This is a genomic window from Gordonia sp. NPDC062954 (assembly GCF_044543825.1).
In the GTDB taxonomy this organism is placed as follows: Bacteria; Actinomycetota; Actinomycetes; order Mycobacteriales; family Mycobacteriaceae; genus Gordonia; species Gordonia tangerina.
This window is the reverse complement of record NZ_JBITWL010000010.1, coordinates 1-112,607: the sequence shown is the minus strand read 5'-3', so window position 1 is coordinate 112,607 and position 112,607 is coordinate 1. Positions and strand designations below refer to the sequence as shown.

108 protein-coding genes, 2 tRNA genes, 1 other RNA gene and 1 pseudogene (1 of these 112 running past the window's edge) are annotated in these 112,607 nt (G+C 67.4%); 65 read left to right on the top strand and 47 right to left on the bottom strand.

Translation table 11 applies throughout. The features are described from left to right. Nucleotides 1-1,070: the 3' portion of a GAF domain-containing protein gene (locus ACIGKQ_RS12170; protein ID WP_396573788.1), read on the top strand. The gene continues 202 nt to the left of window position 1, outside the view; the window shows 1,070 of its 1,272 coding nt (coding positions 203-1,272); the start codon falls outside the window, past its left edge; it ends in the stop codon at nt 1,068-1,070. A gap of 74 nt (nt 1,071-1,144) precedes the next feature. Here the strand turns inward: ACIGKQ_RS12170 and ACIGKQ_RS12165 are convergent, their stop codons facing one another. Beyond that, on the bottom strand, nt 1,145-1,753 hold the full coding sequence (locus tag ACIGKQ_RS12165; protein WP_396573787.1) for a class I SAM-dependent methyltransferase: 609 nt from the start codon (nt 1,751-1,753) through the stop codon (nt 1,145-1,147). A 43-nt stretch (nt 1,754-1,796) separates the two neighbouring features. Between ACIGKQ_RS12165 and dinB the strand changes: the two genes are divergently transcribed. The 8 genes from dinB to ACIGKQ_RS12125 all read left to right on the top strand — a co-directional run bounded on the left by dinB (nt 1,797) and on the right by ACIGKQ_RS12125 (nt 13,924). Continuing rightward, nucleotides 1,797-3,005, top strand: coding sequence for a DNA polymerase IV (dinB, locus tag ACIGKQ_RS12160; protein WP_396573785.1), 1,209 nt, complete (start codon nt 1,797-1,799; stop codon nt 3,003-3,005). 348 nt (nt 3,006-3,353) lie between these two features. Beyond that, nucleotides 3,354-4,829, top strand: coding sequence for a CitMHS family transporter (locus tag ACIGKQ_RS12155; RefSeq protein ID WP_266063405.1), 1,476 nt, complete (start codon nt 3,354-3,356; stop codon nt 4,827-4,829). 35 nt (nt 4,830-4,864) lie between these two features. Continuing rightward, the gene (locus ACIGKQ_RS12150; RefSeq protein ID WP_396573782.1) at nt 4,865-6,526 is read left to right on the top strand and encodes an ATP-binding protein; all 1,662 of its coding nucleotides are present in this window, start codon (nt 4,865-4,867) and stop codon (nt 6,524-6,526) included. Beyond that, nucleotides 6,523-7,191, top strand: a complete 669-nt coding sequence (locus ACIGKQ_RS12145; RefSeq protein ID WP_396573781.1) for a response regulator — start codon at nt 6,523-6,525, stop codon at nt 7,189-7,191. The genes ACIGKQ_RS12150 and ACIGKQ_RS12145 overlap by 4 nt, the downstream gene beginning before the upstream one ends. A 93-nt stretch (nt 7,192-7,284) precedes the next feature. Next, on the top strand, nt 7,285-9,675 hold the full coding sequence (locus ACIGKQ_RS12140) for a phosphoketolase (RefSeq protein WP_396573779.1): 2,391 nt from the start codon (nt 7,285-7,287) through the stop codon (nt 9,673-9,675). 96 nt (nt 9,676-9,771) lie between these two features. Further along, nucleotides 9,772-11,601, top strand: coding sequence for a Na+/H+ antiporter NhaA (nhaA, locus tag ACIGKQ_RS12135; RefSeq protein WP_396573856.1), 1,830 nt, complete (start codon nt 9,772-9,774; stop codon nt 11,599-11,601). A 229-nt stretch (nt 11,602-11,830) separates the two neighbouring features. Beyond that, the gene (locus ACIGKQ_RS12130) at nt 11,831-13,132 is read left to right on the top strand and encodes a TrpB-like pyridoxal phosphate-dependent enzyme (protein WP_396573778.1); all 1,302 of its coding nucleotides are present in this window, start codon (nt 11,831-11,833) and stop codon (nt 13,130-13,132) included. A 63-nt stretch (nt 13,133-13,195) separates the two neighbouring features. Beyond that, entirely contained in the window at nt 13,196-13,924 is a 729-nt protein-coding gene (locus ACIGKQ_RS12125; protein WP_396573776.1) for a DUF429 domain-containing protein, read from the top strand. A gap of 173 nt (nt 13,925-14,097) precedes the next feature. Here the strand turns inward: ACIGKQ_RS12125 and ACIGKQ_RS12120 are convergent, their stop codons facing one another. The 4 genes from ACIGKQ_RS12120 to ACIGKQ_RS12105 form a co-directional block, all read right to left on the bottom strand. Further along, nucleotides 14,098-14,670, bottom strand: a complete 573-nt coding sequence (locus ACIGKQ_RS12120) for a GNAT family N-acetyltransferase (RefSeq protein ID WP_396573775.1) — start codon at nt 14,668-14,670, stop codon at nt 14,098-14,100. Between the two features lie 64 nt (nt 14,671-14,734). After that, entirely contained in the window at nt 14,735-15,694 is a 960-nt protein-coding gene (locus ACIGKQ_RS12115) for an NAD(P)-dependent alcohol dehydrogenase (RefSeq protein WP_396573773.1), read from the bottom strand. Between the two features lie 123 nt (nt 15,695-15,817). Then, a complete protein-coding gene (locus ACIGKQ_RS12110) occupies nt 15,818-16,642 on the bottom strand; it encodes an alpha/beta hydrolase (protein ID WP_328715705.1) in 825 nt (274 codons plus the stop codon). A gap of 118 nt (nt 16,643-16,760) precedes the next feature. After that, a complete protein-coding gene (locus ACIGKQ_RS12105) occupies nt 16,761-17,747 on the bottom strand; it encodes a GlxA family transcriptional regulator (protein WP_396573771.1) in 987 nt (328 codons plus the stop codon). Nucleotides 17,748-17,809: 62 nt separating this feature from the next. On the opposite strand from ACIGKQ_RS12105, the gene ACIGKQ_RS12100 reads away from it, so the two are divergent. Beyond that, nucleotides 17,810-18,031, top strand: a complete 222-nt coding sequence (locus ACIGKQ_RS12100; RefSeq protein ID WP_235721684.1) for a hypothetical protein — start codon at nt 17,810-17,812, stop codon at nt 18,029-18,031. Nucleotides 18,032-18,504: 473 nt separating this feature from the next. Here ACIGKQ_RS12100 and ACIGKQ_RS12095 read toward each other — a convergent pair whose 3' ends face one another. The 4 genes from ACIGKQ_RS12095 to ACIGKQ_RS12080 form a co-directional block, all read right to left on the bottom strand. Further along, on the bottom strand, nt 18,505-19,896 hold the full coding sequence (locus tag ACIGKQ_RS12095; protein WP_396573769.1) for an acyl-CoA synthetase: 1,392 nt from the start codon (nt 19,894-19,896) through the stop codon (nt 18,505-18,507). Between the two features lie 198 nt (nt 19,897-20,094). Beyond that, nucleotides 20,095-20,934 carry an NmrA/HSCARG family protein gene (locus tag ACIGKQ_RS12090; protein WP_396573768.1) on the bottom strand — a complete coding sequence of 280 codons (840 nt, stop codon included), beginning with the start codon at nt 20,932-20,934 and terminating at the stop codon, nt 20,095-20,097. Between the two features lie 109 nt (nt 20,935-21,043). Then, a complete protein-coding gene (locus ACIGKQ_RS12085) occupies nt 21,044-21,343 on the bottom strand; it encodes a CopG family ribbon-helix-helix protein (RefSeq protein WP_235721687.1) in 300 nt (99 codons plus the stop codon). A 13-nt stretch (nt 21,344-21,356) separates the two neighbouring features. Next, on the bottom strand, nt 21,357-21,653 hold the full coding sequence (locus ACIGKQ_RS12080) for a hypothetical protein (protein WP_235721688.1): 297 nt from the start codon (nt 21,651-21,653) through the stop codon (nt 21,357-21,359). A 778-nt stretch (nt 21,654-22,431) separates the two neighbouring features. Here ACIGKQ_RS12080 and ACIGKQ_RS12075 point away from each other — a divergent pair. Next, nucleotides 22,432-23,013: a hypothetical protein gene (locus tag ACIGKQ_RS12075; protein WP_235721689.1), complete on the top strand. Its 582-nt coding sequence runs from the start codon at nt 22,432-22,434 to the stop codon at nt 23,011-23,013. 74 nt (nt 23,014-23,087) lie between these two features. On the opposite strand, the gene ACIGKQ_RS12070 is transcribed toward ACIGKQ_RS12075, so the two are convergent. Further along, nucleotides 23,088-23,176 (bottom strand) — tRNA-Ser (locus ACIGKQ_RS12070). Between the two features lie 106 nt (nt 23,177-23,282). Between ACIGKQ_RS12070 and ffs the strand changes: the two genes are divergently transcribed. From ffs to ACIGKQ_RS12045, 5 genes are all read left to right on the top strand, one after another. Then, an RNA gene (gene ffs, locus ACIGKQ_RS12065) (signal recognition particle sRNA small type) lies at nt 23,283-23,377 on the top strand. 64 nt (nt 23,378-23,441) lie between these two features. Beyond that, nucleotides 23,442-24,719, top strand: a complete 1,278-nt coding sequence (locus ACIGKQ_RS12060) for an aminotransferase class I/II-fold pyridoxal phosphate-dependent enzyme (RefSeq protein ID WP_396573765.1) — start codon at nt 23,442-23,444, stop codon at nt 24,717-24,719. 48 nt (nt 24,720-24,767) lie between these two features. Continuing rightward, complete coding sequence (locus ACIGKQ_RS12055; protein ID WP_396573763.1) at nt 24,768-26,078, top strand: glycosyltransferase 87 family protein; 1,311 nt, start codon at nt 24,768-24,770, stop codon at nt 26,076-26,078. Between the two features lie 12 nt (nt 26,079-26,090). Continuing rightward, nucleotides 26,091-26,537, top strand: coding sequence for a hypothetical protein (locus ACIGKQ_RS12050; protein WP_396573761.1), 447 nt, complete (start codon nt 26,091-26,093; stop codon nt 26,535-26,537). Nucleotides 26,538-26,588: 51 nt separating this feature from the next. After that, nucleotides 26,589-28,970: a DNA polymerase III subunit gamma and tau gene (locus ACIGKQ_RS12045; protein ID WP_396573760.1), complete on the top strand. Its 2,382-nt coding sequence runs from the start codon at nt 26,589-26,591 to the stop codon at nt 28,968-28,970. A gap of 58 nt (nt 28,971-29,028) precedes the next feature. On the opposite strand, the gene ACIGKQ_RS12040 is transcribed toward ACIGKQ_RS12045, so the two are convergent. Beyond that, nucleotides 29,029-30,354 (bottom strand): class I SAM-dependent methyltransferase, encoded by a 1,326-nt coding sequence (locus ACIGKQ_RS12040; protein ID WP_396573759.1) that lies wholly within the window; start codon nt 30,352-30,354, stop codon nt 29,029-29,031. Continuing rightward, nucleotides 30,351-31,742, bottom strand: a complete 1,392-nt coding sequence (locus ACIGKQ_RS12035; protein ID WP_396573854.1) for an FAD-binding protein — start codon at nt 31,740-31,742, stop codon at nt 30,351-30,353. Before ACIGKQ_RS12035 ends, ACIGKQ_RS12040 begins: the two co-directional genes overlap by 4 nt. 79 nt (nt 31,743-31,821) lie before the next feature. On the opposite strand from ACIGKQ_RS12035, the gene ACIGKQ_RS12030 reads away from it, so the two are divergent. The 8 genes from ACIGKQ_RS12030 (at nt 31,822) to ACIGKQ_RS11995 (ending at nt 37,742) form a co-directional block, all read left to right on the top strand. Then, nucleotides 31,822-32,259 carry an SRPBCC family protein gene (locus tag ACIGKQ_RS12030; protein ID WP_396573757.1) on the top strand — a complete coding sequence of 146 codons (438 nt, stop codon included), beginning with the start codon at nt 31,822-31,824 and terminating at the stop codon, nt 32,257-32,259. A gap of 59 nt (nt 32,260-32,318) precedes the next feature. Beyond that, on the top strand, nt 32,319-33,182 hold the full coding sequence (locus tag ACIGKQ_RS12025; RefSeq protein WP_396573755.1) for a pseudouridine synthase: 864 nt from the start codon (nt 32,319-32,321) through the stop codon (nt 33,180-33,182). A gap of 268 nt (nt 33,183-33,450) precedes the next feature. After that, nucleotides 33,451-33,780: a hypothetical protein gene (locus ACIGKQ_RS12020; protein WP_266063414.1), complete on the top strand. Its 330-nt coding sequence runs from the start codon at nt 33,451-33,453 to the stop codon at nt 33,778-33,780. 21 nt (nt 33,781-33,801) lie between these two features. Then, a complete protein-coding gene (locus tag ACIGKQ_RS12015; protein ID WP_235721698.1) occupies nt 33,802-34,173 on the top strand; it encodes a YbaB/EbfC family nucleoid-associated protein in 372 nt (123 codons plus the stop codon). A 6-nt stretch (nt 34,174-34,179) separates the two neighbouring features. Continuing rightward, nucleotides 34,180-34,791: a recombination mediator RecR gene (gene recR / locus ACIGKQ_RS12010; RefSeq protein ID WP_235721699.1), complete on the top strand. Its 612-nt coding sequence runs from the start codon at nt 34,180-34,182 to the stop codon at nt 34,789-34,791. A gap of 50 nt (nt 34,792-34,841) precedes the next feature. Continuing rightward, nucleotides 34,842-36,446 carry an alpha/beta fold hydrolase gene (locus ACIGKQ_RS12005; RefSeq protein WP_396573752.1) on the top strand — a complete coding sequence of 535 codons (1,605 nt, stop codon included), beginning with the start codon at nt 34,842-34,844 and terminating at the stop codon, nt 36,444-36,446. Further along, nucleotides 36,446-36,988: a uridine kinase gene (locus tag ACIGKQ_RS12000; RefSeq protein WP_235721701.1), complete on the top strand. Its 543-nt coding sequence runs from the start codon at nt 36,446-36,448 to the stop codon at nt 36,986-36,988. Before ACIGKQ_RS12005 ends, ACIGKQ_RS12000 begins: the two co-directional genes overlap by 1 nt. A 25-nt stretch (nt 36,989-37,013) precedes the next feature. Continuing rightward, nucleotides 37,014-37,742, top strand: a complete 729-nt coding sequence (locus ACIGKQ_RS11995; protein ID WP_396573750.1) for a uracil-DNA glycosylase — start codon at nt 37,014-37,016, stop codon at nt 37,740-37,742. A gap of 323 nt (nt 37,743-38,065) precedes the next feature. Here the strand turns inward: ACIGKQ_RS11995 and ACIGKQ_RS11990 are convergent, their stop codons facing one another. Together ACIGKQ_RS11990 and ACIGKQ_RS11985 are read right to left on the bottom strand one after the other, a co-directional pair. Next, entirely contained in the window at nt 38,066-38,788 is a 723-nt protein-coding gene (locus tag ACIGKQ_RS11990; RefSeq protein ID WP_235721703.1) for a type 1 glutamine amidotransferase, read from the bottom strand. After that, entirely contained in the window at nt 38,785-40,068 is a 1,284-nt protein-coding gene (locus tag ACIGKQ_RS11985) for a MurT ligase domain-containing protein (protein ID WP_396573748.1), read from the bottom strand. Before ACIGKQ_RS11985 ends, ACIGKQ_RS11990 begins: the two co-directional genes overlap by 4 nt. Nucleotides 40,069-40,132: 64 nt before the next feature. Here ACIGKQ_RS11985 and ACIGKQ_RS11980 point away from each other — a divergent pair, with 64 nt between their 5' ends. After that, on the top strand, nt 40,133-41,191 hold the full coding sequence (locus ACIGKQ_RS11980) for an alpha/beta hydrolase (protein WP_235721705.1): 1,059 nt from the start codon (nt 40,133-40,135) through the stop codon (nt 41,189-41,191). Here the strand turns inward: ACIGKQ_RS11980 and ACIGKQ_RS11975 are convergent. Both ACIGKQ_RS11975 and ACIGKQ_RS11970 read right to left on the bottom strand, forming a co-directional pair. Continuing rightward, nucleotides 41,144-42,139, bottom strand: a pseudogene (locus ACIGKQ_RS11975) (EamA family transporter); the annotation flags it as partial. The gene ACIGKQ_RS11980 and the pseudogene ACIGKQ_RS11975 overlap by 48 nt on opposite strands. 87 nt (nt 42,140-42,226) lie before the next feature. After that, a complete protein-coding gene (locus tag ACIGKQ_RS11970) occupies nt 42,227-43,246 on the bottom strand; it encodes an LLM class flavin-dependent oxidoreductase (RefSeq protein WP_396573747.1) in 1,020 nt (339 codons plus the stop codon). Nucleotides 43,247-43,397: 151 nt separating this feature from the next. Between ACIGKQ_RS11970 and ACIGKQ_RS11965 the strand changes: the two genes are divergently transcribed. The 3 genes from ACIGKQ_RS11965 (at nt 43,398) to ACIGKQ_RS11955 (ending at nt 46,319) form a co-directional block, all read left to right on the top strand. Continuing rightward, nucleotides 43,398-44,285, top strand: a complete 888-nt coding sequence (locus ACIGKQ_RS11965) for a LysR family transcriptional regulator (RefSeq protein WP_396573745.1) — start codon at nt 43,398-43,400, stop codon at nt 44,283-44,285. A 214-nt stretch (nt 44,286-44,499) separates the two neighbouring features. Beyond that, nucleotides 44,500-45,555 (top strand): 2,3-butanediol dehydrogenase, encoded by a 1,056-nt coding sequence (locus tag ACIGKQ_RS11960; RefSeq protein WP_235721708.1) that lies wholly within the window; start codon nt 44,500-44,502, stop codon nt 45,553-45,555. Next, nucleotides 45,552-46,319 carry an acetoin reductase gene (locus ACIGKQ_RS11955; RefSeq protein ID WP_235721709.1) on the top strand — a complete coding sequence of 256 codons (768 nt, stop codon included), beginning with the start codon at nt 45,552-45,554 and terminating at the stop codon, nt 46,317-46,319. The genes ACIGKQ_RS11960 and ACIGKQ_RS11955 overlap by 4 nt, the downstream gene beginning before the upstream one ends. Here the strand turns inward: ACIGKQ_RS11955 and ACIGKQ_RS11950 are convergent. Beyond that, nucleotides 46,280-46,906, bottom strand: coding sequence for a TetR/AcrR family transcriptional regulator (locus tag ACIGKQ_RS11950; protein ID WP_396573742.1), 627 nt, complete (start codon nt 46,904-46,906; stop codon nt 46,280-46,282). The two genes, ACIGKQ_RS11955 and ACIGKQ_RS11950, sit on opposite strands and share 40 nt — an antisense overlap. Nucleotides 46,907-46,985: 79 nt before the next feature. Between ACIGKQ_RS11950 and ACIGKQ_RS11945 the strand changes: the two genes are divergently transcribed. Further along, a complete protein-coding gene (locus ACIGKQ_RS11945; protein ID WP_235721711.1) occupies nt 46,986-47,843 on the top strand; it encodes an oxygenase MpaB family protein in 858 nt (285 codons plus the stop codon). A gap of 66 nt (nt 47,844-47,909) precedes the next feature. On the opposite strand, the gene ACIGKQ_RS11940 is transcribed toward ACIGKQ_RS11945, so the two are convergent. Both ACIGKQ_RS11940 and ACIGKQ_RS11935 read right to left on the bottom strand, forming a co-directional pair. After that, nucleotides 47,910-48,065: a DUF1059 domain-containing protein gene (locus ACIGKQ_RS11940; protein ID WP_235721712.1), complete on the bottom strand. Its 156-nt coding sequence runs from the start codon at nt 48,063-48,065 to the stop codon at nt 47,910-47,912. A 131-nt stretch (nt 48,066-48,196) separates the two neighbouring features. After that, nucleotides 48,197-48,358: a hypothetical protein gene (locus tag ACIGKQ_RS11935; RefSeq protein ID WP_235721713.1), complete on the bottom strand. Its 162-nt coding sequence runs from the start codon at nt 48,356-48,358 to the stop codon at nt 48,197-48,199. An 89-nt stretch (nt 48,359-48,447) separates the two neighbouring features. Between ACIGKQ_RS11935 and ACIGKQ_RS11930 the strand changes: the two genes are divergently transcribed. Further along, a complete protein-coding gene (locus ACIGKQ_RS11930) occupies nt 48,448-49,587 on the top strand; it encodes a lipase family protein (protein WP_396573740.1) in 1,140 nt (379 codons plus the stop codon). Nucleotides 49,588-49,625: 38 nt separating this feature from the next. Here the strand turns inward: ACIGKQ_RS11930 and ACIGKQ_RS11925 are convergent, their stop codons facing one another. Continuing rightward, nucleotides 49,626-50,006 carry an SHOCT domain-containing protein gene (locus tag ACIGKQ_RS11925; RefSeq protein WP_396573739.1) on the bottom strand — a complete coding sequence of 127 codons (381 nt, stop codon included), beginning with the start codon at nt 50,004-50,006 and terminating at the stop codon, nt 49,626-49,628. Nucleotides 50,007-50,245: 239 nt separating this feature from the next. Between ACIGKQ_RS11925 and ACIGKQ_RS11920 the strand changes: the two genes are divergently transcribed. Both ACIGKQ_RS11920 and ACIGKQ_RS11915 read left to right on the top strand, forming a co-directional pair. Next, on the top strand, nt 50,246-51,712 hold the full coding sequence (locus tag ACIGKQ_RS11920; RefSeq protein WP_396573738.1) for a hypothetical protein: 1,467 nt from the start codon (nt 50,246-50,248) through the stop codon (nt 51,710-51,712). Nucleotides 51,713-52,108: 396 nt separating this feature from the next. Then, nucleotides 52,109-54,778 carry a LuxR C-terminal-related transcriptional regulator gene (locus ACIGKQ_RS11915; RefSeq protein ID WP_396573737.1) on the top strand — a complete coding sequence of 890 codons (2,670 nt, stop codon included), beginning with the start codon at nt 52,109-52,111 and terminating at the stop codon, nt 54,776-54,778. A gap of 16 nt (nt 54,779-54,794) precedes the next feature. Here the strand turns inward: ACIGKQ_RS11915 and ACIGKQ_RS11910 are convergent, their stop codons facing one another. The 4 genes from ACIGKQ_RS11910 to ACIGKQ_RS11895 form a co-directional block, all read right to left on the bottom strand. Beyond that, on the bottom strand, nt 54,795-55,247 hold the full coding sequence (locus tag ACIGKQ_RS11910; RefSeq protein ID WP_235721719.1) for a DUF6325 family protein: 453 nt from the start codon (nt 55,245-55,247) through the stop codon (nt 54,795-54,797). A 308-nt stretch (nt 55,248-55,555) separates the two neighbouring features. Further along, nucleotides 55,556-57,409, bottom strand: a complete 1,854-nt coding sequence (gene leuA / locus ACIGKQ_RS11905) for a 2-isopropylmalate synthase (protein WP_396573735.1) — start codon at nt 57,407-57,409, stop codon at nt 55,556-55,558. Between the two features lie 154 nt (nt 57,410-57,563). Further along, entirely contained in the window at nt 57,564-58,154 is a 591-nt protein-coding gene (locus ACIGKQ_RS11900; RefSeq protein ID WP_396573733.1) for a nitroreductase family protein, read from the bottom strand. A 9-nt stretch (nt 58,155-58,163) separates the two neighbouring features. Further along, nucleotides 58,164-59,741, bottom strand: a complete 1,578-nt coding sequence (locus ACIGKQ_RS11895) for an MFS transporter (RefSeq protein WP_396573731.1) — start codon at nt 59,739-59,741, stop codon at nt 58,164-58,166. A 152-nt stretch (nt 59,742-59,893) separates the two neighbouring features. Here ACIGKQ_RS11895 and ACIGKQ_RS11890 point away from each other — a divergent pair, with 152 nt between their 5' ends. After that, on the top strand, nt 59,894-60,580 hold the full coding sequence (locus ACIGKQ_RS11890) for a TetR/AcrR family transcriptional regulator (protein WP_266063428.1): 687 nt from the start codon (nt 59,894-59,896) through the stop codon (nt 60,578-60,580). 174 nt (nt 60,581-60,754) lie between these two features. Here the strand turns inward: ACIGKQ_RS11890 and ACIGKQ_RS11885 are convergent, their stop codons facing one another. Beyond that, nucleotides 60,755-62,020 carry a hypothetical protein gene (locus ACIGKQ_RS11885; protein ID WP_372474938.1) on the bottom strand — a complete coding sequence of 422 codons (1,266 nt, stop codon included), beginning with the start codon at nt 62,018-62,020 and terminating at the stop codon, nt 60,755-60,757. 273 nt (nt 62,021-62,293) lie between these two features. On the opposite strand from ACIGKQ_RS11885, the gene ACIGKQ_RS11880 reads away from it, so the two are divergent. The 4 genes from ACIGKQ_RS11880 (at nt 62,294) to ACIGKQ_RS11865 (ending at nt 65,332) form a co-directional block, all read left to right on the top strand. Then, nucleotides 62,294-63,559, top strand: coding sequence for an aspartate kinase (locus ACIGKQ_RS11880; RefSeq protein ID WP_235721724.1), 1,266 nt, complete (start codon nt 62,294-62,296; stop codon nt 63,557-63,559). Nucleotides 63,560-63,561: 2 nt separating this feature from the next. Beyond that, nucleotides 63,562-64,584: an aspartate-semialdehyde dehydrogenase gene (locus ACIGKQ_RS11875; protein WP_328715214.1), complete on the top strand. Its 1,023-nt coding sequence runs from the start codon at nt 63,562-63,564 to the stop codon at nt 64,582-64,584. Nucleotides 64,585-64,745: 161 nt separating this feature from the next. Further along, complete coding sequence (locus ACIGKQ_RS11870; RefSeq protein ID WP_266063430.1) at nt 64,746-64,994, top strand: CopG family transcriptional regulator; 249 nt, start codon at nt 64,746-64,748, stop codon at nt 64,992-64,994. Next, nucleotides 64,988-65,332 (top strand): type II toxin-antitoxin system PemK/MazF family toxin, encoded by a 345-nt coding sequence (locus tag ACIGKQ_RS11865; RefSeq protein WP_235721727.1) that lies wholly within the window; start codon nt 64,988-64,990, stop codon nt 65,330-65,332. Before ACIGKQ_RS11870 ends, ACIGKQ_RS11865 begins: the two co-directional genes overlap by 7 nt. Here ACIGKQ_RS11865 and ACIGKQ_RS11860 read toward each other — a convergent pair. After that, nucleotides 65,323-66,048: a FadR/GntR family transcriptional regulator gene (locus ACIGKQ_RS11860; RefSeq protein WP_235721728.1), complete on the bottom strand. Its 726-nt coding sequence runs from the start codon at nt 66,046-66,048 to the stop codon at nt 65,323-65,325. The two genes, ACIGKQ_RS11865 and ACIGKQ_RS11860, sit on opposite strands and share 10 nt — an antisense overlap. A gap of 123 nt (nt 66,049-66,171) precedes the next feature. Between ACIGKQ_RS11860 and ACIGKQ_RS11855 the strand changes: the two genes are divergently transcribed. From ACIGKQ_RS11855 to ACIGKQ_RS11835, 5 genes are all read left to right on the top strand, one after another. Next, entirely contained in the window at nt 66,172-66,675 is a 504-nt protein-coding gene (locus ACIGKQ_RS11855; RefSeq protein WP_235721729.1) for a gluconokinase, read from the top strand. Further along, nucleotides 66,672-67,922, top strand: a complete 1,251-nt coding sequence (locus tag ACIGKQ_RS11850) for a GntP family permease (RefSeq protein WP_396573727.1) — start codon at nt 66,672-66,674, stop codon at nt 67,920-67,922. Before ACIGKQ_RS11855 ends, ACIGKQ_RS11850 begins: the two co-directional genes overlap by 4 nt. Nucleotides 67,923-68,134: 212 nt before the next feature. Then, entirely contained in the window at nt 68,135-69,406 is a 1,272-nt protein-coding gene (locus ACIGKQ_RS11845; protein ID WP_235721731.1) for a lipase family protein, read from the top strand. A gap of 169 nt (nt 69,407-69,575) precedes the next feature. After that, nucleotides 69,576-70,943, top strand: a complete 1,368-nt coding sequence (locus ACIGKQ_RS11840) for a hypothetical protein (RefSeq protein WP_396573851.1) — start codon at nt 69,576-69,578, stop codon at nt 70,941-70,943. Between the two features lie 28 nt (nt 70,944-70,971). Continuing rightward, nucleotides 70,972-71,622, top strand: coding sequence for a hypothetical protein (locus tag ACIGKQ_RS11835; RefSeq protein ID WP_396573724.1), 651 nt, complete (start codon nt 70,972-70,974; stop codon nt 71,620-71,622). Nucleotides 71,623-71,638: 16 nt separating this feature from the next. On the opposite strand, the gene ACIGKQ_RS11830 is transcribed toward ACIGKQ_RS11835, so the two are convergent. Continuing rightward, a complete protein-coding gene (locus ACIGKQ_RS11830; RefSeq protein WP_266063433.1) occupies nt 71,639-72,967 on the bottom strand; it encodes an amidohydrolase family protein in 1,329 nt (442 codons plus the stop codon). Between the two features lie 8 nt (nt 72,968-72,975). Beyond that, entirely contained in the window at nt 72,976-73,995 is a 1,020-nt protein-coding gene (locus tag ACIGKQ_RS11825) for an isopenicillin N synthase family dioxygenase (protein ID WP_396573721.1), read from the bottom strand. Between the two features lie 239 nt (nt 73,996-74,234). Between ACIGKQ_RS11825 and ACIGKQ_RS11820 the strand changes: the two genes are divergently transcribed. From ACIGKQ_RS11820 to ACIGKQ_RS11805, 4 genes are all read left to right on the top strand, one after another. After that, complete coding sequence (locus ACIGKQ_RS11820) at nt 74,235-74,675, top strand: Fur family transcriptional regulator (protein WP_396573720.1); 441 nt, start codon at nt 74,235-74,237, stop codon at nt 74,673-74,675. Between the two features lie 88 nt (nt 74,676-74,763). Beyond that, nucleotides 74,764-75,198: an organic hydroperoxide resistance protein gene (locus tag ACIGKQ_RS11815; protein WP_235721736.1), complete on the top strand. Its 435-nt coding sequence runs from the start codon at nt 74,764-74,766 to the stop codon at nt 75,196-75,198. 51 nt (nt 75,199-75,249) lie between these two features. Beyond that, on the top strand, nt 75,250-75,729 hold the full coding sequence (locus ACIGKQ_RS11810; protein ID WP_235721737.1) for a Dps family protein: 480 nt from the start codon (nt 75,250-75,252) through the stop codon (nt 75,727-75,729). Nucleotides 75,730-75,871: 142 nt separating this feature from the next. After that, nucleotides 75,872-76,351, top strand: a complete 480-nt coding sequence (locus ACIGKQ_RS11805) for a hypothetical protein (protein ID WP_235721738.1) — start codon at nt 75,872-75,874, stop codon at nt 76,349-76,351. A 10-nt stretch (nt 76,352-76,361) separates the two neighbouring features. Here the strand turns inward: ACIGKQ_RS11805 and ACIGKQ_RS11800 are convergent, their stop codons facing one another. Continuing rightward, nucleotides 76,362-77,312, bottom strand: a complete 951-nt coding sequence (locus tag ACIGKQ_RS11800; protein ID WP_396573717.1) for a GlxA family transcriptional regulator — start codon at nt 77,310-77,312, stop codon at nt 76,362-76,364. Between the two features lie 419 nt (nt 77,313-77,731). Here ACIGKQ_RS11800 and ACIGKQ_RS11795 point away from each other — a divergent pair, with 419 nt between their 5' ends. From ACIGKQ_RS11795 to ACIGKQ_RS11785, 3 genes are all read left to right on the top strand, one after another. After that, nucleotides 77,732-79,156 (top strand): hypothetical protein, encoded by a 1,425-nt coding sequence (locus ACIGKQ_RS11795; RefSeq protein ID WP_235721740.1) that lies wholly within the window; start codon nt 77,732-77,734, stop codon nt 79,154-79,156. A 9-nt stretch (nt 79,157-79,165) separates the two neighbouring features. Further along, the gene (locus tag ACIGKQ_RS11790; RefSeq protein WP_235721741.1) at nt 79,166-80,509 is read left to right on the top strand and encodes a DUF2252 domain-containing protein; all 1,344 of its coding nucleotides are present in this window, start codon (nt 79,166-79,168) and stop codon (nt 80,507-80,509) included. Between the two features lie 144 nt (nt 80,510-80,653). Continuing rightward, nucleotides 80,654-82,024, top strand: a complete 1,371-nt coding sequence (locus tag ACIGKQ_RS11785) for a dipeptidase (protein WP_396573715.1) — start codon at nt 80,654-80,656, stop codon at nt 82,022-82,024. On the opposite strand, the gene ACIGKQ_RS11780 is transcribed toward ACIGKQ_RS11785, so the two are convergent. The 3 genes from ACIGKQ_RS11780 to ACIGKQ_RS11770 form a co-directional block, all read right to left on the bottom strand. Continuing rightward, nucleotides 81,993-83,057: an acyl-CoA dehydrogenase family protein gene (locus ACIGKQ_RS11780; RefSeq protein ID WP_396573713.1), complete on the bottom strand. Its 1,065-nt coding sequence runs from the start codon at nt 83,055-83,057 to the stop codon at nt 81,993-81,995. The genes ACIGKQ_RS11785 and ACIGKQ_RS11780 overlap by 32 nt on opposite strands. Before the next feature lie 48 nt (nt 83,058-83,105). After that, nucleotides 83,106-83,732, bottom strand: a complete 627-nt coding sequence (locus ACIGKQ_RS11775) for a lipocalin family protein (RefSeq protein WP_235721744.1) — start codon at nt 83,730-83,732, stop codon at nt 83,106-83,108. 150 nt (nt 83,733-83,882) lie between these two features. Next, nucleotides 83,883-84,299, bottom strand: coding sequence for a hypothetical protein (locus ACIGKQ_RS11770; RefSeq protein ID WP_235721745.1), 417 nt, complete (start codon nt 84,297-84,299; stop codon nt 83,883-83,885). A gap of 201 nt (nt 84,300-84,500) precedes the next feature. Here ACIGKQ_RS11770 and ACIGKQ_RS11765 point away from each other — a divergent pair. Continuing rightward, a tRNA-Pro gene (locus ACIGKQ_RS11765) sits at nt 84,501-84,574 on the top strand. Between the two features lie 129 nt (nt 84,575-84,703). On the opposite strand, the gene ACIGKQ_RS11760 is transcribed toward ACIGKQ_RS11765, so the two are convergent. The 3 genes from ACIGKQ_RS11760 to ACIGKQ_RS11750 form a co-directional block, all read right to left on the bottom strand. Next, nucleotides 84,704-84,913 (bottom strand): hypothetical protein, encoded by a 210-nt coding sequence (locus ACIGKQ_RS11760; RefSeq protein ID WP_235721746.1) that lies wholly within the window; start codon nt 84,911-84,913, stop codon nt 84,704-84,706. 96 nt (nt 84,914-85,009) lie between these two features. After that, the gene (locus tag ACIGKQ_RS11755; protein ID WP_396573711.1) at nt 85,010-86,044 is read right to left on the bottom strand and encodes a 2Fe-2S iron-sulfur cluster-binding protein; all 1,035 of its coding nucleotides are present in this window, start codon (nt 86,042-86,044) and stop codon (nt 85,010-85,012) included. A gap of 2 nt (nt 86,045-86,046) precedes the next feature. Then, nucleotides 86,047-87,258: a cytochrome P450 gene (locus tag ACIGKQ_RS11750; protein ID WP_396573709.1), complete on the bottom strand. Its 1,212-nt coding sequence runs from the start codon at nt 87,256-87,258 to the stop codon at nt 86,047-86,049. 166 nt (nt 87,259-87,424) lie between these two features. Between ACIGKQ_RS11750 and ACIGKQ_RS11745 the strand changes: the two genes are divergently transcribed. Beyond that, nucleotides 87,425-88,390 (top strand): AraC family transcriptional regulator, encoded by a 966-nt coding sequence (locus tag ACIGKQ_RS11745; RefSeq protein WP_396573707.1) that lies wholly within the window; start codon nt 87,425-87,427, stop codon nt 88,388-88,390. 1 nt (nt 88,391) lies between these two features. Here ACIGKQ_RS11745 and ACIGKQ_RS11740 read toward each other — a convergent pair whose 3' ends face one another. After that, the gene (locus ACIGKQ_RS11740) at nt 88,392-88,793 is read right to left on the bottom strand and encodes a hypothetical protein (protein ID WP_235721750.1); all 402 of its coding nucleotides are present in this window, start codon (nt 88,791-88,793) and stop codon (nt 88,392-88,394) included. Nucleotides 88,794-88,952: 159 nt separating this feature from the next. Here ACIGKQ_RS11740 and ACIGKQ_RS11735 point away from each other — a divergent pair, with 159 nt between their 5' ends. Next, nucleotides 88,953-89,396, top strand: coding sequence for a nitroreductase family deazaflavin-dependent oxidoreductase (locus ACIGKQ_RS11735; RefSeq protein WP_396573705.1), 444 nt, complete (start codon nt 88,953-88,955; stop codon nt 89,394-89,396). Between the two features lies 1 nt (nt 89,397). Here the strand turns inward: ACIGKQ_RS11735 and ACIGKQ_RS11730 are convergent, their stop codons facing one another. The 3 genes from ACIGKQ_RS11730 to ACIGKQ_RS11720 are packed head-to-tail and all read right to left on the bottom strand — an operon-like array spanning nt 89,398 to nt 93,584. Further along, nucleotides 89,398-90,102 (bottom strand): haloacid dehalogenase type II, encoded by a 705-nt coding sequence (locus ACIGKQ_RS11730; RefSeq protein WP_287016588.1) that lies wholly within the window; start codon nt 90,100-90,102, stop codon nt 89,398-89,400. After that, nucleotides 90,099-91,076 carry a metallophosphoesterase gene (locus ACIGKQ_RS11725; RefSeq protein WP_235721753.1) on the bottom strand — a complete coding sequence of 326 codons (978 nt, stop codon included), beginning with the start codon at nt 91,074-91,076 and terminating at the stop codon, nt 90,099-90,101. Before ACIGKQ_RS11725 ends, ACIGKQ_RS11730 begins: the two co-directional genes overlap by 4 nt. A 60-nt stretch (nt 91,077-91,136) precedes the next feature. After that, entirely contained in the window at nt 91,137-93,584 is a 2,448-nt protein-coding gene (locus tag ACIGKQ_RS11720) for a penicillin-binding protein (RefSeq protein WP_235721754.1), read from the bottom strand. A gap of 362 nt (nt 93,585-93,946) precedes the next feature. On the opposite strand from ACIGKQ_RS11720, the gene ACIGKQ_RS11715 reads away from it, so the two are divergent. Beyond that, nucleotides 93,947-94,261 (top strand): WhiB family transcriptional regulator, encoded by a 315-nt coding sequence (locus ACIGKQ_RS11715; protein ID WP_160903936.1) that lies wholly within the window; start codon nt 93,947-93,949, stop codon nt 94,259-94,261. Nucleotides 94,262-94,317: 56 nt separating this feature from the next. On the opposite strand, the gene ACIGKQ_RS11710 is transcribed toward ACIGKQ_RS11715, so the two are convergent. Both ACIGKQ_RS11710 and ACIGKQ_RS11705 read right to left on the bottom strand, forming a co-directional pair. Next, nucleotides 94,318-95,421 (bottom strand): ArsA family ATPase, encoded by a 1,104-nt coding sequence (locus ACIGKQ_RS11710; RefSeq protein WP_235721755.1) that lies wholly within the window; start codon nt 95,419-95,421, stop codon nt 94,318-94,320. A gap of 3 nt (nt 95,422-95,424) precedes the next feature. Further along, a complete protein-coding gene (locus ACIGKQ_RS11705) occupies nt 95,425-96,450 on the bottom strand; it encodes an ArsA-related P-loop ATPase (RefSeq protein WP_235721756.1) in 1,026 nt (341 codons plus the stop codon). Between the two features lie 44 nt (nt 96,451-96,494). On the opposite strand from ACIGKQ_RS11705, the gene ACIGKQ_RS11700 reads away from it, so the two are divergent. From ACIGKQ_RS11700 to ACIGKQ_RS11690, 3 genes are read left to right on the top strand one after another with little or no spacing between them, the layout of a single operon-like run. Then, the gene (locus tag ACIGKQ_RS11700; RefSeq protein WP_235721757.1) at nt 96,495-96,659 is read left to right on the top strand and encodes a DUF4177 domain-containing protein; all 165 of its coding nucleotides are present in this window, start codon (nt 96,495-96,497) and stop codon (nt 96,657-96,659) included. Between the two features lie 3 nt (nt 96,660-96,662). After that, complete coding sequence (locus ACIGKQ_RS11695; RefSeq protein ID WP_235721758.1) at nt 96,663-97,136, top strand: RidA family protein; 474 nt, start codon at nt 96,663-96,665, stop codon at nt 97,134-97,136. Between the two features lie 43 nt (nt 97,137-97,179). Continuing rightward, nucleotides 97,180-97,938, top strand: a complete 759-nt coding sequence (locus ACIGKQ_RS11690) for a TSUP family transporter (protein ID WP_235721759.1) — start codon at nt 97,180-97,182, stop codon at nt 97,936-97,938. A 27-nt stretch (nt 97,939-97,965) separates the two neighbouring features. Here ACIGKQ_RS11690 and ACIGKQ_RS11685 read toward each other — a convergent pair whose 3' ends face one another. Continuing rightward, nucleotides 97,966-98,985, bottom strand: coding sequence for a GlxA family transcriptional regulator (locus ACIGKQ_RS11685; RefSeq protein ID WP_235721760.1), 1,020 nt, complete (start codon nt 98,983-98,985; stop codon nt 97,966-97,968). A 113-nt stretch (nt 98,986-99,098) separates the two neighbouring features. Between ACIGKQ_RS11685 and ACIGKQ_RS11680 the strand changes: the two genes are divergently transcribed. From ACIGKQ_RS11680 to ACIGKQ_RS11665, 4 genes are all read left to right on the top strand, one after another. Continuing rightward, nucleotides 99,099-100,331: an MFS transporter gene (locus ACIGKQ_RS11680; protein WP_372474949.1), complete on the top strand. Its 1,233-nt coding sequence runs from the start codon at nt 99,099-99,101 to the stop codon at nt 100,329-100,331. A gap of 48 nt (nt 100,332-100,379) precedes the next feature. After that, a complete protein-coding gene (locus ACIGKQ_RS11675; RefSeq protein WP_235721762.1) occupies nt 100,380-100,583 on the top strand; it encodes a hypothetical protein in 204 nt (67 codons plus the stop codon). Nucleotides 100,584-100,711: 128 nt separating this feature from the next. Continuing rightward, nucleotides 100,712-101,842, top strand: a complete 1,131-nt coding sequence (locus ACIGKQ_RS11670; protein ID WP_235721763.1) for a flotillin family protein — start codon at nt 100,712-100,714, stop codon at nt 101,840-101,842. Between the two features lie 76 nt (nt 101,843-101,918). Then, entirely contained in the window at nt 101,919-102,743 is an 825-nt protein-coding gene (locus ACIGKQ_RS11665; protein WP_235721764.1) for an MBL fold metallo-hydrolase, read from the top strand. 88 nt (nt 102,744-102,831) lie between these two features. Here the strand turns inward: ACIGKQ_RS11665 and ACIGKQ_RS11660 are convergent, their stop codons facing one another. Both ACIGKQ_RS11660 and ACIGKQ_RS11655 read right to left on the bottom strand, forming a co-directional pair. Continuing rightward, entirely contained in the window at nt 102,832-103,506 is a 675-nt protein-coding gene (locus ACIGKQ_RS11660; RefSeq protein ID WP_006330855.1) for a Crp/Fnr family transcriptional regulator, read from the bottom strand. 175 nt (nt 103,507-103,681) lie between these two features. Then, nucleotides 103,682-103,951 carry a hypothetical protein gene (locus tag ACIGKQ_RS11655; RefSeq protein WP_235721765.1) on the bottom strand — a complete coding sequence of 90 codons (270 nt, stop codon included), beginning with the start codon at nt 103,949-103,951 and terminating at the stop codon, nt 103,682-103,684. Between the two features lie 159 nt (nt 103,952-104,110). Here ACIGKQ_RS11655 and nth point away from each other — a divergent pair, with 159 nt between their 5' ends. The 4 genes from nth to ACIGKQ_RS11635 all read left to right on the top strand — a co-directional run bounded on the left by nth (nt 104,111) and on the right by ACIGKQ_RS11635 (nt 107,692). Next, nucleotides 104,111-104,920 carry an endonuclease III gene (nth, locus tag ACIGKQ_RS11650; protein ID WP_372474943.1) on the top strand — a complete coding sequence of 270 codons (810 nt, stop codon included), beginning with the start codon at nt 104,111-104,113 and terminating at the stop codon, nt 104,918-104,920. Beyond that, nucleotides 104,917-105,669 (top strand): redoxin family protein, encoded by a 753-nt coding sequence (locus ACIGKQ_RS11645; RefSeq protein WP_235721766.1) that lies wholly within the window; start codon nt 104,917-104,919, stop codon nt 105,667-105,669. The genes nth and ACIGKQ_RS11645 overlap by 4 nt, the downstream gene beginning before the upstream one ends. Nucleotides 105,670-105,734: 65 nt before the next feature. After that, a complete protein-coding gene (locus ACIGKQ_RS11640; protein WP_235721998.1) occupies nt 105,735-106,496 on the top strand; it encodes a CoA pyrophosphatase in 762 nt (253 codons plus the stop codon). Then, on the top strand, nt 106,493-107,692 hold the full coding sequence (locus ACIGKQ_RS11635; RefSeq protein ID WP_235721767.1) for a MarP family serine protease: 1,200 nt from the start codon (nt 106,493-106,495) through the stop codon (nt 107,690-107,692). Before ACIGKQ_RS11640 ends, ACIGKQ_RS11635 begins: the two co-directional genes overlap by 4 nt. Nucleotides 107,693-107,746: 54 nt before the next feature. Here the strand turns inward: ACIGKQ_RS11635 and ACIGKQ_RS11630 are convergent, their stop codons facing one another. From ACIGKQ_RS11630 to acs, 3 genes are all read right to left on the bottom strand, one after another. Further along, nucleotides 107,747-108,691 carry an alpha/beta fold hydrolase gene (locus ACIGKQ_RS11630; RefSeq protein ID WP_235721768.1) on the bottom strand — a complete coding sequence of 315 codons (945 nt, stop codon included), beginning with the start codon at nt 108,689-108,691 and terminating at the stop codon, nt 107,747-107,749. Nucleotides 108,692-108,694: 3 nt separating this feature from the next. Beyond that, nucleotides 108,695-109,231, bottom strand: coding sequence for a phage holin family protein (locus tag ACIGKQ_RS11625; RefSeq protein ID WP_235721769.1), 537 nt, complete (start codon nt 109,229-109,231; stop codon nt 108,695-108,697). 264 nt (nt 109,232-109,495) lie between these two features. Further along, a complete protein-coding gene (gene acs / locus ACIGKQ_RS11620) occupies nt 109,496-111,448 on the bottom strand; it encodes an acetate--CoA ligase (RefSeq protein WP_235721770.1) in 1,953 nt (650 codons plus the stop codon). Nucleotides 111,449-111,644: 196 nt separating this feature from the next. Between acs and ACIGKQ_RS11615 the strand changes: the two genes are divergently transcribed. Then, a complete protein-coding gene (locus ACIGKQ_RS11615) occupies nt 111,645-112,400 on the top strand; it encodes an oxidoreductase (protein ID WP_235721999.1) in 756 nt (251 codons plus the stop codon). Nucleotides 112,401-112,607 lie beyond the last annotated feature (207 nt).

The following is a 112,607-nucleotide window of genomic DNA, read 5'->3' as shown; positions in this document are numbered from 1 at the left end:
GCGCCGCGCACCCGATCACCGCGGTGCGTCCGCTGGTGCAGTCGCTGATGCTCGACGACATCGCCGACACCGGGGTGGTGGTGGCGCTGACCGACCAGGCCGGGCGACTGCTGTGGGTGGAGGGTGCCACCGACGCGCGCGACCGGGCTGCCGACATCAATTTCGTCGAGGGCTCGCTGTGGAGCGAGGAAGTGGTCGGCACCAACGCTCCGGGGTTGGCGCTGGCGGTGGACCGCGGGGTGCAGGTGGTGGGTCCAGAACACTTCGCCGGGCCCGTCCAGCAATGGAGTTGTGCCGCCGCGCCGGTGCACGATCCCATCACCGGCCACGTCATCGGTGTCATCGACGTGACCGGCGGACGTGAGGTGGCGGCACCGTTCGCGCTGGCCGCGGTACGTTCGGTGGTGGCCGCTGTGGAGCGCGAAATGCAATCCCGTGCAGTCGACCTCGCTGATCCGACCACGTTCTCGCCGGCGCCGGCCGGGGCTCGGCTGTCGGTGCTCGGCGCGGGCGGCTACATGTGGCGGGCGAGCGGGGGCGAGCGCAGCCTGTCGCGGCGTCACGCCGAGATCCTGCTGCTCCTGCAGGCTTACCCGGAAGGGCTCAACACCGAACAACTCGCGCTGCTGCTCGCCGAGGACGGGGTGGACCCGGTCACCGTGCGGGCCGAGATCTCCCGCCTGCGTAGGGATCTGGGTACCGACGTGGTGGCGTCGCGGCCCTACCGGCTGACCGTCGAACTGACCTCCGACGTCTCCGAGGTCCGTGACCGTATCGCGGCCGGTAGCGACCTCGGCGGGGTCATCGACCTGCTCGGTCGCGGCGGATTGCTCGCCGAATCGTCGGCGCCGGGTGTCGTGGAGCTCTTCGAGGAACTGCGTGAGGATCTGCGTTCCCGGCTCATCGCGCAGGGGGAGGTCACCACGTTGCGCAAGTGGACGTCGTCGACCCATGGTCGGGACGACCTGGTCGCATGGCGTCGACTCGAGCACCGGTTGCCGGCCGGGCACCCGGATCGGGCTGTGGTGGGTGGTCGAATTCGGTTGCTGGACAAGCGGTACGGCGTCTAGATTCCGCGGACGCTGCGCCCAGTCGACGGGAAACGGCGCCCAGTCGACGGGAAACGGCGCCCACTCGACGGGAACTATTCGGCACGTCGGGCGTGTAGCACCACATCGTGGGTGTGCGCTCCACCGCCGGCGGCCACGCCGCGTTCCCGCGTCTCGTCGGTGAGTATCGTCCAGCCGTCTGCGAGCAGGGCGGCGACGTCGGCGGGCTGGAAGTAGTCGTCGGGGTTGCGGCCGTGCGCGCGGATGCCCTCGGCCTCGTGGGAGACCATCAGCAGTCGACCACCGGGCCCGACCGCCTCGATGATCCTGCGGATCGAGGTCTCGTCGGTGCGGGCGAGCGGGAAATAGTGCAGCGACACCAGGCCGAAGTCGCGGCCGGGGATCTCGTCGACGGTGAGATCGGCGCGCAACCAGGTGATCGCCTCCCGGGTGTCGGTTTCACGGGCGCGGTCGATGGCCACCTGGGAGATGTCGACGGCGGTGACCTGCCAGCCGCGGTCGGCCAGCCAGCGTGCGTCGGCGCCCTCACCCGAGCCGACGTCGAGCGCGGCGCCCGGCTCAACGTCGGCGATCTCCGTGATCAGGGCGGGATTGACGTCGGCGGTCCACAGGCGGTCGGCGCTGCTGTACCGCTGGTCCCATTCCGCTGCGCCGTCCATGTCGCCGTGTGTGTGCTCGTTCATACTCCGACCGTACTTGTCAGACCGCCATGCGAACATATGTTCTATGCGCATCGAGCGTAAGGACCGGTCGGAGGCCACGATCCTGCATGCCGATCTGGATTCCTTCTATGCCTCGGTTGAGCAGCGTGACGATCCCCGCCTGCGGGGACGTCCGGTGATCGTCGGCGGTGGGGTGGTGCTGGCGGCAAGCTACGAGGCGAAGGCGTACGGGGTGCGGACGCCGATGTCTGGTCGGGAGGCCCGGGCACTGTGTCCCGACGCGATCGAGGTGCGCCCGCGATTCGACGCATACTCCGAGGCCAGCCGCGCGGTGTTCGAGATCTTCGACGACATCACGCCCGTCGTCGAAGGTATCTCCGTCGACGAGGCATTCATGGACGTCGGCGGCCTGCACAGGATCAGCGGCACTCCGCTGAAGATCGCCGCTGACCTGCGCAAACGTGTCGCCACCGAGGTGGGGCTGCCGATCACCGTCGGTCTGGCGCGTACCAAGTTCCTGGCCAAGGTGGCCAGTGCGGTCGCCAAGCCCGACGGGTTGCTGGAGGTGGCGCCGGGCACCGAACTCGAGTTCCTGCATCCCCTGCCAGTGCGGCGGCTGTGGGGTGTCGGCGCCGTCACCGAGGGCAAACTCGCCGACGCAGGCATCCGTACGGTGGGCGATCTCGCCGCGTTCGGTGAGCACGGCCTGTGCGGTCTGCTCGGCCGGGGCGCAGGCCGGCATCTGTATGCCTTGTCGATGGCGCGCGACCCGCGGCGGGTCGAGACGGGTCGTCGGCGCCGGTCGATCGGTTCCCAGCGTGCGCTCGGGCGTCGACCGAAGAACGAGGCCGACATCGAGGCCACGCTCGTCGCGATCGTCGAACGTCTGGGCAAACGGCTGCGCGGCGCGGATCGGGTCTGCCGAACCGTGGTGCTGCGGCTGCGGTTCGACGATTTCGGTCGTGCCACACGATCGCGGTCGTTCCTGGAATGCACCGATCGCACCGACATCATCATGGCCGTCGCACGCGGTCTGCTCGACGACGCGAAGCCGCTGATCCGGGAGCGCGGGTGCACGCTGATCGGGTTGTCGCTGACCAACCTCGACGACCACGACAGCGTCCAGCTGAGTCTGCCATTCGAGTCCGACCATGCCGCCGACCTCGACATCGCGATGGACGCACTGCGCAACCGTTTCGGCAGGGATGCGGTGACCCGGGCCGTGCTCGTCGGCCGCCACCACGGCGACGACGCACCTATGTTGCCGGACTGAGGGTGTGGTGCGGGGTCTCGATACGCGGCCTCGCCCGGGGGCTCGGTCGCTACTCGACCAGCGGTTGGTTCGGCTGATCGAGGGTGTGGTGCGGGGGTCTCGATACGCGGCCTCGCCCAGGGGCTCGGTCGCTACTCGACCAGCGGTTGGTTCGGCTGATCGAGTAGGTGACGAGCGCAGCGAGGAGCCGTATCGAGATCACCTCGCGTCCATGCACAAAACGCGCAAAAGACGAGTTATGCGCGCAAGCGTGACTGTGACCTGCATTACCCGCAGAGTGCTCTTGTAACGGCCGCGACCACGAGTCCGCACACCTCCGGCCGTCCCCCACGCAGAAAGAGCTTGGCAATGTTGGTAGCACTCGGCCTCGGTATGGTGGCCACCTTCATGTTCCTGATCATCACCAAACGGGCGACCCCGGTGGTCGCGCTGATCCTGGTGCCGGTCGCGTTCGGTCTGTTCGCGGGCGCCGGCCTCGACATCAGTGACATGATCGTCGACGGCATCGAAGACCTCGCGCCCACCGCGGCGATGCTGTTCTTCGCGATCATCTTCTTCGGCATCATGATCGACGTCGGACTCTTCGACCCGATCATCCGATTCATCGTCCGCGCGGTGCGCAACGATCCGGCGCGCCTGGTGGTGGGTACCGCGGTGTTGGCGATGCTCATCTCCCTCGACGGCGACGGCTCCACCACCTTCATCGTCACCACCGCAGCACTGCTGCCGCTGTATCTGAAACTCGGTGTGAGTCCGGTGGTGTTGACGGTGGTCGCGGGCCTGGCCAACGGCACCATGAACATTCTCCCGTGGGGAGGGCCGACGGCACGGGCGGCGAGCGCGCTGGGCATCGACACCAATTCGGTGTTCCTGCCGATGGTTCCGGCACTCGCCGCCGGACTGATCGTGGTGTTGTTGTTCGCCTTCCATCTCGGTGTGCTGGAACGCCGTCGTATCGGGCAGATCGAGATCCGCGAGTCGGTGCTGGCGCCGCGCGACGAGGTGTTGGTAGCCGCCAGTGGCGGGTCGGGGACCGACGTGCCCCGCGGTGGCCGCGCCGGGCGAAGCGGTTCGGTCACCGGCGGTTCCGGCGACTACAGCGACTCCGAAGCCGTGACTCGCGACCTGCCCACCGCACCCGACGGCGCACCCGCCGACCCGGCGGCCTCCGCCTTCACCGGCATCCTCGATCCGAACCGGGACACGCTGCGCCCCAGACTCTTCTGGGTGAACGCCGGGCTCACCGTCGCACTGCTGGCGGTCCTCGGTCTGGACCTGGTGTCGATCCCGGTGTTGTTCATGATCGCCTCCGGTATCGCGCTGGCCGTCAACTTCCCCCATCTGAAGGATCAGCAGGCGGCCATCACCCGGCACTCGTCGAGCATCGTGTCGGTGGTGGCGATGGTGCTGGCCGCCGCGGTACTGACCGGCGTGTTCAGCGGAACCGGCATGGTCGAGGCCATCGCGCACTGGTTGGCCTCGGGTATCCCCGACTGGATGGGACCGCACATGGCCGTCGTCATCGGCGTGTTGTCGATCCCGTTGACCTTCCTGATGAGCAACGACGCCTTCTATTTCGGTGTGCTGCCGGTGCTGTCAGAGACCGCGACCCGCTACGGCATCGATCCCGCCGAGATGGCTCGTGCCTCGATCACCGGTCAGCCCTTCCACATGCAGAGTCCGCTCGTGCCGGCGATCCTGTTGCTGGTGGCCCTCGCCGGCGTCGGGCTGGCCGATCACCACAAGAAGGTGCTGTGGCGAGCCGCGGCGGTGTCGCTGGTGATGCTCGGCGTCGGCTGCCTGATCGGCGCGATCCCGTTCTGATCTGAGCCCACCTCACCGGCGAATAGGCTGGCCGCATGCGATTGCGAACGCAGGTACTGCTCCTGCAACTCGCCGTCATCGCGGTCAGCCTCGCCGTCGGTTTCGGGCTGGTGCTCTCCGGCGCCGACGACCGGGTCCGCGACGAGTACGCGCAACGAGCGCTCGCCATCGCCCAGTCGGTGGCCGCCGACTCGACCGTCATCGACGAGGTCGCCGTACGTCAGGGCGCCGTCCTCGACCCGGCACAGCTGGCGGCCGGTCCGCTGCAATCCGAGGCCAACGCGGTGCGGCAGCGCACCGGCGCGTTGTTCGTCGTCATCGGCAACGCCTCCGGCATCCGGCTGGCTCACCCCGACGACGACCAGCTCGCGCAACATGTCTCCACCGACCCGTCCAACGCCCTGGCCGGCAACGAGGAGGTGACCACGGACCGCGGGACCCTCGGTGAATCGGTGCGGGCCAAGGTGCCCATCGTCGACGACGGCCGAGTGGTCGGTTTTGTCAGCGTGGGCGTGTCCACCGAGCGGCTGGCCGCCGAGACCCGTCGCGACATCGCCGCCACCGCGATCATCGCGCTGGTCGCGCTCGGGGTGGGGGCGCTCGGATCGATCCTGCTCGCCCGGCGCTGGCGCCGGCTGACCCTCGGCTTGGAACCCGACGAGCTGACCGAGCTGGTGCGCGAGCAGGGCGCAGTGCTGCACTCCATCGCCGACGGCGTGCTCGCCGTCGACAGCAGCGGCGTCGTGCGCGTCGCCAACGACACCGCGCGACGACTGCTCGATCTGCCCGACCCGGTCGGAACCGATGTCGACGAGCTCTCGCTGAGTCCCCGGGTGCGGGGCGTGCTGGACCGGCCGACACCCGACCCGGTCGCCGCGACCATCGGGGACCGGGTGGTGCTGGTCAGCTCGCACACCGTCGAAGCCGACGGCCGCGACCTGGGAATGGTGCTGTCGGTGGTTGACCGCACCGACGTGGAGCACCTGACCCGCGAGGTGGATTCGATTCGTGCGATGAGCACGGTGTTGCGGGCGCATCGACACGAGACGGCGAATCGGATGCACGTCCTCGCCGGCTTGCTCCGGCACGGACACACGGCCGAAGCCATCGACTACCTCGAGGAGGTCAACGGCGTCGGCGGCCGAGGCGCGCGCCTGGCGGGCCTCGACAATGTGGGCGAGCCGCACCTCGAAGCATTCCTGGACGCCAAGGCCGCCCACGCGCGCGAACGGGCGACCACGCTCACCCTCGGTGACCAGACCTGGGTGCAGGGCAGCTTGCGCGATCCGGTTGTGGTGACCACCGTGTTGGGTAACCTCGTCGACAACGCGATCGATGCCTCCGCGCGCCCCGAGGCCGCCGGGCCGGGAGGCGATGCTCACGGCGCCGTCGAGGTGGAGGTGATCACCGACGGACACGACCTGATCATCAGTGTCGCCGATTCCGGTCCGGGTATTTCGTTCGACGACCCGGCCGAGATATTCGCCGAGGGCGTGACCACCAAGGCGGACGCGGCGGTACCCGGTGGGCGCGGCATGGGGCTCGCGCTGTCACGGCAGATCGCCCGACGCATCGGCGGCGACATCTGGGTCGCGGACCCCGGCGGCGACGATGGCGGCGCGGTGCTCGTCGCCCGCCTGCCCGCGGTGTTGGAGACCGCGCAGACGGCCGACCAGGACGGAGAGGGAGACCGATGAACGACGAGTTGGGTGTGCTCATCGTCGACGACGATTTCCGGGTCGCCGCGCTGCACGCGAGCATCGTCGAGGCGGTGCGCGGGTTCCGGGTGATCGACCGTGCGGGCAGCGTCGCCGCGGCGCGCTCCGCGTTGGCCAATCACGGCAGCGCCATCGACCTCGTGCTGCTCGACGTCTACCTGCCGGACGGCTCCGGAATCGACCTCGTGGGCGAGTTGCCGTGCGACACCTTCATCGTGGGAGCCGAGACCGACGCGGGCGCGGTGCGTGCGGCGATGCGGGCCGGGGCGCTGGCCTACCTGATCAAGCCGTTCGATGACACCGAACTCGCCCGTCGGCTCGCCGGATACGTCCAGTACCGGCGGGTGCTGTCCGCCGACGACGTCGATCAGCACGCGGTCGACACCGCGTTGTCGGCGTTGCGCTTCGGCACGCGGGCCGCCGAACGCGCCGATGCCGCGTCCCCCACCGAACATCGCATCCTGGAGTTGTTCGCCGATGCCGACGGCCCACTGTTCGCCGATCAGGTGTCCTCGGCGGTCGGGGTGTCACCGGCCACGGCGCGCCGACATCTCGCTCACCTCGTCACTGCCGGGCGGCTGAACATGGCGTTGCAGTACGGCAGCACCGGTCGGCCGCGCCAGGAATACCGGCTACCCGGGTAGCGGTGTGCGATCGGCCGTGCGCGGGGAGTCCGTCTGGCACGATGGAGACGGCAAGGGAACGAGGCCACATCCGGTAGCACCGAAGGGGTCCTGATGACCGCTGCCCGAACCGCCGACCACACCTACGACGACGCCGACCTGTCCGCCGATCTGCGGTGGTGGGACGCGGCCAACTACCTCACCGCTGCGCAGATCTATTTGCAGGACAACGTGTTACTGCGCGAACCGCTGACCGTCGAGCACATCAAACCGCGACTGCTCGGGCACTGGGGTACCAGTCCGGGGTTGTCCGCGATCTACGTCGTGCTCAATCGGGTGATCCGCGAGACCGACACGGACTGGCTCTACATCACCGGACCGGGCCACGGCGGTCCGGCGCTGGTGGCCAACACCTACCTCGAGGGCACCTACACCGACATCTATCCGCACGTCACTCTCGACGAACGCGGCGTGCGCCGCCTGTGCCGCCAGTTCTCCACGCCCGGAGGCATTCCCAGCCATGTGAGCGTGCCGACACCCGGCAGTATCCATGAGGGTGGTGAACTCGGCTACGCCCTGGTGCACGCGGCCGGCGCCGCCTTCGACCATCCGGACCTGGTGGTGGCATGTGTCATCGGCGACGGCGAGGCCGAGACCGGTCCACTCGCGGGGTCATGGAAGCTCCCGGCCTTCCTCAACGCCGAACGCGACGGTGCGGTCCTGCCCATCCTGCATCTCAACGGCGCAAAGATCGCCGCCCCCACCGTGTTCGGCCGAAGCGACGACGCCGACATCGCCGACTTCCTCGGCGGCCAGGGCTGGGCGCCGGTATTCGTCGAGGGCGACGACCCACGCGCGGTGTTCGGCGACTTGAAAGCCGCCATAGATCACTCCCACCGTCTGATTCGCGAGATCCAGGTAGCCGCGCGGGACGGCGGTCGCGCTGACGACATCCGATGGCCGGCCATCGTGTTGCGCACCCCCAAGGGGTGGACAGGACCGTCCGAAGTAGACGGACGTCGCATCGAGGGCACCCATTGGGCGCATCAGGTACCGCTGTCCGGGGTGCGCGACAACCCCGAACACCTGCGCCAACTGGAGAGCTGGCTCCGGTCTTATCGGCCCGAGGATCTCTTTGACGACACCGGTGCGGTGGTCGAGGACATCCGAGTTCTCGCGCCCGCCGGTGATCGTCGGCTCGGCGCGACGCCATACGCCAACGGCGGCCGCCTGCTGACCCCGCTGAAACTGCCGCCCATCGCGCGCTATGCCGTCGACGTCGACAAACCCGGTGCCACCATCCATCCCACCACCACCGTCCTCGGCGAATACATGCGCGACATCTACACGGAGAACACCACCCCGGACGGCGGCGGCACCTTCCGGTTGTTCTGTCCGGACGAGACCGCCAGCAACAAACTCGACGCCGTGTTCGACGTGACCGACCGCTGCTGGCAGCTGCCCACCACCGAGTTCGACGACGACCTCTCGTCGTCGGGGCGGGTGATGGAGGTGCTCAGCGAGCATCTGTGCCAGGGCTGGCTGGAGGGCTATCTGCTCACCGGCCGGCATGGGCTGTTCGCCACCTACGAGGCGTTCGCGATGATCAGTGCGTCGATGGTCATCCAGCACACCAAGTGGCTACAGCACGCGTCGCACCTGAGCTGGCGTGAACCGGTGGCGTCGCTGAACATCCTGTTGACGTCGACATGCTGGCGCAACGACCACAACGGGTTCTCCCATCAGGGGCCCGGCCTGATCGACGCGGTGATGCCACTTGCACCCGACGTGGTGCGGATCTGGTTGCCGCCGGACTCCAACTCGTTGCTGTCGATCGCCGAGCACTGTTTCCGAAGCCGCGACCACGTGAACCTGTTGGTCGTCGACAAACAGCCCCACCTGCAGTACCTGTCGATCGAGGAGGCCGGGGAGCAGGCGGCGGCCGGCGCGTCGATCTGGGACTGGGCCGGAACCGAAGGGGACAGCGGCGATGACCCCGACATCGTGCTCGCCGGCGCCGGTGACGTGCCCACCCAGGAGATCCTCGCGGCGGCGCAACTGCTGCGGGAATGGGTGCCCTACCTGCGGGTAAGGGTCGTCAACGTGATGGATCTGATGGCCCTGCTGTCGCAGGCCGACCATCCGCACGGGATGACCGACGACGACTTCGCCGACCTGTTCACCGAGGACGGACACGTGGTGGTCGCCTTCCACGGTTACGCCCGCGCAGTGCATCAGCTGTTGCACGGCCGGCCCGACGCCGATCGATTCCACGTGCGTGGGTTCGCTGAGCAGGGCACCACCACCACACCGTTCGACATGGTGGTGCTCAACAAGATGAGCCGCTACCACCTCGTGCTCGAGGCGCTGCGCCGGGCGCGGCGCGTGCCCGAACGCAGCGAGGAGCTCGCCGAGCACTGCCGTGGCCAACTGGCGCGCCACCACGAATACGTCCGCGAGCACTTCGAGGACCTCCCGGAGATCCGGGACTGGACCTGGGCCTGAGCTCCCGTCGGGAATGCGCGACGTCCCGACGTTGTCGATGATGATCGGGTGTGACGCCGACTCGGCCGTCATCGGTGTGAAGGGAGTGGCGCGGTGGTGGTGGTGCGAACGCGGCGGTTGAGCGACTGGTTGCGGACCGAGACCGGCAGCGCCGCGCTGCTCGTCGCAGTCACGATCGCGGCGCTGATCTGGGCAAACCTGCCGTCGGACAGTTACGCCGAGCTGTGGCACACCGAGGTGGGCCTGAGCTTCGGGGCCCACGGCGTCGACATGTCATTGCAGCACTGGATCAACGACGGCCTGATGGTGCTGTTCTTCTTCGTCATCGGGCTCGAGGTGCGCCAGGAGTTCTCCGTCGGATCGTTGCGCGACCGCCGCCGGGCGATGGTGCCGTTGGTCGCCGGGGTGTCCGGTGTGGTGGTGCCGGCCGTGATCTACCTGCTGATCGCCGGACGCGATGCCGCCGACGGCTGGGGCGTGGTGGTCGGCACCGACACGGCGTTCCTGTTGGGTGCGCTGGCCATCCTGGGTCCGCGGCTGTCGAATCAGCTGCGAGTGTTTCTGCTGACGTTGACCGTCGTGGACGATTTCCTCGCGGTGTCGATCATCGGCGTGGTGTATTCCGACGACCTCGATGTGGTCGCGTTGTTGATCGCCGTCGCCGGTCTGGTCGGGTTGTGGTTGCTGTCGCGCACCACGGTCTGGCGTAGCGCGCCGTACGTGACGCTGGTGGTGGTGGTGTGGGCGGCAACGCTGGCCTCAGGTGTGCATCCGTCGCTGGCCGGGATGGCGGCCGGTCTGCTGGTGCCGGCGGCTGCGACGGAACGCGACCACGTCGAATCGGCGAAGGCGCTGTTCCGCGACTACTGGCAGTCACCAGAGGCCGGGGTGGCGCGTACCGCGCGCAGTGGGTTGGCCCGGTCGATCTCGGTCAACCAGCGACTGCACGACGTGCTGCGTGCCCCGGTCTCGTTGTTCGTGGTGCCGGTGTTCGCGCTGGCCAACGCGGGCATCGCGCTCGGCGGGGGAGTGCTCACCGACGCGCTGGCCTCGACCATCACCTGGGGCGTCGTCGCGGGATTGGTGCTCGGCAAGTTCCTCGGCATCTCGCTGGGCGCGTGGCTGGCGGTGCGCGCCGGACTCGGCCGGCTGCCCGAAGGCGTCGGGCGGGGCAGTCTGTTGGGCGGCTCGGCGCTGGCCGGGATCGGATTCACCGTGTCCCTGCTGATCGTCGGGCTGGCGTTCACCGACACCACGCAGGCGGCGGAGGCCACCGTGGGTGTGCTGATCGCGATGGTTTGTGCGGCCGCGCTGGGCTGGCTGATCTTCACCCGGGCCCGCGTCAAATGGGGTGAGACGACCGCCGATCTGCCCATCACCCTCGAGCCGCCGGTGGATCCCGAGGTCGACCATGTCCGCGGACCGGTCGACGCCCCGCTCACCGTGGTCGAGTTCATGGATTTCGAATGTCCGTTCTGTGCGAAGACCACCGGCATGTGGAACGACGTACACGCGCACTTCGGCGACGAGGTCCGTTACATCGTGCGGCACCTGCCGATCTACGAGTATCACCCACACGCCTACCTCGCGGCACTCGCCGCAGAGGCCGCCGGCAAGCAGGGCAGGTTCTGGGAGATGCACGATCTGCTGTTCGCGAACCAAGCCGAACTGTCTTCCGAGCATCTGGTTGGCTATGCCGAGCAGCTCGACTTGGATGTGAGCCGGTTTGTGCTCGACCTCGAGAGCTCCGAACTCGCCGGGCGGATTAGCGACGATGAGCGCAGCGCAGAGGCGAGCGGTGCCCGTGGGACCCCGACCTTCTTCCTCAACGGACGGCGCCACCGCGGCCCGCACGACGCCCGCACCGTGATCGCGGCGCTCGAGGAGAATCGCGACGCACAGTCGGCGGCGCGGCGTCGGTCGTAGTCGGTGCCCCTCCTTCCTGCCCACAGGGGTTGTCAGGGTCCGGGCTGGACGCCACGACCCGATCCACCGTGTCCGGCGGGATCACCGCTGAGCCTGCCCGGATGGATTATGCAGCCGAAGTCCCTGAGCGGTGATGCTCGCGGACACGCGGGCGGGTGTGCCGCGTCCGGACCGGGTTCGGGCTCGATGGCATACGACCCAGCTCACGCCGCCCGCTATGGTGACCTGCATGACGATGAACGTGGACGCCACCAACCCGGAACTGGTCACCGTTGGGGTGCCCACGCACTGGTACAACCTCGCGGCAGAACTGGGGACCCCGATCCCGCCGCATCTGCATCCGGGCACCAAGGAGCCGGTGGGCCCCGAGGACCTCGCTGCCCTGTTCCCGGCCGGGTTGATCGCGCAGGAGGTCTCGACCGAGCCCTACATCGAGATCCCCGAACCGGTGCGGGAGATCTATCGGATGTGGCGGCCGTCGCCGCTGATCCGGGCGCGGCGGTTCGAGGAGGCGCTCAACACCAAGGCGCACATCTACGTCAAGTACGAGGGCGTCAGCCCCGTCGGTAGTCACAAGACCAATTCGGCCGTCGCGCAGGCGTACTACAACAGCGTCGACGGCGTGCAGAAGCTCACCACCGAGACCGGCGCCGGGCAGTGGGGCAGTGCGCTCGCCTTCGCCGGCGCCCAGTTCGGCATCGACATCGAGGTGTGGCAGGTCCGCGCGTCCTATGACTCCAAGCCGTATCGCGGTCACCTCATCCGCACCTACGGGGGCACCTTGCACCCCTCGCCGTCGGATTTGACCGAGTCGGGTCGCGCGATGCTGGCGAAGGATCCGAACACCACCGGCAGCCTGGGCATGGCGGTCAGCGAGGCGGTCGAGGTGGCCGCCGCCGATCCGGACACCCGCTACGCGCTGGGCAGCGTGCTCAACCACGTGGTGCTACATCAGAGTGTCATCGGCGTGGAAGCAGTCGAGCAGCTCAACGCGGTCGAGGACGGCGGCGCCGACGTCGTGTTCGGTTGTGCCGGTGGCGGTTCGAACTTGGCTGGACTTTCGTTCCCGTTCCTGCGGGAGAAGATCCACGGTCGGTCCAACCCGCGCATCGTCGCGGCTGAGCCCGCCGCGTGCCCGTCGATCACCCAAGGCGAGTACCGCTACGACCACGGCGACGTCGCCGGCCTGACCCCGCTGCTCAAGATGCACACCCTCGGTATGGATTTCGTACCCGACCCGATCCATGCCGGCGGACTGCGTTACCACGGCATGGCGCCTGCGCTCAGTCACACCGTGGAGCTCGGTCTGGTGGAGGGCGTGGCGATCAGCCAGCACGATGCGTTCAGTGCGGGTGTGCAGTTCGCGCGGTCGCAGGGCATCGTGCCTGCGCCGGAGTCGACGCATGCGATTGCCGCGTGCGCCGCCCACGTCGCCAACAGCGACAAGGAGGAGGTCGTGGTGATCGGGCTGTCGGGCCATGGTCAGCTCGACCTGCCGGCCTACGCGGAATTCCTCGACGGGAAGTTCTGACGACCCTTCGCAACTTGATCCCTGAGGAGCGAGCTTGCGAGCGTCACGAAGGGTCATCGCCTGATGCGCACCGTCGGAATCGATCTCGCCGCATCGCCGGTACGCACGGCGGTCGCGGTCATCGAGTGGGCCGACGGGACCGCGCGACTCGTAGAGCTGACGATGCCGGCCGACGATGCACGGATTCGCGAACTCGTCGCGGGCGCTGAACGCATCGGCATCGACGCGCCGTTCGGTTGGCCCGATGCGTTCGTCGATCTCGTTGTGGCACAACATAACGGCAAGCTCTCCGCCGGACGTGGGCTCGACGACATCGATCGCCGGCGGCCGCTGGCCTATCGTCGGACCGACCGGGTTGTCGCGGAGGCGAAACTCGGCAACCCGCTGAGCGTCTCGGCCGACCAGATCGCTCATGTCGCCTTCCGCTGCGTCGGACTGCTGGCCGACCTGGGCATCGCCGACCGTGTCGACGGCTGGGCGGTGGAGGCGTATCCGGCTGCGGCGCTGAAACACTGGGGGTTGACGCATCGCGGATACAAAGGTGTCGCGCGTCGCGATGTACTCGCGGTGTCGTACGAGTCGCTGGTCGCGCGGGCCCCGTGGTTGGACCTGAGTGGTCACCGTGAGTTGCTCATGTCCGATGACAACGCCTTCGACGCGGTGATCACCGCGCTGATCGCGCGGGCCGCGGCGCTGGGGCGTACTCGGCTCCCGGATGGCGCGGACCTCGAGGTGGCGGCGCGGGAGGGATGGATCCACGTGCCGGAGTGCGCTTTGGGCGAGCTGGCGTGACGAGGTGGGTTCGGGTTGCCTGGTCTCGATACGCTTCCTCGGCTGGCGCCTCGGACGCTACTCGACCAGCAGTGAAGTGCGCTTCGTCGGCTGGTGCCTCGGACGCTGGTCGACCAGCGATGGGTTGCGGTGAGGCAACCCGCGATGGGTTGCGGAGTTCTCGTTGGATGCGACTACCGGAGGTCGAGTCGCATCAGGACTCGCGGGAAGCGGTTGAGGACCGAGTCGGTGTCTGCCGCCCACTCGAAACCGCCGTCCTCGAACAGCTTCCGCGTTCCCACGTACGCCATCGTGAGATCCACCTTCGCACCGCGGTTGTCCACCGGATAGCCCTCGACGGCCGGTGCGCCGTGGTCGCGGGCGAAGCCGACGGCCCCGGCCAACAGTGCGTGGGAGATGCCCTGTTTGCGATGGCCGGGCCGCACCCGGATGCACCACACCGACCACACGTCGAGATCGTCGACGTGGGGGATCTTGCGGTTGCCGGCGAAAGTGGTGTCGGCGCGTGGGGCGACCGCCGCCCACCCGACCACGTCGTCACCGTCATAGGCGAGCACACCCGGGGCGAGTTTTCGTCGACACAACTTCCGCACGTACTCGCCGCGCTCCTCGCGCGCGAGCTCCTGGTTGAGCTTGTTCGGTATGCGGTAGCTCAGACACCAACAAACGTTGGCGTCCGGGCGTTTGGGTCCGATGACCGCGCGGACATCGGCGAAACGGGTTGCCGGGCGGACCTCGATGGGCATGGGTTCCACCATGGTCGGGTCGGGAGCGGAGCGCAAGGTCGGTTGCACAGGGTCGAAGGCGATCTCAGATCGACACCGCCAGTTTTCCGCGCACCTGCCCTTCGGTGAGGTAATCCATCGCCTTCGCGGCCTCGGACAGCGTGAACGTCCGGTCCAGGGTGGGGCGCAGCGTGCCGGCCTCGACCATCGACCTCAGCACGGCCAGGTCGTCGGCGCTCTCCTTGGCGATGATGCCGACCAACCGGTGCTTGACGAACGGCGACAGCAGCATCGCGCCGAGCTGACGTTGGATGCCGCCCAACAGGTCTCCACCGCCTTCGCCGCCGACGATGACGAGGGTGCCGCGCGAGGTCAGCAGGCGTCGCAGGGCCGAGACTTCTCGATTGCCCGCGATGTCGAGGATGACGTCGAATGGGCCGGCGGAAGCGTCGATGTCGTCGCGGGTGTAGTCGATCACCTGCGCAGCGCCCAACGACCGCACCCATTCGGATTTCGGACCGCTGGCCACGGCCACCACGTCGGCGCCGAACGCCGCGGCGATCTGCACGGCATACGAACCGACACCGCCGGATGCGCCGATCACCAGCACGCGATTCCCCGAGATCACCCGACCCGCGTCACGAACGGCCTGCAGCGCGGTCAGTCCCGACACCGGAAGTACCGCAGCCTCCTCGAAGGAGACGCCGGCGGGCTTGCGACCTAGGCGCTTGACCGGCACCACCGCGTACTCGGCCATCGACCCGCCCGCCGTACCGATCACCTCGTCGCCCACCGACCAGGCGTCCACGTCCGGGCCGACCTCGGCGACGACTCCGGCCAGGTCACGGCCGGGCACCGGCCACCGGGGGCGTCGCAGGCCGAGACCGAGGCGTGCGACGTAGGGCGTGCCCGTCATGAGGTGCCAGGTGCCGCGGTCGAGGCCGGCGGCATGCACCCGCACCAGGACCTCGTCCCGTTTCGGTACGGGTCGATCGACCTCACCCAGGCGCAGACAGTCGCTGGTGCCGTATTCGTGCTGGGTCATGGCCCTCATCGTCGCTCCAAGCTTACGCTGTAAGTCGATGGGTCAACGGTACGGCGTGCGCGCTGAAAGGGTCAAGGGCTGGCAACGGGACGACGCGAAGGTGGGCCCGGTCCGAGGTCTGCATCAGCTGCGGAAGAACTCCAAAAAGTCGGCGTTGATGGTGTCCGCCTCCGTCGTCGGCATTCCGTGCGGGAATCCCGGATAGGTCTTCAGTGTGGCGTTCGGCAAGAACTCCGCGGATCGCACCCCGGCGTCCTGGTAGGGCACGACCTGATCGTCCTCCCCGTGCAACACCAGCACCGGGATCTCGATCTTCTCGAGATCCGGGGTGAAATCGGTCTGCGAGAACGCCACCACCCCGTCGTAGTGCGCTTTCGCACCGCCCATCATGCCCTGGCGCCACCAGTTGGCGATGACGCCCTGTGACGGCTGCGCACCCTCGCGGTTGTATCCGTAGAACGGTCCGGCGGCGAACTCCCAGAAGAAGTCGGCACGACGCTGCGCGACCTGCTGCTGGATATCGTCGAACACTTCCTTCGGCAGTCCGTCGGGGTTGCTGTCGGTCTTGACCATGATCGGGGGCACCGCGCTGATCAGCACCGCTTTGGCGGCGCGGTCGACGCCGTGCCGGGCCAGATAACGTGCGATCTCGCCACCGCCGGTGGAATGTCCGACGTGAATCGCGTCGCGCAGGTCCAGGTGCTCGACGACGGCACGCATGTCGTCGGCGTAGTGGTCCATGTCGTGGCCGTCGGCGACCTGGGTGGAGCGACCGTGCCCTCGACGGTCATGGGCGACGACCCGATACCCGTGCTCGACGAAGAACATCATCTGTGCATCCCAGTCGTCCGACGACAACGGCCAGCCGTGACTGAACACGACGGGCTGTCCGGAACCCCAGTCCTTGTAGAAGATCTCGACGCCGTCCGAGGTGGTGACCGTGGGCATGGCAGTGCTCCTTCGCGAGAGGTAGTGGTCTTTTGACCAGCGCATTCAGTGTGCGCCCGCTACGTCCTCCGCGGTCCCACTCGCTGCGCCACAAACACCCCCATTTGCGACCTCCGGATCACCCGGCGACTGCCCGGGTGGATGAGAAGCGTCGCTGGTACTTGCGTGGGGACACCCCGATGCGGGCGACGAAGGCGCGTCGCATGACCTCGGCGCTGCCGTAGCCGGCGGCGTGCGCTGCTGCGCTCACGGTGAACCCGGCGTGCAGTTTGTCGCGGGCGACCGCGAAGCGGGCGTCGGCGATGTAGCCGGCCGGGGTGGTGCCCAACTCCTCGCGAAAGAGTCGGGTCAGTTGTCGCGCGCTGACATTGACGTGTCGGGCGAGACTCGCGACCGTGTGCGGGACATGCAGGTTCGCGTGGATGTGGTCGGTGGCGCGACGTACCAGACCGGTGCGCGGAGCGGTGCCGGCAAGTGACGCGGAGAACTGCGATTGTCCGCCACCTCGTTGCATGTAGACCAGTAGGCCCTGCGCAGTCCGCCGAGCGACCTCGGCACCGTGATCCGCCTCGACGAGGGCCAGACTCAGGTCGATTCCGGCGACCACACCCGCCGAACTGTAGAGGTCACCGTCGCGGACGTAGATCGCGTCGCGGTCCACCCGCACCGCGGGGAAGCGGTGTGCGAGGTCGGCGGTGAACTTCCAGTGCGTCGTCGCCGACCGGCCGTCCAGTAGCCCGGCCTGGGCGAGCACAAACGAACCGGTGCACACCGACGCGAGGCGGCGAGTGCGTCCGGCGAGGTCGGAGACCGCGGCGATCAATTCCGGCGTCACGAACAACGGCGGCGCGATCTCGCTGCCCGCGATCATCACGGTGTCGAACCTTCCCGACCCTGTCACCGCGGCAGTGCTGACGCGCACGCCGATCGACGTCGTCACGTCACCACCCGCCGGAGACATGACGACGACCTCGTAGTCACCACCGAACTGGTTGGCCTCCACGAACACCTCTGCGGGTCCGGAGAAGTCGAGCATCTTCACGCCGTCGAAGACGACGATCCCGATTCGGCGGTGGGTGCGCGTGCGGGGGAGGACACTCTCCATGAGGCGAATCTATGTCCTCGGTGACGTGAATGCCGTGATGAACGGGATCGTTAGGTGAGCCCGTGAGTGTCAGCACAGTCACGGATCGCGACGTGACGGTCGTTGAGGTGGCGCCACGCGACGGCTTGCAGAACGAGTCGTTGTCGTTGTCGACCGACGAGAAGCTCGAGCTGGTGCGTCACGCGGTCGGTTTCGGTGTGCGCAACGTCGAGGTCATGAGCTTCGCGCTCCCGAAGAAGTGCCGGCGATGGCCGACGCGGAGGATGTGGTCGGCGGATCCGTAACGCCGACGGCGTCACCTACGGCGCGCTGATCCTCAACGAACGCGGACTCGACCTAGCCCTCGTCGCCGAGGTCAATGCGTCGTCTACTGCACCGACACCTTCAGCAGTCGCACCCGTGGGCTCGACACCGACCTGTGCGCGCGGCTGGTGACTGGCTCGAAACCAGGTTCGGTAGGCGACTGCCGTCCTAGGTCTTGCGCGCGGGCGGGTTCCCCGTGCCGTCGGCGTCGAGCCGACCAGATCCCCTCTGATCTCGCTGGAGGAGTTGGCGATACCTGGGGGACGAGTGATCCACCGCCGGCGTTCCACGCTGAAAACCGCCCATCCCGAAAAGCGCCCCAGACATGCACCCGCTCCAGGCGACTCATCGACATAATGCCGACGGCCGCCTTGGGCGAGGGTGTTTTTCTGGGGCACTTTTGTGGAACGGGCGGGATCGGCGGCGGAAGCGGTCGGGGGCGATGGCGCTTGTGTCAGTCGAGGAGTTTCTTCTGCACCTTGCCCATGGCGTTGCGCGGCAGCCCGTCGACGAACCGGATCTCGCGGGGCCGCTTGTGATTGGAGAGTTCGGTGGTGACGTGGTCGATCAGTTCGCTGTCGGGAACCCGGGAGCCGACCACATAGGCCACGATCCGCTGGCCCAGGTCGTCGTCCGGAACGCCGATCACCGCGACCTCGTCGACGGCCGGATGTCCGAGCAGGACGGTCTCGATTTCGCCGGCGCCGATCCGGTAGCCGCCCGACTTGATCAGGTCGGTGGCCCGGCGGCCGACGATGCGGTGCATCCCGTCCGGGTCGATGACGGCGACGTCGCCGGTGGCGAAAAACCCGTCATCAAGCCAGGATTCGGCACTCTTCTCCGGCTGATTGAGGTACCCCGACGACATCATCGGCCCGCGCACGTGCAGGTCGCCGACGGTTTCGCCGTCATGCGGAAGGTCGTTGTCGCCCTCTCGGATTCGGGTGTCGACCCCGGCCAGTGGCAACCCGACCCAGCCGGGGCGGCGTTCTCCGTCGGCGCGGGTACTGACGGTGATCATCGTCTCGGTCATGCCGTAGCGTTCGACGATCTCGTGGCCGGTCAACGACCGGATGCTCTCGAACACCGGCACCGGCAGCGGGGCGCTGCCCGACACGAGCAGACGGGCCGACGAAAGGTGTTGTGCCGCCGACTCGTCATTGGCCACACGGGTCCACACGGTGGGCACGCCGAAGAACATTGTGGCGCCATCGTCGATGGCCGCAGCGTACTTCTCCGGGGCGGGCTTCACCGTGTGGATCAGCCGCCCGCCGCGACGCAGCGGCCCCAGCACGCCGAGGATCAGACCGTGCACGTGAAACAGTGGAAGTCCGTGTGCCAGCGCATCATCGGAGGTCCACCGCCAGGCGTCGGCGAGTGCGTCGAGTCCGGCGGCGATGGCCCGCCGCGAGATCGGCACACCCTTGGGCAGGCCGGTGGTGCCAGAGGTGTACAGGATCAGGGCCGTCGAGGACTCGGGCGGCTCGGGGTGGCGATGCCATGAACGCGCATAGCGGCGGACCGGGATCACCGGCAACGTGGCATCGTCGGGGGCTGCACCGAGCCAGGCCTGCGCACAGGAATCGGTGAGGATGTGGTCGAGCTCGCGTGCCCCGGAATCCGGCGGAACCGGGACCGCGGCGACCCCGGCGATGAGACAGCCGACGATCGCGAGAATCGTGTCCGGTGTCGGCCGGGCCAGGACGGCAAGAGTGTGCGCGCCGCCGATGCGTTCGGCCACCGCGGTGGCTGCTCCGACGAGATCTTCGCGGGACAGTCGGTCGTCGCCCACCACGATCGCATCGGACAGATCGGCAGCGGCGGGAGTCAGCGTCGGAAACAGCACGCTGCCAGTTTCCCAGACGACGGTTTCCCAGACGACGATTGGCCGACGGCGACGACGGCCTGATACGGTGATGGCACGTTCACGCGATGCTGTAACTCGCTTGTTGAACCAGAGGCCGGGTGATTACAGAAGCCCCCGGTCTTGTCCAAACTTCCAGTTTCGGGCCCGCGCACTGTGGTGTGTCGGGCCCGAACTGTGTCATGTCCCGAACTGGATCGCCGCCCACTCGGCGAACGACTGCCACCCGACGGCCGGGAAGCGGTGATGGAGCGCCGGGATGTCTACCTGGTAACCCTCCCGGCTCAGGAAACCGAACATCGCGCTCATGTCGGGCGACGAGATCCGTTCCGGATCATACGATTCCGCGTTCACCTCGCGTGTCAACACCGACGACAGTGCGGCGGCCATCTGATCGGGGGTCAGCGAATCGGAGGCGATGTCGATGCGTTCGTCGACGTGGCTCGTCGGGTCGCGAAACAGCTCGACGACGAACCTACCGAGATCCCGGCGGGAGAGCTGCTGCAACGGTGTGTCCGCGGGCATCGCGATGGGCAGGATGCCGGCGGCGGTCAGGGCGTCGACGCTGCCGAGCAGGTTGTCGTAGAAGTACGTCGGACCCACGGTCGTGTGCGGGATACCGCTGTCGCCGAGCGCCTGCTCGACGCGGTATTTGCTCTCGAAGTGCGGCACGCCGGTGCCGCGGTCGGCGCTGGCCACCGAGGAAAAGACGAGGTAAGGCACGCCGGCGAGGCGGGCGGCGTCGATGATCGCGGTGCCCTGGGTGATCTCCGCATCAACCCCTGTCTCGAACGGCGTGGTCAGCGCGAAGACGCCGGTGGCCCCGACGAACGCGTCCAAGAGGCCGTCGCCGCTGACCATGTCGCCGGTCACCAACTCGATGCCGCGGGTGCTGAGCTCCTGCGCGCGTTTGGACTCGAGATCACGCACCACGGCCCGCACCGGTAGGTCCGCTTCGAGGAGTTCGGCGGCCACCGCACCACCCTGACCGCCGGTTGCGCCGAGCACTACGTAGGTCATGAGTTCACGCTACCCGGGCCCGTCGGGGCCGTAACGGTATCAGCGTGGCTGTCCGCTGGCGAACCAGATGAACACCGACGTGTTCGCCAGCTGGGACTGTCGTCGCCTGCTACGACGCGGCGCGGTGACGGTCGACGTACTCTGCGACCGCCCGACGAATGATTTCGGCGGGTTTGACGTGCTCGGCGTCAGCCAGCTGGACCATCGCTTCCCGCAGATCCTCGGGTAGGCGGACGGAGGTTGTTGGGGTTTTACCCTTGGACGCGGTGCCCTTCGGTGGCCGGCCGTGGCGGAGAACGGCCAGGTCTGCGACTTCGACGTCCCCGACTACCTCCTCCGCCGTGGGCGCGTTCATGGCGTAGTCGTCGGCCATCGCGGCGTAGTCATCGTCAGTCAGCTTGCGGCCCATGGATTCTCTCCTCTCACGATCGCTGTGTTCCGTAACTCGGAACGACAAGATGTTCGATGCCGAGGTTGGTGACCAGGCTCTTGCGCAGCATCATCGCGTGGAATGCGACAGCGATCACCGGGTCGACGATATCGACGATGACCTCGATGAACGGGCCGCGCTCGACAGCCGGTCCAATGTGGAGGACCGGGCGAGTTCCCACGCGACGGGCGGTCAAGACGACACGTAGTGCCGGGTATTCAACCACGGCGCGGATCTCATCATCGGCGATCCCGTGCTGCCGGGCGCTGGGCGTGATCTCGATCCGCACATCAGAAGTGTACTGCACTTTCTATGTAGTGCAATACACTTTTTAGATCAACTGTCAGCATCGGGGTCGCCGAGACCTTCGCGGGCCGAAACGTCACCGCCGGCAGATCGCGGGAATTCACACGCGATCTGCCGGCGGTGATACCCGAAAGTGTTCCCTTCCGGTGCGGCAAGTCGTTGACCTGACGTTTTCGGCGGAGGATGGGGGATTCGAACCCCTGAAAGTGGAGATACGTTGTGATGCGTTTGGGTGCAGAAATAGCGTTTGACCATCACGTTTTAGATCGCCGGACGACATCTAGGTACACCTACATGCGGCCAGATGCATCGGCGGCGATGCATCGTTCGATCAACCAAGCCGGGGCCTCGAGTGGCCGCGCGTCGGCGGCCGGGGACCTCGACAGGCAGGGACCGCGACGGCCAGGGACTCGACGGGCCGGGCACCGCGACGCCGAGATCTCGACGGCCAGTCACCACGACGAGGTGTCTAGGAGGTGGCGGGGCCCGCGGCGAGGCGGCGCGGAAGGCGATCTCTGACCTACCTGCGATAAGGCTGCATGACCTGAGACATACTCACGCAAGTCTGCTCCTGTCGCTCGGTGTACCTGTCGAGGTCGTATCGGGGCGACTTGGGCGCGTCCGAAACAATTACGTTGGACGTTTACTCGCATGTACTGCCCGGTCAAGGTCGAGCGGCGTCTGAGTTGCTCGCTTACGCTGTCAGGTCGGCCGGGGCTGCTGGCGCAGTCGTGGTCCGCAATGAGGTGGAATAGTCGCCAATGGAACCGACAGCTATTGCCGCGACCGCTGCTGTGGTATCTGCCGCCGCTGCATGGGGAGCGCTGGCTAGCAGCGCGCATCGCGCGAAGAAGGATTGGCAACGCGACACCACACTGCGTTCGGCTGTCCACGTGTTGCAGCTATGTCAGCGCCGACACAATCGTGAGCACGAGTTGTTTGACGACAAGGAACTCACGGTCGATGAGGTTGACGTTGCCTACTCGGAACTACACGCGATTACGGACGAAGTCGAAAGGGAGTTGATCTCCGTGAGGCTGATCGCCGATCGAAATGTCGTGGACGCCATGGACGCGGTGTACAACCTGATGATTGAGCTCGATTTTCATGTGACCGATTTTCGCCGTGACCTGTGGCGGCTGTCGAAGCCGTCCCCGCTTGCGCCGATCGAAGAGACGCCGCGACGGCCGTACGTGGGTGCGATGTTCTGCCTGAGTTCGCTCCTCAATGGAACCACTGTGGACCGGCGTCTCAGCGATGCCGTGGACGTGTATGTCACTTCCTGGTGGCAACGCATGGATCGGCGGGCGCGTGCGTGGCAAGCGAAACTTCTGTTGGGCTGATGCACAAATCGATGTATGGAGATCGAAAAACCGCCCGCTACTGGCGTTAATGCAGGTAGCAGGCGGTTCTTCCGTGGCGGAGGATAGGGGATTCGAACCCCTGAGGGCTATTAACCCAACCCGCGTTCCAGGCGAGCGCCATAGGCCACTAGGCGAATCCTCCACCGGGGATGATAGCGGCCAAGGGGGGTGCAACCCAAAATCGGCCGGGCAGCGACGTCGTCGGTGACCGGTTTGTCTGGCGAGGGGTCCCTCCCGCTACACTGGTCGGCGGATCCCGCGCGGCGTGCATCCTGTGAACTCCCCCAGGGCCGGAAGGCAGCAAGGGTCAACGGGCTCTCTCGGGTGCGCGGGGTCCCCATAGAAATCTCGAGACGAGCACCTGAGGCGCCGCCCACCGATGCCGGTGTCACGGAGAGGTCCCCGCGTTGAATTACCACTCGATGAGTGCCGACCAACTTCGCGAAACCCAATCCGACCTGCGAAAGCTCTACGACGCGCTGTGCGCGGCAGGTCTTTCGCTCGACCTCACCCGCGGCAAGCCGGCGCCCGAGCAGCTCGATTTGTCCAACGGTTTGCTGGCGCTGCCCGGTGACGAATACCGCGACGCCGCCGGCACCGACACCCGTAACTACGGCGGCATCGTCGGGCTGCCCGAGATCCGGCAGATCTTCGGCGAGCTGTTCGCCGTCGATCCCGACAACCTGATGGCGCTCGGCAACGCGAGCCTCGAGGTGATGCACGACCTCACCGTGTTCTCGCTACTGCGCGGAACGGTGGACTCGGACCGGCCGTGGAAGGACCAGAAGGTCAAATTCCTGTGTCCGGTCCCCGGATACGACCGGCACTTCGCGATCACCGAGACCTACGGCATCGAGATGGTCCCGGTGCCGATGCTGCCCGACGGCCCCGACGTCGACGCGTGCGCGGCGCTGACCGCCGACGACCCGTCCATCAAGGGCATGTGGGCAGTGCCCACCTACTCCAACCCGACGGGCGTCACGTTCAGCGAGGAGGTCACCCGCCGGCTCCTGGAGATGCCCGCCGCCGACGACTTCCGCATCTACTGGGACAACGCCTACGCGGTGCACACCCTGGTCGAGGCGCCTCCGACGCCGCTGCCGATTTTGGAGATGGCGGCGGCCGCCGGACACCCGAACCGCGTGTTCGTGCTCGGCTCGACGTCGAAGGTCACCTTCGCCGGTGCCGGCGTCTCCTTCTTCGGTGCATCCACCGAGAACCTCGACTGGTTCAAGAAACACCTGGCGATCAAGACGATCGGCCCGGACAAGGTCAACCAGCTGCGGCACATCAGGTTCTTCGGCGACGCCGACGGCGTGCGCGCGCACATGGCCAAGCACCGCGAGATCCTGGCACCCAAGTTCCGGATGGTGCTCGACATCCTCGACGATCGGCTCGCCGACTCGATGGTCGCGGCATGGTCGGAGCCCGAGGGCGGCTACTTCGTCAACCTCGACGTCATCGACGGCACCGCGCGGCGGGTGATCGAACTCGCCAAGCAGGCCGGGATCGCGCTGACCGCGGCGGGCTCGGCGTTCCCGTACAAGCAGGACCCGAACGACCGCAACATCCGGCTTGCGCCGACGTTCCCGACCACCGACGACCTGGCCAAGGCCATGGACGGCGTGGCCACCTGCGTGCTGCTCGCCGCCACCGAGTCATTGCTCGCGTCCAGCGATTCCTGACCCCACGAATCCCGACTGGACCGCGATGTTCTCGAAAACCCGCGAGGAGTGAAGCGACACCGGCCGGCATTGATCGCCGTCGGCTCCGTGCTCATCGGCCTTCTCGCCCTGTGGTTGCAGGACGTGATCGTCCCCTACACCACCCCTTTCTGGGGCTTGTTCGACAACCAGCTCGACCTCGACGTGTACTTGTCCGGCGCACGCACGGTGCTCGACGGCAACAGCCTCTACGACGCCAAACTGCTCGGACAGATGGACTACACGTACGCGCCGATCTCGATCCTGCTGTTCACCCCGTTCACCTGGATCTCGTTCGAGGCGGCGCGGATCGTCTGGTCGGTCGGCATCGTCGTCGCGCTGTACCTGGTGATCATGCTCAGCTTCAAGAGCCTCGGGCGGAGCCCGACGTGGCCGTTGCGGGTGATCGCGCTGTCGCTGGTCGCGGTGGCATTGCTGTTGGAGCCGGTACGCACCACCGTCTGGTACGGACAGATCAACGTCTTCCTGATGCTGCTCATCGTCGCCGACCTCACTCGAGGAGAAGAGGCACGGCTGCGCGGGGTGGGCACTGGTATCGCCGCAGGCATCAAGCTGACCCCGCTGATCTTTGTGCTGTACCTGGCGGTGTTGCGCCAGTGGCGGTCGATGGCCGGGGTGCTGATCGGCTTCTTCGGCACGATGATCGTCGGGTTCGCCGTGCTGCCCCGCGAATCGTGGGTGTACTGGACGGGCACGATGTTCGACTCCGACCGGGTCGGGGCGCCGCAGACCGTCGGTAACCAGTCGATCCGCGGGTGGCTGGCCAATCTGTTGCACTCCGACGACCCGAACATCCTGCTCTGGGGGTTTCTGGCGGCGGGGGCGCTCGCGTTGGGCATGTACGCCGCGACGCTCGCGCACCGGCACGGGCAGGAGTTGCTCGCCGTGACGGTGGTGGGGATGACCGCGTGCGCGATCTCCCCGATGTCGTGGGGCCACCACTGGGTGTGGTTCGTCCCGCTCGCGGTGATCGGGCTGCATTTGTTGGCCACTCCCGGCCGCGGCGTCGTGGTGTACGCGCTGACGGCCGCCGGGCTGATCTCGATGCTGTTGATCGCCTTCTCCTGGCGCACCTACCTGGCCCATCCAATCTGGTTCGTCAACCGCACGGTGCCCGACGCCTATCTGATCGGGCTGTTCTTCAAACACGGGATCGACTGGCTGGAGTGGTTCACGGTCTACCCCTACAACGCGATCTTCCTGGGGACGGTGATCGCGACCATCGTTGTCTTACGGTCCGGTGACGACTCGGCGACAACGGTGGCGACGGCACCGTCGGAGACGCCACAATCCGTGCAGGGGCCACCTGTGGGGGAGTGAGGAGCACCGCGCATGGGATGCCGTGCATGGGTGGTCGCGTGCACGACGTCCGCAGTCGCGGCCGGGTTGATCGCGGGGACGGCGCCTGCGCAGGCCGGCGTGCGGACCCAGCCGATCGGGCAACACTGCTGGGGGCCGAGCCCACACATCCTCGACATCCCGTTCTATGGCGGTGCGAGTGTCCGGACCGACGCCCGCCGGCCCGGGGTGTTCGCTGTGTGGGGCCACAGTGCGTCGCTGAGCTCCTACCCGGTTGACACCTGGGTCACCATCACCCACTTACCCACGGGACATACGGAAACCTTCCATCGCCGCTGGTCGGCGCGCCTCGCCGATCGCCCCGGCTATCGCATCGACAACCTGCACGCCAGCGGGCCGCTGACGATCCGGATCCGGTCGGTGACCCACGGGCCGGTCCCGCTACCGGCGCTGACGTGCAGTGGTTCGGCGGTCGCCTGAGCCTGTGGGGGAGCGCGCCCGGGTGTCGGGCTGCGCCGGTACTCTCGTCACGTGGCTCTGTATCGCACCTATCGCCCGGCTTCCTTCGCCGACGTCGTGGGCCAGGAGCACGTCACCGATCCGTTGAGTCGTGCGCTCGACGGGGGACGTATCAACCATGCCTACCTCTTCTCCGGCCCGCGCGGGTGCGGTAAGACGTCGTCGGCGCGCATCCTCGCCCGCTCGCTCAACTGCGTGCACGGACCCACGTCGACACCGTGCGGGGAGTGCGATTCCTGTGTGGCGTTGGCCCCAGGTGGCCCCGGCAATCTGGATGTGATCGAGCTCGACGCCGCCAGTCACGGCGGCGTCGACGACACGCGCGAGCTCCGGGATCGCGCCTTCTACGCGCCCTCGGAGTCGCGGTATCGCGTGTTCATCGTCGACGAGGCGCACATGGTCACCAACGCGGGATTCAACGCGCTGCTCAAGATCGTGGAGGAACCGCCCGAGCACCTCATCTTCGTGTTCGCGACCACCGAGCCCGAGAAGGTGCTGCCCACCATCCGGTCGCGTACACACCATTACCCGTTCCGGCTGCTGGCGCCTCCGGTGATGCGCAACCTGCTGGAAAAGATCTGTGCCAGTGAGAATGTGGTGGTCGCCCAGGATGTGTATCCGCTCGTCATCCGCGCTGGTGGCGGCTCACCGCGTGACTCGCTGAGCATCCTCGACCAGTTGCTCGCCGGCGCGGGTGACGAAGGTGTGACCTACGAGCGGGCGCTGGCTCTGCTGGGTGTCACCGACATCGCGCTGATCGACGAGGCCATCGACGCGCTCGCCGACGCGAATGGTGCGGCGTTGTTCGGCACGGTGGAGAAGGTTGTCGACGCCGGCCACGACCCGCGTCGATTCGCCGTCGACCTGCTCGAACGGTTGCGTGATCTGATTCTGCTGCAAGCTGTTCCGGATGCGGCCGAGCGCGGACTGGTCGAGGCGCCCGGTGACCAACTCGCCCGGATGCAGCGTCAGATCGAGGTACTCGGCCCGGCATCGCTGACCCGGTTCGCCGAGACGGCGCATGCCGCGCTCGGGGAGATGCGAGGTACGACGTCGCCACGTCTGCTGCTCGAGGTCATGTGTGCGCGGATGCTGCTGCCCGCCGCGTCCAGCGCGGACACGGCACTGCTGCAGCGCCTCGAACGTCTGGAATCGGGGGTGGTAGCGACGGGTGGCAGTGCCACGCCGACAACCCCTTCCGGCGGAACGTCGGCGCCGGCCGCGCCGACGGATGCCGAGTCGGCGCCCAAGTATGTGCGGCCCTCGCAGCGTAAGGCCGCCGAGGAGGCAGCGGCAGCGCGCGCCGCGCATGAGGACACCTCGCCAGCAGCTTCGGCCACCGATGATCCGCCTGCGCTGACGCCCGAGACGCCGGTTGCCGACGATTCGCCACCGGCGGCAGACCCCGCGCCGACTGAACCCGTGAGGGCGGAGCCGTCGGCCGCCACGCAGACCCCGGAACCGGTGGATCCGTTGTCCCCGGAAGCGGTTGCGCCGCAGGTGCAGAGCCCGCCGTCGGGCGCGCCGGACGTGTCCGTGCCGACCACGCCCGATACGGCGTGCGCCGAACCGACACCACCAGCGCCGGAATCGACGTCGGCGACCCCGACGCCGCCCGTGCGCCCGGTTCCCACTCCGCCCAACCCGACATCCCCGCGTCCGCCGGCACGGACTGCGGCGCAGTCGGAGGCGCCGCCGCAGGCGACGTCATCGGCCGACGACGACATTCCATTGCCCGACGAACCGACCGACGACGACATGGCCCCGCCACCGGACTTCGACGAGCCGGTACCTGCGGCCGTCGACGAGCCTGCGCAAGAGCAGGATTCTGGGTTGACCGTCGCCGATGTCGAGGCCCGCTGGTCGGATATCCGGGCCGCCGCCCGCGGTATCACGCCGGTGCTGGAGGTGATGCTGTCGGGTGCGTCGATCGCCGGTGTGGACGGCACCACCGTGGTGTTCGGCCACGCCACCGAGATGCTCGTCGGGCGGCTGAGCAACGAACACGCGGGCAACCTGCGGGCGGCCGTGCAGCAGGTGTTCGGGCCGTCGGCCGACGCGCGATGTGTGCACTCGACCGGACAACCGGCCGCTCAGGCCGCGGTGCAGCGCGGCCGGGCCGACCGGTCGGCGGCACAGGCCGCACCGAAACGACCGACCTATTCACGGCCGAGTCGTGGGCGAGATCAGACGGCATCGCCGGCCGCAACCCCGGAGCCGGCACCAGAGCCCGAGGAGCCTGAGCCGCCACGGGCGGATGAGGAACTGACCGACGCCGAACGTGACGAGATGGTCGCTGACGCCCGCACCGGTTCGCCGGAGCGGCGCCTCGACCCCGACCAGGTCGCGCTGGAACTGCTCAAGTCCGAACTCGGTGCGCGGCCGTTGGAATGACCACGGATCCGTAGTACGAACCGGCCAAAAAAACGCGGTTCGTACTACGAAGTCGGGGTCAGGCGTCCCACCAGGGGCGCAGTGGGAGATCGTTGCCGCCCTTGTCGTCGAGTTTGGTGGCCAGGACATGGTGCAGTTGGACGATGTCGCGTTCGAAGCCGATGCGGCAACCGGCCATATACAGACCCCATAGGCGCGCGGTGCCCTCGCCGACCTCCTCGACAGCCTCATCCCAGTGCTCGACGAGGTTGCGGTTCCAGTCACGCAGCGTCATGGCGTAGTGGTCGCGGAAGTTCTCCTCGTGCACGACTTCCATGCCGCCGATGTCCTGCAGCTTGGAGATGATCTTGCCCGAGCCGGTCAGCTCGCCGTCGGGGAACACGTAGCGATCGATGAACGACCCTGCGCGGCCGCGTTTGTGGTTGTCGGGCCGTGTGATGCAGTGGTTGAGCAGCATGCCGCCGACACGCAGACGGTCCCGGATGAACGAGAAGTACGCCGGGTAGTTCGCGACACCGATATGCTCGGTCAGCCCGATCGACGAGACTGCGTCGAAGCCGGTCTCCGTGACGTCGCGATAGTCGCTGTGGCGCACCTCGGCGAACTCGGTGAGACCTTCGTCGACGATGGCCTTCTGCGCCCATTCGGCCTGTTCGGCCGACAGCGTCGCACCGATCACATGTACCCCGCGGCGTGCGGCGTAACGGACCATTCCGCCCCAGCCGCAACCGATGTCGAGCAGCCGGTCACCCGGCTTGAGACGCAGCTTGTCGAAGATCAGGCGATACTTGTTCTCCTGCGCGGTCTCCAGGGTCGCTTCGAGCTCCGGGTACACCGCGCAGGTGTAGGTCATCGAGGGCCCGAGTACCCACTCGTAGAACGTGTTCGACACATCGTAGTGATAGTGGATGACCTCGGCGTCGCGGGTTCGGCTGTGCCGCAGGCCCTCGGTGAACCGTCGCCACCGGGGCAGTGCTTCCTGCGGCGGCGGAGCGATCGGCTTGAAGTGTTCGATGCCCAACGACCGCGCGACGTGCGCCAGGGTCAACGGAGACGGACGCACGAAATTGAGGTCGGAGGCCAACGCCTGCAACGCGCCGTACGGGTCACCCGGGTGGGCGCCGGTGAGTTCGAGGTCACCGGAGATGTAGGCGCGGGCGAGCCCGAGGTCACCGGGCGCGGTGACCAGATAGGTGGTGCCGCGCGGCGTGGCGAGATGCAGGCCGAATTCGGCATCTTCCGGACCTGCCGAGCTGCCGTCGTAGGCGGTGATCCGGACGGTGAGCTGACCGCCCATCAATGCCTCGAAGATCTGGGCCAACGTCATCTTGCCCGCCGCGGGCGCTGTGCCGTTGTGCAGCGAACTGTCCTTGAATGTGGTCATTGTCGTTTCACCGCTTTCGCATACAGGTCGAGCAGACGGCCCTGCGGGTCGTACCGCTTCTTGAGTAACCGGTAGTTCTCACCGCCATAGAGCTCATCGAACTCGTCCGGCGCATAGAAGGATTCCGAATACAGCGATTTGTGACCGTCGAGATCGGCCACCGTGCGTTCGATCAACTTGTTGGTATACCCCGGATCGCCCGGGGTGACCGGTACCGCAGACCAGAAGCCGGCATTGACGTAGGTGCGTCGCGGCTCGAGGGGGTACAGCGGCCACGGCCGGGTGGCATCGCTGTTGGGTAGGGCAGGTTCACGCAATTTCAACGGGCACAACCAGATCGGCTCGATCGGCACGTTCTGCAGGAACCACTCGAGGTAGGCGGTGGTGTTCTCGATCGGTACCTCGATGTCCTGCACCACGCGTTCGTTCGGCGGCTCACCCTTGCGCGCGTTCAGCTTGTCGCCGATGTTGTAGCGATGGTCGAGGGCGATCAGCTTCCAGTAGAAGCTGCTGCGCAACAACTTCTTCGGCCAGAGGCGGCGAATCCTGGGGTTCTGCGCACCGAAGGCGCGTGAACACCAGAACCAGTCGGTGTCCCAGCGCCACAGGTAGTCGTGGATGGTCAGCCGGTCGCGGGTCACGCCACTCGGATGCTGGATGGACCGGTAGAAGATGTTCATTCCGGTGTAGTCGCTGACCGGGCCGGGCTCGTCGGTTTGGCGGCCCAGGGTCAGATAGCTCTCCCCGGCGGTGAACACGACCCCGTCGAGGTAATCGACCCGCTCACCGTCGTAGTCGCCGTCGAGCGCGATTTGCGCCATCGTCTCCTGGAGCTCGGCGAGTCGATCGAAACGGACATGTCGCAGCGCCACATACGGCGCCACCTCTTCCAGCTCGATCTTCAGTCGGACCGAGTAGCCCAGCGTGCCATAGGAATTGGGGAAACCGAAGAACAGGTCGGCGTGTTCGTTGGTGGGGGTGGCGGTGATGATCTCACCCCCGCCCGTCAGGATGTCGATCTCGAGGACGGATTCGTGTGGCAAACCGTTGCGGAACGACGTGCTCTCGATGCCCAACCCGGTGACCGCGCCGCCCAGGGTGATGGTCTTGAGTTGTGGCACCACCTTGGGGGCCAATCCGTACGGCAGGGTGGCGGCGACCAGATTCTCGTAGGTGCACATGCCCGCGACGTCGGCGGTCTTGGCCGCCTTGTCCACCGAGATCACGCGGTCCAGCCCGGACACGTCCAGCCCGGGGTGCGGATTCTCGGCGCGTTTGCGGAACAGGTTCGACGTCTTCTTCGCCAGGCGCACTGTGGCGCCCGGCGGAATCGCGCGATAGCTCGTCAGAAGGGTCGCAACACCCTCGTCGAACGCCTGCGCCCCCATCTCCAACCGGTCCGAGCTCACTTGGATAGCCTAGGACGTGAGTTTGCCCCCCGCCAATCAGTTCGAAGGAGAACACGCCGTGGGTCAGGTTTCCGCAACGCAGACGCTCGACATCGCCGCCGCGCCAGACGTGGTGATGGCCGCGCTCGCCGACTACAACGAGGTGCGCCCGGCGATTCTGCCCGCGAACTACCGCGACTACCAGGTGATCAGTGGCGGGAACGGTGACGGCACCGTGGTGCACTGGATCCTGCAGGCCACCGAGAAGCGCCAGCGCGACGTGAAGGCGACCGTGAATGTGGTGCCGGACACGGTGACCGAGAACGACGAGAACTCGTCGATGGTGACGACCTACGTGGTGGCGAAATCGGGCGCCGGTAGCCGTGTCACCACCACCACGACGTGGGCCGGTGCCGGCGGTATCGGCGGCTTCTTCGAGAAGACGTTCGCGCCGAAGGGGCTGAACAAGATCCAGGCCGAACTGCTCGGCAATCTCAAGAAGCGTCTGGAGAGCTGACCCGCCGCCGACGCCCCGCTGCGCCGCTGTCGGCGCGGGATGGGGTCGATGCGACCCGGGTGGTGCTGCGCTCCGGACCGGAGCGCACCATCGCCGATTGCCTGCTGGAGACGTCGTCGCTGGCCGGGCTGACCCGCGATGATCTGGCTGTGCGGGAGGGTCGCGGAGAGATCGTCGACGCCGATGGCCGCCCGATCGGCCTCGATGACCCGGCCCGCATGAACAGCTCGGTGTACCTCTACCGCGACCTGCCCGACGAGACGCCGATCCCGTTTGACCTGCCGATCCTGTACCGCGACGACGCGATCGTCGTCGTCGACAAGCCGCACTTCCTGGCCACGATGCCGCGGGGGCGTCACGTGACGCAGACCGCGCTGGTGCGGCTGCGGCGCGAGCTCGGCTCCGATCTGGTGTCTCCAGCGCATCGGCTCGATCGGCTGACCGCCGGCGTGTTGCTGTTCACGCTGCGACCCGACGTGCGGGCCGCCTACCAGGCGTTATTCGCCGAACGTCGCGCCGACAAGGAGTACCGGGCGTTGGCGCCGGTGCGGGCCGACCTCATCGATCCGGTGACCGTCACCAATCGGATCGAGAAGACCGCGGGTGATCTGCGGGCGCGGGTCGTCGACGGTGAGGCCAACGCGTCGAGCACCATCGCTCTGCTCGACCAGACCGCGGCGGGCGGAATCTATCGTCTGCAGCCGCACACGGGCCGGACCCATCAGCTGAGGATGCACATGGCGCAGCTCGGCGTCGGCATCGTCGGCGACCCCTTGTATCCCGATATCCGTCCTGACCTGGCGGAACTACCGGATCATGGCGACTTCACGCAGCCATTGCGGCTCGTCGCGCACTCGCTGGGCTTCGACGACCCGTTGACGGGGGAGCGTCGGGAGTTCGTGTCGGGGCGGTCGGTTGCCTGAGTGCGGTGGGCACTGTTCGCCGATCGAGTGACTGAGGCGGGGGCGCCTTGTCGGTGGTCGAGTAGCCGAGGCGGGGGCGCCTTGTCGGTGGTCGAGTAGCCGAGGAGCCTGCGACGAGGTGTATCGAGACCACGTCACCTGATCTCGATACGGTCTCGCCTGGCGGCTCGACCTACTCGATCAGCGAGATGTTGGCACCTACTCGACCAGCGACAAGGGCGCCCAGTCGACGGGAAACGGCGCCCAGTCGACGCGATAGCCTGAGCACATGGCCATCCAGGCGACCTACGAGCGCCACCCCGACCTCGGGTGCGAGGCCGTGGTGTTCATCGACGACGAGTCGATGGCGTGTTTCCAGATCCAGCGCGACCTGACCGGCGGGCCGCGGTCCGACGAGTACTGCGTGACGACCGGGGCCAGCGCGCCTGTCTACGGCGGCATCACCCAGTGGCGACGCGTCGACGACAGGTTCGAGTTCGCGCTGACCCGTCAGGCCGGCCGTCTCTTCGGTGACGAGGTGATCTCCTTCGTCGTCACTCCCGGCGACGGCGCGACGCTGGACGAACTCGCCGAGCACGTCGATCGGTTGCTGCGCTGAGACGGCGATACAGTTGAGGGCGTGACTCAACCTTTCGACCCCAGCGCACTCTTCGGCGGCGGTGAAGGCGGCGACAACCCGATGGCCGGCCTGCTCGCCCAGGCCCAGCAGATGCAGGAACAGCTCCTGTCCGCACAGAACGAGATCGCCGCGGCCGAGGTCACCGGATCGGCCGGCAACGGCCTGGTGACGGTCACCGGCAACGGCACCGGCGAGGTCACCGCGGTGAGTATCGACCCCAAGGTCGTCGACGCCGACGATGTGGAGACGTTGCAGGATCTCGTGCTCGGCGCGCTCGCCGACCTGTCGACAAAGCGTGAAGCCCTCGCGCAGGAGAAGATGGGACCGCTCGCCGGAGGCCTCGGCGGCGGCATTCCCGGCCTTGGCCAGTAGGCCGCCATGTACGAGGGACCGATCCAGGATCTGATCGACGAGCTGGCCAAACAGCCGGGTTTGGGACCCAAGGGTGCCCAGCGCATCGCTTTCCACCTGCTATCGGTGGAGAACAAGGAGATCGATCGCCTGATCGCGGCTCTCGCCCGGGTTCGCGATGACGTCACCTACTGCGCCGAATGTGGCAACGTCTCGGCCGACACGTTGTGCCGGATCTGTTCGGACGCCCGCCGCGACGCCACCAAGATCTGTGTCGTCGAGGAGCCCAAGGACGTGCACGCCATCGAACGGACCAAGGAGTTCGATGGCCGCTACCACGTACTCGGCGGTGCGCTCGACCCGCTGTCGGGCATTGGTCCCGACCAGCTGCGCATCCGTGAACTCCTCAAACGCCTCGCCACCCAGGAAGACGGAAACGACGTCACCGAGATCATCGTCGCCACCGATCCCAACACCGAGGGCGAGGCAACCGCGACGTACCTGCTGCGGATGCTCAAGGACTTCCCCGGACTGTCGGTGACCCGGTTGGCGTCGGGACTGCCGATGGGTGGTGACCTCGAGTTCGCCGACGAACTGACGCTGGGGCGGGCGTTGTCGGGCCGACGGGTGCTGGCCTAGGCGGACCGGCCGGGCTCTGCGGCGAGTGCAAGTCTGCTACAGATAGACCCGTGACCAGCCGGGGAAGCGTTCAGATCGGGCGCCTGTCTGCCATCGCTGTCGCGCTCGCAGTGGCGGTGGGTTCGATCGTGCTGCCGTCCGCCGATGCGGCACCCGCGCAGGAGTTGCGGTGGGGCCCGTGCCCCGCGATCCACGACGCATCCCCGGCGGCACGGTGTGCGACGGTGCAGGTGCCGCTCGACCACGCGATGCCGAGCGGTCCGACGATCGACATCATGATCAGCCGGCTCCCGGCGCGCGATCCGGGCCGTCGTCGTGGCGTGCTCATCGGCAACCCGGGCGGGCCCGGTTCCGACGCCATCGGGATGTTCTCCCGGCTCCCGGTGCCCGATGAGATGCGCGACGAGTGGGACCTGGTTGGCGTACAGCCACGCGGATTGCTCTCGTCGACGCCGCTGACGTGCACGCCGGTCTCCGACTCGCAGCAGCTGGCCTTGCTCACCGAGGGCGGGGCACTGCATCGCCGCCGCTGTGCGGCGTCGACGCCCGCCTACCTACGCACCATCACCACCGAGAACACGGCCCGCGACATCGAGGTCGTGCGCCGCGTGCTCGGCGTATCGAAGGTGAGCCTGTACGGCATTTCCTATGGCACGCTGCTGATGTCGACGTACGCCACGCTGTTCCCGAGGCACACCGACCGGCTGGTGCTCGACTCCGCGGTCAACCCGGCACTGGTCTGGAACGGGATTCCGGGTTCGCAGACGCAGGCGTTCAAGAGTCGGATGAACGAGATGTTGGTGTGGATCGCGAAGCACGACAACATCTATCACCTCGGGCGCACGCCGCTGGCGGTGTATCGGCAGTGGAGCGCGAAGATCGTCGCTGAGTCCGGCGTGCCACCGTCGCTCGCCGCGCCGCCGGCGCAGGTCGGTGACGTTCCGCCAGGATTGCGTGCGGTGGCGCAGCAGTATCTCGCCGGGGTGAACCTCACCGCCGAAGCCCGTGCGCGCGTGGAGAATCTCATTGCGACACTGACTGTTCCGGGTATGCAGTCGAATTCGTTGCTGCTCAGCATCACTCGCATCGCCGCCCCGGACCGCAACAAATGGGCGTTCGTGGCGATGCGGATCAACGGCCGCGCCCAACCGAAGGCCGAACCCGACCCGGAGGTCGTTGCCATCCTGACGAGTCTGCAGGACCTTCAGTCGGTGATCATGTGCAACGAGAACCAGATGCCGGCGCAGCCGCATCAGGTCCCCGCGTCGGTGTTCCTCAACGGTGTGGTGGCAGACGTCTTCGACGGGCCGGGTCTCTATTACCAGTCGGGGATGGCCTGTGCGGGTGCACCTGCTGTGACTACGCCGGTGGCGGTGACCAACAACCATCTCGCCGTGCAGCCACTGCAGCTGCAGGCGCGAGACGACCCGCAAACGCCCTACCGCGAGTCGTTGGCGATGCACCGGCTGATGGGCAGCCATCTGATCACCGTTGGTGGCGGCGACCACGCGCAGCTGGGGCGATCGCATCCACCGCTCGATCGTGCGATCGTCGAGTACCTGCGCACTGGTACGACCACGGTGACCGAGGTCCCGGAACCGCCGATCACCGCGTCGCTGACCACGCCGCCGACCACCGGGATCGGGAGACTGTGATGATGTCGGACGTCGTCCGCGGACTCGACGATCTCGCGGCGGAAATGGACTCGGGCATCGTGGCCATCGACGGCCCGTCCGGATCGGGGAAGTCGACGGTGGCCGACGCGCTGGTGGCGCGCCTGCGTCAGCGCGGCACCGGAGTGCAGCTGATCCGCACCGACGACTTCGCCACCTGGGACAATCCCGTCGCCTGGTGGCCTGAGTTGGAAACCGACCTCCTGCAGGCGTTCATCCGGCGACACGATTACCACTATCGGCCGCGGGTGTGGCGGGACGGCGTGGCCAAGCCTGGGCGGCTGGTGTGGTTGCGGTGGGAACCGCTGCTCATCATCGAGGGGGTGTCGTCGGCGCGTCGGCGCATCGCCCCGCGTCTGACCCACTCCCTGTGGCTCGACGGTGGATCTGCGGCGGAACGGCTCGAACGGGCGGTCGCACGCGATGGTGAAGAGTCACGGCCCTTGTTGCAGCGGTGGCAGCAGTTCGAGCGGGGCTGGTTCGCCGTCGACGGAACCCGGCAGCGGTCTCGTGTGCTGGACTGATCGACCGCCGGCGTTAGGGTGAGCCATGGCCGGCTATTCGACGATGGCGGGGCTCGACGCCGACGTCGTCGAGTGCCGTGCCTGTCCGCGTCTGGTCGAGTGGCGTGAGCAGGTCGCGAGGGACAAACGGGCCGCGTTCGCCGACCAGACCTATTGGGGCCGGCCGGTGCCTGGTTTCGGGCCCGCCGATGCACGCGTGGTGATCCTGGGTTTGGCGCCGGCAGCCCACGGGGGTAATCGGACCGGCCGGATGTTCACCGGTGATCAGAGCGGTGACGTGCTGTTCCGGGCGCTGTACGACGTGGGCTTGGCGAGTCAGCCGACCGCGGTGTCCGTCGACGACGGCATGCAGCTGTACGGGGTGCGGATGACCGCACCGGTGCATTGCGCGCCGCCGCAGAACAAACCGACCGTCGCCGAACGGGACCGATGCGCGACGTGGCTCGACGCGGAACTCGCGTTGCTGCAGCCCACCCTGCGTTCGGTGGTGGTGCTCGGTGCGTTCGGGTGGCAGGCGGGTCTGCGGGCGTTCGCCGACCTGGGCTGGAGCGTCGACCGACCGAAACCCAAGTTCGGCCACGGCGCCCGAACGACCATCCGCCGCGGCGAGGCCGAGCTGACCATCTTCGGCAGTTACCACGTGAGTCAGCACAACACTTTCACCGGCCGGCTCACCCCGGCGATGTTGGCCGATGTACTGACCGCGGCCGCTGAACACGCCGGGCTGTCACCGAAGCGGCCGCGTCGTGACTGACGAGTAGTCTGCGATGGGCGGTGACAACGAGGTCAGCCGCAGATCGGGGGTCGACTCATGAAGAAGGTGCTCGCCCGATGGTTGGGCCGTCACCCGGACTCCCGCTGCCGCTGCGGCCACGCCCGTGACGCGCACACCCACTATCGATCCGGTACCGACTGCGCCGTCTGCGGTCCGACGGTGTGCGCGCGGTTTCGGCCTGACCGATCGGCGCGGTGAGTCGTCGCCGGTGGGTGCCGCGCACGGAATAGTGGTGGCCGCAGGCTCCGGGTCTCCTCAGCTCAGCAAGCGGTAATGAACGGGCTTTCCTGGCGAAGGTGAACTCAGCCGCGTCGACCGGCGGCCAGGCGCTCGGTGCGCAGGCGGGCCACCTCGGGAAGCTGCAGCGGCGCCAGCGAATCGGTACCGAGGGCACGCGCCAGCAGATGGTCGGCGAGTTCGGGGTTACGCGCGAGCGCCGGACCGTGCATGTAGGTGCCGATCACCGATCCTTGCACCACACCCTCGGTGCCGTCGCCAACGCCGTTGCCGACCCCGTGCCGCACGCGGGCCAACGGCCGCGCGTCGTCGCCGAGAGTGCTTCCGCCGCGGTGGTTCTCGAAGCCACTCAGTGGTGCGGTCAACCCGTCGACAACCGGATCGGTGACGAGTTCGCCAATGCTGCGGCTCTCCTGCGGCGAGGTGGTGAGGTCGAACAGCGAGATCCCGTCGACGCGTTCACCCGCAGACGTCTCGTACCAGTGGCCCAGCACCTGGATCGCCGCACAGATCGCCAAGACCGGCCGGCCCGCGTCCGCGGCACGCTGCAACCCGGGAAAACGGGTGAGGTGGCGGGTGGCCAGACGCTGCGCGTAGTCCTCGGCGCCCCCCAGGGTGTAGACGTCCAGCGAGTCGGGTACCTCGTCGTCGAGGGTGATCTGGATGATCTCGGCATCGATTCCGCGCATGCGGGCGCGCTGCCGGAGCACGAGCGCGTTGCCGCCATCTCCGTAGGTACCCATCACATCGGGCAGGACGAGACCGATCCGCAATGTGGATTCGCTCATGACCCCGCCCCCTTCAGGTCGGCGCCGCGGGCGCGCTCGGCGCGCTCCAGGGCGGTGCCGAGATCGCGGAACGCAGTGTAGTTGGCGAGTACCTCCACGCGGCCCGGCGGACAGGAGGCGATCGCCTTCATCGGATCGGGAACGGTGCTGTGCTCGGCGCCCGCGTAGAGCAGCCGGACGGACAGGTCGGCTGCACGCTCGCCGGCGGCGACCACCTGCATCGTCTCGAACGCCTCGAACCGCACATCCCACAGCCAGGAGAGGTCCTCACCGTCGGGGACCTGCCCGTTGACCGCGATCACCAGGCCGTCGGCGTCCTGGTCGATCATCGACAACGCTTCCTGCCAGCCCGCCGGATTCTTGGCCAGCAGCGTGCGCACGGAGTGGTTGCCGACCTGGTGGATGCCGTAGCGGCCGGCGACCTCGCCGACGGTGCCGACCGCCGCGACCGCCTTCGCCGGGTCCGCGCCCATCGCCACCGCGGCCGCCACCGCCTGGGCGGCGTTGCCCCGGTTCGCACGACCGGGCACCGACAGCGTCATCGGGGCGGTGAATCCGTCGGGGCCATAGAGGTTCTCGTCGTCGAACCACCAATCGGGGGTGGGGCGGCGGAAGTTCTCGTCACCGCTCGAGCGCCAGTCGTCGCCCGACCGGATGATGGGCTCGCCGGTGCGCGGGCAACTCACCGAGTCACCCACCCAGCCGGCTCCCGCGGCCACCCACACCACATCGGTGGCGTCGAACGCGGCCGATGTGACCAGCACATCGTCGCAGTTGGCGACGATCGTCATCGCCGGATGGCGGGCGATGCCTTCGCGAAGTCGCCGTTCGATCATGTTGATCTCGCCGACCCGATCGAGCTGATCGCGCGACAGGTTCAACATCACCAACACCTCCGGGTCGACAGCATCGCTGACACCCGGCACATGCAACTCGTCGACCTCGAGAGCGCAGATCGTCGCGGGACGATGCAGCGTGAGGGTGGCGATGATGCCGGCGTCCATGTTGGCGCCGTCGGCCTGGGTGGCCACGTCGCCCAGTTCGGACAATGCCGCCGCCGTCATCCGCGTCGTCGTCGACTTACCGTTCGTGCCGGTCACCAGCGCAGAGCGCTTGCCGGCGGCCAGGCGGCTCATGATGTTCGGATCGATGTTCGCGGCGACCAGACCACCGATCATCGACCCCTTACCGCGACCTGCGGTTCGCGACGCCCAGCGGGCCGCCGACGCGGCTGCCAGCGCCAGGTTGGTGCGCATCGGGACTCTGGTGCGGTCGGACATGGCACGAGTCTGACACAAGCGCCCGTCGACAGGTCGCCCGTGCGGCGCCGGTACGCTCACGGACGTGAGTCAGGCCACAGCGATGTCTCCGTCCCTGCCCACCCGGGTCCGGCGTGCGCTGATGCGCTCCGCCGGACGCATCCCACCGGTGGTGTTGCGCTTCGCCGGCCAGTGGGGCCGCGTCAACGCCGACGGTGACCGGTTGTCGCCGGAGATGGCGTTGACCGGACTGATCGCCGACAAGGTGCCGGCTTTCGAGATCGCCGGCAAACCGGTGTCGCAGGCGCGCGCGGACCTGACCGCCAACGCGGCGACGTTGGCGGAGGATCTGCCGGCGATGGCGGTCGAAGAGGACTTGCTCATCGACGGACCCGGTGGACCGATACCGGCCACGCGGTACCGCGCCCGGGTGCGTTCGGCCGGCATCCTCGTCTTCTTCCACGGTGGCGGGTTCGTGGTGGGTGATCGGGTCAGCCACGACAACCTGGTACGTCGGCTGGCGTTGTCGACCGGCGCCGACATCCTGTCCGTCGACTACCGGCTGGCCCCGGAGCATCCGTTCCCGGCTGCCGTCGACGACGCGGTCGCCGCGTGGCGCTTCGCGGTCGAAAAGGCGCCGCAATGGGGTGTGGCGACCGAGCGCATCGCGGTGGGCGGCGACAGCGCCGGCGGAAACCTGGCTGCGGTGGTGGCACAGCAGGTCCGCGACGACGCGATCACCCCCTGCCTGCAGATGCTCATCTACCCGGTGGTCGACGTGACGACGAAACGGGCGTCGCGCCGCGAGTTCGCCGAAGGCCTGTATCTCACCGACGAACACATGGACTGGTTCACCGACCACTATGTGCCCGACGCGACCCAGCGCTCCGATCCGCGCGTCTCACCGCTGCTGGCCGACGATCTCAGCGGACTCGCGCCTGCGTATGTGATCGTCGCCGGATTCGATCCGCTGCGCGACGAGGGCATTGCCTATGCCGATCGTCTCAAGCAGGCGGGTGTCCCGGTGACCCTCGACCGCGCCGGCAACCTGATCCACGCCTTCGCCAACATGACGCTGATCAGCCCGGACGCGCGTGCCGCCGTCGAGCGCATCGGCGCCGCGCTCGCGTACGCGTTTCGCTGACCCGGTATCGGCCGGGGGCTTGGGCCGCGACCTCGGAGCGGCCAGCACGCCGACCGCGCATCCGACGATCACCGTGATCGCGCCGATCAGCTCGACGGCGCTCGGACGCTCACCCAGCAATGCCCACGCCGCGGTGATGCCGACGATCGGCACCAACAACGACAGCGGCGCGACGCTGCTGGCGGGGTGGCGCGACATCAGGTACACCCACAGCCCGGACCCGACCACGGTGCCCAGCAGCACCGTGTAGGCGAGTCCGGCCAGCGCGAGCAGACCGCTGCGCGAGTCGAGAGTGGTCAGCGACTCGACACCGGCGCGGGGTCCGTCGAACACCAGACTCATCGCGGCGAACGGGATCGGTGGGACCACCGACATCCACAGGGTCATGCGCAGCGCGTTGTCGAGGCGGGCGTCGGGGGCCGGCCGCGTGGGCGGATGCTGCGCGGCGAGCCTGCTGCCGATGTTGCCGAACGCCCAGCCGAGGCCACCGAGCACGGTGAGCACCATCGGGACCAGCGCACCCAGCCCGAGCGGGCTGCCGGTGGCGCGGTCGATCCCGATGACCGCCATGCCGAGCACCGCCACCACGATGCCCACCACCTGGAGCAGGGCCATGCGCTCGCGCAGGAACAGCACTCCGAGCAGCACGGTGAACGGAGCCGACGTCTGCAGCACCAGCGACGCGAGTCCGGTTGGCATCCCCAGATGCATCGCCAGGAACAGGAAGGCGAACTGGACGAAGCCGAATCCGGTGGCGTACAGCAGAAACCACCGCAGGCGCACGTGCGGGAAGGTGACGAACGCGATGACCGGGACGGCCATCACCGCGAAGCGCAGCGCTGCGCAGAAAAACGGCGGGAAGTGGTCGAGGCTGAGGCGGATCGCAATGAAGTTCAGTCCCCACAGCGCCACCACTGCAAGCCCGAGGAGCCGGTCGCGGTTGGTCATGACGACCATCGTGGAGACGAATTCGATCAAGGACAATCGAATTGTTGTGCACTGATGATGTAGTTTCTCTACATTGTCAGTGCATTGTCACCGCCAGCCGAGCGCCGGCGCCACGTGCGTCAGGATCGACTCGATGACGTGTGCGTTGTAGTCCACGCCGAGTTGATTGGGAACGGTCAGCAAAAGGGTGTCCGCGGCGGCGATGGCCTCATCCTCGCGCAACTGCTCGATCAACTTGTCCGGCTCGTCGGCGTAACTGCGGCCGAAGCGGGCGACGGCGTTGTCGATCACGCCCACCTGATCGTCCTCGGAGCCACCGCGACCGAAGTAGGCACGGTCGAGGTCGTCGACGATCGCGAAGATGCTGCGGCTCACCGACACCCGCGGTTCACGAGAGTGGCCGGCGTCGGTCCACGCCTTCCGATATCGCTCGATCTGCTCGGCCTGTAGCTGGTGGAACGGTACGCCGGTGTCCTCGGTGAGTAGCGTCGAGCTCATCAGGTTCATACCCTGCTGCGCAGTCCATTCCGCGGTTGCGCGGGAGCCCGCACCCCACCAGATGCGTTCGCGCAGCCCGGGGGACTGGGGTTCGATGGGTAGCAGTCCCGGTGGGTTCGGGAACATCGGCCGCGGATTCGGTTGGGCGAAGCCATCTCCCGAGATGACCTTGAGGAAGACGTCGGTGTGCTGACGCGCCATGTCGGCGTCGGTGGACCCTTCGGGGGGTACATAGCCGAAGTACTTGTATCCCTCGATCACCTGCTCGGGCGATCCGCGGCTGATGCCGAGTTGCAGTCGTCCGCCGGAGATGAGGTCAGCGGCTCCGGCGTCCTCGGCCATGTACAGCGGGTTCTCGTAACGCATGTCGATCACACCGGTGCCGATCTCGATGCGGTCGGTCTTCGCGCCGATCGCCGCCAGCAACGGGAACGGTGAGGCGAGCTGACGGGCGAAGTGATGCACGCGGAAGTATGCGCCGTCGGCGCCGAGTTCTTCGGCCGCCACCGCCAGGTCGATGGACTGGAGCAATGTGTCGGACCCGGACCGCACCTGCGAACCGCGCGCATCCGACCAATGTCCGAAGGACAGGAACCCGATGTTCTTCATACGCCCTCAAACGGTACTCCGGTCCGCTTCATTCCCTGCGGTGTTTCTACTCCCGCATTCACCAGATTCTCCAGAAACTCGCGGCGGATGTGCGGATACCCGGCGGACGAACCGCTGTGGCCGCGGCGGTTCGGCGCAGTACGTTGACGGTGTGGATGTGAAGCGGTTGCGGTTACTGCGCGAATTCGCCGATCGCGGGTCGATCGGGGCGGTGGCCGACGCCATGCACATGACGCCGTCGGCGGTGTCACAGCAGTTGAAGGTGCTCACGCGAGAAGCCGGCGTCGACCTGCTGGCCCAGGACGGGCGCCGCATCCGGCTGACCGACGCGGGGCGCGCGCTGGTGCTGCGGGCCGACGAGGTGATTGCCGCCGTCGAACGGGCGCAGGAGGAGATGGACGGCTACCGGTCGGGGGCCGCGACGGTGCGGCTGGCGATGTTCCCGTCGGGTGCTGCGCTGCTGTTGCCCGGGGTGTTGGACCGAGTCGCCGGCTCGGGTGTCGAGGTGATCGCCGCCGAGCTCGATGTGGGCTACCCCGACGCTGCCCCGGCGCTGGCGGACTTCGACATCGTCGTCACCCACCGGGATGAACGCACGGCACCGGTGCGGGCTCCGCGGGTCGAGGTGACCGAATTGATGCGTGAGCCCGTCGACGTGGTGGTCGCCGCGGGTTCTGAGTTCGCCGACCGCGACGACATCGAGGTCGACGACCTGGCCGACTGCGACTGGATCAGCGTGGAGGGCGGTTTCCCCGTCGACGATGTGCTGCTGTCGATTTCGGCGGTGACCGGGGTGGCGCCGCGGGTGACCCAGCGGATGCTGGACTTCGGCACCATCCAGTCCATCGTGGCCGCCGACCACGGCATCGCCCTGATCCCGCGGTTCGCGGTGCGCCATCCCGGGGTGAAGCGACTGACGCTCAAGGGAGTTCGCGCGGCCCGTGTCTATGAGGCCTTGACTCGGCCGGGGATGCGACGGGCGGTGACCGACGTCGTCGATCATCTGGTGGCGTCGGCGGAGGCCGCCGGACAGCGGTGAGCCGAGCGTTCTGCCCGGCGCAGTCGCGTGATGTCGCAGTTTGCGTCGGCGCTCCTCATGCCGGAGCGAGTCGGCGCGTGGATCACACCGGTGACTGCAGGGGCGGAGGGTTGCGCGTGGGTAGATGCAACGCACTGCAACCCTGGCAAGTTGTGCGCTGAGTCACATAGTCATGAACGCATCGGAATCAGCCGAGAAACAGGAGTCAGAACTGATGCGAGCAGCTGTCTATTACGGCGCGAACAAGGTGGAGATCGCCGACGTACCCGAACCTTCGCCCGGCGCGGGTGAGGTCAAGGTGCAGGTCGGCTTCAACGGGATCTGCGGCACAGATCTGCATGAGTACTTCGCCGGACCGATCTTCATCCCCACCGAGCCGCACCCGCTCACCGGAGCACAGTTGCCGCTGGTGCTCGGTCACGAGTTCTCGGGCACCGTCACCGAGGTCGGCGACGGCGTCACCGGCGTTCATGCCGGTGATCGGGTCGCCATCGAACCGATCTACCGTTGCGGGCACTGCGGCCCGTGCCGAGTCGGCAACTACAACATCTGTCAGCACATCGGCTTTCACGGCCTGATGTCCGACGGTGGAATGGCCGAGTACACAGTGGTCCCGGCGAACATGATTCATCAACTGCCGGAGAACGTCTCACTCGAGCTGGGCGCGCTCGTCGAACCGATGTCGGTGGCATACCACGCGGCGACGCTGGGGCAGCCACAGGCCGACGACACCGCGATGGTGTTCGGTGCCGGGCCGATTGGGATCGGACTGTGGTTCGCCCTGCGTGGCAAGGGGCTGGAGAACGTGTATGTGGTGGAGCCGTCGGCGACGCGACGCGCCGCCATCGAGGCGTTGGGCGCGACGACACTCGACCCGACTTCGCTCGACGTCGCGGAGTTCGTCGCCGACACCACCGACGGTCGGGGTGCCGACGCCATCTTCGACGCGGCCGGGGTGGAACCGGCCGTCAACACGGCACTCGACTGCATCGGTGCCCGACAGCCGCTGGTCAGCGTCGCCATCTACGAGAAACCGCTGACCACAACACTTCAGCGGCTCGTGATGAACGAGTCCCGCATTCAGGGTTCGCTCTGCTACACCTCGGCGGACTTCGACGCCGTCATCGATCTCATGTCGCAGGGTCGGTACGACACGACAGGGTGGGTGGACACGATAGGTCTCGATCGCGTGGTGGACGACGGCTTCGACGCGCTGCATGCCGGAGCGAAGATGAAGGTGCTCGTGGACCCGGCGGAGGTGGCGGCATGAGCGTCGTACTCATCACCGGCGGTGGTCAGGGCATCGGCCGTGGCATCGCGCTGCGGTTGGCTGCCGACGGACACGACATCGCGCTCGTCGACGTCAACGAGGCCGGTATCGGCTCGGTAGTCGACGAGGTCCGCGGACTCGGCGGCAAGGCCACCGCGTTCGTCGCCGACGTCAGCGACCGGGAACAGGTGTTCGCCGCCGTGGATGACGCTCAGGAGGCGCTCGGCGGGTTCGACGTCATGATCAACAACGCCGGCATCGCCCAGGTCGCGCCGATCGACGACGTGCGGCCCGACGAGCTAGAGCGCATCTGGTCGGTCAACGTGAACGGCGTGCTGTGGGGAATCCAAGCCGCAGCAGCGCGATTCACCGCAAACGGCACGCGGGGAAAGATCATCAACGCCTCCTCCATCGCCGGCCACGACGGGTTCCCCATGCTCGGTGTCTACAGCGCTACCAAGTTCGCGGTGCGTGCCCTGACGCAAGCCGCTGCAAAGGAATACGCGGCGCAAGGTATCACTGTCAACGCCTACTGTCCGGGGGTGGTCGGTACCGATATGTGGGTGACCATCGACAAACGTTTTGCCGAGCTGACCGGGGCAGCCGAGGGGGAGACCTACGAGAAGTTCGTCGGCGGTATCGCGTTGGGGCGCGCGCAGACGCCCGAAGATGTGGCTGCGTTTGTCTCGTACCTCGCTGGACCGGATTCGAACTACATGACCGGTCAGGCCGTGCTGATTGACGGAGGGCTGGTCTTCCGCTGAGTCGTCGTCTCGGCGATACGTCCGGCCTGGCGCAGGGCCTGCTCGATGAAGGTCTGAAAAGCCCACTCGAGTGTCTCCCGAGATCGGAGGGTGCCGTTCTCGTAGCCGACCAGAAGATACATCGCCGCAGTGGCGTAATGATCGGCGTCGGCTCGGTTTCCGACCACCTCGAGATAGGTGTCGGAGATGAACCGGCGTCGTTCGTCGTCGGCGTCGTCCTGCACGGCGCGCACGTCGGGGTCGTGTTCGGCCCACACCCGGATCGCCGCCTCGGTGTCATGGGGCAATCGCATCGCGATGTCGGTCAGGAACTGCAGGCGGGCAACCGGGTCGGTCACCGTGCGGGCCTCGGCGATCGGACGCCGACTCTCCTTCTCGCGCCAATGGTGGATGAGCGCTGAGGTGTAGGCGGGCCAGTTCGAGAACGCGTGATAGAACGAACCCGTGGTGGCGCCGACGACTTCACACACGGTCGCCAACTTCAACCCCGCGTGTCCCTGATCTGCCAAAACACGCAGGCCCACGTCCAGATACCGGACTCGTGCCGAGTGTGACGGCGTACTGGTCTTCTTCGCTGTGGAGCTCACATCGACAGTGTAGATGTGATGGGTTGCACAAAACCATAAGTGCACTTACGCTATCTCCCATCCAGATGAGGAGACAGCTGTGAGCACAACGAACCGCAACACCGGACTGGACCCGGAGACCCGGTATGTGGAGATCTACCGGAACCTGTCGACCTACGAATTCCCATGGGATATCAACCAGTCACTGAGTTTCGCGCTGTTCCGCACCTACGCTGTCCCGAGCATCGGTAACCTGCTCGATCGCACAGGCGCGTTCACCCGGCAGACCCAGAAGCGCTATGACGACACCGCGATCCTGCTCGAGGTTCCCCTCGTCGAAGGTTTCGACAGTGCATCCGGCAAGGCCGCCATCCGTCGCATCAACCAGATGCACAAGATGTACGACATCTCCAACGACGACATGCGCTACGTGCTGTCGACGTTCGTGGTGGTCCCGGTGCGGTGGCTGGCGCGGTTCGGGTGGCGTGAACTTCAGGCGAATGAGCGCGTCGCGATGGTCCGCTACTACCAGGATCTCGGCCGGCACATGGCGATCAAGGACATCCCGGACACCTACGACGAGTTCGAGACCCTGATGGACGCCTATGAGGACGAGCATTTCGCCTTCGACGACGGGGCGCGTCGCGTCGCGGACTCGACCATGGACCTGATGGCCTCGTTCTATCCGTCGATCGCCGCACGGGCCGTCAACATCTTCAGCCGGTCGCTCATGGACGAACCATTGATCACGGCGTTCCGGTATCCCGAACCCGGCCCGGTGGCACGCGCGCTGTCGGTCGGTGCGCTCAAGGCGCGTGCCCGGGCTCTCCGGTACTTCCCGGCACGGCGCAAGCCGGCGCTGGTGCAGAACATGCCACGAATCCGCTCCTACCCCAACGGATACGACATCGAGAAGATGGGCACCTTCGCACCGGGCTGCCCGGTGCATGTCGAGTAGGTGAGTGCAACGTCCGGGGCCTGACGGACGCGGATCTCGGCCACGCCACACGTGCCGGGCGTCGACTCAATACGCCATGAACAAGATCTCGTCGCGGCTGTAGTCGTGTCCCGGGTGATTCTCCTTGAGGTGCTCGCGCACCTTCACCACCAGCTCGTCCTCGTCGGCGCCCTTGATCGCCTCGCCGCACGGACAGGTCAGACGCGTTTTCGGTCGGTTCATTTCGATCCTCACCTCGTTCGGCCGATGCCAGGTGTTCTCGTCACATGGTGTGTTCCGCAACTTGCGTGAGCGTACCTGTGGCGAGCGTCTCACATGGACGGCTGGTGCCGATAGGGACCGTGCGGGCCGATTCAGCGGTGTGGGACCACGTCCGGGGGTTGGCGCGGGACCCGAACGGGTGCGGGGTGCGCGTCGGCGCGGGAGACGATTCCGATCAGAGCGCCCACCGCGCCGGTGGTCACGGTCGCCACCGCCACCAGGGCCAGCGCGGAAGCCATCGCTAGAGTGTTCATGACATCCATTGTCCGAACGAAGGAGTCCCGTGGCACCTCAGCAGACGCTGACGGTTGGGACTCTCACATCCGGCCGCGGTGTGTGACATATGCGCAGATCGCGCACGATCCTGTTCGTGCTGCTCGGTGTCGTGGCGATGATGGGGTCTGTCATCGTCGGCGCGCCCACCTCCGCACAGTCGGTTGCCGGTCAACCGGGGCGTGCGATCGCGTTGACCCAGTTGGGGGAGTGGGGCGGACTGGATCGGGTGCTGCGGTTGTCGTATCTGACGAAGGATGCGCGCGGCGCTGTGGTACCGGCGAGCGGCATCGTCGCGCTGCCCGACGGTGCCCGACCTCGCGGGGGATGGCCCATCATCTCGTGGGCGCACGGCACCTCCGGGCTCGGTGAGAGCTGTGGCCTGGCCGATTCCGGCGATCTCATCCGATCGACGGCGCCGGTCGTCGGCGCCCTCACCGGGGCGGGATATGCCGTGGTGGCGACCGACTACGTCGGGCTCGGTCCGAATTCGCTCGGCCCGCACGCCTACTTGCACACACGCTCGGAGGCCACCGCGGTCATCGACATCGTCAGAGCCGCACGCACGGTGATCATCGGGCTCTCGGAGACCTGGGCCGCTGCCGGGTCGTCGCAAGGTGGCCACGCGGCGCTCGCCGCCGGCCACTACGCACACGACTATGCGCCTGAGCTCGACTTCCGCGGCACGGCTGCGCTGGCCCCGGCGTCGAACTTCGAGGATGTCATCCCGCTGATGCGGCCCGGGATCCCCGCCCTGCCGCGGGCGATGTCGGGGCCGCTGGCAGCGGTCCTGGCCGGGATGTCGGCCAACCAGCACGATGTCGACGTGTCGACGTACCTCTCGGACTTCGGCAGGCGGGTCGTAGCCGAGGTGGGCCGATCGTGTGGTCCGCAATGGGAGTCGATCCTCGACGGCACCCGGCCCGATGCGTTGCTGTCGAAGTCGCTCGGCGACGACACCTTTCGTGACGCGCTCCGCAGGTACATGGAGGTGCCCGTGCGCGAGCAGGGCGGTCCGATCCTGATCGTGCACGGCCTGCGCGACATCACCGTGCCGATTCCGATGACCTATGCGTTGCTGCGTGCGTTTCGCAAGGCGGGGACCGACTACGAGTTGAAGACGATCAACAGCGATCACACCGACCTGCGGGCCGACGGTGGGATGGACGACGTCCTCGGCTTCCTGGACCGGGTTATCCCCGCCGACTGAACCCTCGCCGGCTGATCCCCGACGGTGGCGCGGTCAGCTCAGCTCAGCGCCTTGGCTTTCAGCGCCTCGAACTCCTGCTGATCAATGGTGCCGGCATCCAGAAGTGCTTTCGCGTCGGCGATCTGGTCGGCTGAGGACTTGCCGGCCACCGACCGGATGTAGGCGTCGGACTGCTGCTGCATTTGGCTCTGGGTCTCGGCGGCGCGCCGGGACATACCGGGACCGCGCGCGATCAGGTAGACCAGCGCGGTCAGCCAGGGGATGAAGATCAAGAACACCATCCACACGGCTTTCCACCAGCCCGACAGGGCCCGATCGCGGAAGAGGTCGCTGATGATCCAGAACAGCATCATCAGGTAGGCCACGAAGATGAAGATCACCACGGTGTACCAGATGAAGTCCCAGAACGAGTCCCACATGTCGTCACTCCTTGAACGTGGCGGCATGGCGATGCCGCAGACGGATCGTCAGGTCAGAATGCCTGCTGCGAGCCCACGGCGGATCACCTGGAACGGGTGACTTCCGGGTCGTCGTCGCGTACTCACCCGGCACGGAGGATGTGGTCGGTGTCCATCTCGTGGGAAGGTCGGAGCATTGACCGGCGGGTTCGATCTCGCCATGCGAGGATTCGCGGGCATCGACAGAGCGGAGACACGACGTGAGTGAGCCGACCGGAGGGCAACCCGAACCGGACGCGGGTGCCGATCGTCCGGAAGACGCCGGTGCGCAACACCCCGCGGGGACCGCTGCGGAGCACCCAGTCGACGAGAAAGAGCGCCCAGTCGACGGAAAAGAGGGCCCACTCGACACCGACGAGCGGGCCGAACTCGAACGCCTGCGGGCGCAGGTCGCCGAACTGCGCGCCACCCCGGCACCGCAACGTCGGATGTTCTGGCGACGTTTCACCGCGGTGGTACTCGTGGTGCTGTGTGCCCTGCTGACGTTGCTGTCGGTTACGACGCGCTACGTGCGTGGCGAACTCCTCGACACCGACCACTATCTGACGACGGTGGCGCCGCTGGCATCAGATCCGGCCGTGCAGGGCCAGGTCACCGACGCGATCACCGCCGCGATCGACGAGCAGGTCGACATCCGGCAGATCACCGAGGACGCGCTGCAGCAACTCGTGGATCTGACTCCGGCCGAGCGTCCCCGCATCGACCAGACCGTCGTCGGTCTGGCTCCGGTGCTGGCCAACCAGGCCGAGTCGTTCATCGAGCAGACCGTGAGCCGATTCGTGCAGTCCGACCAGTTCGAACAACTGTGGGTGACGGCCAACCGTGCCGCACACCAGTCGGTGGTGGCGGTGCTCACCGGCGACACCGAGCGCGGTGCGGTCGAGGTCGATCCCAACGGCGCCATCAGCATCGAGCTCGGTCCGATCATCGAACAGGTCAAACAGATCCTTTCCGACCGCGGATTCGCTTTCGCGAACAACATCCCTCAGGTCGACAAGAGCTTCGTGGTGTTCGAGTCCCCGCAGCTGGCGAACGCGCAACGGTGGGTGAACGCGCTGGACAAGGTCGCCGATGTGCTGCCGTGGCTGGCCCTCGCCGCCGCCATCGGCGCCATCGCGGTCATCGGAGCGGGACGGCGATTGCGGATGACCGCGGTGGTCGCGGTCTCGATCGTGGTGGCGATGCTGTTGTTGGCCATCGGACTGCTCATCGGTCGTGCCGTGTACATGAGCGAGATCCCGGCCGACGTACTCGCTCCCGATGCCGCGCGGGTGATCTTCGATACCGTCGTCAATCCGTTGCGGTTGGCCTTGCGGGCGGTCGCGGTCGCCGCGCTGGTGGTGGCGCTTGTGGTGTTCTTCGCCGGCGGCTCCCGATCGGCGCAGGCGATCCGGCGTGGATTCACCGGCGGGATCGGAGCTCTCGACGCGCGGCGCAAGCAGCGTGCACCGAATGCTGTGGAGCAAGCCCTTTATCAGGCCCGTATCCCGGTGCGGATCGCCGTGGTGGTCGGTGCCGCGCTCATCCTGATGTTCTGGTCCTACCCGACCGGACTCGTGGTGATCTGGACTGTCGTGATCACCTGCCTGGCGCTGGCGGCTCTCGAGATCGCGATGCGGCCTGCGCGCCGCGAGGTGGCGGCCGAGGCCGCCACCCCTGGTCCCTGATCAGCGAGCGCGCCTGCGAGTTCGCGTCACGAAGGGCCACCCTCACACCGCGCGCAGCACCGCAACCAGCCTCAGGAGCCGTCGTTTCCGCTGCGTCCGTCGCGCGTCTTGCGCCGCGCCACGCCTCTGGCGACCAGCGACGCCGAATCCGGGGGAGCGGGTGACCGGACGACGGGGTGTCCGATCACAGCGCGCCGGCTGAGCCGACCGTGGCGCATCGGCATCTCCGATCGCCTCCCTCGTGTGGTGACTTTCTCTCGATGATGCCAGGCCACAGCCGCCGGGGAGGTCACCCGGACCGGATGATTGCTCGCCCTCTCGCCCTCTCACCGGCTTGCCGATATCATCTTCGCGGGTCCCCGAGGTCGGGTCGGGGTGACACGGAGTGGGTACCGAGTGGACGCACCTAGCGGTCGACTGGCGCCGGGATTGCGGCTGCGCACCGCACGGCCGGCGCTGCCTCCTGCCTACGTACATCGGCACCGGATCGACCAGACGCTCAGTGCCTGTGGCCCCGGCGATATCGCGGTCGTCGAGGCCGGTGCCGGTTACGGAAAGTCACTCGCCGTCGCATCGTGGTTGCAGCACCGCGTGGCCGACGGTCCGGTCGCGTGGCTCGCGGTCGGTGAGCCCCACGGCATGCGTGCCCTGTGGAGCGACATCCTCGGGTCGCTCACTGCGGGCGGTGCGTCAACCGGGTCGGGTGCGTTGCTCGACATCGCGCCCGGGCCGGCATTCGCCGAGCCCGAGGTGGACATGATCGTCGACGGACTCGCGTCGTCGCCCACCCCGGTGACCCTGGTGCTCGACGATGTGCACCGAATCGATGCGCCCGACGTCATGGACTCGATCCGGCACCTGGTCGCGCGACAACCCGAGCGGCTGCGGCTGGTACTGATCACGCGCGCGGCCCCGGACCTGCGGTTGCAGCGAGTACGGCTCGAGGGGAGGCTGATCGAGGTCGGCATGCGCGATCTGCAATTCACCCGAGACGACGTCGTCGATCTCGGCCGGATGGTGGGCAGCGAGTTCGACGCCACCGAGGTGGATACGCTCCTCGAACGGACTCAGGGATGGGCGACCGGTTTGCGTCTGGCGGTGCTCAGCGCCCGCGACGACCTCGGGCACGTCACGGCGGATCGGCTCACCGGCCGCAATGATCTCGTGGCCGCCTACCTGTTGGAAGAGGTCCTCGAGGATCTCGCGCCGACCGACCGTCGATTCCTGCTGGCCACGTCTGTCGGGGAGATCATCACACCGTCGTTGGCGCGGGCACTGACCGGGCGCGCGGACAGCCGTCGAGTCCTCGACGACCTGGTCGCGCGCAACGTGCTGACCGTCCGACTTGCCGATCGGCCGGACTGGTACGCCTATCATCCGCTTTTCCGGGAACTGCTCATCGATCGGCTGGGCGCCGAGAATCCCGACGCGCCTGCCGATCTGCATCGCCGCGCGGCGAACTGGTGTGTTCGCAACGACGACCCGATCGCGGCGATCGACCACTTCGCCCGCGCTGGGGCCTGGCACGAGGTGACCACTGTGCTCGGCGATGTCGCCGGGCCGCTGGTGTTGTCGCCGCAGGCATCTGAGCTCGCCGGTGCGCTCGAGTCGGCGGCCCGCGAGGCGGCCCGACGTCCGACTGCCGACACGCTTCTGGCCGCCGCGGTCCTCTGCTATCACCGCGGCGACTTCGGCGAGATGTCGCGCAATGCCGAGGACGCCGCCGAACTCCTGGACGCCGAGCCCGCCCGAGCGACGCCGGGGTCACGGATTCTGATCGCGCTGACCCGGATGGTGACGGCGCGCAGTTCTCGTCTGCCCGAGCTGATCGATCGCTGCGACGAGGTCCTGGCCCTGGTGGCGTCGGCGTCCCGGGTCGAGATCCCGGCGGCCCGGGCATACACACTCATGGCGCGTAACAACCGGGGGATCGGTCTGTTCCATCGAGGTGAGGTCGACGCGGCCGCAACGGAACTCGTCGGGAGTGCGGCGACGGCCGAGGATCTCGGGTTGGGCCTCACCGAGCTGGCTGCCGAGACCTACCTGGCCCTGATCGACGTGACGCGGGGAGAACTGGCGGTCGTCGCCGATCGCATCGCGGCGATGACCGCGTTGGTCGAGCGGCGAGGGTGGACGCGGCAGCCGCAGGCGGTGGCGCTGTACGCGGCGCAGGCCCTGCTGGATCTCGAACGGCATGATCTCGACGCAGCCGATCGGGCGGTGTCGATGGCGCGGCGTGCCGTGGGGCCGGGCACCGATACCGCGGCGTTGCTGATCGGTGAGGCCGTCGCGGTGGGTGTCGCGGTGACACGGGCCGACGTGTACGCGGCGCGCGCACAATGCCGTCGCCTGGAAATCGCGCGGCGATCGACCTCCGGGCTGCCCCTGTTGGTGCGCAGCTGGTACGACGTGGCGATCGCGGAGACCCGAATCCTGATGGGGGAGGCCGAATCCGTGATCACGTCGCTGACGCGGCCGGACGCGTCAGCGACCTACGAAGGGGCGCTGACCCGCGTCGTATTGGCGAAGGCGCAGCTGGCTGCGGGCCGCCCGGCAGTGGCGATCGACGTGCTGGGCACCGCCGACGGATTCGCGCCGCATCGGCTGCAGGCGGTCGAGGCGGAGATCCTGACAGCTGTGGCCTGGGCGCGACTTCACCGAGACGTGGCTGCCCTGCAGCACCTGACGGCGGCAGTACGGCTGGCCGCGCCGGTGCGTCAGATCCGGCCGTTCGTGGCCGGTGGTGCGCCGGTGGCAGCGTTGCTCACCCGATTGGAGCACGTGACCGCCGAGGATCCGGAGTTCGTCCGCGACCTGCTCGGCGTCTGCGGGCGAGTCGGCACACCGGACTCGACAGTCGTTGTGCCGCCGGTGGAGTCGTTGACCGACCGAGAGCTGATGGTGTTGCAGTACCTTCCGACGATGTACAAGGCGGCCGAGATCGCGGCGGACCTGTTCGTCTCGGTGAATACGGTGAAAACCCATCAGCAGTCGATCTATCGCAAGCTCGGGGTGTCCTCACGCCGGGACGCGGTCGATCGGGCGCGGGAGCGACATCTGATCTGAGCGGCCAGGCCACGTCTCAGTCGTTGTCGTCGTCACCACGCAGGGTTGCGGCGATCGCTTGCGTCGGAATTCGTCCTTGTGCCACCAGCTTCGCCCCGGACTCGCGGGCTGCGGCGCTGAAGGATGCCGCCGTCAGGTATTCCCACACGATGACCGCCGCACACCGGCCGGGCGCGATCGCGCCGGCCAGGTTCTCCACATCCTCAACGGCGAGTATCTCCACGAGTGAGACGTCCAGACCACGCAGTCCTGCGTCGGCCAAATCTTCGAACTCGGTGACCGTGACATGGCCGGTGCTGTCCCGCCCGACGATGAGCAGTTCGAGGATTCGCAGCGTGCGATCCGCGACCGATCGCGCGATGTGATCGATCATCTTGTTGGTCAGAGTCGTTGTTCCGTGCGGGAGTTCGACGACCAGATAATCGATCGGACCCAGGTCGTGTGAATCGGTTCCGGGCGGGGTGGTCATACGCTCCTCCTCGCCGGCGACGGGCGGCCCTCGGTGCGATGGGCTCACCGAGATGACCTGGTCTCGATTGTGTTCGACGATCCGCGCGCGCGTCGTCATCCGGAACGGGTGATTGCCTGCAGAGCGCGCCCGAGCACGAGAATGGGCCGGAACTCCTCGGCGGGGATCGCCCGCTTCACATGGGTTCCGGCCCAGTCTCTGCCACGATGCGCGCGGAGGTCGTCCGGGCATCGCGAGTCATCGTGCGGCGTCGGGGACGCACGCGGGGTGATCTGTCCGGACTGCGCCGGCCAGGTCGTGTCGGCGGATCAGGGAGCCCAGGTCCGCGGCGCGGTCTCGGTGTCGGCGCCGCGGTCGGGACCGGCCACCCGGTAGGCGCGGTTGACCGCCGACACCACCGCGCGCAGGCTCGCCGTGGTGATCGACGATGCGACGCCGACACCCCACACGGTCTCGCCGTTGACCTCGGTCTCCACGTAGGCGGCCGCGCTTGCATCGCCGCCGGAGGTCAGCGCGTGCTCGCTGTAGTCGAGCACCCGAACCTCGTAACCGACGGTGGACAGTGCGTCGACGAAGGCTGCGAGCGGGCCGTTGCCGCTGCCGCTGATCTCCCGCTCGACGCCGTCGACCTTGACCACGGCAGTGATGTAGTCCTCGCCGCCATCGACCTCGGCGGCATCGACCTTCTGGCGCATCCGCTCCAGCGGGCGGATCGGGTTCAGGTATTCCTCAGCGAAGACGTCCCACATCTCCTTCGGGTTGACCTCACCGCCCTCGCCGTCGGTGATCTTCTGGATCTCCTTGCTGAACTCGATCTGCAGCCGGCGCGGCAGGTTCATGCCGTGGTCGGCCTTCATGATGTAGGCGACACCGCCCTTGCCGGACTGGCTGTTGACGCGGATGACCGCCTCGTAGGTGCGGCCGACGTCCTTCGGGTCGATGGGCAGATACGGCACCTGCCACAGGATGTCGTCCATATCCTGGTCGGTGTCGTCGGCGTCGTACTTCATCTGGTCGAGGCCCTTGTTGATCGCATCCTGGTGACTGCCGGAGAAGGCGGTGTACACCAGGTCGCCGCCGTAGGGGTGGCGTTCGGGCACGTTGAGTTGGTTGCAGTACTCGACGGTGCGCCGGATCTCGTCGATGTCGGAGAAGGTGATCTGCGGATCGACGCCCCGGCTGAACAGGTTCATGCCCAGGGTGACCAGGCAGACGTTGCCGGTGCGCTCGCCGTTGCCGAACAGGCAGCCCTCGATGCGGTCGGCGCCGGCCTGGTAGCCGAGTTCGGCTGCGGCGACGGCGGTTCCGCGGTCGTTGTGCGGGTGCAGACTCAGGATGATCGAGTCGCGTCGCGCGAGGTTGCGGTGCATCCACTCGATGGAGTCGGCGTACACGTTCGGGGTGGCCATCTCGACGGTCGCCGGCAGGTTGAGGATCATCGGGTTCTCCGGCGTGGGGGCGATGATCTCGGTGACGGCGTCACACACCTCCTTGGCATAGCTCAGCTCGGTGCCCGTGTAGGACTCCGGCGAGTACTCGTAACGCCATTGGGTGTCGGGGTACTTCTGCTGCTCCTCGAGAACCTTGTGGGCGGCGTCGGTGGCGATCTTGGTGATCGCGTCCTTGTCGGCGCGGAACACCACTCGGCGCTGCAGCACCGAGGTGGAGTTGTAGAAGTGCACGATGGCCTTGTTGGCGCCGCGGCACGCGTCGAAGGTCCGCTCGATCAGTTCCGGTCGGCACTGGGTCAGCACCTGAATGGTTACGTCGTCGGGGATGGCGCCGTCCTCGATGATCTCGCGGACGAAGTCGTAGTCGGTCTGGCTCGCCGACGGGAAGCCGACCTCGATCTCCTTGTAGCCCATGCGGACCAGCAACTCGAACATCCGACGCTTGCGGGCCGGGCTCATCGGGTCGATCAAGGCCTGGTTGCCGTCGCGCAGGTCGACCGCACACCAGAGCGGTGCGGTGGTGATGGTCTGGTCGGGCCAGGTGCGGTCGGGTACCGACACGTTCTCGACCTCGTCGGCGAACTGGCGATAGCGGTGTACCGGCATCGCCGAACTGCGCTGGGTGTTCCAGACCGGCTGGTCTGCGGGAATCGGTCCGGCGGGCTCGACGATGCGGCTCGTGCCGGAGGTGAAGCTGTCTGCTGCTGCCATGATGGGTCATTCTCCGTGAATCAGATCGGGGGAGGAAGACCGGCGCGTGAAAGGGCCCCGCGACGGAGGGCCGGTCGAATCAGACCCCGCCGCGGCAACCGAGAAGGAGTGCACGCTGCATGTGCTGGACTGTACTCCCCGCCACGGTCGCGGATCAAATGCCCTCTGGCCAAGGTCGGTCATTTGCCGGATACGGGCTGCCCCAGGTGTCGGCGAAGGCCACTTCATCGAGGGGCAGGCGCGTGCGTGGACGTGCGTCGCGTTCGCGGATGTCGGGCGCCACGGCCTCGGGGTCGGCGATCTGGCCGATACCGAGCAGCACGAGCGGACGTCTCTCGTCGGGAATGGCGAACCTGGCCCGAGCCGCGTCGGGATCGAATCCGGCCATCGGGTGGCCGTTGAAACCGGCTGCTTGCGCCTGCAGGATCATCTGCGACACAGCCAAACCCACGTCGACGGCAGCATAGGTGCGTGCCTTCTCATCGTCGGGTTCGGCGGCCGTGCACACCAGCACCAGGGCCGCCGACGCGGGCGCCCACCCCGCGTTGCCGCGGGTGAGGATCTCGGTGAGCCCGGTGAACGTGGCGTCGCCGCGCACGCCGACCATGAACCGCACCGGCTGCACGCGTCCCCACGTGGGTGCCCAGCGTCCGGCCTCGAGGATCGAGGTGAGGTCGTCGGCGGAGATGGTGGCGTCGGGGTCGTAGCCGCGCGCGCTGCGCCGACTGGCGATGAGTTCGTGCACGCCGCCAGGTTACGGGCGCACGGCGTCCACGTCGGCGACCTCGGTGTCGGGCGCTGCGGTGCGTGACGTCGGGTCCTCGGTCCGCGACGCGGTGCGGGTGCGCATGACCACGGTCAGGACCACTGCGAGCACCCCGAGCGCGATCACACTCGCCAGTGACGCCGCGTGCATCCCATCGACAAAGGCAACGCGGGCGGCGTCGGCGAGTTCGGTTCCGCCGGTGCCCATCTCGGTGGCCCGGTGCAGCGTGTCGCCGAGGGTGTCGCCGAAGCTCCAGCCGTCGGAGCGTTCCCGGAACACCAACGTCGCCAGCGATCCGAGCAGGGCAAGTCCCATCGCGGTGCCCAGTTCGAAACTCGTCTCGGAGATGCCGGACGCGGCACCGGAGCGTTCCACCGGCACCGACCCCACGACGACATCGGACACCAGACTGAACACGATGCCGTACCCGATGCCGGCGATCGACGTGAACAGCAGATACACCCCCAGGGGGCTGGACAGCGACAATGCCACCAGTCCGAGGTTGCCGAGCGCGGCGAACAGCACCGCCCCGACGAAGGCGGTACGCAGGCCGAACGCCGCAACCACCCGGGACGCGCCGATGGAGAACACGGCCACGGCGACTGCCATCGGCAGACCGGCCAGCGCCGCGGTCAGGACGTCGAAACCGCGGACCGACTGCAGGTACACACCGGTCAGATACGACATCCCGCCCAGCGCCATCATGCCGACCAGTGCCACCGAGACGGCCGCACTGAACTGCGGGTTGCGAAACAGGGCGAGGTCCAGCAGGGGGGCGGGCGCGCGGCGCTGATGGGCCAGGAAGGCGACCAACATCGTCACGCCGAACAGTCCGATCGCGACCACTCCGCCGTCGGTGCCCTCGGCGGCCATCGTTTTGACCGCGTACACCAGCGGCAGGATGCCCAGCAACGACAGGACCACGCCCACCACGTCGAAGCGGGCCACCACCGGCGCCCGGTATTCCGGGACGAGACGCGGGGCGGCGACGAACAGCACCGCCAGCACCGGCACGTTGATCAGGAAGACCACACCCCACCAGAAGTGATGCAGCAACACGCCGCCGACCACCGGTCCGATCGCGCTGCCGCCGGCAAAGGCGGCGGTCCACACGCCGATCGCCTTCGCACGGTCGCGGGCGTCGGGGAACATGTTCGCGATCAGCGACAGGCTCGACGGCATCAGGGTGGCACCGCCGACACCCATCAACGCCCGCGCCGCGATCAGTACCGCCGCGTTCGGCGCGAACGCGGCGACCACCGAGGCCACGCCGAACATGCCCGCGCCGATCAGCAGCACACGCCGCCGACCGATGCGATCGCCGACGTTGCCCATGGTGATGAGCAGGCCCGCGATCAGGAAGCCGTAGATGTCGAGGATCCACAGCTGCTGCGCGGCGGTCGGCGCCAGGGCGTCGGTGATGGCGGGGATCGCGAGGTAGAGGACGGAGAAGTCCATCGACACCAACAGGACCGGGAGGGTGAGCACCGCCAGGCCCCACCACATACGTCGATCGGTGCCGGACGGGTTCCGGTGCCGATCGGACGAGGGGGTGAGGACGGACATGACAACGCTCCTTGGATCTGCTGGGACGGCGACGACGACCCGGTCGCGTACGCCGTACGCAATGACGGTACTCCATGTGGGTACGCTGTACGCAATTCATTTATTCCCGCAGATGATGACGCCTGCGTGGGTGATGCGGAAAGGAGCGGTCGGTGGCATCAGCGGACAAGGGGGCCGCGAGCCTGAAACTGACGCTGGAGGCGATCGTGGACGCCGCGATCGCGGTGGCCGATCGCGACGGGATCGGGGCGTTGTCGATGCGGCGGATCGCCGATGACCTGGGTGTCGGGGCGATGTCGCTGTACCGCCACGTCGACGACAAGGATGCGTTGCTGCAGGAGATGTCGGAGGAGATCGGTCGCCGGTTTCCCTATCCGGTTGCCGATCCCGGGCCGTGGGGCTGGCGCGACCGCGTCCGGGTGGTGGTCGACATCGACTGGGAGTTGTACCGGCGCCACCCCTGGGTGGTGCTCGCCTACTCCTCGCCGCGGCACAGTTTCGGCGACGAATCGCTGCGCTGCCTGGACTGGTTCGCCGCGGGTTTCCTCGACCTCGGTGTCGACCTCGTCGAGGCCACCGGCATGGCGCTGACGGTATGGAGTCACGTGCACGGCGTCGCGCTGGTGGCGGTGAGCGACGACCTGTTGCGGGCGGAGAAACCGTCCGAGGGGCCCGACGGTCTGGCCGATCTCATCGCCGGGCAGCCAAAGGCGCTGGCTCCGCACCTGTCCTCGCTCGGCGCCAACCCGGTGTCGGCGCGGTTGGTCGATCCCCGAGCCCGCCTCGAGGACGGCATCGCCTACCTGTGTGCCGGGTTCGCCGCCCGCGGCGAGGGCTGAGACGCGCCGGCGAAGCCAATACTTCCGAAAAATGCGCCCCAGAAATGCGCCCACCACAGCGGCGCCATCGGCATAGTGTCAACCGCGCAGCTGGCGAGGGCGCTTTGCTGGGGTGCATTTCGGGTACCGTCGGGCGCGGGGTGTTGTCTCTCAAAGACCGGCTGGGGTGGTCTCCTACATCGCGTGCGGGTACACCGTCAGCATGTGTGCGCCGAACCACGCGCTGCCGAGGACGATCGGCACCATCGCCGCAACGGCCACCCCCGCCCGCCACCGCGCCATGATCACCGCGAGGGGTATTAGCAGCACAAAGGCCGGCAGCAGCAGTCGGCCGCGGCTCATCATCAGTCCGCTCGACAAGACGATCGACGCGACCACCAACACCCCGTAGAGCAGCACCGGCCACGGCATTCGCGACCACACCGCCAGCACCAGCATCCCGAGCGTGCTGACGATGATCCAGGAGGTCGCGACCGGAGCCACCTCACCGGAATGCACGAGGGTGTCGTTGACGAAGTCGAAGGTCGAGCGTCCCCAGTCGAACCGGGTGCCCCAGCCCTCGGTCTGTATGCGGAACCAGCCCGTCGGCGAACCCGTTCGCCACCACACCACCGCGAGGTAACCGAGATAGCCGAGGGGGCTGATCGCGACCGCCGCCCAGGCCCGCCAGCCATCCCGGCGAGACAGCACGGCCGCCAGCATCACCACCCCGACCACCACCACCGCGGTCGGCCGCGTCGCGCCGGCCAACAGCGCGCATGTGCCGGCCAGCAACCAACGGTGTTCGAGGACCCCGATCAACGCCCACACCGCGAGCGCGCAGAACAGCGCCTCGGTGTATGCCATGTTCAGCACCACCGACATCGGCGTGGCCGCGAACAACGCCACCAGGAGCAGTCCCGTACGCCGGGGATTCGCCGGGCCGATCGGCGAGCGATCGGCCATCAGACGGGCGCACCAGCGGCCCAATCGTGCCGCGCCGACTGCGGCCACACATCCCAACACGACGTTCACGGTGATCGCGGCGCCGTAGGGGGTGATCAACGGCAGTTTCGCCACCGCCCCGACCAGCAAGGGATATCCGGGGAAGAACGCGTAGGCGGTGTCCGGGGTGTGCAGACCGCGGGCGTCGGTCTGGGTGAACGGGACGTCGCGGTAGCCGTACTCGGCGATCGCGACCATCCACTGCCCGTCCCACAGCCAGAGGGAGTCGCCCAGGGTCGTGTCGCGGAGTTGGGCGAATCGCGCCAACACGGCGATCCCGACCGCCCGGATGGCCAGGAACACGAGGATCGGTTCGATCCAACTGCGGACCGCCGGACGAGCGAAGAACTCCCATACGCTGCGGCCACCGGACGTGGGTGCGGTGGGGGAGGCTGAGTTGCGCCGCGGCACGCGCCCACCGCGTGCGGAGGCACCGACGTCGGTTCCGGTGGCCACCTCAGCGATGGTAGGACGACAGGCGACGTGTCGACCACCACACTCGCCGGGCCATCGCCGGGCGATCACAGTCCATCCGAGGGAATCGACCGGCAGACGCCGCCGACCGTGCCCGGATATGTGTCTGGGATCACGTGGCCGAGGGTGGTGGATTCGGGCAGAAAGGTCGCCGCCGGTAAGGTGATGGCCGCTAAGGTTCGCCCCGCTGCTCAACGTCGAGCGTTTCCGAACTGGGGCGATGCACCATCCGACAACCCCCGAAAGGTGGTCGACGTGGCACTCGTTGTGCAGAAGTACGGCGGTTCCTCGGTTGCAACGGCCGAGCGGATCCGCCGTGTCGCCGAGCGCATCGTCGAGACCAAGAAGCAGGGCAACGACGTCGTAGTGGTGGTCTCCGCAATGGGTGACACCACCGATGAACTCCTCGATCTGGCACAGCAGGTCAACCCGACTCCGCCGCCGCGCGAGATGGACATGCTGCTCACCTCCGGTGAACGCATCTCCAACGCGCTGGTCGCCATGGCGATCAGCTCGCTGGGCGCGCAGGCGCAGTCGTTCACCGGTTCGCAGGCCGGTGTCATCACCACCAGCAGCCACGGCAAGGCGAAGATCATCGACGTCACGCCGGGCCGCGTCCGTAGCGCCCTCGACGAGGGCAAGATCGTGCTGGTCGCCGGTTTCCAGGGTGTCGCCCAGGACACCAAGGACATCACCACGCTCGGTCGCGGTGGCTCCGACACCACGGCGGTCGCGCTGGCTGCGGCGCTCAAGGCTGATGTCTGCGAGATCTACACCGATGTCGACGGCGTGTACTCCGCCGACCCGCGCATCGTGCCCGATGCCAAGCGTCTCGAAACCGTCTCCTTCGAGGAGATGCTCGAACTGGCCGCCTGTGGCGCCAAGGTGCTGATGCTGCGCTGCGTGGAGTATGCGCGCCGCTACAACACCCCTGTTCATGTGCGCTCGTCGTACTCGACAAAACCCGGCACACTCGTCGCCGGTTCGATGGAGGACATTCCCGTGGAAGAAGCCATTCTCACCGGCGTCGCCCATGACCGCAGCGAAGCCAAGATCACTGTGGTCGGCCTCGATGACAAGCCCGGCTACGCGGCCAGGGTCTTCCGCGCGGTCGCCGACGCCGAGATCAACATCGACATGGTGTTGCAGAACGTGTCCAAGGTGGACACCGGCAAGACCGACATCACCTTCACCCTGCCGCGCGAGCTCGGCCCGCTCGGCGTGGAGAAGCTGACCAAGCTCAAGGACGAGATCGGTTTCACCGATCTGCTCTACGACGATCACATCGGCAAGGTGTCGCTCGTGGGCGCCGGCATGAAGAGCCATCCCGGCGTCACCGCCACCTTTTGCGAGTCGCTGAGCAACGCCGGCATCAACATCGAGCTCATCTCCACCTCGGAGATCCGCATCTCGGTGCTGTGCCGCGACACCGAACTCGACGACGCCGTGCGCGCGCTGCATGCGGCGTTCGATCTCGGTGGCGACGAGGAAGCCGTCGTCTACGGGGGAACGGGGCGATAGAAATGGTGAGTATCGGAGTTGTGGGCGCGACCGGCCAGGTCGGTGGCGTCATGCGTACCCTGCTGGCCGAGCGCAAGTTCCCGGCCGATGAGGTTCGGTTCTTCGCGTCGTCGCGGTCGGCGGGCAAAAAGCTACCGTGGGGCGACGGCGAGATCGTCGTCGAGGACGCGGCCACCGCGGACCCCGCAGGCCTCGACATCGCGTTGTTCTCTGCCGGCGGCACCATGTCCAAGGAGCAGGCGCCGCGGTTCGCCGCAGCCGGTGCGACAGTCATCGACAACTCTTCGGCCTGGCGCAAGGACCCCGACGTCCCGCTGGTGGTGTCCGAGGTCAACGGCGAGCTGGCGAAGAACCCGCCCAAGGGCATCATCGCCAACCCGAACTGCACCACCATGGCCGCGATGCCGGTGCTCAAGCCGCTGCACGACGCGGCCGGTCTGCAGCGCCTCATCGTCTCGAGCTATCAGGCGGTGTCCGGTAGTGGGCTGGCCGGTGTCGAGGAACTCGCATCGCAGACCCGCGCCGTGGTCGGCGACGCCGAGAAGCTGGTCTACGACGGCAGCTCCGTCGACTTCCCGGCACCCGACAAGTACGTCGCGCCCATCGCGTTCAACGTGCTCGCGATGGCCGGCTCGCTGGTCGACGACGGTTCCGGCGAAACCGACGAAGATCAGAAGCTGCGCAACGAGTCCCGCAAGATCCTGGGTCTGCCGGACCTGCTGGTGAGCGGAACCTGTGTGCGGGTGCCGGTGTTCACCGGGCACTCGCTGTCCATCAACGCCGAGTTCGCAAACCCGTTGTCGGTGCAGGAGGCGCAGGAGATCCTCGGCGCCGCAGCCGGAGTCGAACTCTCCGACGTGCCGACCCCGCTGGCGGCGGCGGGCAAGGACAACTCGCTGGTCGGCCGAATCCGGCAGGACCCGGGTGTGCCGGACGGCCGCGGTCTCGCGCTGTTCGTCAGCGGCGACAACCTGCGAAAGGGCGCTGCACTCAACACGATTCAGATCGCCGAGTTGCTCGTCTAGACTTCGACGCCACGTTAACGCCCGCCACGACACAGGTTGTCGTGGCGGGCGTTTCGTCTTGGTGACCGGCCGCCCAGATGGGCGTCGCAGACAAGGGGGACGGGGGGTCGCCGAAGGATTTGTACGGACGCATACCGGTAATACCGGGTTATACTCTAGGCATGAAGACCGCCATCTCGATCCCCGACGACACCTTCGAACGAGCAACGCGCCGAGCCCGAGAGCTCGGCCTGAGTCGCTCGGAGTTGTTCGCTCGCGCCGTGGGCAGCTATCTCGATACCCTCGACGCCACCTCCATCACCCACCAGATCAACACCGCACTCGACGAACAACCGGCCACTACCTCTGATTCCTCCGCCGAGGAGGCCGTTGCCATGGGTCGCAACGTCCTCGCCGCGTCCGACTGGTGATCGAACGCGGCGGCATCTACTGGGCCGATCTCGGTGCACCATCGGGCTCACGCCCGGCCAAACGCCGTCCCGTCGTGGTCATCTCCGACGACAGCTACAACGCCAGCCGCATAGCCACCGTCATCGCAGCGGTCATTACCTCCAACACCAACCTGGCAACCATGCCCGGCAACGTGTTCCTGCCCGCAGCCGCCACTGGATTACCCAAAGACTCCGTCGTCAACGTCACCGCCCTGATCACCCTGAACAAAGCCGACCTCACCGATCACGCCGGCAGCATTCCTCTTGCCCTGCTCAACGACGTAGACCGCGGACTACGCACATCCCTTCACCTATAACCCGGCGGTCGATCCCCGTCGGTCACGGCCGCCGCGGCTTCGACGATGATGGCGCGCATCGCGTTCTCCGCCGCCACCGGGTTGCCCAGGCGGATGGCTCGCGCGACATCATCGTGCAACGCAATGGCTTCCGGATTCGGCCTGTCCGGCATCATGCCGTGATGGGTGCGTCCGGCGAGGACCTCGTAGACCACCTCGGCGAGGGCGCGGAACATCTCATTGCCACTCGCTTCCAGTAGGGCACGGTGAAAGATCTTGTCGGCCAGTAGGTAAGCGTCCAGGTCGCCGCTGCGTCCGTGGACGACCATGTCCGACACCGCCGCCGCGAGGATGCGGCACTGATGTTCGTCGGCCCGCTCGGCGGCCAAGGCCGCGGCCACCGGCTCAAAGCCGCGACGTAGCTCCGACAGGGTGAGCAGAAAATCGGCACGGTTGTCGCCGTCGAGGCGCCACCGGATCAAGCGGGGGTCGAACACGCTCCACTTGGTCTGCGGTTGGATCGTGATACCGACCCGGCGCCGTGAGCTCACCAAGCCCATCGATTCTAGGACCCGGATCACCTCACGCGCCACGGTGCGCGACACCTCGTACTGCGTGCAGATGCCGTCGAGGGTGAGGACGCTGCCTGGTGGCTGCTCACCCGCGACGATGCGTCGTCCGATCGACGTGAGGACCTGGTCGTGCCGTTTGCCGATGCCGGAAGTGTCCTGACTCACCCATTCATCTTGTCATTACTCCACGCATCGACCGAATATGAGTACTTGTGAGCGCTCGTACTTGCAAAAGTATGACTATTGAGGCAATCTCTGTGACCAGAAGCACAACAGGTAGGAGTTCTGATGCGGTCACCAGTGGTCGTGATGGGGGTGTCGGGGTCGGGGAAGTCGACCGTAGGTGCGGCGCTGGCCCAGCGGGTGCGGGCGCCGTTCGCCGATGCCGACGACTTTCATCCGCCGGAGAACATCGCGAAGATGTCGGCCGGTCGCGCCCTCGACGACGCTGATCGTCGTCCCTGGCTGGAATCCATCGGACAGTGGCTGGCGCAGCACGCCGACGGCGGCGTGGTGAGCTGTTCGGCGCTCAAACACTCCTACCGTGACCAGCTGCGCGCACATGCGCCGTCGGTCTTCTTCGTTCATCTCGATGGTCCCATCGAGGTCATCACCCGCCGGCAGGCCTCGCGCCCCGGACATTTCATGCCCGCGACACTGCTGCAGTCGCAGTTCGACACTCTCGAGCCGCTCGGCCCCGACGAGGCCGGCGGTGTGGTCGACGTCGACCAGAGCGTGGACGCGATCGTCGAACAGTCCGTCGCCCTTCTTCAGGAGAACGACCAGTCATGACGACCCTACAAACGGCGGTACTGGCCGCCGACGCCGAACTCCCCGAACCCATTGCCCCCGGGTGGCAGCTGATCGTTGCGGCGCTGGCCGGCATCGCGGTGATCGTCGTGGCGATCACGATCGCCAAGGTGCATCCGTTCCTCGCTCTGATCGGCGGTGCCGCAACCGTCGGAATTGTTGCCGGCGAATCGATCCCGACGTTGCTCGAGTCCTTCACCGATGGGTTCGGCAGTACCGCGGCCGGTGTGGGTATCCTCATCGCCCTCGGTGCGATGTTCGCCAAACTCCTGGCCGACTCCGGTGGTGCCGACGAGATCGTGGACACCATCGTCGGGCACGCCTCGCCACGGATGTTGCCCTGGGCGATGGCGCTCGTCGGTGCGATCATCGGCCTGCCGATGTTCTTCGAGATCGGCCTCGTCCTGCTGATGCCGGTGATCTACCTGGTCGCCCGGCGCTCGGGGTTGGGTCTGATCACCATCGGTATCCCAGCGCTCGCAGGTCTGTCGGCGATGCACGGATTCGTGCCGCCGCACCCTGGTCCGCTGGTCGCGATCGACGCACTCGGCGCCGACCTCGGTACCACCCTGGCGCTCGGTGTGCTGGTGGCTGTCCCGACCATCATCGTGGCCGGGCCGCTGTTCGGCACCTTTGCCGGTCGCTGGGTGACGGTACCGATCCCCGATACCTTCGCCGCCGATCCCGCCGACGGGCCCACCACCCGCCGCCCGAGCTTCGCGATCACCATGTTCACCCTCGGCCGCGGGTCGGGGATGAATCGGGACACGATCTCCAAATGTACCGGTGCAGCCCTCCCCGCGATCGCCGGCATCCTGCTCATCGTGGCCGCGGGCGGTGGCTTCAAGCAGGTCCTCGTCGACACTGGTATCGGCACCCTGTTGGCCGACTGGGCCACGGACGTCAACATCTCGGTGCTGCTGCTCGCCTGGACGCTGGCCGCGCTCATCCGCCTGGCCACCGGATCGGCCACGGTCGCGACCATCACCGCGTCGTCGTTGATGCTCGGGCTGGTCGACGGGTTGAGTTCGGGGGAGACCTCGCTGGTCGTGCTGGCGATCGGCGCCGGCTCAGTGTTCCTGTCGCACGTCAACGACGCCGGGTTCTGGTTGGTCAAGGAGTACTTCGGGATGAGTGTGGGTCAGACCTTCAAGACCTGGTCGATGATGGAGACCGTGTTGTCGGTGACCGGTCTGATCGTCGTACTCCTGCTCGGTTTGGTGATCTGACCGCGCATGCCCAGTCGACGCGAAACAGCGCCCAGCCGACGAGAAACAGCGCCCAGTGAACGGGGAACGGCGCCCAGTCGACGGGGAGGGTGGGGCTCGGAGGATGCGTCGACGAGGGCGCGGTGATCGCGAGAAAGATGACCCCGATCACCCCAATATGTTACTGTGCGGTAGCTTACTGGGGAATGAAACAAAGGTGGGGGAGTATCTCAATGAGGCGATTGCACACTACCTGGGCACCACGGCGACTCATCGCGCTGGTGGTCACCGGTCTGGTCGTCGGTTCCGGCCTGGCGGTGGGAGCGCCGGCCGCGACGGCCGCCGGCGACTTCTATACACCGCCCGCGCAGTTCGACACCGATCCCGGCGCCGTCATCCGTAGCGAGCCCAGTCCGCTGCTGCTGCAGATCCCGGGCGTGCCGAACCAGTGGCCGGGCACGGCCACCCGGGTGATGTACACCTCGAGCTATCAGGACGGGAAACCCGCCGCGGTGACCGGCACGCTGGTGGAGCCCACCGCGCCCTGGCAGCGCGGCGGCAAGCGGCCGACGGTCGTCCTCGGACCCGGCACCGTGGGACAAGGCGACCAGTGCGCCGGCTCCAAGATGATGAACTTCCCCCTCGCCATCGATCCGGCGAAGCCGAGCATCGCGGTCAACTACACCGCGCTCGAGTTGAACCTGTTGCTGATCAACGGTGTCCGCGTGTTCATCACCGACTACATCGGCATGGGCACCCCGGGCGTGCACACCTACGTGAACCGGCGAGAATCCGGTGCCGCCATGCTCGACGGCGCGCGGGCGGCGCTCCGGCTGGCCAAGGCGGGCGACGATGCACCGGTGGGCTTCTCCGGGTACTCGCAGGGCGGCGGTGCCGCCGCCTCGGCCGCCGAAATGGCGCAGACCTATGCGCCCGAACTCAACGTCAAGGCGACTTATGCCGGTGCGCCGCCGGCCGATCTCGCCAAGGTGACCCAGCAGATCGATGGCACGTTCATCGCCGGCGCCATCGGCTACGCGATCAACGGTCTCGCGGCTCGGTATCCGTCGCTGCAGCCGGTACTCGACCGGGAGACCACGGCGTTTGGACGGCACGTGCTCTCCCAGGTGGCCACGCAGTGCATCGGTGACACCGGGCTCGCGTTCGGGTTCCAACGCACCACTCAGTGGACGCGTACCGGGGAGTCGCTTTCGGCGGTCATAGACCGGAGCCCGGCAGCCAAGAAGGCGGTCGACGAGCAGCGGATCGGTCGCCTGACGCCCAATGCCCCGGTCCTGCTCGAGGGCGGCATCAGCGATGACGTCATCCCGTACGGCCAGGTCCAGCAGCTCTACCGGGATTGGCGCGCGCAGGGCGCCGACGTCGCGCTGGTGACCAACGAGATCCCGCCGATCTTCCCGGGCCTGGTGGTCAACCATGCGTTGCCGATGCTGACGACATTGCTGCCGGGAACACAGTTCCTGCTCACGCATTTCGACAGCTGACGCCGACAACTCGTCGTAGGACACTTGATTCGGCTCGACTCGCCCAAGACGCTTCCGGGCGCATCGGGAATGTGATGTGCTGTCGCCCGTGTGGGGGACTGAGATGAGGTCGGTGGGTACGGTGCGGACGTCGAGGTGGACCGCGATCATCGCGCTGATCGCGGCAACGATGGTGGTGACCACACCCTCGGCCGGCGCGGCGCCCGCTGTCTCGCCGCAGCCGCCCGCCGGGGTCGGTCCCGTCGGCACCTCGCTGATGCACGGCGATCTGTGGTCGACGGATTCGACGCCTTTCCGCGGCCCCGGACGCACCGCCCGCCTGGCCGGTTCCTCGGTACCCGGCGGGGCCTGCGCGGCGACGTTCATCGGCAGCGACGGTATGCCCGTGTCGTTGTGTACGCAGTTCGTGGGCACTGCGCCACCGGAATTCGCCGTACCGACGGTCACCCTGTTCGATCCACAGACCGCCGCGCCGGTGGCACGGCTGCAGCTGGCCAAGGGTGGACTGCTGGGCGGTGTCTACGGCTACCTCGACAGCCGTGACCGCGTTGTCGTCGCCGACGGATCGGGTGAGATTCTCCGGGTCGCACACCGCCAGACCCCCATTGGCTGGCAGGTCTACGTCGACGACCGCGTGGACGTCTCCGGCCACATCCCCGACGGCGACGCGATCACCGGTCTGGCGCCGGACTTCGACAACCGGATCTGGTTCGCGACCACCCACGGGGTGGTGGGCACTGTCGACGACACCCGAGTCCGCTCGATGCACCTGCGGCCCGGAGAAGACCTGGGCAACGGGTTGTCGGTGCGGGAATCGGGGGTCTCGGTGCTCTCCACGCACGCGCTCTACGAGATGCGCGCCGGCGCCGACGGCGTCCCCCGTGTGGTGTGGCGCCGAGGTTACGACCGTGGTGCGGCGAGGCGTCCCGGTCAGCTGACCTGGGGGTCGGGGACCACCCCCACCTACTTCGGCCCCGGCGGGGACAGCTGGGTAGCGATCGTCGACAACGCCGCGCGGCCGGAGCTGATCGTCTACGACAGTGATTCCGGCGCCACGGTCTGCCGAATGCCCGCTTTCGGTGGTCCGGGGCAGGGCACCGAGAACTCGATTCTGGCTTGGGGCGACTCGCTGGTGATCCCGAGCACCTACGGCTACCAGTACCCGCCGATGGCGGTCACCGGACCGAGCGTGCCGACGAATGCCCCGTTCGTGGGTGGGTCCACCCGGATCGACGTGTCGCCGAGCGGGTGCCGCCGGGTCTGGGAGAACCGCGACCGGATCGCGACCCTGCCGCGACTGACCCGCGGAGACGGCCTGATCAACTCGCTCGGTTACGGCCCGTACGTGCCCGGATCGGTGCAGCAGCTGGGCCCGGTCTATTACGTGGCAACCGATTTCGCGACCGGACAACGAGTGCGCACGCTCCGGGTGGGGGATGGCCCGATCGACGAACCGCTCGAACTCACCGGCACCATCGCCCCTGACGGCACGATGTGGCAGGCAACCGTCGGGCGCATGCTGAAGATCTCGCGGTGAGGCGGGATGGCCGTGGGACAATCGCGTCATGACCGACCCTGACGACCCGGATCGGATTCCGACCCAGGCCGAACTCGACGCCGAGGACATGGCTGCCATCGAGCACAGGTCGCGCGACCGTGACGAAGCGAATCTGTACCCGCCGCGGCCCGGCGATCCCGGACCGGCGCCGGCGGCGTTGAGTCTGCACGCGCGAGTCGCGTGGTGGGGTTCGGCGATCGCCGGGCTGATCAGCGTCGTCTACGGATTCCTCAACCTCGGGATGATCAGCGACCTGCTGCGGGCACGCCTGCTCGAAGGGGTGGTCAACGACCCACGCAATGCCAGCCCGGAGGATCAAGTCGACTCGCTGGCCGGCTTCTTCCCGCCGTTCATGCTCGCCACGATTGTGGTGTTCCTGGTGATCGAGTACGCGCTGCTGGTGGCCTCGGTCACCCATCACAGCCGCAACTGCCGCAACTTCTTCCTCGCCGCGGTGGTGATCAACCTGATGTGCATCCCCATCGGCATCGACCTGCTCTTCGACTACCCGGAGGTATGGTCGGCGATGCCGGTCATCGCGTGGCTGCAATTCGCTCTGCTCATCGTCGCCAGTGTGTTCACCTTGCGGCGCAACGTCAATCAGTGGCTGCCCGACGCGACCCGGATGCGTCCGACGAAGATGTTCCGGGCGCGATAGCGCACCCGCAACAGACTCAACTCTCCAACGCGAGCAGCTCTTTGGTGAACTCGGCCTCGTCGATGAGAGTGCTGTGTCCATCGGCTACCACCACCTGGCCGTCGACCATCACGGTGTCGACAATCCTCGGTGAGCCGGTGGTGAGCACAGATGAACCGGGGTCGCGGACCGGCAGCGTCGCGTAGTCGCGGTCGAACCGGAACAGTGTCAGGTCTGCCGGGGCGCCGACGGTGACCCCACCGCTCACCGCGGGGAGGCCGAGTGCGCTGTTCGCACCACCGCAGGCGATGTCGAGCATGGCGCCGAAACCGAGCAGGTCCGCGCGTCGGTGTAGCGCCCGCTGCAGGTAGGCGGCGATCCGGAAGCTCTCCAGCATGTCCTGGGTGTCGTTGCTGGCCGCCCCGTCGACGCCCAGGCCCACCCGGATGCCGCGTTCGATCATGGCCGGAACCGGTGCGATCCCACTGCCCAGACGCATATTCGACAGCGGATTGTGGGACACGGCCACCCCACGTTCGGCGAGGATCTGTTGTCCGAGGTCGTCGAGTTCGACACAGTGCACGGCCAGCACCCGGTCCCACAGGAACCCGTTGCCGTCGAGATACTCCACCGCACCGACGCCGGCGTGTTCGAGGCACATCCGGTCGTCGGTGGGGGTTTCGAGCAGATGGATGGACACCGGGAGCTCGTGACGTTGGGCGAACTCACGTAGCGCGGCCATCCCGGTCTCGGTCACCGACCGCGGGTTCGGCACCGCCAGCGCCATCGAGATCGGCGTATCGGCAACCTGCGTGCGCAGATGATCCACATGCGAGAGTACTTCGTCGAGTGGTTGCATCAGCCGTGGCTCGAATCCCCACTTGCGGGTGGCATCCGGACGGTCGGCCACACCGCGGCCCAGCACCGCACGAATCCCGGTGTCGGCCAACGCCTGGATCACCGCACCGTGCACTTCGCTCGAGGGGTGTGGCCACATGTGCTCGACGACGGTCGTGGTACCCGACCGCAACGCCTCGAGACATGCCGACACCGCGGCCAGATAGGCGCGTCGCGGGGTGATGGCCACCGACTCCTCGCCGAGGGCGAGTAGCCACTCGAGCAGTGGTGTGCACTCGGCGATGCCGCGCATCAGTGACTGCTGCAGGTGAGTGTGGGTGTTGACGAACCCGGGGATCAGGTGGCCGTTGCCATCACCGGGATGTGGGGTTGCGGTGATCGCCGTGACCACACCGTCCTCGACCAGGACGTCCTGATGGCTGTGCCAGGCGCCGCCGGTGTAGACAGTGACGTCGCGGAACACGGGTGTGGGAGCTGCCGGTGCGGCGGGTGTTGCCGGTGTGGTCACGACGTCCCCTACTTGCCGTAGTTGGCCGCGACGCGCTGCGCGATGTAGTCGGCGGCCGTGATCGGCGGGTACGTGCCCGCGGCGCTCTCGATCACCACGTCGGTGTTGGCCTGCGCGAAGTAGGCGATCGTGTAGCGCGGCCCGGTGTACTCGCCGCGGCGCGGGGCCCGCACGCGGTGGAAGTTCGACGGCAGACGGTCGTCGGACCAACGCATCAGCATGTCACCGATGTTGCAGGTGATCGCGTCGTCGGAGGGTTCGACCGGTGTCCAGGCCTGACCGTCGGCCTCGGCGCCGGGCAACACCTGCAGACCCCCTTGACCGGTGCGCTGGAAGAGCAGCGTCAGGGCGTCGAAATCGGTGTGGGCACCGGCACGCCACGCGGAGTCCGCGTCGAGCAGCTCGGCGGGAAATGCGTAGTAGTGCAGCAGACGCAGCGTGCTCTGGTAGGTGCGGGAGGCGGGATCGTGTGCCCGGGTGAAGAATTCACGGTCCAGGCCGAGCTTGTCGGCGAAACAGCTCAGCAGGTCCATCGCCAGACGCCAGCATTTGCGCTCGAATTCCTCGATGGTGGCGCGGAACCCGGCCAGTTCGTGCTCACCGGGCCAGAGGCCGTCCATCCGCGGGCGGGTGACCTGGAAGGACTCCTTCTGGTCGGGCGTGCCGACCGACGGCCGAACCTGGCTCATGTATTCCCAGCCCGCGTTCTGGCCTTTGCGCAGCGGATACTGTTCTTTCACCGCGGTGGGCAGATCAAAGAATCGCGCCGACATGTCGAAGGCGTGGTTGACCTCGGCCATGTCGATGCCGTGATCGACGACCTGGAAGAAGCCGATGTCGGTTGCCGCCGCCCAGAGGTCGTCGGCGATCTGCCCGCGGCGCTGCGCGAAGTCGGCGAGACTGATGCGTCGTACCTCGCGGTCGGTTGTCTCGGTGCCCAGCCCGCCCATCGCGCGTTCGCGGTGCAGCTCGGCCATCTCGTCGGCTCGGACGGAACGATGACGGGTGGCGGTGGTGATCTCGGACATGCGTTCTCTCTCGTGGTGATGAGGCGGCATGCGCTTTTCGACGCGGTACCTGAGAGATGAGGACACCGCGGACGCGAACAGCGGGACTCTGGCCCGCTGCTACATACGACCTCGTGGGTCCGAGCATAGGTGAAACCTGCCGAGTCCGCGAGGCGGCGCGCGTTCAGGCAAGCCTTTCCTCATTTTCTGGAACTGTTCCTATTTCTGGACTAGTTCCAGAAAACTGCTATAGTGGAGTCATGTCAGATCGTCACCGGTTCCATCGACGGCTTCGCGAAGCGGGAATGCGGGTCACCGCGCCCCGCGTCGCGGTGCTGGAGATTCTGGACGATCACCCGCACTCGACCGCGGATTTCGTCGCCACCGGGGTCCGCGAACACCTCGGCGGGGTGTCCACGCAGACCGTCTACGACGTCCTGCGCGCGTGTACGAATCGCGGTCTGCTTCGGCGCATCGAGCCGGCCGGTTCGCCGGTCCGCTATGAGACCCGCACGGGCGACAATCATCACCATCTGATCTGTCGTCGCTGCGGACAGATCGTCGACATCGATTGCGCGGTCGGGCAGGCCCCGTGTGCGCTGCCCGATGACAATCACGGCTACCGCATCGACGAGGCCGAGGTCACCTACTGGGGTGAATGCCCGCGGTGTCGCAGTTCGGTTGCGGTGAAAGAAAAATGACGAAACAAACGTCCAGAACCGTGTGAACGCACTGTGATCCAGCGACACCGAGTGGATTCAGCAACACCGAGTGAGTCAGGAGAAGCCCATGGCAGCAATTGATCCCGTATACACCGTCGCCTCCACGGCAACCGGGGGTGGCCGAGACGGCCAGGTCGTCTCGCAGCCCGGCCGGGTGGACCTCGACATGCGGCCGCCCACCGAGATGGGTGGCAGCGGCGAAGGCGCGAATCCCGAGGAGTTGTTCTCGGCCGGTTACGCGTCGTGCTTCCTCGGAGCGTTGCGGGCGACCGCCAAGCAGGCGGGCGCGCAGGTGCCCGACGAGGCGACAGTGACGGTGACGGTCGGCATCGGCAAGGACGACGCCGACGGCGGATTCGCCCTCGTCGCCACCATCGAGACCTATTTGCCGGGCCTCGACGAGGCAAAGGCCAAGGAACTGGCCGAAGGCGCCCATGCCTTCTGCCCGTACTCCAAGGCCACCAAGGGAAATATCGAGCACAACATCACGGTTCGGGTCTGACCCGACCCGCACCGACGCGTACAGCCCACGCAAGGAAAGGAGCGGTCCACCATGGCCACCAACACACCCATCACCAGCACGCTCACCGAAGAGCAGAAGTCGGTCACCGGTAAGGCGTTGCAGGACACCCTCGTCGACCTGATCGACCTGTCGCTGATCGCCAAGCAGGCGCACTGGAACGTCGTCGGACGTCAGTTCCGTTCGGTTCACCTCGAACTCGACGAGTTGGTCTCGGTCGCGCGCGAGTTCACCGATGCCGCAGCCGAGCGCGCAACCGCTATCGGTGTCAGCCCGGACGGCCGCGCAGAGACCGTCGCGAAAACCGCGAACACCAAGGGTTTCGGCGAAGGTTGGACCCAGGATAGTGACGTCGTCACCGCGGTCATCGATAACCTGCAGTCGGTGATCGGCGGTCTGCGCGAGCGAGTCCAGGCCACCGAGTCGGCCGATCCGGTGACTCAGGACCTGCTGATCGAGATCGTCTCGAAGCTCGAGCAGCTGCACTGGATGTGGCAGGCGCAGTCCGTCTGACGTCTGCTCCTGACACGCCGACATGGCCGAGCGCTCCGGTCATGTCGGCGTTGTCGTGTCTGCGTGCTCGAGTTCGATGGCAGCTCTCGAGGTGACTGTGACCCCGCGCACGATGCGAAATGCCCGCATGTAGCGTGGCAGCGTGGACAGTTGGGCAGCGGTAGTGGGGTTGGGGTTACTCGCGGCGGCCGTCGGGGTCATCGCGTTCGTGCGTTACCGGCAACATGAGACCGCGACATTGCAGCGTGACGTGACGCTCGCCCGCGAACTCCGCGAGCTCGCCGGGACCGACGAGGTCCGGCTGGCATCGGTGGACGAGTTCGAGCTGGCCATCTACCAGCGACTCTTCTACGCATCGGTGGTCGGTCCGCGCATCCGCAGTGCCGCCTGGGCGTTGTTCGGAACTGCACTGGCGATGAGCGCGGCCGTGGCCGCGTCGGCCGGCGACGGCGTGCTCTGTACGGTGGCCCAGATCGGCGCCCTCGTGGTGACCGCGGTGTTCGCGCTGGCCACCCTCACCTTCGTCGCGATGGCGCTCGTGCACACCGCGACCACCCCGCGCGTCTCCTTCGCCGAGTCCTACGCTGCCGAGAGGTCGACCACCGACACCGGCTCCGGGTAGCCGGGCCCGCTCAGCGGGCGGCGAATCGGCGGCGGTAGACGGTCGGCGTGACCCCGACGGTGGCGTTGAAGTGGTGGCGCAGCAACGTCGCGGACGCGAAACCCACCCGGGCGGCGACGTCGTCGACCGGCAGTGTGGTGGATTCGAGCAACCGGCGCGCGTGCAGCACCCGCTGCTCGGTCAGCCATCGGTGAGGCGACACCCCGACCTCGTCGGCAAAGCGCCGGGCGAAGGTGCGCGTGGACATGTGCATCCGGTTGGCCAGTTCGTCGACCGTGATGTCGGTATCGAGGTGTTCGACCATCCAGTCGAGAACCTGGGCGAACCCGTCGGACTCGCAGGCAGGTACGGGTGCCTCCACGAACTGACGCTGTCCGCCGTCGCGATGCGGCGGCACCACCATTCGGCGGGCGATGCGATTGGCGACGTCGGGCCCATATTCCGCGCGGACAAGGTGCAATGACGCGTCGATTCCGGCGGCGGTTCCGGCGCTCGTGGTGACCGGCCCGTCATCGACGAACAACACGTCGGTGTCGACGATCGCCTTCGGATAGCGGCGGGCGAGTTCGGCGCCATGGCGCCAATGCGTCGTGCACCGGCGACCGTCGAGTAGGCCGGCCTCGGCTGCAGCGAAGGCGCCAGTACACACCGTGAGCACGCGGCCCCCGTTGTCGACCACCCCGCGCAGGGTCTGGAGTATCTCGGGTGCGAAGTCCGGGTCGGTGCTGCCACCCGGAACAGCCACCAGGTCGGCGTCGAGGCAGTCGTCGAGCGTGTGCGGTGGGACCACCGCCGCGCCGTGACCGATGCTCAGTGGAACCCCCGGATCCGGCGAGGCGATCAGGAATTCGAAGGCCGGGACGCCGTCATCGGTGCGATCGAGGCCGAACACCTCGTTGACCACCCCGAACTCGAACAGCGCCACCTGGCGATGCAGTACGACGGCGACCTTCTTCAACACCCATCCAGTATGGCCGAAATTTTGCGAACAATGTCGTTCAGGCCACTGTCGGCGGGATATTTACGAGAACATACTTTCAGTCATGAACATGTTGATCCTGCTGCTCCTCCTGATTGCCGTGCTGTCGCCGATTGCGATCGGTATACAACGAACCGGGGGGTGGGCCCCGCCGCGTCATCGGTCACGTTCGCGCCTCGGCCCCGACGCTGAACGCATTCGCGCCGAACTCCGCCTCTTGCACCTGCAACGTCGCGACAGCGCTTGACCTGCAGCGACTTTCGGGTGGTTGCGGCAACCCAAAAGGCTGCTACGTTGGTGCCGCGGCGGGCATGTGAGCGCCGACGAGTTCGACGACCGCGACAGCGAAGGGGGCAATCGGTCCGATGTCACGCAGACGCGTGTGGTCGATTGTCATCGCCGTGACACTGATCGCGGCTCTCACCGTCGCGTCGCCGACGATCCGGTCGTCCGGGCCGGCGACCGAACTTGCCGAGGCCACCTCTGGCGTGGTCGCCGACGATGGGCCGGTGGACGGGGTCCTGGTCAGTCGCACATTGTTCCGCCACGCCGGCGCCGCGATCCTGATGCCCGCCAACACGAATGACGATGTTCGGCGGCGTGCGAAGGCCGCCGCGCGACGATACGACACCCCCACCCTGGCCGTCAGTCCGGCGCGACGCGCGGCCGTGCGCGCGGAACTCGCACGCCTGGCACCCGAGCGCGTCGTGGTGCTGGGTGCCGCCTCCTCCGTGGCGCGCGGGTTGACCGATGCCTTGGTCACCACCGACCCCGACGATCTCATCGAACAGCATGCGGCCCAACGTGGTACCACGCTCGTGTATCTCGGTGCCGACGCGTCCCCGGACGCGGCTTTCACCGCAGAGGCCGCCGGAGCGCAGGTCGTTCGGGTGCCCGTCGACGATCCGCGGTCCACCGGTGAGTCGGTCCGCATGTTGCGGGAACACCCGGACGCGACGGTGCGCGCATTCGGAACGGGCTTCGGTGACAGCCGCGCCTTCGCACGCCAGACCCGGGCGGCCCGCACCCAGCCCGAGCTCCCCGGCGGCGGCCAGCTCATCTTTCCCGGGCGGCGCCTGGTGGCGCTGTACGGCTCACCGGGTGATCCCTCACTCGGCCCGTTGGGTGCGCAGGGCGCGCAGGCGTCGGTCGAGCGGGTCGATCAGCTTGCGGCGCAGTATCGGCCGTTCAGCGCGACGCCGGTGGTGCCGGCCTTCGAGATCATCGCCACCGTCGCGTCGTCGCAACCCGGACCCGACGGGACGTATTCCAGCATGATCGACCCGCAGCGGCTCCGGCCGTGGGTGCAGGCCGCGCAGGACGCCGGGGTGTATGTGACACTCGATCTGCAGCCGGGGCGCGCCGACTTCCTGACGCAGGCCAAGCGCTACGCCTCGCTGCTCGCCGAACCGAACGTGGGACTGGCGCTCGACCCGGAATGGCGACTGAAACCCGATCAGGTGCACCTGACCCAGATCGGGTCCGTCGACGTCGACGAGGTCAACCGCACCTCGGCCTGGCTGGCCGACCTCACCCGTGCCCGGGGGCTTCCGCAGAAACTGCTCGTCGTACACGAATTCGACACCGACATGGTGGTCGGCCGCGACCGCCTCGACACCGCCCGACCCGAACTGCAGGTGGTGATCCACGCCGACGGCCACGGTAGTCCGCCGGTGAAGAAGGGAACATGGCAGCGGGTGATCGCCGATCTACCTGCGAACGTGTGGCTGGGGTGGAAGAATTTCTACACCGAGGACACCCCGACGTTCAGTCCGGCGCGGACCATGCAGGTGCGGCCCACACCGTCGTTCGTCTCGTATCAGTAGGAGGCGTCGATGACGGCGACCATCACCGATCTCGCCACGTGTGTGGACCAGGCCCAGCGGGGCGATCCGATCGAGATCCTCACCCGGCAGGCCACCTCGCGTGTGCCCGAACTCGTACCCGTCCGCAATTCCCGGATGGCGGCGACGCCGTTCACGTTCTACCGCGGCGCAGCGGCGGTGATGGCGGCCGACCTCGCCGCGGTGCCTCATTCCGGGATCATGACACAACTCTGCGGTGACGCTCATCTGAGCAACTTCGGTGTGTTCAACACCCCAGAGCGGCGGATGATCTTCGATCTCAACGACTTCGACGAGACCGCTCCTGGTCCGTTCGAGTGGGACGTGAAACGGCTGGCGGCCAGTTTCACCGTGGCCGGACGGGGAAGCGGCTTCGATGCCGCCACCACCCGACGGCACGCGCGCGACGTGGCCAAGTCGTATCAGAAGTGGATGACGGCCAGCGCGGCCATGTCGACGATGGACTGCTGGTATGCCCGCATCGACACCGAAGAGGTGTTGACGAAGGTGACCTCCAAACTCGACACCTCGACCGAGGCACGCACGCTGAAGGGGCTGCGGAAGGCGCAGCACCGCAACAGCACCCAGGCGGTGGCGAAACTCTGCGTGATCGATGCCGACGGCAATGTGCACATCCGTAGCGATCCGCCGCTGCTGGTCCCGATCCACGAGTTGTTCCCCGACAGCCACGCCGACGAGGTCGCCAACCGGATCGCGGGCCGGGTCGATGCCTACCGCACGATGTTGCCCGACCACATCCGGGCGTTGTTCGACCAGTTCACGATCGTCGACGTGGCGCGCAAGGTGGTGGGAGTGGGCAGCGTCGGCACTCGTGCCTGGATCGTGCTGATGCATGGCGCACGGTCCGACGATCCGCTGTTCCTGCAGATGAAGGAGGCGCAGCGCTCGGTGCTCGCCGACTACGTGCCCACTCAGCAGTACGCCAACCAGGGGCAGCGGGTCGTCGAGGGCCAGCGGCTGCTGCAGGCGGCCAGTGACGTGTTCCTCGGCTGGACCTCCGGACTCGACGAGAACGGCGAGAAGCGTGACCTGTACGTCCGGCAATTGCGTGACGGCAAGGGGTCGGTGGTGATCGAGGCGTTGAGTCCCGACGACATGAAGCTCTACGCGAAGTTGTGCGGTCGGGCACTGGCACATGCGCACGCCCGAACCGGTTCACGCCTCCAGATCGCCGAGTACCTCGGTAGCGCCAAGGGCTTCGCCGATGCCATCGCCGACTTCTCGGAGTCCTACGCCGACATCGACGAGGCCGACCATGCCGCGATGCTCGACGCGATCGCTGACGGTCGGCTGGAAACCCACGACCTGGTGTGACAGGCGATCGTGGTCTTGTGGTGAGCACCTGGTCCCTGAGGAGGCCGGAGCTTGGAGAGGCCGTCACGAAGGGCTGCCACCGCGCCTCACGCCTTACATCGTGACAGGCTGATGTCACGCCGATCCGATTGCGAGGGAGCGCCGATGACCGACGACACGACGACCGACGAGAGCCTGCGCGAGCGCGTGCGGGAATTGATGCCGCAGGCGAAGACCGAGCTCGCCGAGATGGTCGCGTTCGAATCCGTCTACGACCCCACCGGCACTCCGCCGGAGGACTGCGACCGGATGGTCGACTGGTTGCTCGGCACCTTCACCGAGTTGGGTTTCGGCGACGTCGAGTCGCATGTGACCGCCGATGGCAGCAAAGCGGTGACCGGGCACCTGGCCGGTCCCGACGATGCGCCGACGGTGTTGCTCTATTTCCACCATGATGTGCAGCCGCCCCTCGGTGCCGACGAGTGGGACTCGCCGGTCTGGGAACTCACCGAACGCAACGGTCGCTGGTACGGCCGCGGCGCAGCGGACTGCAAGGGCAACATCGCCGTGCACCTGGCTGCGTTGCGGGCGCTCGGCGGCGACATCCCGGTCAACATCACCATCGTCGGTGAGGGCTCGGAAGAGCAGGGCACCGGTGGCATGGAGGACTTCGTCCCGAAGCACCCGGACCTGTTGCGCGCCGACGCGATCCTGGTGTGCGACTCGGGGAATTTCGCAATCGGCCGGCCGAGCCTGACCACGAGCCTGCGGGGTATCGCCAACATCGTGGTGACCGTCGAAACACTCTCGTCGGCAATGCATTCCGGCATGTTCGGGGGAGCGGCGCCGGATGCACTCGCCGCGCTCATCGCGATGCTCGCTTCGCTGCGCGACGCCGAGGGCAACACCACCGTCACCGGGCTGGACGCCTCGGCGACGTGGCCGGGCGTCGACTACCCGGTCGAGGCCTTCCGCACCGACGCCGGCATCCTCGACGGGGTGGACGTGATCGGCTCGGGGGCGGTCGCCGACATGGTGTGGGCACGGCCGGCGGCGACCGTGCTCGGCATCGACTGCCCGCCGGTGGTGGGGTCGTCGGCGGCCGTGCAGCCGAAAGCGCGTGCGCGCATCAACCTGCGGGTGCCGCCCGGGATGGACGCCAAGGTCGCCCAACAGGCGCTCATCGACCATCTCACCGCGGCCGCCCCGTGGAACGTCCGGGTCTCCTTCGAGCGTGAAGCCGATGGCGCGCCGTTTCGCGGCACCACCTCCGGGCCCGGTTTCGACACGATGGTCGACGCGATGACCACGACCTACGGCACCGACGTCGTGCTGATGGGGCAGGGCGGTTCGATCCCGCTGTGCAACGTGTTCGCCGAAACCTATCCGGAAGCGGAGATCATGCTGCTCGGTGTGGAGGAACCGTCGTGCCTGATCCACGCGCCCAACGAGAGCGTCGATCCGGGCGAGATCGAGAACATGGCCATCGTCGAGGCCACCTTTCTCAGGGAGTACGCGCGGCGGGCGGCGCGCTGAACCTGTCCACCAGCAGCTCCTTCAACTGTGGTCTACTGGCCGCGACCAGCGTGAATGCGGCTTCGCGGGCGAGGCGTTCGGGATGGGCGCCGCGCAGCAGGGCCGCGCCGCCCTCGGCGGCGATCAGTGTGGCTGCCGCGTCGACGGCCAATTGTGCGCCGTCGGCACGTGCCGCGATCAGCGTGGCGGCGTCGGTGAGTCCGGCGTCCAGCGCAGTGCGGATGGTGCTGCCGTGGTCGCGCAATGCGCGAGCGGCCCGTGGGTGACCGCCGACGTCGAGCAGCGCGGCGCACCGCCGCACCACTCCAAGCGGGAGCGTGCCGTTGATCCGGACGCCGGTGTTCTGGTTGGCGAAGAAGTCGTCGAGGGTCACCCGGCTCACCATGCGATCGTCGGGGACGACCAGGCCGGTGACCGCCAGCGACACCGTGCGGGTCGCATCGGCAACGCCGAGCTGCAGCGGTGTAACGGTGATGGCGTCGGGCGGCTGCTGGATCGGCAGGATCGCCGCGAGCACGTCGTCGGTGTCCACATCACGGGCCGAGATCTGCAGCAGATCGACGATGCCCCAACCGCTCACGAACGGCGCATGGCCGTCGAAGCGCCACCCGCCGTCGACTCGGGTGGCGCGCATTCGTGGTGGGGTGGGGACCACTCCGGCATACGCCACGCCGGCGCGCAGCCGGCCGGCAACTGTTGCAGCGAACAATTCGTCACGTAGTCGTTGGTTGGCGGTGGTGGCCAGCGCGATGACCACACCGTGATGCTGGAGCCACGTGAAGGCGGTCGCCAGGCAGCCGCTCGCCATCACCTCACTGATCTCGATGACCTGACCGAAGTCGAGGCCCGGCCCGCCGGCGTCGACGGGTGCGGCAATTCCAAACAGGCCGGCCTCGGCGATCGTCGTCCAGTGCGAGGCAGGTACCGAACTTGTGCGATCGACGTCGGAGGCGGCGGGGAACAGCACGTCGTCGGCGACCCGGTAGGCGTCGGCGATCAGCTGGGTACGCCGGAGGTCGAGATCCGTACTCACCCGGCCAGCGTACGGCCGGGTGAGCACCGGATGCCTTCAGATGCAGTGTCAGACGGTGCAGAGCGGGGAGTAGTCGGTGCGGCCACCGGTGGTCGGGGACACCAAGAAGGTGCAGGAGTTGAATCCGGCCTTCTCCACCTGTCCGCGCAGCATCCGCAAGGTCTCGGTGGTGACGACCTTGTCCCGGGAGAGGACGAACCCGGAGAAGCGGGTCGGATCGCCGACGAGGGCGAACTGGTACGGGTCGTCGGGGGTGGCGCCGTCGGCGATCCACGTGACGATGTAGTTGGGTGCGTTGTTCGGATCGATGCTCACCGGAACCTGCGGGAACGACACGGACAGTTGTGCTTTGGTGACCGGGTCGACGACCTTCGCCTGACCCTTGACGCCGTTGGTCTGGCCCGTGAACGTGGTGCAGGTGTTCTCGACGCCGATCGTGGTCGCATCGATCAGGGTGTAGGTGGCCTTGGTGTCCTTGGCGCAGTTCAGATTGAAGAACGCCGGAATCGCCGCGAGCTGCCACCAGGACCCGAGATACCGCTCGGTGTCGAGCTTCGGGATCGGTTGCAGCGGTGCGGCAGTCGCCGGGCCGGTGCTCGCGACCAGGGCGGCGACGGCCAGGGCTGCGGTCGCGAGGAGGGTGAGCAGGCGTCGGATCGTGCGGGTGGTGCGCATCGTGCGGCTCCGTTCGGGTCATCGGAAGAACTCGGACACTGGATGAACGGAGGCGATTCGGAGACACGGCGTTGTCGGATGGGTCGCAAGTGAGAACACGCCGCCCGTCGGACCCGAGGGCCCGGCGGGCGGCGTGTACATGGAGGTGGGTCAGGCGATGTTCGACGGCTTCCACGTCGCGACCGCCCAGATCACCACGAGGTCGAGAGCGATGATCAGGATCGCCCACAGCGGGTAGTAGGGCAGCCACAGGAACTGGGCGATGATCGAGATGGAAGCGATGATGATCGCCGAGATCCGGGCCCAGTCGGCGCCGACCGCCAGCCCGCCCGCCACGATGATCGCCAGGATGCCGATGATCAGGTGAATCCAGCCCCACGTGGTGAGGTCGAATTTGTAGACATACTCCGCGCCGACCACGAACAGGTCGTCATTGGCCAACGCCGAGATGCCCTGGAAAACGGCGACGAGACCCGCGACGAACAGCAACGCGGCCGCGACGATGGAGATGCCGAAGGCGAAACCTTCCTTCGTGCTGTAGTTGATGTCCTGCTCAGGCGCGCTCATGTGGGTTCCCTTTCGGTACGGACGAGGTATATGAGACACAAGTGCTGGAATAACTCTAGTGGGCCGATGTGGACATAAGCCCACAAATACGCAGACTGCTCGTAACGGCTCCGTCACGGCGTTGCGATACGGCGATAGCGATCCTGACCAGGCGATTTAGTTCTGGCGGGGGCGTGGGGGTAAGCTATCGCAGGTTGCACACGGGGTGTGGCGCAGCTTGGTAGCGCGCTTCGTTCGGGACGAAGAGGTCGTGGGTTCGAATCCCGCCACCCCGACGCTAGGTTGAGATAGCAGAAGAAGCCCTGACCAGGAGAGATCCGGTCAGGGCTTCCTCGTTTTCGATACCAGTGAGGTGATCGTGCCGGCCAGCGGCACGTTCACCTCACTCGGCTCGGGGTGAGCCGTCAGGCATCCGCCGATGGATTGGCGTTGGTGCCGCCGTCGGACACCTCGAAGTTCTTCCACTCGCCGTTGTCGAACACCTGCATGGCCACGCCCAGCTGGTCGTCGGGGGCCTCCACGGTCTTCAACCAGTCGTAGGCGCCGGTCGCGTCGGAGAACTCCTTGGTGTCGATGACATCGCCGTCGGCGTTGACCACTCGATACTGCGCCATGCTCGTACTCCTATCGATCTCGGGTGCTTCCCGTCGGCGCGATGTTCACGCCGCACCGCGTTCCGGCGGGTACCCGGGTGCGCGGACCCTCAACCATCACGCCGGCACCATGTCCGGCGCCGACGTCGGCGCCGGGGTGTATTTCTCCCGGTGGATGTTGCGGCCGGGCATGCGGCGCCGTTTGCAGGCCTTCACCCCGGCATCGACCATGGCGGGCGGACCACACAGGTACGCCGAGTAGCCCCGCAGGGAGTCGAAGTCGGCGAGCACGACGTCGCCGACGTAGCCGTGCCGGCCGAACCCGTCGTCACGACTCAGGCACGGGGTGTAGCGCAGCCCCGGATGCCGTTCGGTCAGCGTCTCCCAGAACTCCACGTCGTAGAGGTCGGACCGATGACGGACGCCGTGATACAGATGGATCTCGCGTTCGGGGTCGAGTTCGAGTGCGTGACGTGCGATCGACTTGAGCGGTGCCAACCCGGTGCCACCGGCCAGCAGGATCATCGGCGCATCCGCCTCGGTGTCGTGCACGAAATCGCCCCACGGGCCGCGCATCTCGATCCGGTGGCCCTGATCGAGCGAGTCGAAGATCCACCGATCGGTGGCCACACCGTCGGGTACCCGGCGGACATGGAACTCCAGACGGTCGGCGCTGCTGGGGGGATTGGCCATCGAGTACTGACGGATATGACCGATGCCGGGCACGGTCACCTCGATGTACTGACCCGCCGAGAAGTCCAGTGGCTCATCGATGCCCACGGTGAGTTCGAGCGTGTCGTCGGCGATCTCGCGCACCTCGTGCACGACGCCGCTCAGGTCGCGCAGTGGATGGCCGGGCCTGGACCCGGCACCGCGCGGAACCTCGATCCGTGCATCCGATGTCGGCGACGATTGGCAGGCGAGGACGAATCCATCGGCCTGCTCGTCGGCGCCGAGCACCGTTTCCGACACGGCCGGCTGCTCGACGTTGCCGGACAACACTTTCACCTTGCAGGTTCCGCACGTGCCCTGGTTGCACGAGTTCGGCAGGTAGACGCCGCTGCGCAGGAACGCGTCCAGCAGTCGCTGTCCGGGAGCGCATGCCACGCTCCGCGGATCCGGGCCGGTCACCTCGACGGTGTGTGACGACATCGTCACACCTCCCACGTCGTGTGCAACGACGTCGGACCACGAAATCCCCATCCCCAGAACTCCACGTCGCCGGCGGTGTCGCGTTCGAGATTCGGGATCGAGTCGAACAGCTCCTCGAGGCCGATCCGGCACACGTGGTTGGCGAAGTAGATTCCCGCGCACGCGTGGTTGCCCGCCCCGAACGCGAGGTGGGGAAGCGGCGGCCGTGACAGGTCGTACTCCGAGGGCGCCTCGTACACCGAGTGGTCGTGGTTGGCCGACCCGTAGGACATCAGGACCACCGAACCCTCTGGCAGCGACACTCCCGCGACCTCGACGTCGGCGGTGCTGATCCGGGCGGTCGCCGACCAGATCGGCGACGTCCACCGCATTCCCTCGGAGATCGCCCGCGGGATCAGTCCCGGTTCGTCGACCACCTGTTCCATCTGATCGGGCCGGGTGAACAGGCCGACCAGGGTCGACGCCATCGCGTGGCCGGGTTCCTGCATCGCACCGAGCAGATAGACGAACAGGGTGGGGTAGATGTAGTCACGCTCGCGGGTCTGCCCCTCGGGCATACCGTCGTGCAGCCAATGGCTGATGGCGCTGTCGTCGGGGTTCTCGATCCAGTTGTCGATCAGCGGGTCGACGATGGCCCGGATCTCCGCTTTCGCCTCGTCACCCTCGCGGAAACCGTCCGGGTTGGTGAACTCCCCGTTCTCGTCGACGCCGGCGTTGGTGAATGACCGCGACAGCTTGTGGAACCACTCGCGCAGCTTGTCCGAACTCACCGACTGCAGACCGAGCAGATCGCCGAGTGCCCGCACCGACACCGGCTCGCAGTACTGCGCGACGAGTTCGGCGCTGCCCTCGTCCTCGAACGTCTCGAGATAGCGGCGTGCGATCGGTCGCACCAGGTCGTCGATCCATCGGTCCACCTCCTGCGGCTGCAGCGCCGGGTCGACCATCGAGCGGAGATCCTTGTGGATTTCGCCGTTGACCCCGATCACCGCCGGGTGGCCGAAGGTGCGCCCGCCGGCCTTGGTGATGATCGCCTCGAAGTCGCCTCTGGTGGCGATCTCCCGGCAGATCTCTGCGGTGCTCGCCACGTAGGAACCCAGAACCGGGACGTAGGCCAGCGGCGCCTCGCTGCGCAGCCGTTCGTAGACGGGGTAGGGATTGCGCTCCAGTTCGGTCATGGTGATCTCGTCGAGCCAGGACACGGTTGCGGTCATCAGCTTCTCCTCGTCGAAGGTCGGCCCGGGGGCCAGGTGTCGACAGACGCTATGCGCAGGTGTGGCGATTGATCGATACCGTTCACGCGGCCCCGAGACGGATCACGCGATCAAGTTGTGATGTGCATCGCATATCGGGGGTTCCATGCGGTAGAACACAAAGACCATGTCCACATCCGAGCAGCCCGTGGGAACCCGGGATTGGGATACAGCGCACCGGGCGGTCGCCGATGTTTATTTCCCGCACGAACTCCGTGCGTTGGACGAACGCGACGAGGTCGACCTGACCTTGCGCACGGTCGAACTCGGGGGCGTCACCATCGGTCGACTCACCTGGGGTGCCGCGGTCTCGATCGAATGCGACTATCCCGGTGCCTACGAGGTCAATGTGCCCATTTCGGGGCGGCTGCACTCGCGGGGGCACCACGACGAATTGGTCTCCGCGCCAGGTCAGGGCACCATCTTCACCGCGGACCAGCCGTCGTTGATCACTCGGTGGACCGCGGACTGTCAGGTGCTCGGCGTGAAGTTCGACGCCGAGCACCTCGAACGCGAGGCCGATCGGATTCGCGTGGCACCGATCCGTCGGCGCCTGTCGCTGCCGCCCCAGATCGATGTCTCCACCGACGCCGGCGCCTCGTGGCTGTCGCTGGTGACCGCGTTGTCGGCGCAGGCCCGCGAGCCGGTCGACCTCTTGGCCAACCCGCTGGTCGGCCCTCAACTGGCCAGCGCGGTGACCACTGCTTTCCTGCTGGCGGTGACCCCGGACTCCGCCGACCCCGACCACCAGATGCGACCGGGCATGGTGAAACGGGTGCTCGACGCGTTGCACGACGACCCGGGACGGCCCTGGACGTTGGCGGAGATGGCGGCGATCGGCGGAACCAGCGTGCGTCGGTTGCAGGAGGCGTTCGCACAATTCGTGGAGAGCTCGCCGACGAGGGCGCTCACCGACATTCGGCTCGATCGCGCACACGCCGACCTGGAGCGCGCCGGGGGCACCGTCGCCGACGCCGCCGCGCGCTGGGGGTTCAGCAGCCCGAGCCGTTTCGCCGCTGCCTACCGCCGCAGATACGGCGCGAGTCCCGCGCAGACGTTGCGAGGTCTGCGCGGGACTCGGCAGCCGGATTGAGTCAGACGGTCCGCCAGGTGGCCACGGCCCATATGATGACCAGGTCGATCGCGATCACCAGGATCGACCACCACGGAAAGTACGGCAGCCACAGGAAATTGATGATGATCGACAATGACGCGATGCAAATCGCGCCCACCCGCGCCCAGGCGGCGCCGGTGAACATCCCGATCGCGATCGCGATTGCGATGATGGACAGCACGATGTGGATCCAGCCCCAGGCCGTCAGGTTCAGCTGGTAGACGTACTCGGGTCCGACGACGAACAGGTCGTCTTTGGCGACCGCCGAGATGCCCTGCAGCAGTTCGAGGATGCCGCCGACGAGCAAGAGGATGGCCGCGCCGATGACGCCGACGGCCGCGAATCCCTGTTGGACTCGATGATCGGAGTGTTGAGTGGTCATGACGGTTCGCTTTCTCTCGATGGGTCGGGAGTGATGTCAGGTGACCTCATCGTGATCGTGGTCGCGACGGTGTGTGGTCCGCATCATCCGTTGTGGGTGATTGCGTGAAAGGTGAACGAGGGCGAGTCTTTCGTTCTGCGAACGAGATTGGGGTACATCATGAGTCTTTCTGCTCGACTGCTGCACACCCGCTGGGTGGTGCGTGCGCCCATCGTCGTGTTCCGGGCACATCTGGGCTTCGTGTTCGGCGGTCGGATGTTGTTGCTCGAACATGTCGGCCGTAGCTCCGGCGAGCCGCGCTATGTGGTGCTCGAAGCGGTGGAGCGTCCGAGTCCGGATCGAGTGGTCATCGCATCGGGCTTCGGCAGGACATCACAGTGGTTCAAGAACCTGCAGGTAGAACCGAACTGTCGCGTCTCCATCGGTCGGCGCCACCGCGTTCGGGCCGTGGCGCGGGTGGTCGATGCTGCCGAAAGGGCCGAGATCGTCGCCCGTTATCGGCGTGATCACCCGAAGGCGTACGCCAAATTGTCCGGCGTCATCGAGGAATCGATCGGTAAGACCATCGATAAGGTGCCCTACGTCGAGCTGACGATGAGCTGACTCAGCAACCGAGTTGGTCGGCCAGGTCGCACAAATCAGTGGCGTGTACGTCGTTGTCGGCGGAACCGGTGTCGTCCTTCTCCTCGCCGCCCCACTCCAGTGGCCGTTCGACGAAGGCGGTGCGCAGGCCGAAAGATCGGGCCGCATCCAGGTCACCTTGGTGCGTGGCGACCATCATCACCTCGGCCGGCTCCACTTCGAACAATGCGGCAAGGCCGCAGTAGGTTTCCCGTGCCGGCTTGTAGTGACCCCACAGATCCGAACCGCCCACGAAGTCCCAGTCGAATCCGTTGTGTCTGGCCATGTCGGTCAGCAGCGCGACGGTGCCATTGCTCAGGGCGCAGACGACGAAGCGTCCCTTGAGCCGGCGGATCCCCGGCGCCGCATCGGGCCAACCGGGGATGGTGCGCCAGGCGCGCACCAGCGATGTCGACGCGGCTTCGGTGAGGGCGACGCCGAACTGGTCGGCCACCTCGTGCAGCGTCTCGGTATGCAAGTCGTCGAGCCGTCGCCAGCCGATTTCGCCGGATTCCACCCGAGCCAAGATGGGGCCGTAGCGACGGCGCCACTCCCGCGCGAATGCACCCGCGTCGAGGCCGGGGATCGTCGCCCGGACCGCGCCGGAGATGCCGGTGAACCAATCGGTGACGGTGCCGAAGGTGTCGAAGGCCAGGACCCGGACGCCGTCCACCGGGGACCGGGTCACGTGGGTTCGGAGGCCAGCTGCGGCAGCGAATGATCCTCGGCGAACGCGGCGTCGCCGTGCGAGACCGGGGTGAGCGTCAACAGGCTCGCCTCTGGCCGGCAGCAGAACCGCGCAGGTGCATATGGCGACGTTCCGAGACCAGCACTGACGTGCAGTTTCATCGACGTACCCCAGTTGGAGACACCCTTGACGCGGGAGCGATCCAGCTCGCAATTGGTGACCAGGGCCCCGACGAACGGCAGGCACAGCTGACCGCCGTGCGTGTGACCGGCCATGACCAGGTCGTAACCGTCGGCGGCGAACCGGTCCAACACGCGCGGTTCGGGAGAGTGGGTCAACCCCAGCCGCAGATGCGCCAGCGGGTTGGGACGGCCGGCGACGGTCTCGTAGCGGTCGCGTTCGATGTGCGGGTCGTCGACGCCGGCCGCCACCACGCGCACCCCGCCGACCTCGAGTTCGCGGACCGTGTGCGTGGCGTCAAGCCAGCCGCGCTCGGTGAACGCCGCACGCAGATCCTGCCAGGGCAGCGGCTGGCCGAACGACCGGGTGTGGTCGGTCTTGAAGTATTGGAACGGGTTCTTGGGCTTCGGACCGAAGTAGTCGTTGGAGCCGAACACGAACAGCCCGGGCCGCGACAGCAGGCCACCGAGCGACTGGATCACCGACGGCACCGCCTGCGGATGGGCGAGGTTGTCGCCGGTGTTGATCACCAGGTCCGGCTCCAGCGCCTCCAGCTCGGACACCCACGCCTGCTTGAGGCGCTGGTTGGGCATCATGTGCAGGTCGCTGATGTGCAGGACGCGCAGCGGCGCGGCGCCCGGCTCCAGCACGGCGAGCGTGTTGTGCCGCAACGTGAATGCGTTGCGCTCGATCACCGTCGAATAGAAGAGACCCGCAGCCGCCAGACCGGCCAGACCCCCGAGTGTCGGGGCAGCCGCGACGCGGCGGGTGAGGGCGTTGTCGAGGTGAGCCATTCACCCAGGATACGCAGATCCGGGTGTGGCCCGCCGCCGGGTTTTGTCCCTACCCGCCGGTCAGCCCGGGAGTTGGATCACCACCGGGCCCACACCGGGTACCTCCACCGTCGTCTCCGTCGGTCCCTGGCCGTCGTCGTCGCGTCGCCCGTTGCTCACATAGATGGTCACCACACTGCCGGGCATCGCCGAGTCCGACGGCGCGGTGAACACCACCGTGCCCTGCGGCCGGTTGCTGTCCACATCGAGCTGGTTGACCTTGAAGCCGGCGGACTGCAGCCGGGAGGTCGCCGCACTGGCGGTGAGTCCGCTGACCTTCGGGATGCGGCCGCGATCGCTGCCGCGCATGTACCGAGGATCGGTCGGTGGCAGTTTGACCGGCCCGAACTTGGTGGCCACCGGCTTGATGGCCTGATACCAGGTGCGGGCGGGCTCCATGCCGCCGTACAGGTTGCCGTCGTAGCACTGGCGCAACGGGCTGCTGCAGATACCGGTCGGGTTCGGGCCGTCGTTGTAGACGTAGGCCGAGCCGGCGATGTTGTTGGTGAAGCCGATGAACGCCGAGGAGCGATGGGCCTCGGTGGTGCCGGTCTTGCCCGACATCGGCAACGTCCAGCCCTGCGAACCGGCCGCCGCGGCTGCTGTACCACCGGCGCGATCGTCGTGGCTCATCGCATTGGCCAGCGTGTTCGCCAAGCCTTCTTCGACTACTTGTTCGCAGGAAGGAGCGGTGAACGGGATCGCGGTGAGCGCTGGCTCCCCCTCCGGGGTCATCACCGGATTGCCGTATGCGTCGCGCTTGATCCGGCTGATCGATGCGATCGGGTTCGGCGGGCACCAGGTGCCGCCGGAGGCGAGGGTGGCCGCGACGTTGGACAGTTCCAGCCCGTTGATCGGCAGCGGGCCGAGCGTGAACGAACCGAAGTTCCCGTCCTTGACGTACTGCGCCATGCTCTTGTCGCCGTAGCCCGACGAGCCCGGGACCGTGTACGAGCGCAGGCCCAGCCGCACCGCCATGTCGACTGCCGGCTTCACTCCGACTTCCTGCAGCAGCTTCACAAAAGCCGTGTTCGGCGATTGCGCCAGCGCCTGGGTCACCGACAACGAGGCGGGATAGCGGCCGTCGTTGCGGACGCAATAGGACTCCTCCGGGCAACCGGGGGTGTCGCTGTTACCCATGCCCTCCACCGCGACGAAGCTCGGCACCGGGATGTTCGACGCGACGCCGAGGCCCTTCTCCATGGCGGCGGCGGTGGTGAAGATCTTGAACACCGAACCGGCGCCGTCGCCGACCATCGAGAACGGCTGTGGCTGCACGGTCTGGCCTCGCTTGAGGTTGAGACCGTAGTCGCGACTCGACGCCATCGCGAGGATGTCGTGGGTCTCCTTACCCGGCCGGATCGCGCTCATCACGTCGGCGACACCGTCGGCGTCAGGGGAGGCCTGCGCCCGCACCGCACGCACGGTGGACCGCTGCACCTGCGGGTCCAGGGTGGTGCGGATGATGTAACCGCCGCGCATCACCGAGTCGCGAGACATGCCGTTTTCGGCGAGGAACTGCAGCGCGTAGTCGCAGAAGAACCCGTTGGCGTCGGCCGCGATGCAGCCCTGCATGGGGGTGCGCGGGCTGGGTAGTACCCCGAGGGGAGCCGCCTTGGCCGCCACGAGTTCGTCCCGGCGATTGGGGAAGTTCTCGATCATCGTGTCGATGACAGTGTTGCGGCGATTGGTCGCCGCCTCCGGGTTGGTGTAGGGATCGAGCGCCGAACTCGACTGCACCATGCCGGCCAGCAGTGCCGACTGCGGGACGTCGAGGTCCTTGGCGTGCTTGCCGAAGTAGGTCTGTGCCGCGGCCTCGATGCCGTAGGAGTTGTTGCCGAAGGGCACCACGTTCAGATACCGCGTGACGATCTGCTTCTTGGCCTCCTGCTTGGCGGCGGCATCGTCGAGCCCTTTGTCGCGTTTGGCCTGATCGATGAGCGACTGCTCCATCGTCAACGCCATCCGGACCTCCCGCAGTTTGCGGGCCGGGGTGGTCTCGATGGCGGCCTGGCGGTCGGCTTCGGTGCGCGCGAGGACCAGCAGCTGATAGTTCTTGATGTACTGCTGGTCCAGTGTGGAGGCGCCTTGCTGCACCTCGCCCGACGACGAGTTCTTCAGCGCCGCCCGGATCGTGCCCTTCCAGTCGACGCCGTCGTGTTCGAGGAATCGTCGGTCCTCGATCGAGATGATCGCGCGGATCATGTCCGGCGAGATGTCGTTGTACCCGACCTGATAGCGGTACTGGTCGTACAGCAGGGCGATGGGGTTGCCGGCCGAATCGGTCATCGTGGTGACCTCCGGCAGGGTGCCGTTGAGCAACTCGGAGGACACATTCTCGACGGCGGCGGCCGCACGGTTGGACATGACGCCCAGTCCGCTGGCCACGGGATACAACAATCCGGCCACCAGGACACCGGCCAACAGGCAGGCGCCGGCCAGTGACCACAGCTTCTTCGACTTCGGCACACGCACAGGATACGTGCGATGTGCGCGAAGCCGGCTGAGCGCGCGCCACCAAAAGGTCGCGAGCCGGTCACGACCGAGCCTCATCGCACACATTGCTTGTGACCTGCGCAGATCGTCCCGGTTTGCACGATGGTGCCATTTTCTTTGCCCCAGGGCTTGCGTCGTGATGCACAGATCCTTAAATTGAGTGCAGAATGTGACTCACTTAACAGTCGCCCTGAAGTTGTGAACCGCAACCAGCGTTTCGGTTAACGACGAGTGGATCGGGTGGACCGGGTGAGGGCATTCGGGTCAGGACCGTCGGGCGGCGCAGCAGCGCCGAAAGGGTCCGACGAGACGCAACGACAGACAGGGGTCGGCGGATGGCGATAGCGGCAGTTTCCACCGGAGATGACGCTCGATTGATGTGGGTGTCACAAGCGCGATGCCGGGGAGGGAACCCCGATGACCTGTTCGTCCGCGGCGCGGCCCAGCGTAAGGCCGCCACGATCTGCCGGCATTGCCCGGTCCAGCTCGAGTGCGGCGCGGACGCTCTCGACAACCGGGTAGAGTTCGGTGTGTGGGGCGGCATGACCGAGCGTCAGCGGCGGGCGTTGCTCCGGCAGCACCCGGAGGTCACCTCGTGGGCGCAGTTCTTCGAGGCTCAGCGACGGAGGCACCGCGCCGACGCGGTGTGAGTCGCGGACGATCAGCAGGCATGGCCGACCCGAATGGGTCGGCCATCGTCGTTGACTCAGCCCCGACTGGTGATCTGCTCGGCCACCGCCCGTAGCGCGACGACGTCGGCGACTTCGAAGGGCAGTGACGGAACCCCGACGATCGGCACCGTCGGGTGTGCGGCGGTGAAGCGCTGCAGCAGGTGCAACTCCCGCTTGCCGGTGGAGGCGCGTTCGGCGTGGATCTCGAGCACCCCGCGGGTGAGCTCGTCGTCCACGGTCTCCAGCGCGGCCTGCGCCGACGCCTCGGAGATGGACGTCAGATTCGGGTGGGTGCGGTTGAGGATGAGCCCGGCCAGCGGCATCCTCTCCTCAGAGAGCCGGTCGACGAAGAAGGCGGCCTCGCGCAGCGCGTCGGGTTCGGCCGCGGCCACCACAGCGAACTGGGTGCCCGGTTGTTTGAGTAGTTCGTAGGTCTTGGTGGCCCGGTCCTGGAAGCCGCCGAACATCGAGTCCAGCGACTGCACGAACGTCGCGACATCGCGCAACATGTCGCCGCCGATGATGGTGGAGACACCGCGCATCGCCAGGCTCATCGCGCCGGTGACCATGCGTCCGACCCCGCGTCCGCCGCCGACCAACATCTTCATCAGCCGCCCGGAGAGAAATGACCCGAGGCGCTGCGGGGCGTCGAGGAAGTCCAGGGCATTGCGCGATGGCGGGGTGTCGACGACGATCAGGTCCCATCGCTCCTGTTCGATCAGCTTGCCGAGCTTCTCCATCGCCATGTACTCCTGCGTGCCGGAGAACGACGACGCCATCGTCTGATAGAAGGAGTTCTCCATGATCGCCGAGGCGCGATCGGGTGAGGAGTACTCGAGCACCATCTCGTCGAAGGTGCGCCGCATGTCCAGCATCATCGCGTCCAGTGAGCCGGCACCCTCGCCGAGGCCGACGTTCACCGGCTGCGGATCATTGGTGAGCTCGGACATCCCCAGCGACTGGGCGAGGCGGCGGGCCGGGTCGATGGTCAGCACCGCCACCTTGCGACCGTGTTCGGCCGCATACATCGCCATCGCCGCAGCGGTGGTCGTTTTGCCCACGCCGCCGGCGCCGCAGCAGATCACCACTCGGGTCGCGGGGTCGGTGAGCACCGAGGCCATCTTCAGATCGAGCGGCATGAATCAGGCACCTGCCTTCTGCAAGAGGTTGGCGAGCTCGTAGATCGACCCCAGATCGATGCCATCGCCGAGTGCCGGCAACTCCAGAGTCGGCAGCTCCACCTCGTCGAGTTGGGCTTTGGCGACCTGCTGGGCTTGCAGGCGGGAGGCGTGCTCGATGGTCTCGGTCAGCAATCCGGACAGATCGCCGTCGGCGAGATGCAGACCGGCCGCCTGCAGGTGTTCGAGCACGCGGGGCGCATCGATGGTGCCTTCGGCGATCTCGTCGATCGACCCCGGCGGCAGGTGGGTGGGACTGACGCGGTTGATGATGAGGGTGCCCACGGTGAGATTCTTCGCGTGGAGTTCCTCGACCGCCTCGATCGTCTCCTGCATGGGCATCGCCTCGAGGAGCGTGACGAGGTGGATCACCGTGTCCTCGGAGTGCAGCAGTTTCACCACACCGTCGCTCTGATTGCGGATCGGTCCGGTCTTGGCAAGGTCGGCCATCGCCTGGGTGACGTCGAGGAAGTTGCCGATCCGGCCGGTCGGCGGCGCATCGACCACCACCGCGTCATACACCCGACGCCCCTGCTTGTCGGTGTGGATGATGCGCTCTTTGATCTTGCCGGTGATCAACACGTCACGCAGGCCCGGCGCGATGGTGGTGACGAAGTCGATCGCACCGATCCGTTTCATCGCGCGCCCGGCGAAACCGAGGTTATAGAACATGTCGAGGTACTCGAGCAGCGCGTGTTCGATGTCGATGGCCAACGCCGAGACCTCGCCGCCGCCGGAGGCCGTCGCGATCTTGGTGTCGGTAGGCGGCAGCGGCGGGATGTCGAAGAGCTGAGCGATGCCCTGGCGGCCCTCGCATTCCACCAACAACACCTTCTTGCCGTCGGCGGCCAGCGCGAGCGCCAGCGCCGCCGCGACCGTGGTCTTGCCGGTGCCCCCCTTGCCCGACACGAAATGCAGTCGCGCCCGTCCGGCGGACTGGGGCCATTCGTTGGTGTGCCCGGCTTCGTCGGGCGGTGTCTCGTTCACCACCGCATCACCATATCGACAAAGACGTACCCATTAGGCTCTAGTCCATGAGTGAATCGACCGCTTGGGAATACGCAACGGTGCCCCTGCTGACGCACGCGACGAAGCAGATCCTCGATCAGTGGGGAGCCGACGGCTGGGAACTGGTGACAGTCTTGCCCGGGCCGACCGGTGAGCAGCACGTCGCCTACCTGAAGCGTCCGAAGGGCTGACCGATGACAACGACGTGGTCGCAGCGGCTGGCCGAACTGGGCATCACGCTGCCCCAGGTGGTCACGCCGGCGGGTAGCTATGTGCCCGCCGTGCGTACCCGAAATCTCGTCTACACCGCGGGTCAGCTCCCGATCATCGACGGCAAGCTCGACGTCGCCGGCAAGGTGCACGAGGGTGCCGAGGGGGTCGTCGACCCCGACCAGGCCAACCGGGCGGCTCGGCAGTGCGCGCTCAACGCGCTCGCCGCGGTCGACGGACTCGTCGGCATCGACGCCGTCGTGCGGATCGTCAAGGTCGTCGGCTTCGTCGCCTCGGCCCCCGGTTTCACCGGCCAACCCGCCGTCATCAACGGCGCGTCGGACCTGCTCGGCGAGATCTTCGGCGATGCCGGTGTGCACGCCCGCTCGGCGGTCGGTGTGGCCGAGTTGCCGTTGGGCTCCTCGGTCGAGGTCGAGATGATCGTCGAGGTCTCCTGACCCGTCCGACCTCCCGGACGCACCCGGCCGGGAGTCGCGGCTAGTGGACGTCGCGCTACTCATCGCCGCGGCCGCCGCGGCGGGATGGGTCGACGCGGTCGTCGGCGGTGGGGGACTGGTACTGATCCCGGCCCTGCTCATCGTGCAGCCCGGACTGGTGCCGGCCACCGCCCTGGGCACCAACAAACTCGCCGCGGTGTTCGGCACCGCCTCGGCAGCCCTCGCCTACGCCCGGCGGCTGCCGGTCCAGGTCGGCCGACTCGTCCCGGTGTTCATCGCGGCAGTCGGGTGTTCCGGCCTGGGCGCCTACACCGCGAGCAGACTGCCCGCCGAGGTGTTCACGCCGGTGGTGCTGTGTCTGCTGGTCGCGGTGGGGTTGTTCGTCGCGCTCAATCCAGGGTTCGGCTCCGGACTCGCGGTGAATCGTCCCCGTTGGTCGGTGGTGCTCGGGTTCGTGCTGTGCGGAGTGGTCATCGCCTTCTACGACGGGGTGATGGGGCCGGGCACCGGCACCTTCCTGATCATTGCTCTCACCGCGCTGGTCGGCACCGGGTTCCTGGAGAGTTCGGCGATGGCCAAGGTGATCAACACCGGCACCAATCTGGGCGCGCTGGCGGTGTTTGCGTGGCAGGGCAACGTGCTGTGGCTACTGGGGTTGGGGCTGGCCGTCGCCAACATCGCCGGTGCCCAGCTGGGCGCCCGGATGGCGATCGGTCGGGGCAGCGCCTTCGTGCGATGGGTGTTGCTGGCGGTGGTCGTGGTGATGGTCGCGAAACTCGGATACGACCTCGTCGTCGGTTGACGGCCCGCCCGCGAGCGCGCTGCCCGCTCAGTGCGACAGGGGCCGGAAGTTGTTGCGATAGGCGCTCGGCGACAACGCCATCCGCCGTCGGAAGTGTGTGCGCAGGGCCTCTGGGCCGAGGCCCACCCGCGCCGCGATCTGTTCGACGGGATCGTCGGTGCGCTCGAGAAGTGCCGCCGCCGCGCGCACACGCTGTCCGGTCAGCCAGGCGCCCGGTCCCATCCCGTGGGCGTCGGTGAACCGGCGGTTGAAGGTGCGCAACGACATCGACGCGTGGTCGGCGAGGTCGCGCGTGGTCAACGGCCGATCGAGGTGGCGGATCGCCCAGGATGTGGTCGCCGCCAATCCGGTGCGGCCCGGCGTGTCCGCGTGGGTGTCGTCGTGTCGTCGGCGGCCGGCCGCGATCTCGTCGACGGCCTCGTCGTGCAGGCTGGCCCCCGGCGGCATGAACTGTGCCTGCCCGCCGGGGCGATGGAACGCCACCACGGTGCGTCGCGCGTAGTCCCGCGCGACGTCGGCGCCATGATCGCGCTCCACCAGATGCAGGCACAGATCGATGCCGGCGGCGAGGCCGGCGCTGGTGAGGATGTCGCCGTCGTCCACGTACAGCACCGCCGGGTCCACCATGACCCGCGGATACCGGGTGGCCAACGCATCCGCATCCAGCCAGTGGGTGGTGGCGCGCCGTCCGTCGAGCAGGCCGGTCTCGGCCAGGGTGAAAGCGCCGACACAGATCGAGAGCAGTCGGGTCTGCCGACGATGCGCCGCCCGCAGCGCCTCGAGGACCGGCGGCGACGGCGTGCGCCGCGCGGCGTCGTGATAGCCGGGGATCACCACGGTGTCCGCCTCGGCGAGCGCCTCGAGTCCGTGTTCGACATGCACCGACACCCCGGCGCAGGTCGGTACCAATCCGGGTGTCTCGGCGCAGGTGATGAGCGTGTAGCGCGGCGCGCCGATGTGCCCGAAGATCTGGACCGGGGCGGCCATGTCCATCATGACCAGACCATCGGTGACCAGGACCACCACCCGGTGGGCGTCGGTTGGCATGAATCAAGGGTATACCGGCATTCATGCCGCTGGTGCTGCGCGACCGGGCGGTCCACGCTGGATGGGTGACCGAGCACACCTCTTCCGACCCGACGGCCGTCCCCCAACCGCCGGTGCTACCGCCCCGCGCCACGCTCGTGCGGGTACAACACCGGACCATCGCCTTGCTGTGCGGCGCGCAGGTCCTCGGCGGCCTGGCGATGGGTGCGTCGCTGGCGCTCGGCGCGATCCTGGCCGAACGGCTCTCCGGCTCGGAATCGGTGGCCGGCCTCGCCACCACGGTGCTCACCCTCGGCGCGGCGGCCGCGGGTCTGCCGCTCGCGGCGCTGGCCCAGCGCGCCGGCCGTCGACCGGCGCTGGCAACCGGATTCGTCATCGCGGCGGTCGGGGCCGCAGTGGTTGCGATCGCGGTCGACGTCGGCAGGTTCCCGTTGCTGCTGCTCGGAATGGCCGGAGTGGGCAGCGGTACCGCGGTCAGCCTGCAATCCCGTTTTGCCGCAACCGATCTTGCCGAACCGCGCACGCGCGGACGCGATCTCTCGCTGGTCGTGTGGATGACGATGGTCGGCGCCGTCGCGGGCCCGGCGTTGCTTCCCATGGGGGCCGAGATCGCCGGCGTACTGGGTGTCGACGAACTCGCCGGACCGTTCGTGATCGGTGCGGCCGGTGCCGCCGCGGCCGCGCTGGTGCTGTGGTCCGGTCTGCGGCCCGACCCGCTGTTGCTCTCGACGGCGGCCGCGTCGTCGGATTCGACGGCCGTCGCGAAACCGTCGGTCGCGCAGGGGTGGCAGACGATCCGGCAGATTGCCGAGGCCCGCAATGCGGTGGTCTCGGTGGTTTCGGCGCATGCGGTGATGGTGGCGGTGATGGCGCTGACCCCCGTGCACATGACCCACGGCGGTGCGAGTATCACCCTCGTCGGGCTGTCCATCAGCGCCCACGTCGCCGGCATGTACGCACTGGCCCCAGTGATGGGCATTCTCACCGATCGGGTCGGCCGGGTACCGACGGTGGTGATCGGCCAGGCGCTGTTGCTGGCAGCGTGCGTCACCGGCTTCGCGGCGCAACACAGCCAGCGCGGTCTCGTCGTCGCGCTGGTCCTGCTCGGACTCGGCTGGTCGGCCACCACCGTGGCCGGCTCCACGCTGCTCACCGAGAGCATTCCGGTGCCGCAACGTCCGCGGGTGCAGGGGATCTCGGACACCGCGATGAGTCTTGCGGGGGCGATGGCCGGCGCGTTGGCGGGTGTCGTCGTGGGGCTGTTCGGGTATCCGGTGCTGGTGCTCGGCGCCGGTTCGATCAGCGTGATCGCCGCGATCTATGTGCTGACCGATCGCCCCCGTTGACCCCACGCACCGCTACCGTTGTCCGCACAGACGCCGAGCGGGGTGGAGATGATCGGGACGACGGGTGTGGTGGTGCTCGCCATCGGCGGCGGGCAGGCCATGGGAGAGGTGGAGTTGCGCATGGCCGGTGGCACCGAACGGTTCCTCGCCCTGGCCGCCGAGGCGATCGGGGTGGACGAGACGGTGCTCGTCGTCGAGGAGCGGCCGGGCCGGGTGGTGATGGTAGAGCGCTGGCTGCCGATGCCGTCCTGACCGTGTCATTCGAACGGACGATGCCGGGAACGGCCCCGTAGGATCACGGCGTCTAAGTGGTGACCGCGTGCCCACCGCGACGAGACGCCGTGTCCCGGCGGCGATTCACGATGCACCCAGGAGGCTCCATGCTCGGCTACTACGTCCCCGAACCCGACGAGGCGATGCTCATCTCGGGTAAGAAGTCCGATGTCGGCGGTGGTCCGTTCGACGTCGTCGTCGGTCACGGCCGATGGGTGTTGCCGTTCTTCCGCAAGGTGCGGTTCCTGTCGATGGCCATGCACGAGGCGCAGATCCGCGAGGTGTGCGTGACCACCCAGGGCATTCAACTCGACGTGCGTGCGGTGATCGCGCACAAGGTCGGCGGCGACGTCGCCTCTATTGTCAACGCCGGTCAGCGATTCATCTCCGAACAGGAGAACGAGATGAACCAGCTCACGGGGCAGATCTTCTCCGGCCATCTGCGCTCTATCGTCGGCTCGATGACCGTCGAGCAGATCATTCGCGAACGCGACACCCTCGCGCGCCAGGTGCTCGAGGCGTCCAAGCGAGAGATGGGCTCGATCGGGCTGGTCGTCGATTCGTTCCAGATCCAATCCATCGACGACATGGACTCCGGCTACATCAACGCACTGGCCGCACCCAACATCGCGAAGGTGCAGCGCGAGGCCGCCGTGGAACGCGCTCGCGCCGACCAGGAATCGGCGAAGGCGCAGCAGGAGTCGTTGCGAAACCAGGCCGACTACGAGCGGGAGACCTCGATCAAGCGCGCGCAGATCAAGGCCGAGACCGACAAGGCCGACGCCGAGGCCGCCCAGGCCGGTCCGCTCGCACAGGCGCGGGTCAACCAGGAGATCATCCGGGAGCAGTCGGTCCTGGCCCAGGCCGAGGCGGAACTGCGTGAACAGCAGCTGATCTCCGAGGTCGTGAAACCGGCCGAGGCCGAGGCGCGGCGCACCCACATCATCGCCGAAGCCGATGCGCGTGCCGTGGAGATCCAGTCCGCGGCGGCCGCCAAGCACAATCGGATCGCGCTCGATCAGCAGATCATCGAACAACTCCCGGCCCTCGTGGGTGAGATCGCGAAGGGACTCGGATCGTCGAACCTCACGGTGTTCAACGGCGCCGACGGGGTCAACGAGGTGATGACCGGGGTGGTGACGCAGGGGGCTGCGCTGCTGAAGAGTCTGCAGAGCGAGTTCGCGCCCAAGGTCATCGTCGACGACGAGGTCGCCGACGACATCGACCGCTCGGCGTGAGCGCTGCTCGGGGTTACCGCCCTCGCGGCTGACCTCGACCGCGGCGGCACCCCGGTGGTGGGTAGTGTCGGAAGACATGACTGACAGCGGAAACGGCGACACGGCACAGCATCCCGCCTATGGCGTCGTACGCGAGGTGACGCCGTTCGCGTCGGTGCTGCTGTGCAAGAACCCGGGCACGATGGAGCTCGACGGAACCAACACCTGGATCCTGCGTGCTCCCGGCCATCCGGAGTGCGTCATCGTCGATCCGGGCCCGCCCAACAAGAAGGGGCACGTCAAACGCATCGCGGAGCAGCAGGGGATTGCGCTGGTGCTCATCACCCACCGTCACTTCGACCACACCGGCGCCATCCGGCGACTGCGCAAACGGGTCGACGTCCCGGTGCGCGCGCGGTCGGCCAAGTTCACACACGGTGCCGCGCCGCTTGCCGACCGGGAGGTCATCGACGTGGCGGGTCTGCGGATCACCGTGCTGCACACTCCGGGCCACACCGGGGACTCGCTCAGTTTTCTCGTCGAGTGCGACGGGGATCGTGCCCTGCTGTCGGGTGACACCATTCTCGGCAGCGGCACCACCGTCATCGACCCCACCGACGGCACCCTGCGCGACTACATGAACTCGCTCAACCGCATCATCGTCGAGGGTGAGGACGCGGTGCTGTTGCCTGCGCACGGACCCGACCACCCACAGGTGGGGCCGGTTGCGCGGTTCTACAAGGCACACCGGGAGGAACGGATCGATCAGATCGTGGCCGCGCTCGACGAGCTGGGTGTGTCGGCCGACAAGGCGAAGCCGATGAAGGTGGTCCGCAAGGTCTACGCCGACGTCGACAAGTCGCTCTGGCCGGCCGCCAAGATGTCGGTCAAGGCCCAGTTGGAGTACCTGCGGGACCGCTGACACAGTTCGTCCCCCGGGTATCGTTTCCTGCCCCGGCGGCCGCAGGGCAGGAAACAATACCCGGGGGACGAACCGCCAGGTCAGTGGGCTACCGCGCGCGGCGTGCGAGGCGCTCGGAGTCGGCGATCAGGACGCTCTTGCCCTCCAGGCGCAGCCAACCGCGCTGAGCGAAGTCGGCGAGTGCCTTGTTGACGGTTTCGCGGGAGGCGCCGACGAGCTGCGCGATCTCTTCCTGCGTGAGGTCGTGCGTGACGCGCAGCGCGCCACCCTCCTGGGTGCCGAACCGCTGCGCGAGCTGCAGCAGCTGTTTGGCGACACGGCCGGGCACGTCGGTGAAGATGAGGTCGGCGAGGTTGTTGTTGGTGCGGCGCAGACGGCGGGCGAGCACGCGGAGCAACTGCTCGGCGATCTCGGGACGGTCCTTGATCCAGGCGCGTAGGGCGTCGCGGTCCATCGATACCGCACGCACCTCGGTCACGGTGGTGGCCGACGACGTACGCGGCCCCGGATCGAAGATGGACAGTTCGCCGAACATGTCCGACGGTCCCATGATGGTCAGCAGGTTCTCCCGACCATCAGGCGAACGACGGCCGACTTTCACCTTGCCGGACAGGATGATGTACAGCCGATCACCGGGTTCTCCCTCGTGGAAGATCACATGCCCGCGAGGGAAATCGACCGGTTGAAGTTGCTTTGTCAGCGCTGCGACGGCGGAGGGCTCGACACCCTGGAATATGCCCGCCCGCGCCAGTACGTCCTCCACCTAAGGAACCTTTCTCGTCCTAACCACACTCGCATGGCAACCCCACGCCGGTGGTGATCTATGCCGTCGGTCGCCGTGTTGCCTCGTGCAACGCTACTCTCGCCCCAAGCATATGTGTTGAATGGGTCACTGGCCGGTACATAGCGGTGAGTCGGGGCGGGTGTCGGCTATCGCCTCAGCTCGCCCGCTGCGGTGAGGCCGAGAATGCGCTGTCGCGGGCGGCGTCGGCCGCATCGGGCGCGCGGCGGGCACGGAACTCATCCAATGCGGCGGGAAAACCCTCTTTGGCCAGCGTGTCGACCTGCGCGGCGTCTGCCGATTCCAGGAACTCTTCGACGTGATCCTGGGTGACCGCGAGGCGGTCGATCCTGGCCTGAACCTTCTCCATCGCGAGTGCGAAGAGCATCAGCACAGCCGGGAAAAGCAGCGCGGCGAGTCCTTGCATGGGGACAGTAAACACAACTCGGGGAGCCTCTCGCCAACCAGAAGGACCGGCTTCACTGACTTGTTACCAAGGCGAAGCACGGTCAGGATCGGCAATTCACCACCCCGCCGGAGGCATCTCTTTGGGCTACTTCGCCGCGACGTGGCTAACCTGAATTGCGTGACCGCACGTAAGACCACCGACTCCGCAGAGGCGTCGGCGAGACAGACGCGCGTCCGCGGCGGTGGGCGCCGGTCGAAGACCGAGACCCATCTAGGGCTGGTACGGCGGGCACGTCGGATGAACCGCACGCTCCAGATCGCCTTCCCCCACGTATACTGCGAACTCGACTTCACCACTCCACTCGAACTGTCGGTCGCGACGATTCTGTCCGCGCAGTGCACCGACGTCCGGGTGAATCAGGTCACGCCGGCACTGTTCGAGCGGTATCCCACCGCCCGGTCGTATGCGGAGGCCGACCGAACCGAACTCGAGGAGATGATCAGGTCCACCGGCTTCTACCGGAACAAGGCCAACTCGATCATCGGACTCGGTCAGGCCCTGGTGGAACGGTTCGACGGCGAGGTGCCCGACACCCTCAAGGAGTTGGTCACCCTGCCCGGTTTCGGCCGCAAGACCGCCAACGTCGTACTGGGTAACGCCTTCGGCGTCCCGGGGATCACCGTCGACACCCACTTCGCGCGATTGGTGCGGCGGTGGGGTTGGACCGAGGAGACCGATCCGGTCAAGATCGAACGCGCCGTCGGTGAACTGATCGAGCGCAAGGAGTGGACCGACCTCTCGCACCGGGTGATCTTTCACGGTCGACGTGTGTGTCATGCGCGCAAACCGGCGTGCGGTGTCTGCATTCTGGCCAAGGATTGTCCGGCGGTCGGCACCGGGCCGATGGCCAAGGCCGATGCCGCGAAACTGGTGAAGGGCCCCGAAACCGAGCATCTGCTGGATCTGGCGGGGCTGGCGACGCAGTGAACCAGACTCCGAGGAGCGCGGAGTCGGGACCCGACGAGGACGACGATTCCGCCGCCGCGCCACCACCCCGCCGCACCAGCCGCTTTCCTTCCTCGGCGCGGTGGACCATCGTGTTCACCGTCGTCATCCTCGCCCTGGTCATCGCGATCTGGCCCCGCGGCGCCGACTCGGACTCCGGAGGCCCTGCGACATCGCCGACGGCGACCGGGCCGCGGGCAACCGACGCGCAGGCCGACGACGCCCAGATGGCGCAGGCCAGACAAGACGCCGCGTTGCCGCCGTGTCCGGAAACCGGACTGCCCCAGGCGGCCCGGTCCGCGCTGGCCGGAGTCTCGGTGCCGTGTCTGGCCGACGGCGCAGACTACGACGTCGGCACCGGCACCGCGGGTCGGCCGATGGTGGTGAACATGTGGGCCGTCTGGTGTCTGCCGTGTCGTCGGGAACTCCCGGTCGTCGACAGCTACGCCCAACGCGCCGGCGATGCGGTGACAGTGCTCGCGGTGCACGCTCAGGAAGGTGCGCAGAATCCTTATCTGGCGCTGCGGTTTCTGATCGAGAACGGCGTGCACCTGCCGTCGGTCCTCGACACCGACGCCGCGATCGCCGCGGCACTCGGCGCACCCCGGGTGTTCCCGTCGACGATCCTGGTGCGCGCCGACGGCACCGTGGCCAAGGTGCTGCCCCAGGTGTTCGACACCCCGGACGAGATCGCCGACGTCGTGCAGCAATACCTGGGGGTGAGCACGTGAGCGCCGAACACGATCCCGGTCCCGCCGCGGGTCGGTTGGTTCCGACCGAACAGGTTCCGCCCTGGATGCGTCGCCTCACCGACAACGTCGCCGCAGTTACCGACTCGGTGCTCAACCGCGGCGGCGATCGCACCAGGTGGGCGTCGATGCTCGGCCGCGACAAGCGGGCGGCCGCGGTGTTGGTGCTCATCGGCGGTGCGTGGGACGAGGCAGTCGACCATCCCGGCGGGCTCCCACCCGACGCCGAGATCCTGCTCACCGAGCGTGCACCCACCCTGCGTCAACACAGCGGGCAGGTCGCATTTCCCGGCGGCGGGCTCGATCCCGGCGACGACTTCCCGGTGGGCACCGCGATGCGCGAGGCAGCCGAGGAGACCGGACTCGTCCCCGAGGGGGTCGACGTGCTCGCCAACCTGCCGTCGTTCCCTGTGCCGGTGTCCAGTTTCGACGTGACCCCGGTGCTGGCGCACTGGCGTGAGCCCGGCGAGGTGCGCGTCGTCGACACGGGAGAGACCGCGCGGGTGGCGCGCGTCAACCTGCGGTCGTTGCTCGCGCCGGAGAGCCGGTTCCAGGTGCAGCGCACCGTGATGGGCGCACGTGCCTACAAGGGCCCGGCATTCATGGTCGACGGCCTGCTGGTGTGGGGATTCACCGGCGGGCTCATCGCCGCGATCAGCGAGGTCGCCGGCTGGGATGTGCCCTGGGACCACTCCGACGTCCGGCCGCTGGACCAGGCCATCGCGGCCGCCGGTAGCCCGCAGACCATCGGTCCGGGTGCGGTGTTGCCGGCCCACCTGCGTCACCAGGCAGAGGATCGCACCCGGTGACCGGCTCGGGGTGGGTCGATCTCATCGTCGTGGTGATCGCGCTGCTCGCCGCGGCCAGTGGTTTCCGACAGGGCGCGGTCGCCTCGGCGCTGGCATTCCTCGGGGTGGTGCTCGGCGCCGTCGCCGGCATCCTCCTCGCGCCGCATGTCATCTCGAATTTCGAGGATCGCACCACCCGACTGCTGGTCGGGGTGGTGTTGCTGGTGGGGCTGATCATCATCGGCGAGGTGTCCGGGATGATCCTGGGTCGGGCCGCGCGCAGCGGCATCCGGTCACGTGGCGTGCGCCGCGTGGACAGCGTGATCGGGTCGATGCTGCAGGTTGTCGCCGTGCTGATCGCGGCATGGCTGTTGGCGATTCCGCTGAGCAGTTCCGCCGAGACGCAGGTGTCCACCGCGGTGCGCGGGTCCAAGGTGCTCACCGGCGTGGACGCGTTGGCGCCGCAGTGGCTGCGTGACCTGCCCAAGGACTTCAGCGCGCTGCTCGACAACTCCGGTCTGCCGCAGGTCATCGGACCGTTCGGACGTACGCCGGTCGCCGAGGTGGGCCCGCCCGATCCGACGGTGTTGCAGCTACCGGCGGTGGCGCAGGTCCGGCCCAGCGTGGTCAAGATCGAAGGCACGGCGCCGAGCTGTCGGCAAGCGCTCGAAGGCAGCGGATTCGTGGTGTCCCCAGAGCGGGTCATGACGAATGCGCACGTCGTTGCCGGTACGCGGCGGCTGACGGTGTCGTCGCCGAACGGGCAACAGCTCCCGGCCCGGGTGGTCCTGTTCGACAGCGACAACGACATCGCGGTCCTCGACGTCCCCGGTCTGACGGCACCGGCGTTGAGGTTCGCCGACGGGGAAGCGCAGACCGGTGACGACGCGATCGTGCTCGGCTATCCCGAGGCGGGCCCGTTCGCGGTCAACGCGGTGCGGGTGCGCGACAAGATCAACCTGTCGGGGCCCGACATCTACCGGACCGGTCAGATCCTGCGGCAGGTGTACACCGTTCGTGGCGTGATCCGGCAGGGCAACTCGGGAGGCCCGATGATCAACTCGGCCGGTGAGGTCGTCGGCGTGGTGTTCGGCGCTGCCGAGGACACCAACGACCAGACCGGCTTCGTGTTGACCGCCGAGCAGGTGCGGCAGAACCTGACCGATTCGGAGGCGCGTTCGGCGCGGGTCAGCACGCAGACGTGCGTGCACGCCTGAGCCACCACCCGGGTTTCCCGGCGACGTCCGCGCCTGGTCCGCGGACCGGGCGGATCAGCCCGCCTCGGTGCGTAGCAGCCCCAGCAACTTCTCGGTCACCACATCGGGCTGTTCTTGGTGGGCGAAGTGTCCGCTGTGGGCGATCGGCCGATACTGCATGTGTGCCGCATACCGGTGACTCGCCGCCATCACATGATCGAGGATGTACGGGTCGTCGGCTCCCCGCAGCGCCAGCACCGGTAGATGCAGCCGCTGATTCATCAGCTCCATGAACCGCGATCCGTCGGGACGGAACTGGGACCGGAACGCCCAGCGCCGGTACTCCAGGCTGGAGTGCGCGACGTAGGGGATCTGCACCGCCGAGCGATTACGGTCCACGGTGACCGCGTAGTCGTCGGTGGCCTGCCAGCTCGGCGAGGCCCGCTCGGCGAAGTACTGCGTGAGGTAGCCGCCGTCGTGCGCCGCGAGCCGACGCTCACCCAGCTTGGGTAGCTGATTGTGCAGGAAGCCGGGCAGGAACGCACGGCGCTGATGTCGGTCGGCGATCACGGCGCGACGCAGTGCACGTGGATGTGGGGAGGCGATGACGGCCACCCGATTGACCACGCGTGGGTGCAACGTCGCGGTGGCCCAACACACCAGCCCGCCGTCGGCGTGGCCCACCAGGGTGGCATCGGGGTGGCCGAGCGCGCGGACCAGTCCGTTCGTATCACCGGCGAGGGTCCAGCCGTCGTAGCCGCGGGGCGGCTTGTCGGAGTCGCCGTAGCCGCGCAGGTCGACGGCCACCGCCCGGTATCCCGCTTCGGCCAGCGCCGTGATCTGATGACGCCAGCTCCACCAGAACTCGCCGAATCCGTGCAGGAGCAGCACCAGCGGACGGTTGGCGGTACTCGGGTCGGGCGCCTCGACGGCGTGGAAGCGCAGCCCGTTGGCGCGGACGTCGAAGTGATGCCAGTCGCCGGTGACGCGGACGCTCGACGGATCAGGCGGTCCGGCCACCACTCATCCCTTGGCGGGATCGTGCGCGCGCGGTATCGCCGGGTGCTCACCGTCGGTGGGTTTGGTCGCCGACGACGAGCTGGGATGACTGCCCGGCAACACGGTGGGCACTTCCTTCACGCTGGCGATCGTCTTCTTCGGGCCGCGGACCTTGCGGAACAACACATAGCCGACGAACGCCATCACGACGGTGATCAGCACCAGGATCGCGAACACGATCAGGAACGCCAGCCACCGCGGCATCCAGTTGTCCAGGAGTTCGGCGAGGAAGAAGAAAAAGAAGAAGCTGGAGTAGAGGGCCATCACGCCGGCCACCACCAGCAGCCCGGTTCCGGCCCCCGCCTTCTTGGCCTCCCCGACGAGTTCGGCCTTGGCGAGCGCGACCTCGGAGCGGAACAGCGTCGACACACTTGCCGAGGCGTCCTTGACCAGGTTGCCGATGCTGGGTTCGCCGTTGCGGCCGTGGGTGGGATCCGACAGCGGGATCGACGGGGCCGATCCGGCGTCCTGAGCGGTTTGGCCGGGCTCGTTGCGGCTCACAGAATCCTCCGTACCTCTGGTGTCGGACTCATGTTGCCATGCATGCGCTCGCGTGGCCGGTAGCGGGGGAGATATCTCGCGTCGAGTGGGCACCATTTTCCGTCGAGTGGGCGCCGCTTCTCGCCGAGTGGGTGCGCGTCAGAAAGACGCGCGCCCACTCAACGGAAAACGACGCCCACTCGACCGCCGTGCGGCGGCTTGGGTGCCTTGGGTGCGGCGCCGTGCGGCGGCTTGGGTGCCTTGGGTCGCCGCCGGGACGCCTGACTATGCGCGCTTTTGTCGGATGGCTTCGAAGACCGAGGGGTCGACGAGTGTGGAGGTGTCGCCGAGTTCGCGGCCTTCGGCGACGTCTTTGAGGAGGCGTCGCATGATCTTGCCGGAGCGGGTCTTGGGCAGTTCGGGGACGACGTTGATCTCGCGGGGTTTGGCGATGGGGGAGATCTCGATCGACACCTGTTCGCGCAATTCCTTGACCAATGCCTCGCCGGTGTTCTCCACGCCTTCACGCAGGATGACGAAGGCGACGATGCCCTGGCCGGTGGTCTCGTCGGCGGCGCCGATGACGGCGGCCTCGGCGACCCCGGCGTGTCCGACGAGTGCGCTTTCGACTTCGGCGGTGGAGATGCGGTGCCCGGAGATGTTCATGACGTCGTCGACGCGGCCGAGGACCCAGAGTGCGCCGTCGTCGTCGTAGCGGGCGCCGTCGCCGGCGAAGTACCACCCCTGCTCGGCGAAGCGCGACCAGTAGGTCTCGCGGAAGCGGTCCTCGTCACCCCAGATGCCGCGCAGCATCGACGGCCACGGCTGATCGAGTACCAGGTAGCCCTGCTCGCCGTGGCTGACCGGGTTGCCCTGGTCGTCGACGATGTTGGCGCTGATGCCGGGTAGTGGTTTCATCGCCGAGCCGGGTTTGGCCTCGGTCACGCCGGGCAGCGGTGAGATCATGATGGCGCCGGTCTCGGTCTGCCACCAGGTGTCCACGATGGGTGCGGTGTCACCGCCGATGACTTCGCGATACCACTTCCAGGCCTCGGGGTTGATCGGCTCGCCCACCGACCCGAGCAGCCGCACCGAGGACAGGTCGTGGGCGTCGGGGATCTCGCGGCCCCACTTCATGAAGGTGCGGATCAGCGTGGGCGCGATGTAGTAGATGGTGACGCCGTACTTCTCGATGATCTCGAAGTGGCGATGTTCGTTGGGGGAGTTGGGAGTTCCCTCGTAGACGACCTCGGTCGCGCCGTTGGACAGTGGCCCGTAGACGAGATAGGAGTGTCCGGTCACCCAGCCGATGTCCGCGCCGCACCAGAACACGTCGCGGCCTTCTTTGTGGTCGAACACGTTGTGGAAGGTGTAGGACGCCTGGGTGAGGTAGCCGCCCGACGAGTGCACGATGCCCTTGGGTTTGCCGGTGGTGCCGGAGGTGTAGAGCAAAAACAGCGGGTGTTCGGCGTCAAACGCCTCGGGGGAGTGGGTGGCCGACTGTTCGTCGACGGTGTCCTCCCACCAGACGTCGCGACCGTCGACCCAGGGCAGGTTCTCGTCGTGGTTGGTGCGGCGCACCACGAGCACCTTCTCGACGGACTTCGCGGCGTCGTCGCCGGAACCGAGTGCCTCGTCGACGGCGGCCTTGAGTGGGGCGGGCTTGCCGCGGCGGTACTGGCCGTCGGTGGTGATCACCAGTTTGGCCTCGGCGTCGTCGACGCGACTGCGTAGTGCGCCGGCGGAGAATCCGGCGAAGACCACCGAATGTGTCAGGCCGAGGCGTGCGCAGGCCAGCATCGAGATCAACGCCTCGGGCACCATCGGCATGTAGATCGCGACGCGGTCACCGGCGACCAGCCCGATCGCGGAGAAGTAGTTGGCGGCCTTGGACACCTCGTCCTGCAGCTGGGCGTAGGTGAGGTCGCGGGAGTCGCCCGGTTCGCCGACCCAGTGGATGGCGACGCGCTCACCCTTGCCCGCGGCGACGTGACGGTCCACACAGTTGACCGCGACGTTGAGTGTGCCGCCGACGAACCACTTCGCGAACGGCGCCCCCGACCAGTCCAGCACCTGATCGAAATCGGTGTCCCAGTCCAGGCGGCGGGCCTGCTCGGCCCAGAACTCCAGACGATCCGCGTCGGCGCGGTCATACATCTCGGCAGTGGCATTGGCCTGGGCGGCGAACTCCTTCGACGGCGGGTAGCCCTGCGCAGACGAAGTGGTGGCGGGAGACATCGGTCAGGTGTGCCTTTCACTCTCGACGACATTGGCGTGACGTGCGGTCATGCCGGTTTCTGATTGTGAGGGTAGTCACGTTGGAATCTCGTTGCAGGTGCCGATCGGCCGGACCAGCGCACATCCGCGACGAATGGTCCGGTGGACGCGACGAGCGGCACCCTCATTATGGTGGGAAGGCGTGAGTTCGGATCCGTTGGCAGCTGACCCGCTGGCACCGCTGTTGGAGTTACCCGGTGTCGTCGAGTCGGCCGATCGCGCACGTGACGCGCTCAGTGCCGTCCATCGACACCCGGCGAATCTGCGTGGTTGGGACAAGACCGCCACCGAGGCCTCGTGGCGCGCGGGTCGATCGTCTGCGGCCATCGACGGTGGCAGTGTGGAGCTGCGACGCGACGGTGACTTCGACGACCCGGTGCTGGCGGGGGCGATGCGAGTGGCCCAGGCCCTCGACGGTGACGCTCTCGAGCAACTCACCGCCGTCTTCCGTCGGGCGCCCGCCCAGGCCTTCGCCCGCCTGCACATGCTCGCCGCCGCCGGCCTCGTCGACGAACCGGACGAGCTCGGCCGACCCAGCGCGGCACCGGGCGTCGCGGCCCGGCTGGATCTGCTCGGCCAACTGGTGACCGGGGCCACCGCGGTCCCCGCGCCGGTTCTGGCCGCAGTCGTACACGGAGAGTTGTTGGGGCTGGCCGCTTTTCCGTCGGCCAACGGTGTGGTGGCGCGGGCCGCATCGCGTCTGGTGTGCACCTCGACGGGGTTGGACCCGCACAACCTCGGTGTCCCGGAGGTGACCTGGCTGCGGCGTGCCGATGAGTATCGGGCGTTGTCGACCCGCTTTGCCGAGGGCGACCCGGAGGGCGTGGGCGCCTGGATCGTGCTGTGCTGCGAGGCGCTCGAAGCAGGCGCGGGTGAGGCCCGATCCATCGCCGACGCCGCTCGCGCCGGCTGAGGCTCCGTTCGCGCCGGAGCGTTCTTCCCCGTATTCGCGTTCGTCCGACCGGAATACAGCGCGGTGGAACGGATTTCGGGTGGGAGGAACTGGAGCCGGGTAGTGACACAACGTCCCCCACAACGCACTGCGGGCGGGGGGGGGGGGGGGGGGGGGGGGGGGGCCGCGCCCCCCCCCCCCCCCCCAGCCGCGCCCACCCCCAGAGCA

What these genes read in the sequence shown, in the direction of transcription:
- ACIGKQ_RS11845 (WP_235721731.1), top strand. Translation starts at nt 68,135, where the DNA reads ATGAGGCGATTGCACACTACCTGGGCACCACGGCGACTCATCGCGCTG.
- ACIGKQ_RS12050 (WP_396573761.1), top strand. Translation starts at nt 26,091, where the DNA reads ATGGGATGCCGTGCATGGGTGGTCGCGTGCACGACGTCCGCAGTCGCG.
- ACIGKQ_RS11820 (WP_396573720.1), top strand. Translation starts at nt 74,235, where the DNA reads ATGTCAGATCGTCACCGGTTCCATCGACGGCTTCGCGAAGCGGGAATG.
- ACIGKQ_RS12120 (WP_396573775.1), bottom strand. Translation starts at nt 14,670, where the DNA reads ATGCCCATCGAGGTCCGCCCGGCAACCCGTTTCGCCGATGTCCGCGCG.
- ACIGKQ_RS12115 (WP_396573773.1), bottom strand. Translation starts at nt 15,694, where the DNA reads ATGACCCAGCACGAATACGGCACCAGCGACTGTCTGCGCCTGGGTGAG.
- ACIGKQ_RS11850 (WP_396573727.1), top strand. Translation starts at nt 66,672, where the DNA reads ATGACGACCCTACAAACGGCGGTACTGGCCGCCGACGCCGAACTCCCC.
- recR (WP_235721699.1), top strand. Translation starts at nt 34,180, where the DNA reads ATGTACGAGGGACCGATCCAGGATCTGATCGACGAGCTGGCCAAACAG.
- ACIGKQ_RS11815 (WP_235721736.1), top strand. Translation starts at nt 74,764, where the DNA reads ATGGCAGCAATTGATCCCGTATACACCGTCGCCTCCACGGCAACCGGG.
- ACIGKQ_RS12165 (WP_396573787.1), bottom strand. Translation starts at nt 1,753, where the DNA reads ATGAACGAGCACACACACGGCGACATGGACGGCGCAGCGGAATGGGAC.
- ACIGKQ_RS11640 (WP_235721998.1), top strand. Translation starts at nt 105,735, where the DNA reads ATGCGTCGCCTCACCGACAACGTCGCCGCAGTTACCGACTCGGTGCTC.
- ACIGKQ_RS11655 (WP_235721765.1), bottom strand. Translation starts at nt 103,951, where the DNA reads ATGCAAGGACTCGCCGCGCTGCTTTTCCCGGCTGTGCTGATGCTCTTC.
- ACIGKQ_RS11675 (WP_235721762.1), top strand. Translation starts at nt 100,380, where the DNA reads ATGATCGGGACGACGGGTGTGGTGGTGCTCGCCATCGGCGGCGGGCAG.
- ACIGKQ_RS11835 (WP_396573724.1), top strand. Translation starts at nt 70,972, where the DNA reads ATGACCGACCCTGACGACCCGGATCGGATTCCGACCCAGGCCGAACTC.
- ACIGKQ_RS12040 (WP_396573759.1), bottom strand. Translation starts at nt 30,354, where the DNA reads ATGACCACATTCAAGGACAGTTCGCTGCACAACGGCACAGCGCCCGCG.
- ACIGKQ_RS11930 (WP_396573740.1), top strand. Translation starts at nt 48,448, where the DNA reads ATGCGCAGATCGCGCACGATCCTGTTCGTGCTGCTCGGTGTCGTGGCG.
- ACIGKQ_RS12075 (WP_235721689.1), top strand. Translation starts at nt 22,432, where the DNA reads ATGGAACCGACAGCTATTGCCGCGACCGCTGCTGTGGTATCTGCCGCC.
- ACIGKQ_RS11665 (WP_235721764.1), top strand. Translation starts at nt 101,919, where the DNA reads ATGACTGACAGCGGAAACGGCGACACGGCACAGCATCCCGCCTATGGC.
- ACIGKQ_RS11955 (WP_235721709.1), top strand. Translation starts at nt 45,552, where the DNA reads ATGAGCGTCGTACTCATCACCGGCGGTGGTCAGGGCATCGGCCGTGGC.
- ACIGKQ_RS11745 (WP_396573707.1), top strand. Translation starts at nt 87,425, where the DNA reads ATGTCCACATCCGAGCAGCCCGTGGGAACCCGGGATTGGGATACAGCG.
- ACIGKQ_RS12110 (WP_328715705.1), bottom strand. Translation starts at nt 16,642, where the DNA reads ATGCCCACGGTCACCACCTCGGACGGCGTCGAGATCTTCTACAAGGAC.
- ACIGKQ_RS11995 (WP_396573750.1), top strand. Translation starts at nt 37,014, where the DNA reads ATGGCCGGCTATTCGACGATGGCGGGGCTCGACGCCGACGTCGTCGAG.
- ACIGKQ_RS11875 (WP_328715214.1), top strand. Translation starts at nt 63,562, where the DNA reads ATGGTGAGTATCGGAGTTGTGGGCGCGACCGGCCAGGTCGGTGGCGTC.
- ACIGKQ_RS11895 (WP_396573731.1), bottom strand. Translation starts at nt 59,741, where the DNA reads ATGTCCGTCCTCACCCCCTCGTCCGATCGGCACCGGAACCCGTCCGGC.
- ACIGKQ_RS11910 (WP_235721719.1), bottom strand. Translation starts at nt 55,247, where the DNA reads ATGACCACCCCGCCCGGAACCGATTCACACGACCTGGGTCCGATCGAT.
- ACIGKQ_RS11970 (WP_396573747.1), bottom strand. Translation starts at nt 43,246, where the DNA reads ATGAAGAACATCGGGTTCCTGTCCTTCGGACATTGGTCGGATGCGCGC.
- leuA (WP_396573735.1), bottom strand. Translation starts at nt 57,409, where the DNA reads ATGGCAGCAGCAGACAGCTTCACCTCCGGCACGAGCCGCATCGTCGAG.
- ACIGKQ_RS11755 (WP_396573711.1), bottom strand. Translation starts at nt 86,044, where the DNA reads ATGTCGTCACACACCGTCGAGGTGACCGGCCCGGATCCGCGGAGCGTG.
- ACIGKQ_RS11775 (WP_235721744.1), bottom strand. Translation starts at nt 83,732, where the DNA reads ATGCGCACCACCCGCACGATCCGACGCCTGCTCACCCTCCTCGCGACC.
- ACIGKQ_RS11725 (WP_235721753.1), bottom strand. Translation starts at nt 91,076, where the DNA reads ATGGCTCACCTCGACAACGCCCTCACCCGCCGCGTCGCGGCTGCCCCG.
- ACIGKQ_RS11870 (WP_266063430.1), top strand. Translation starts at nt 64,746, where the DNA reads ATGAAGACCGCCATCTCGATCCCCGACGACACCTTCGAACGAGCAACG.
- ACIGKQ_RS11960 (WP_235721708.1), top strand. Translation starts at nt 44,500, where the DNA reads ATGCGAGCAGCTGTCTATTACGGCGCGAACAAGGTGGAGATCGCCGAC.
- ACIGKQ_RS11710 (WP_235721755.1), bottom strand. Translation starts at nt 95,421, where the DNA reads ATGCCGCTCGATCTGAAGATGGCCTCGGTGCTCACCGACCCCGCGACC.
- ACIGKQ_RS11940 (WP_235721712.1), bottom strand. Translation starts at nt 48,065, where the DNA reads ATGAACCGACCGAAAACGCGTCTGACCTGTCCGTGCGGCGAGGCGATC.
- ACIGKQ_RS11750 (WP_396573709.1), bottom strand. Translation starts at nt 87,258, where the DNA reads ATGACCGCAACCGTGTCCTGGCTCGACGAGATCACCATGACCGAACTG.
- acs (WP_235721770.1), bottom strand. Translation starts at nt 111,448, where the DNA reads ATGTCTCCCGCCACCACTTCGTCTGCGCAGGGCTACCCGCCGTCGAAG.
- ACIGKQ_RS12085 (WP_235721687.1), bottom strand. Translation starts at nt 21,343, where the DNA reads ATGGGCCGCAAGCTGACTGACGATGACTACGCCGCGATGGCCGACGAC.
- ACIGKQ_RS12150 (WP_396573782.1), top strand. Translation starts at nt 4,865, where the DNA reads ATGCGATTGCGAACGCAGGTACTGCTCCTGCAACTCGCCGTCATCGCG.
- ACIGKQ_RS11770 (WP_235721745.1), bottom strand. Translation starts at nt 84,299, where the DNA reads ATGAGCGCGCCTGAGCAGGACATCAACTACAGCACGAAGGAAGGTTTC.
- ACIGKQ_RS11735 (WP_396573705.1), top strand. Translation starts at nt 88,953, where the DNA reads ATGAGTCTTTCTGCTCGACTGCTGCACACCCGCTGGGTGGTGCGTGCG.
- ACIGKQ_RS11855 (WP_235721729.1), top strand. Translation starts at nt 66,172, where the DNA reads ATGCGGTCACCAGTGGTCGTGATGGGGGTGTCGGGGTCGGGGAAGTCG.
- ACIGKQ_RS11935 (WP_235721713.1), bottom strand. Translation starts at nt 48,358, where the DNA reads ATGAACACTCTAGCGATGGCTTCCGCGCTGGCCCTGGTGGCGGTGGCG.
- ACIGKQ_RS12000 (WP_235721701.1), top strand. Translation starts at nt 36,446, where the DNA reads ATGATGTCGGACGTCGTCCGCGGACTCGACGATCTCGCGGCGGAAATG.
- ACIGKQ_RS12035 (WP_396573854.1), bottom strand. Translation starts at nt 31,742, where the DNA reads ATGGGGGCGCAGGCGTTCGACGAGGGTGTTGCGACCCTTCTGACGAGC.
- ACIGKQ_RS11925 (WP_396573739.1), bottom strand. Translation starts at nt 50,006, where the DNA reads ATGTGGGACTCGTTCTGGGACTTCATCTGGTACACCGTGGTGATCTTC.
- ACIGKQ_RS11825 (WP_396573721.1), bottom strand. Translation starts at nt 73,995, where the DNA reads ATGTCCGAGATCACCACCGCCACCCGTCATCGTTCCGTCCGAGCCGAC.
- ACIGKQ_RS11670 (WP_235721763.1), top strand. Translation starts at nt 100,712, where the DNA reads ATGCTCGGCTACTACGTCCCCGAACCCGACGAGGCGATGCTCATCTCG.
- ACIGKQ_RS12020 (WP_266063414.1), top strand. Translation starts at nt 33,451, where the DNA reads ATGGCCATCCAGGCGACCTACGAGCGCCACCCCGACCTCGGGTGCGAG.
- ACIGKQ_RS11700 (WP_235721757.1), top strand. Translation starts at nt 96,495, where the DNA reads ATGAGTGAATCGACCGCTTGGGAATACGCAACGGTGCCCCTGCTGACG.
- ACIGKQ_RS11785 (WP_396573715.1), top strand. Translation starts at nt 80,654, where the DNA reads ATGACCGACGACACGACGACCGACGAGAGCCTGCGCGAGCGCGTGCGG.
- dinB (WP_396573785.1), top strand. Translation starts at nt 1,797, where the DNA reads ATGCGCATCGAGCGTAAGGACCGGTCGGAGGCCACGATCCTGCATGCC.
- ACIGKQ_RS12140 (WP_396573779.1), top strand. Translation starts at nt 7,285, where the DNA reads ATGACCGCTGCCCGAACCGCCGACCACACCTACGACGACGCCGACCTG.
- ACIGKQ_RS12090 (WP_396573768.1), bottom strand. Translation starts at nt 20,934, where the DNA reads ATGACCTACGTAGTGCTCGGCGCAACCGGCGGTCAGGGTGGTGCGGTG.
- ACIGKQ_RS11715 (WP_160903936.1), top strand. Translation starts at nt 93,947, where the DNA reads ATGGCGATAGCGGCAGTTTCCACCGGAGATGACGCTCGATTGATGTGG.
- ACIGKQ_RS11695 (WP_235721758.1), top strand. Translation starts at nt 96,663, where the DNA reads ATGACAACGACGTGGTCGCAGCGGCTGGCCGAACTGGGCATCACGCTG.
- ACIGKQ_RS11810 (WP_235721737.1), top strand. Translation starts at nt 75,250, where the DNA reads ATGGCCACCAACACACCCATCACCAGCACGCTCACCGAAGAGCAGAAG.
- ACIGKQ_RS12155 (WP_266063405.1), top strand. Translation starts at nt 3,354, where the DNA reads ATGTTGGTAGCACTCGGCCTCGGTATGGTGGCCACCTTCATGTTCCTG.
- ACIGKQ_RS11840 (WP_396573851.1), top strand. Translation starts at nt 69,576, where the DNA reads ATGGTGGTGACCACACCCTCGGCCGGCGCGGCGCCCGCTGTCTCGCCG.
- ACIGKQ_RS11790 (WP_235721741.1), top strand. Translation starts at nt 79,166, where the DNA reads ATGACGGCGACCATCACCGATCTCGCCACGTGTGTGGACCAGGCCCAG.
- ACIGKQ_RS12105 (WP_396573771.1), bottom strand. Translation starts at nt 17,747, where the DNA reads ATGGAGAGTGTCCTCCCCCGCACGCGCACCCACCGCCGAATCGGGATC.
- ACIGKQ_RS12130 (WP_396573778.1), top strand. Translation starts at nt 11,831, where the DNA reads ATGACGATGAACGTGGACGCCACCAACCCGGAACTGGTCACCGTTGGG.
- ACIGKQ_RS11990 (WP_235721703.1), bottom strand. Translation starts at nt 38,788, where the DNA reads ATGAGCGAATCCACATTGCGGATCGGTCTCGTCCTGCCCGATGTGATG.
- ACIGKQ_RS11760 (WP_235721746.1), bottom strand. Translation starts at nt 84,913, where the DNA reads ATGGCGCAGTATCGAGTGGTCAACGCCGACGGCGATGTCATCGACACC.
- ACIGKQ_RS11985 (WP_396573748.1), bottom strand. Translation starts at nt 40,068, where the DNA reads ATGTCCGACCGCACCAGAGTCCCGATGCGCACCAACCTGGCGCTGGCA.
- ACIGKQ_RS11740 (WP_235721750.1), bottom strand. Translation starts at nt 88,793, where the DNA reads ATGACCACTCAACACTCCGATCATCGAGTCCAACAGGGATTCGCGGCC.
- ACIGKQ_RS11685 (WP_235721760.1), bottom strand. Translation starts at nt 98,985, where the DNA reads ATGCCAACCGACGCCCACCGGGTGGTGGTCCTGGTCACCGATGGTCTG.
- ACIGKQ_RS12145 (WP_396573781.1), top strand. Translation starts at nt 6,523, where the DNA reads ATGAACGACGAGTTGGGTGTGCTCATCGTCGACGACGATTTCCGGGTC.
- ACIGKQ_RS12125 (WP_396573776.1), top strand. Translation starts at nt 13,196, where the DNA reads ATGCGCACCGTCGGAATCGATCTCGCCGCATCGCCGGTACGCACGGCG.